Source organism: Mycobacterium sp. 852002-51163_SCH5372311 (genome assembly GCF_001667115.1).
Taxonomy (GTDB): Bacteria; Actinomycetota; Actinomycetes; order Mycobacteriales; family Mycobacteriaceae; genus Mycobacterium.
On sequence record NZ_LZIJ01000171.1, the window covers coordinates 115,344 to 228,634 of the forward strand.

General features: G+C 64.8%; 109 protein-coding genes, 1 other RNA gene and 2 pseudogenes (2 of these 112 cut by a window edge). 56 read left to right on the plus strand and 56 right to left on the minus strand.

Annotated elements, in window-relative coordinates:
* Nucleotides 1-408: the 5' portion of a CoA ester lyase gene (locus A5791_RS19315; RefSeq protein ID WP_067240244.1), read on the minus strand. The gene continues 510 nt to the left of window position 1, outside the view; only the first 408 of its 918 coding nucleotides appear in the window; its start codon is at nt 406-408; the stop codon falls past the left edge of the window.
* Nucleotides 409-683: 275 nt separating this feature from the next.
* On the opposite strand from A5791_RS19315, the gene A5791_RS19320 reads away from it, so the two are divergent.
* The 4 genes from A5791_RS19320 (at nt 684) to A5791_RS19330 (ending at nt 3,406) form a co-directional block, all read left to right on the plus strand.
* Nucleotides 684-959 carry a WGxxGxxG family protein gene (locus A5791_RS19320; protein WP_067240247.1) on the plus strand — a complete coding sequence of 92 codons (276 nt, stop codon included), beginning with the start codon at nt 684-686 and terminating at the stop codon, nt 957-959.
* A 199-nt stretch (nt 960-1,158) separates the two neighbouring features.
* The gene (locus A5791_RS19325; RefSeq protein WP_067240538.1) at nt 1,159-1,725 is read left to right on the plus strand and encodes a hemerythrin domain-containing protein; all 567 of its coding nucleotides are present in this window, start codon (nt 1,159-1,161) and stop codon (nt 1,723-1,725) included.
* Nucleotides 1,726-1,756: 31 nt separating this feature from the next.
* Entirely contained in the window at nt 1,757-1,912 is a 156-nt protein-coding gene (locus A5791_RS26575; protein WP_156661512.1) for a hypothetical protein, read from the plus strand.
* 30 nt (nt 1,913-1,942) lie between these two features.
* Entirely contained in the window at nt 1,943-3,406 is a 1,464-nt protein-coding gene (locus A5791_RS19330; RefSeq protein WP_067240249.1) for a YdiU family protein, read from the plus strand.
* Between the two features lie 12 nt (nt 3,407-3,418).
* Here the strand turns inward: A5791_RS19330 and A5791_RS19335 are convergent, their stop codons facing one another.
* Nucleotides 3,419-4,249: an LLM class F420-dependent oxidoreductase gene (locus A5791_RS19335; protein ID WP_067240250.1), complete on the minus strand. Its 831-nt coding sequence runs from the start codon at nt 4,247-4,249 to the stop codon at nt 3,419-3,421.
* Between the two features lie 128 nt (nt 4,250-4,377).
* Nucleotides 4,378-5,223, minus strand: coding sequence for an oxidoreductase (locus A5791_RS19340; protein WP_067240252.1), 846 nt, complete (start codon nt 5,221-5,223; stop codon nt 4,378-4,380).
* A gap of 91 nt (nt 5,224-5,314) precedes the next feature.
* Between A5791_RS19340 and A5791_RS19345 the strand changes: the two genes are divergently transcribed.
* Both A5791_RS19345 and A5791_RS19350 read left to right on the plus strand, forming a co-directional pair.
* On the plus strand, nt 5,315-5,890 hold the full coding sequence (locus A5791_RS19345) for a TetR/AcrR family transcriptional regulator (protein WP_067240255.1): 576 nt from the start codon (nt 5,315-5,317) through the stop codon (nt 5,888-5,890).
* Nucleotides 5,891-5,944: 54 nt separating this feature from the next.
* Complete coding sequence (locus A5791_RS19350) at nt 5,945-7,426, plus strand: NAD(P)/FAD-dependent oxidoreductase (protein WP_067240257.1); 1,482 nt, start codon at nt 5,945-5,947, stop codon at nt 7,424-7,426.
* On the opposite strand, the gene A5791_RS19355 is transcribed toward A5791_RS19350, so the two are convergent.
* Nucleotides 7,399-7,800: a DUF4267 domain-containing protein gene (locus A5791_RS19355; protein WP_067240258.1), complete on the minus strand. Its 402-nt coding sequence runs from the start codon at nt 7,798-7,800 to the stop codon at nt 7,399-7,401. The two genes, A5791_RS19350 and A5791_RS19355, sit on opposite strands and share 28 nt — an antisense overlap.
* Nucleotides 7,801-7,821: 21 nt before the next feature.
* Nucleotides 7,822-8,088: a hypothetical protein gene (locus A5791_RS19360; RefSeq protein WP_067240260.1), complete on the minus strand. Its 267-nt coding sequence runs from the start codon at nt 8,086-8,088 to the stop codon at nt 7,822-7,824.
* Between the two features lie 37 nt (nt 8,089-8,125).
* On the opposite strand from A5791_RS19360, the gene A5791_RS19365 reads away from it, so the two are divergent.
* From A5791_RS19365 to A5791_RS27325, 7 genes and pseudogenes are all read left to right on the plus strand, one after another.
* Nucleotides 8,126-9,820: a patatin-like phospholipase family protein gene (locus A5791_RS19365; protein ID WP_067240262.1), complete on the plus strand. Its 1,695-nt coding sequence runs from the start codon at nt 8,126-8,128 to the stop codon at nt 9,818-9,820.
* A 45-nt stretch (nt 9,821-9,865) separates the two neighbouring features.
* The gene (locus A5791_RS19370; RefSeq protein WP_197504731.1) at nt 9,866-10,522 is read left to right on the plus strand and encodes a DUF732 domain-containing protein; all 657 of its coding nucleotides are present in this window, start codon (nt 9,866-9,868) and stop codon (nt 10,520-10,522) included.
* A gap of 112 nt (nt 10,523-10,634) precedes the next feature.
* Complete coding sequence (locus A5791_RS19375) at nt 10,635-11,840, plus strand: hypothetical protein (protein WP_067240541.1); 1,206 nt, start codon at nt 10,635-10,637, stop codon at nt 11,838-11,840.
* Between the two features lie 13 nt (nt 11,841-11,853).
* Nucleotides 11,854-12,999 carry a sulfotransferase gene (locus A5791_RS19380; RefSeq protein ID WP_067240266.1) on the plus strand — a complete coding sequence of 382 codons (1,146 nt, stop codon included), beginning with the start codon at nt 11,854-11,856 and terminating at the stop codon, nt 12,997-12,999.
* On the plus strand, nt 12,996-13,646 hold the full coding sequence (locus A5791_RS19385) for a TetR/AcrR family transcriptional regulator (protein WP_067240268.1): 651 nt from the start codon (nt 12,996-12,998) through the stop codon (nt 13,644-13,646). The genes A5791_RS19380 and A5791_RS19385 overlap by 4 nt, the downstream gene beginning before the upstream one ends.
* 15 nt (nt 13,647-13,661) lie before the next feature.
* A complete protein-coding gene (locus A5791_RS19390; RefSeq protein WP_067240271.1) occupies nt 13,662-14,465 on the plus strand; it encodes an SDR family NAD(P)-dependent oxidoreductase in 804 nt (267 codons plus the stop codon).
* A gap of 28 nt (nt 14,466-14,493) precedes the next feature.
* A pseudogene (locus tag A5791_RS27325) lies at nt 14,494-14,577 on the plus strand (hypothetical protein); the annotation flags it as partial.
* 6 nt (nt 14,578-14,583) lie between these two features.
* On the opposite strand, the gene A5791_RS19395 reads toward A5791_RS27325, so the two are convergent.
* A complete protein-coding gene (locus A5791_RS19395) occupies nt 14,584-15,495 on the minus strand; it encodes a DUF808 domain-containing protein (RefSeq protein WP_067240273.1) in 912 nt (303 codons plus the stop codon).
* A 55-nt stretch (nt 15,496-15,550) separates the two neighbouring features.
* Nucleotides 15,551-16,474 carry a lytic transglycosylase domain-containing protein gene (locus A5791_RS19400; protein ID WP_067240276.1) on the minus strand — a complete coding sequence of 308 codons (924 nt, stop codon included), beginning with the start codon at nt 16,472-16,474 and terminating at the stop codon, nt 15,551-15,553.
* Between the two features lie 105 nt (nt 16,475-16,579).
* Between A5791_RS19400 and A5791_RS19405 the strand changes: the two genes are divergently transcribed.
* Nucleotides 16,580-17,026 carry a GAF domain-containing protein gene (locus A5791_RS19405; RefSeq protein WP_082967029.1) on the plus strand — a complete coding sequence of 149 codons (447 nt, stop codon included), beginning with the start codon at nt 16,580-16,582 and terminating at the stop codon, nt 17,024-17,026.
* A gap of 15 nt (nt 17,027-17,041) precedes the next feature.
* Here the strand turns inward: A5791_RS19405 and A5791_RS19410 are convergent, their stop codons facing one another.
* The 5 genes from A5791_RS19410 to A5791_RS19430 all read right to left on the minus strand — a co-directional run bounded on the left by A5791_RS19410 (nt 17,042) and on the right by A5791_RS19430 (nt 22,771).
* Nucleotides 17,042-18,031 carry a tocopherol cyclase family protein gene (locus A5791_RS19410; protein WP_067240279.1) on the minus strand — a complete coding sequence of 330 codons (990 nt, stop codon included), beginning with the start codon at nt 18,029-18,031 and terminating at the stop codon, nt 17,042-17,044.
* Nucleotides 18,032-18,103: 72 nt separating this feature from the next.
* Complete coding sequence (locus A5791_RS19415) at nt 18,104-18,793, minus strand: GAF and ANTAR domain-containing protein (protein WP_067240282.1); 690 nt, start codon at nt 18,791-18,793, stop codon at nt 18,104-18,106.
* Between the two features lie 873 nt (nt 18,794-19,666).
* Nucleotides 19,667-20,680 (minus strand): NADP-dependent oxidoreductase, encoded by a 1,014-nt coding sequence (locus A5791_RS19420; RefSeq protein ID WP_255397723.1) that lies wholly within the window; start codon nt 20,678-20,680, stop codon nt 19,667-19,669.
* Nucleotide 20,681: 1 nt separating this feature from the next.
* A complete protein-coding gene (locus tag A5791_RS19425) occupies nt 20,682-21,650 on the minus strand; it encodes an LLM class F420-dependent oxidoreductase (protein WP_067240287.1) in 969 nt (322 codons plus the stop codon).
* Nucleotides 21,647-22,771, minus strand: a complete 1,125-nt coding sequence (locus tag A5791_RS19430; protein WP_067240289.1) for an acyl-CoA dehydrogenase family protein — start codon at nt 22,769-22,771, stop codon at nt 21,647-21,649. The genes A5791_RS19425 and A5791_RS19430 overlap by 4 nt, the downstream gene beginning before the upstream one ends.
* Before the next feature lie 77 nt (nt 22,772-22,848).
* Between A5791_RS19430 and A5791_RS19435 the strand changes: the two genes are divergently transcribed.
* Entirely contained in the window at nt 22,849-23,301 is a 453-nt protein-coding gene (locus A5791_RS19435; RefSeq protein WP_067240292.1) for a helix-turn-helix domain-containing protein, read from the plus strand.
* Between the two features lie 34 nt (nt 23,302-23,335).
* Here the strand turns inward: A5791_RS19435 and A5791_RS19440 are convergent, their stop codons facing one another.
* The 3 genes from A5791_RS19440 to A5791_RS19445 form a co-directional block, all read right to left on the minus strand.
* Nucleotides 23,336-23,788: a universal stress protein gene (locus tag A5791_RS19440; RefSeq protein WP_067240294.1), complete on the minus strand. Its 453-nt coding sequence runs from the start codon at nt 23,786-23,788 to the stop codon at nt 23,336-23,338.
* 147 nt (nt 23,789-23,935) lie between these two features.
* Nucleotides 23,936-24,244: a hypothetical protein gene (locus A5791_RS26580; RefSeq protein WP_156661513.1), complete on the minus strand. Its 309-nt coding sequence runs from the start codon at nt 24,242-24,244 to the stop codon at nt 23,936-23,938.
* Entirely contained in the window at nt 24,241-25,461 is a 1,221-nt protein-coding gene (locus tag A5791_RS19445; protein ID WP_067240297.1) for an oxygenase MpaB family protein, read from the minus strand. The genes A5791_RS26580 and A5791_RS19445 overlap by 4 nt, the downstream gene beginning before the upstream one ends.
* Nucleotides 25,462-25,532: 71 nt before the next feature.
* On the opposite strand from A5791_RS19445, the gene A5791_RS19450 reads away from it, so the two are divergent.
* On the plus strand, nt 25,533-26,168 hold the full coding sequence (locus A5791_RS19450; RefSeq protein ID WP_067240299.1) for a TetR/AcrR family transcriptional regulator: 636 nt from the start codon (nt 25,533-25,535) through the stop codon (nt 26,166-26,168).
* A 25-nt stretch (nt 26,169-26,193) separates the two neighbouring features.
* On the opposite strand, the gene A5791_RS19455 is transcribed toward A5791_RS19450, so the two are convergent.
* From A5791_RS19455 to A5791_RS19475, 5 genes are all read right to left on the minus strand, one after another.
* Nucleotides 26,194-27,651: a phospholipase D-like domain-containing protein gene (locus A5791_RS19455; protein WP_067240301.1), complete on the minus strand. Its 1,458-nt coding sequence runs from the start codon at nt 27,649-27,651 to the stop codon at nt 26,194-26,196.
* A 102-nt stretch (nt 27,652-27,753) separates the two neighbouring features.
* Nucleotides 27,754-29,946, minus strand: a complete 2,193-nt coding sequence (locus A5791_RS19460) for a hypothetical protein (protein WP_067240303.1) — start codon at nt 29,944-29,946, stop codon at nt 27,754-27,756.
* A gap of 87 nt (nt 29,947-30,033) precedes the next feature.
* A complete protein-coding gene (locus A5791_RS19465; RefSeq protein WP_067240305.1) occupies nt 30,034-30,924 on the minus strand; it encodes a TIGR03854 family LLM class F420-dependent oxidoreductase in 891 nt (296 codons plus the stop codon).
* A gap of 73 nt (nt 30,925-30,997) precedes the next feature.
* Nucleotides 30,998-31,537, minus strand: a complete 540-nt coding sequence (locus tag A5791_RS19470; protein ID WP_067240307.1) for a helix-turn-helix domain-containing protein — start codon at nt 31,535-31,537, stop codon at nt 30,998-31,000.
* Complete coding sequence (locus A5791_RS19475) at nt 31,521-31,967, minus strand: SRPBCC family protein (RefSeq protein WP_067240310.1); 447 nt, start codon at nt 31,965-31,967, stop codon at nt 31,521-31,523. Before A5791_RS19475 ends, A5791_RS19470 begins: the two co-directional genes overlap by 17 nt.
* Before the next feature lie 85 nt (nt 31,968-32,052).
* On the opposite strand from A5791_RS19475, the gene A5791_RS19480 reads away from it, so the two are divergent.
* Genes A5791_RS19480 through A5791_RS19495 form a run of 4 tightly spaced genes read left to right on the plus strand, consistent with a single transcriptional unit; the run spans nt 32,053 to nt 35,532 of the window.
* Nucleotides 32,053-33,120: a DUF2855 family protein gene (locus A5791_RS19480; RefSeq protein ID WP_067240313.1), complete on the plus strand. Its 1,068-nt coding sequence runs from the start codon at nt 32,053-32,055 to the stop codon at nt 33,118-33,120.
* Nucleotides 33,117-33,881: an alpha/beta fold hydrolase gene (locus tag A5791_RS19485; RefSeq protein ID WP_067240314.1), complete on the plus strand. Its 765-nt coding sequence runs from the start codon at nt 33,117-33,119 to the stop codon at nt 33,879-33,881. The genes A5791_RS19480 and A5791_RS19485 overlap by 4 nt, the downstream gene beginning before the upstream one ends.
* Nucleotides 33,878-34,639 (plus strand): enoyl-CoA hydratase/isomerase family protein, encoded by a 762-nt coding sequence (locus A5791_RS19490; protein ID WP_067240315.1) that lies wholly within the window; start codon nt 33,878-33,880, stop codon nt 34,637-34,639. The genes A5791_RS19485 and A5791_RS19490 overlap by 4 nt, the downstream gene beginning before the upstream one ends.
* Nucleotides 34,640-34,653: 14 nt before the next feature.
* Nucleotides 34,654-35,532 carry a VOC family protein gene (locus tag A5791_RS19495; RefSeq protein ID WP_067240316.1) on the plus strand — a complete coding sequence of 293 codons (879 nt, stop codon included), beginning with the start codon at nt 34,654-34,656 and terminating at the stop codon, nt 35,530-35,532.
* 95 nt (nt 35,533-35,627) lie between these two features.
* Here A5791_RS19495 and A5791_RS19500 read toward each other — a convergent pair whose 3' ends face one another.
* Nucleotides 35,628-36,458 (minus strand): LLM class F420-dependent oxidoreductase, encoded by an 831-nt coding sequence (locus tag A5791_RS19500; RefSeq protein ID WP_067240317.1) that lies wholly within the window; start codon nt 36,456-36,458, stop codon nt 35,628-35,630.
* A 178-nt stretch (nt 36,459-36,636) separates the two neighbouring features.
* Between A5791_RS19500 and A5791_RS19505 the strand changes: the two genes are divergently transcribed.
* The 3 genes from A5791_RS19505 (at nt 36,637) to A5791_RS19515 (ending at nt 39,392) form a co-directional block, all read left to right on the plus strand.
* Nucleotides 36,637-38,076, plus strand: coding sequence for a wax ester/triacylglycerol synthase family O-acyltransferase (locus A5791_RS19505; RefSeq protein WP_067240318.1), 1,440 nt, complete (start codon nt 36,637-36,639; stop codon nt 38,074-38,076).
* Nucleotides 38,031-38,564 (plus strand): hypothetical protein, encoded by a 534-nt coding sequence (locus tag A5791_RS19510; protein WP_067240545.1) that lies wholly within the window; start codon nt 38,031-38,033, stop codon nt 38,562-38,564. Before A5791_RS19505 ends, A5791_RS19510 begins: the two co-directional genes overlap by 46 nt.
* 117 nt (nt 38,565-38,681) lie before the next feature.
* Entirely contained in the window at nt 38,682-39,392 is a 711-nt protein-coding gene (locus A5791_RS19515) for a M15 family metallopeptidase (protein ID WP_082967031.1), read from the plus strand.
* A 3-nt stretch (nt 39,393-39,395) separates the two neighbouring features.
* Here the strand turns inward: A5791_RS19515 and A5791_RS19520 are convergent, their stop codons facing one another.
* The gene (locus A5791_RS19520) at nt 39,396-40,922 is read right to left on the minus strand and encodes a serine hydrolase (RefSeq protein WP_067240321.1); all 1,527 of its coding nucleotides are present in this window, start codon (nt 40,920-40,922) and stop codon (nt 39,396-39,398) included.
* A 561-nt stretch (nt 40,923-41,483) separates the two neighbouring features.
* Between A5791_RS19520 and A5791_RS19525 the strand changes: the two genes are divergently transcribed.
* Nucleotides 41,484-42,344, plus strand: coding sequence for a phytanoyl-CoA dioxygenase family protein (locus tag A5791_RS19525; RefSeq protein WP_067240322.1), 861 nt, complete (start codon nt 41,484-41,486; stop codon nt 42,342-42,344).
* 2 nt (nt 42,345-42,346) lie between these two features.
* Here the strand turns inward: A5791_RS19525 and A5791_RS19530 are convergent, their stop codons facing one another.
* Nucleotides 42,347-44,398 (minus strand): M13 family metallopeptidase, encoded by a 2,052-nt coding sequence (locus A5791_RS19530; RefSeq protein WP_067240323.1) that lies wholly within the window; start codon nt 44,396-44,398, stop codon nt 42,347-42,349.
* A 502-nt stretch (nt 44,399-44,900) separates the two neighbouring features.
* On the opposite strand from A5791_RS19530, the gene A5791_RS19535 reads away from it, so the two are divergent.
* From A5791_RS19535 to A5791_RS19545, 3 genes are all read left to right on the plus strand, one after another.
* The gene (locus tag A5791_RS19535) at nt 44,901-46,151 is read left to right on the plus strand and encodes a YcaO-like family protein (RefSeq protein WP_156661514.1); all 1,251 of its coding nucleotides are present in this window, start codon (nt 44,901-44,903) and stop codon (nt 46,149-46,151) included.
* Nucleotides 46,148-47,590 carry a TfuA-like protein gene (locus tag A5791_RS19540; protein ID WP_067240325.1) on the plus strand — a complete coding sequence of 481 codons (1,443 nt, stop codon included), beginning with the start codon at nt 46,148-46,150 and terminating at the stop codon, nt 47,588-47,590. Before A5791_RS19535 ends, A5791_RS19540 begins: the two co-directional genes overlap by 4 nt.
* Nucleotides 47,591-47,727: 137 nt before the next feature.
* Nucleotides 47,728-49,656 carry a gamma-glutamyltransferase family protein gene (locus A5791_RS19545; protein ID WP_067240326.1) on the plus strand — a complete coding sequence of 643 codons (1,929 nt, stop codon included), beginning with the start codon at nt 47,728-47,730 and terminating at the stop codon, nt 49,654-49,656.
* A 58-nt stretch (nt 49,657-49,714) separates the two neighbouring features.
* Here A5791_RS19545 and A5791_RS19550 read toward each other — a convergent pair whose 3' ends face one another.
* The gene (locus A5791_RS19550; RefSeq protein ID WP_156661515.1) at nt 49,715-51,088 is read right to left on the minus strand and encodes a peptide ligase PGM1-related protein; all 1,374 of its coding nucleotides are present in this window, start codon (nt 51,086-51,088) and stop codon (nt 49,715-49,717) included.
* Between the two features lie 232 nt (nt 51,089-51,320).
* Between A5791_RS19550 and A5791_RS19555 the strand changes: the two genes are divergently transcribed.
* Both A5791_RS19555 and A5791_RS19560 read left to right on the plus strand, forming a co-directional pair.
* Nucleotides 51,321-53,000 carry a cyclic nucleotide-binding domain-containing protein gene (locus A5791_RS19555; RefSeq protein WP_369828104.1) on the plus strand — a complete coding sequence of 560 codons (1,680 nt, stop codon included), beginning with the start codon at nt 51,321-51,323 and terminating at the stop codon, nt 52,998-53,000.
* A gap of 114 nt (nt 53,001-53,114) precedes the next feature.
* A complete protein-coding gene (locus tag A5791_RS19560; protein ID WP_067240330.1) occupies nt 53,115-54,932 on the plus strand; it encodes a serine/threonine-protein kinase in 1,818 nt (605 codons plus the stop codon).
* A 20-nt stretch (nt 54,933-54,952) separates the two neighbouring features.
* On the opposite strand, the gene A5791_RS19565 is transcribed toward A5791_RS19560, so the two are convergent.
* On the minus strand, nt 54,953-55,723 hold the full coding sequence (locus A5791_RS19565) for a DUF2993 domain-containing protein (RefSeq protein ID WP_067240331.1): 771 nt from the start codon (nt 55,721-55,723) through the stop codon (nt 54,953-54,955).
* A 4-nt stretch (nt 55,724-55,727) separates the two neighbouring features.
* Nucleotides 55,728-56,198 (minus strand): DUF1254 domain-containing protein, encoded by a 471-nt coding sequence (locus A5791_RS19570; protein WP_067240333.1) that lies wholly within the window; start codon nt 56,196-56,198, stop codon nt 55,728-55,730.
* 156 nt (nt 56,199-56,354) lie between these two features.
* Here A5791_RS19570 and A5791_RS19575 point away from each other — a divergent pair, with 156 nt between their 5' ends.
* Nucleotides 56,355-57,500, plus strand: a complete 1,146-nt coding sequence (locus tag A5791_RS19575) for a DUF3047 domain-containing protein (protein WP_082967022.1) — start codon at nt 56,355-56,357, stop codon at nt 57,498-57,500.
* 50 nt (nt 57,501-57,550) lie between these two features.
* Here the strand turns inward: A5791_RS19575 and A5791_RS19580 are convergent, their stop codons facing one another.
* The gene (locus tag A5791_RS19580; RefSeq protein WP_067240334.1) at nt 57,551-58,030 is read right to left on the minus strand and encodes a DUF4383 domain-containing protein; all 480 of its coding nucleotides are present in this window, start codon (nt 58,028-58,030) and stop codon (nt 57,551-57,553) included.
* A 309-nt stretch (nt 58,031-58,339) separates the two neighbouring features.
* Between A5791_RS19580 and A5791_RS19585 the strand changes: the two genes are divergently transcribed.
* Both A5791_RS19585 and A5791_RS19590 read left to right on the plus strand, forming a co-directional pair.
* Entirely contained in the window at nt 58,340-58,570 is a 231-nt protein-coding gene (locus tag A5791_RS19585) for a ribbon-helix-helix protein, CopG family (RefSeq protein ID WP_067240335.1), read from the plus strand.
* 1 nt (nt 58,571) lies between these two features.
* Nucleotides 58,572-59,012: a TA system VapC family ribonuclease toxin gene (locus tag A5791_RS19590; RefSeq protein WP_067240337.1), complete on the plus strand. Its 441-nt coding sequence runs from the start codon at nt 58,572-58,574 to the stop codon at nt 59,010-59,012.
* On the opposite strand, the gene A5791_RS19595 is transcribed toward A5791_RS19590, so the two are convergent.
* From A5791_RS19595 to A5791_RS19605, 3 genes are all read right to left on the minus strand, one after another.
* On the minus strand, nt 58,991-60,043 hold the full coding sequence (locus tag A5791_RS19595) for an NADP-dependent oxidoreductase (protein WP_067240551.1): 1,053 nt from the start codon (nt 60,041-60,043) through the stop codon (nt 58,991-58,993). The genes A5791_RS19590 and A5791_RS19595 overlap by 22 nt on opposite strands.
* A 190-nt stretch (nt 60,044-60,233) precedes the next feature.
* The gene (locus A5791_RS19600) at nt 60,234-61,151 is read right to left on the minus strand and encodes an alpha/beta hydrolase (protein ID WP_067240338.1); all 918 of its coding nucleotides are present in this window, start codon (nt 61,149-61,151) and stop codon (nt 60,234-60,236) included.
* Nucleotides 61,148-62,113 carry an enoyl-CoA hydratase/isomerase family protein gene (locus A5791_RS19605; RefSeq protein WP_067240340.1) on the minus strand — a complete coding sequence of 322 codons (966 nt, stop codon included), beginning with the start codon at nt 62,111-62,113 and terminating at the stop codon, nt 61,148-61,150. The genes A5791_RS19600 and A5791_RS19605 overlap by 4 nt, the downstream gene beginning before the upstream one ends.
* 158 nt (nt 62,114-62,271) lie before the next feature.
* On the opposite strand from A5791_RS19605, the gene A5791_RS19610 reads away from it, so the two are divergent.
* Nucleotides 62,272-62,964 carry a TetR/AcrR family transcriptional regulator gene (locus tag A5791_RS19610; protein ID WP_369828105.1) on the plus strand — a complete coding sequence of 231 codons (693 nt, stop codon included), beginning with the start codon at nt 62,272-62,274 and terminating at the stop codon, nt 62,962-62,964.
* Here the strand turns inward: A5791_RS19610 and A5791_RS19615 are convergent.
* The 12 genes from A5791_RS19615 to prfB form a co-directional block, all read right to left on the minus strand.
* On the minus strand, nt 62,931-63,839 hold the full coding sequence (locus A5791_RS19615) for an SDR family oxidoreductase (protein ID WP_067240344.1): 909 nt from the start codon (nt 63,837-63,839) through the stop codon (nt 62,931-62,933). The genes A5791_RS19610 and A5791_RS19615 overlap by 34 nt on opposite strands.
* A 212-nt stretch (nt 63,840-64,051) precedes the next feature.
* The gene (locus A5791_RS19620) at nt 64,052-64,822 is read right to left on the minus strand and encodes an esterase (protein WP_082967023.1); all 771 of its coding nucleotides are present in this window, start codon (nt 64,820-64,822) and stop codon (nt 64,052-64,054) included.
* 418 nt (nt 64,823-65,240) lie between these two features.
* On the minus strand, nt 65,241-66,044 hold the full coding sequence (locus tag A5791_RS19625; RefSeq protein ID WP_067240345.1) for a crotonase/enoyl-CoA hydratase family protein: 804 nt from the start codon (nt 66,042-66,044) through the stop codon (nt 65,241-65,243).
* Nucleotides 66,045-66,614: 570 nt separating this feature from the next.
* Nucleotides 66,615-66,982, minus strand: a transfer-messenger RNA (tmRNA) gene (gene ssrA / locus A5791_RS19630).
* 162 nt (nt 66,983-67,144) lie between these two features.
* On the minus strand, nt 67,145-68,107 hold the full coding sequence (locus A5791_RS19635; protein WP_067240346.1) for a hypothetical protein: 963 nt from the start codon (nt 68,105-68,107) through the stop codon (nt 67,145-67,147).
* Nucleotides 68,108-68,261: 154 nt separating this feature from the next.
* The gene (locus tag A5791_RS19640) at nt 68,262-69,107 is read right to left on the minus strand and encodes a maleylpyruvate isomerase family mycothiol-dependent enzyme (protein WP_067240347.1); all 846 of its coding nucleotides are present in this window, start codon (nt 69,105-69,107) and stop codon (nt 68,262-68,264) included.
* A 63-nt stretch (nt 69,108-69,170) separates the two neighbouring features.
* On the minus strand, nt 69,171-69,662 hold the full coding sequence (gene smpB / locus A5791_RS19645) for an SsrA-binding protein SmpB (protein WP_067240349.1): 492 nt from the start codon (nt 69,660-69,662) through the stop codon (nt 69,171-69,173).
* A gap of 4 nt (nt 69,663-69,666) precedes the next feature.
* Nucleotides 69,667-70,560 carry a permease-like cell division protein FtsX gene (gene ftsX / locus A5791_RS19650; protein WP_067240351.1) on the minus strand — a complete coding sequence of 298 codons (894 nt, stop codon included), beginning with the start codon at nt 70,558-70,560 and terminating at the stop codon, nt 69,667-69,669.
* Nucleotides 70,561-71,250 (minus strand): cell division ATP-binding protein FtsE, encoded by a 690-nt coding sequence (gene ftsE / locus A5791_RS19655; RefSeq protein WP_067240353.1) that lies wholly within the window; start codon nt 71,248-71,250, stop codon nt 70,561-70,563. It lies immediately after the preceding gene.
* A gap of 44 nt (nt 71,251-71,294) precedes the next feature.
* Complete coding sequence (locus A5791_RS19660; protein ID WP_067240356.1) at nt 71,295-71,771, minus strand: hypothetical protein; 477 nt, start codon at nt 71,769-71,771, stop codon at nt 71,295-71,297.
* Between the two features lie 4 nt (nt 71,772-71,775).
* On the minus strand, nt 71,776-72,762 hold the full coding sequence (locus tag A5791_RS19665) for a mechanosensitive ion channel family protein (protein ID WP_067240358.1): 987 nt from the start codon (nt 72,760-72,762) through the stop codon (nt 71,776-71,778).
* A complete protein-coding gene (gene prfB / locus A5791_RS19670) occupies nt 72,752-73,858 on the minus strand; it encodes a peptide chain release factor 2 (protein WP_067240556.1) in 1,107 nt (368 codons plus the stop codon). The genes A5791_RS19665 and prfB overlap by 11 nt, the downstream gene beginning before the upstream one ends.
* A gap of 150 nt (nt 73,859-74,008) precedes the next feature.
* Here prfB and A5791_RS19675 point away from each other — a divergent pair, with 150 nt between their 5' ends.
* The gene (locus A5791_RS19675; RefSeq protein WP_067240361.1) at nt 74,009-75,367 is read left to right on the plus strand and encodes an FAD-dependent oxidoreductase; all 1,359 of its coding nucleotides are present in this window, start codon (nt 74,009-74,011) and stop codon (nt 75,365-75,367) included.
* Between the two features lie 161 nt (nt 75,368-75,528).
* Here A5791_RS19675 and A5791_RS19680 read toward each other — a convergent pair whose 3' ends face one another.
* Nucleotides 75,529-77,112, minus strand: coding sequence for an FAD-binding oxidoreductase (locus A5791_RS19680; RefSeq protein WP_067240363.1), 1,584 nt, complete (start codon nt 77,110-77,112; stop codon nt 75,529-75,531).
* Nucleotides 77,113-77,121: 9 nt separating this feature from the next.
* Nucleotides 77,122-77,322, minus strand: coding sequence for a hypothetical protein (locus A5791_RS19685; protein ID WP_067240365.1), 201 nt, complete (start codon nt 77,320-77,322; stop codon nt 77,122-77,124).
* Nucleotides 77,323-77,930: 608 nt separating this feature from the next.
* On the opposite strand from A5791_RS19685, the gene A5791_RS19690 reads away from it, so the two are divergent.
* Nucleotides 77,931-78,896 carry an NAD(P)H nitroreductase gene (locus A5791_RS19690; protein ID WP_156661520.1) on the plus strand — a complete coding sequence of 322 codons (966 nt, stop codon included), beginning with the start codon at nt 77,931-77,933 and terminating at the stop codon, nt 78,894-78,896.
* A gap of 20 nt (nt 78,897-78,916) precedes the next feature.
* The gene (locus tag A5791_RS19695) at nt 78,917-79,348 is read left to right on the plus strand and encodes a pyridoxamine 5'-phosphate oxidase family protein (RefSeq protein WP_067240367.1); all 432 of its coding nucleotides are present in this window, start codon (nt 78,917-78,919) and stop codon (nt 79,346-79,348) included.
* Nucleotide 79,349: 1 nt separating this feature from the next.
* Here the strand turns inward: A5791_RS19695 and A5791_RS19700 are convergent, their stop codons facing one another.
* Together A5791_RS19700 and A5791_RS19705 are read right to left on the minus strand one after the other, a co-directional pair.
* On the minus strand, nt 79,350-79,766 hold the full coding sequence (locus A5791_RS19700; protein WP_067240369.1) for a group III truncated hemoglobin: 417 nt from the start codon (nt 79,764-79,766) through the stop codon (nt 79,350-79,352).
* Nucleotides 79,767-79,782: 16 nt separating this feature from the next.
* A complete protein-coding gene (locus A5791_RS19705; RefSeq protein ID WP_067240371.1) occupies nt 79,783-81,174 on the minus strand; it encodes a wax ester/triacylglycerol synthase family O-acyltransferase in 1,392 nt (463 codons plus the stop codon).
* Between the two features lie 201 nt (nt 81,175-81,375).
* On the opposite strand from A5791_RS19705, the gene A5791_RS19710 reads away from it, so the two are divergent.
* Complete coding sequence (locus tag A5791_RS19710) at nt 81,376-82,374, plus strand: NAD(P)H nitroreductase (RefSeq protein ID WP_067240373.1); 999 nt, start codon at nt 81,376-81,378, stop codon at nt 82,372-82,374.
* Here A5791_RS19710 and A5791_RS19715 read toward each other — a convergent pair.
* The 3 genes from A5791_RS19715 to A5791_RS19725 are packed head-to-tail and all read right to left on the minus strand — an operon-like array spanning nt 82,354 to nt 85,556.
* Complete coding sequence (locus tag A5791_RS19715; RefSeq protein ID WP_067240560.1) at nt 82,354-84,060, minus strand: GAF domain-containing sensor histidine kinase; 1,707 nt, start codon at nt 84,058-84,060, stop codon at nt 82,354-82,356. The two genes, A5791_RS19710 and A5791_RS19715, sit on opposite strands and share 21 nt — an antisense overlap.
* Nucleotides 84,061-84,070: 10 nt before the next feature.
* Nucleotides 84,071-84,718, minus strand: a complete 648-nt coding sequence (gene devR, locus A5791_RS19720) for a two-component system response regulator DevR (protein ID WP_067240375.1) — start codon at nt 84,716-84,718, stop codon at nt 84,071-84,073.
* A 22-nt stretch (nt 84,719-84,740) separates the two neighbouring features.
* Nucleotides 84,741-85,556, minus strand: a complete 816-nt coding sequence (locus tag A5791_RS19725; protein ID WP_067240562.1) for a universal stress protein — start codon at nt 85,554-85,556, stop codon at nt 84,741-84,743.
* 224 nt (nt 85,557-85,780) lie between these two features.
* On the opposite strand from A5791_RS19725, the gene A5791_RS19730 reads away from it, so the two are divergent.
* Genes A5791_RS19730 through A5791_RS19740 form a run of 3 tightly spaced genes read left to right on the plus strand, consistent with a single transcriptional unit; the run spans nt 85,781 to nt 89,526 of the window.
* Nucleotides 85,781-88,105 carry a nitric-oxide reductase large subunit gene (locus A5791_RS19730; protein ID WP_067240378.1) on the plus strand — a complete coding sequence of 775 codons (2,325 nt, stop codon included), beginning with the start codon at nt 85,781-85,783 and terminating at the stop codon, nt 88,103-88,105.
* Nucleotides 88,106-88,108: 3 nt separating this feature from the next.
* On the plus strand, nt 88,109-88,747 hold the full coding sequence (locus A5791_RS19735; RefSeq protein ID WP_067240381.1) for a hypothetical protein: 639 nt from the start codon (nt 88,109-88,111) through the stop codon (nt 88,745-88,747).
* A complete protein-coding gene (locus A5791_RS19740) occupies nt 88,696-89,526 on the plus strand; it encodes a slipin family protein (protein WP_067240384.1) in 831 nt (276 codons plus the stop codon). The genes A5791_RS19735 and A5791_RS19740 overlap by 52 nt, the downstream gene beginning before the upstream one ends.
* A 1-nt stretch (nt 89,527) precedes the next feature.
* Here A5791_RS19740 and A5791_RS19745 read toward each other — a convergent pair whose 3' ends face one another.
* Nucleotides 89,528-89,884: a hypothetical protein gene (locus A5791_RS19745; protein WP_067240386.1), complete on the minus strand. Its 357-nt coding sequence runs from the start codon at nt 89,882-89,884 to the stop codon at nt 89,528-89,530.
* Nucleotides 89,885-89,907: 23 nt separating this feature from the next.
* On the opposite strand from A5791_RS19745, the gene hisN reads away from it, so the two are divergent.
* The 3 genes from hisN (at nt 89,908) to A5791_RS19760 (ending at nt 93,435) form a co-directional block, all read left to right on the plus strand.
* A complete protein-coding gene (hisN, locus tag A5791_RS19750) occupies nt 89,908-90,696 on the plus strand; it encodes a histidinol-phosphatase (RefSeq protein WP_067240388.1) in 789 nt (262 codons plus the stop codon).
* An 81-nt stretch (nt 90,697-90,777) separates the two neighbouring features.
* Nucleotides 90,778-92,208 carry an acyl-CoA dehydrogenase family protein gene (locus tag A5791_RS19755; RefSeq protein WP_067240390.1) on the plus strand — a complete coding sequence of 477 codons (1,431 nt, stop codon included), beginning with the start codon at nt 90,778-90,780 and terminating at the stop codon, nt 92,206-92,208.
* 24 nt (nt 92,209-92,232) lie between these two features.
* Complete coding sequence (locus A5791_RS19760; RefSeq protein WP_067240392.1) at nt 92,233-93,435, plus strand: acyl-CoA dehydrogenase family protein; 1,203 nt, start codon at nt 92,233-92,235, stop codon at nt 93,433-93,435.
* A gap of 356 nt (nt 93,436-93,791) precedes the next feature.
* Here the strand turns inward: A5791_RS19760 and dmpG are convergent, their stop codons facing one another.
* From dmpG to A5791_RS19780, 4 genes are read right to left on the minus strand one after another with little or no spacing between them, the layout of a single operon-like run.
* Nucleotides 93,792-94,835, minus strand: a complete 1,044-nt coding sequence (gene dmpG, locus A5791_RS19765; protein WP_067240394.1) for a 4-hydroxy-2-oxovalerate aldolase — start codon at nt 94,833-94,835, stop codon at nt 93,792-93,794.
* Nucleotides 94,832-95,785, minus strand: a complete 954-nt coding sequence (locus A5791_RS19770) for an acetaldehyde dehydrogenase (acetylating) (protein ID WP_197504733.1) — start codon at nt 95,783-95,785, stop codon at nt 94,832-94,834. The genes dmpG and A5791_RS19770 overlap by 4 nt, the downstream gene beginning before the upstream one ends.
* A gap of 8 nt (nt 95,786-95,793) precedes the next feature.
* The gene (locus A5791_RS19775; RefSeq protein WP_067240399.1) at nt 95,794-96,576 is read right to left on the minus strand and encodes a 2-keto-4-pentenoate hydratase; all 783 of its coding nucleotides are present in this window, start codon (nt 96,574-96,576) and stop codon (nt 95,794-95,796) included.
* Nucleotides 96,576-97,220, minus strand: coding sequence for a TetR/AcrR family transcriptional regulator (locus A5791_RS19780; protein WP_067240401.1), 645 nt, complete (start codon nt 97,218-97,220; stop codon nt 96,576-96,578). The genes A5791_RS19775 and A5791_RS19780 overlap by 1 nt, the downstream gene beginning before the upstream one ends.
* A 102-nt stretch (nt 97,221-97,322) precedes the next feature.
* Between A5791_RS19780 and A5791_RS19785 the strand changes: the two genes are divergently transcribed.
* Genes A5791_RS19785 through A5791_RS19800 form a run of 4 tightly spaced genes read left to right on the plus strand, consistent with a single transcriptional unit; the run spans nt 97,323 to nt 101,844 of the window.
* Complete coding sequence (locus A5791_RS19785) at nt 97,323-98,909, plus strand: bifunctional 3-(3-hydroxy-phenyl)propionate/3-hydroxycinnamic acid hydroxylase (protein WP_067240404.1); 1,587 nt, start codon at nt 97,323-97,325, stop codon at nt 98,907-98,909.
* Complete coding sequence (locus A5791_RS19790; RefSeq protein WP_067240407.1) at nt 98,906-99,778, plus strand: alpha/beta fold hydrolase; 873 nt, start codon at nt 98,906-98,908, stop codon at nt 99,776-99,778. The genes A5791_RS19785 and A5791_RS19790 overlap by 4 nt, the downstream gene beginning before the upstream one ends.
* Nucleotides 99,775-100,800, plus strand: a complete 1,026-nt coding sequence (locus A5791_RS19795; RefSeq protein ID WP_067240409.1) for a VOC family protein — start codon at nt 99,775-99,777, stop codon at nt 100,798-100,800. Before A5791_RS19790 ends, A5791_RS19795 begins: the two co-directional genes overlap by 4 nt.
* Before the next feature lie 12 nt (nt 100,801-100,812).
* On the plus strand, nt 100,813-101,844 hold the full coding sequence (locus tag A5791_RS19800; protein WP_067240411.1) for an amidohydrolase family protein: 1,032 nt from the start codon (nt 100,813-100,815) through the stop codon (nt 101,842-101,844).
* Between the two features lie 11 nt (nt 101,845-101,855).
* Here the strand turns inward: A5791_RS19800 and A5791_RS19805 are convergent, their stop codons facing one another.
* Nucleotides 101,856-102,713, minus strand: a complete 858-nt coding sequence (locus tag A5791_RS19805; protein WP_067240412.1) for an oxidoreductase — start codon at nt 102,711-102,713, stop codon at nt 101,856-101,858.
* A 22-nt stretch (nt 102,714-102,735) separates the two neighbouring features.
* On the opposite strand from A5791_RS19805, the gene A5791_RS19810 reads away from it, so the two are divergent.
* Together A5791_RS19810 and A5791_RS19815 are read left to right on the plus strand one after the other, a co-directional pair.
* A complete protein-coding gene (locus A5791_RS19810; RefSeq protein WP_067240413.1) occupies nt 102,736-103,734 on the plus strand; it encodes an acryloyl-CoA reductase in 999 nt (332 codons plus the stop codon).
* Between the two features lie 21 nt (nt 103,735-103,755).
* Nucleotides 103,756-104,727, plus strand: a complete 972-nt coding sequence (locus A5791_RS19815) for an NADPH:quinone oxidoreductase family protein (RefSeq protein WP_067240414.1) — start codon at nt 103,756-103,758, stop codon at nt 104,725-104,727.
* A gap of 107 nt (nt 104,728-104,834) precedes the next feature.
* Here the strand turns inward: A5791_RS19815 and A5791_RS19820 are convergent, their stop codons facing one another.
* Nucleotides 104,835-106,784: a serine/threonine-protein kinase gene (locus A5791_RS19820; protein ID WP_231995959.1), complete on the minus strand. Its 1,950-nt coding sequence runs from the start codon at nt 106,782-106,784 to the stop codon at nt 104,835-104,837.
* 170 nt (nt 106,785-106,954) lie between these two features.
* On the opposite strand from A5791_RS19820, the gene A5791_RS19825 reads away from it, so the two are divergent.
* The 7 genes and pseudogenes from A5791_RS19825 to A5791_RS19855 form a co-directional block, all read left to right on the plus strand.
* Nucleotides 106,955-108,058: a homogentisate 1,2-dioxygenase gene (locus tag A5791_RS19825; protein ID WP_067240415.1), complete on the plus strand. Its 1,104-nt coding sequence runs from the start codon at nt 106,955-106,957 to the stop codon at nt 108,056-108,058.
* Nucleotides 108,058-109,246 (plus strand): annotated as a pseudogene (locus tag A5791_RS19830) (alpha/beta hydrolase family protein). The gene A5791_RS19825 and the pseudogene A5791_RS19830 overlap by 1 nt, the downstream one beginning before the upstream one ends.
* Nucleotides 109,243-110,451, plus strand: a complete 1,209-nt coding sequence (locus A5791_RS19835) for a CaiB/BaiF CoA-transferase family protein (RefSeq protein ID WP_067240417.1) — start codon at nt 109,243-109,245, stop codon at nt 110,449-110,451. Before A5791_RS19830 ends, A5791_RS19835 begins: the two are co-directional and overlap by 4 nt.
* Nucleotides 110,448-111,356 (plus strand): hydroxymethylglutaryl-CoA lyase, encoded by a 909-nt coding sequence (locus A5791_RS19840; protein ID WP_067240418.1) that lies wholly within the window; start codon nt 110,448-110,450, stop codon nt 111,354-111,356. The genes A5791_RS19835 and A5791_RS19840 overlap by 4 nt, the downstream gene beginning before the upstream one ends.
* 3 nt (nt 111,357-111,359) lie before the next feature.
* Nucleotides 111,360-111,986: a TetR/AcrR family transcriptional regulator gene (locus A5791_RS19845; protein WP_067240419.1), complete on the plus strand. Its 627-nt coding sequence runs from the start codon at nt 111,360-111,362 to the stop codon at nt 111,984-111,986.
* A gap of 32 nt (nt 111,987-112,018) precedes the next feature.
* The gene (locus tag A5791_RS19850; RefSeq protein WP_067240420.1) at nt 112,019-113,263 is read left to right on the plus strand and encodes an acyl-CoA dehydrogenase family protein; all 1,245 of its coding nucleotides are present in this window, start codon (nt 112,019-112,021) and stop codon (nt 113,261-113,263) included.
* Nucleotides 113,260-113,291, plus strand: the 5' end (the start) of a protein-coding gene (locus A5791_RS19855; protein ID WP_067240421.1) for a phosphotransferase family protein. It continues 946 nt past the right edge of the window; 32 of the gene's 978 nt are visible here — the first part of the coding sequence; the start codon lies at nt 113,260-113,262; the stop codon falls past the right edge of the window. Before A5791_RS19850 ends, A5791_RS19855 begins: the two co-directional genes overlap by 4 nt.

A 113,291-nucleotide genomic window follows, 5' to 3' on the forward strand; every position in this document is an offset into this window, starting at 1 on the left:
AGCCGTTTCGACCAGCGCCACGATCGGCACGTTGGGCAACCGCAAGGCGGTCTCGGTGACATGGTCCACCGATTCGACCATCGCAAGCATCACCCCGCCGACCGAGCTACCGGCCAGTGCGGCGAGATCGTCCGCCCACCATGCGGTACCGAAGCCGTTGATCCGAACCCAGTCTGCATTTCCGGCGCCAAGCCACTGCACGACGTTCCTCCGTGCCGCAACCTTGTCTTTGGGTGCCACCGCATCCTCGATATCCAGGACGACGATGTCGGCGGGAGATTGCGTCGCCGGCTCGAACCGGTCCGCATGCGCGCCGTTGACCAGTAACCAACTCCGGGCCAGCACCGGATCGATTCGTGAACCAACGCTCGTGGGATCCACCGCTTGGCTGTTGACGTGTTCATACATTGACTGAGCCGCCGTCTTTCTTTTGTTCCGTCGATGTCGGGTTCGTGTTCGATAAACCGTAGCCGCATCGCTACTGCATGACGACATTGTTGCGGACACCACTACTCGGCCCGGTAAGGGCCGGACGGATCTGCGGCGTATCCGTTTCATTCTTCCCGTGGCGGGTAGCCCATCGCTTGTGACGCGGGAGCCTTTCGCGTCCGAAGGGACTCGAGGACCCTGGTCCCCAATCTGGATCAACGATTCATCCGATCAGACTTTTCTGAGGAGTAACCATGCGTAAGTTCATTGCGGCCATTTCTGCCACCGGGGCGCTGGTGTTCGGCGGGGCAGGCGTAGCCAACGCCACCGTTGAGAGTGCGCCCGCGCCGTCGTCAACCACAACGACGTTGGCGGACAACAACAACAACGAACAACACAGCGACAAAACTGGCCTGTGGGGCCTGCTCGGGCTTCTGGGCCTGGGCGGACTCGCGGGTCTGAAACGCCGCAAAGACACTGATGTCGGCACCGGCGTAACTCCCGCCACAAATCCCCGGCGCGGCGTCTAGCCGCACACGTCTGCTCCAGCGGGTCCCCGTCAGAGTGCTCAACGCTCTGACGGGGGCTTTCGGCACGCATCGCGTCGTGCAACTCGAACAGCAACGGGCAGCGTCGGTCTTAAATCGTTTAGCAGTCGGTTTGCCGGGTATGTATGGCGCAAGCGGCGCACAGCCCAGCCCGCATCCCCAAATCACCGGAGGTACCGCCGTGGCCGAGATGATCATCGAATCGCCCGACGAAGTCGTCGCGTTTCTCAAAGCGCAGCACAATCTCATCGAGGACATGTTCGACGAGGTGCTGCACGCCTCCGACCCCGAAGCACGAGAGAAGCCATTCATAGAGTTGCGCCAATTGCTGGCTGTGCACGAGACGGCCGAGGAAATGGTGGTGCATCCGCGGGTGCGCCGCGAGATCGATGGTGGCGACGCGATCGTCGACGCTCGGCTTGAAGAAGAGCACGGCGCCAAGGAGCAACTGTCGAAAATCGAGAAGATCGACATCACGTCACAGGAATTCATCGACGAGCTCTCCAAGCTGCGCGAGGCGGTGCTCGAGCACGCCGAGCATGAGGAAAACGACGAATTCCCTTACCTAGAGCGAACACTCGACAGCGACGAACTCAGGCGGATGGGAACGGCCGTGCGAGCGGCCGAGGCCATCTCGCCGACTCGCCCGCACCCCGGTGTGGAATCGGCGAAGTTGAATTTCGCTGTCGGACCTTTCGCGTCGATGCTCGACCGCGCCCGCGACCTGATCAAACAGGCCATCGGCTAGCCGGCAGGGCACTCACTTCCCGGGAGGACCCATGACCAATGTGGACCCGCCAAACGACATCGAAGCAGAGACCGGCCAGCCGGCAGCCGAGAACAGTGGTGACGACCACAGCGTGGTAGCGCCGCCCGCATACCCCGCCTACTCCACCCCGCCCCCTAAGGGGCTGCACACGGCCGAGGACGGCTAGTCCAGCGCCTCGACCCGTAGTCTGGTTCACGTGAGCGTCAGTTCGGATATCGCAGTCACCTTGGACGATCGCTTTGCCCGTGAACTGCCCGAATTGGCCATCCGCTGGCAGGCCGAGACAACTCCCCAATCGCGGCTGCTCGCGCTCAACGAGGCGTTGACCACACAACTCGGCCTGGATGCTACCTGGCTGCGGAGCTCCGATGGACTGCGCTTCCTGGTGGGCAACCTGGTCCCGAGCGGTGCCGTTCCGGTGGCGCAGGCCTATGCCGGGCACCAGTTCGGCGGCTGGGTCCCGCGGTTGGGTGATGGCCGCGCATTGCTGCTGGGTGAGCTCGTCGGCGCCGACGAACGGCTGGTGGACATCCATCTCAAGGGTTCCGGACCCACGCCCTTTGCTCGCGGCGGGGACGGCCTCGCCGCGGTGGGACCGATGCTGCGCGAATACATCGTCAGCGAGGCGATGCACGCCTTGGGGGTTCCGACTACTCGGTCCTTGGCCGTCGTCGCTACCGGACGCCCGGTACAACGAGAGACAGAGCTGCCCGGCGCCGTGCTTGTCCGCGTCGCCAGCAGTCATCTGCGGGTTGGCAGCTTCCAATACGCCGCGTCGACCGGCGACGTCGAGCTGGTGCGGCGCCTAGCCGACCATGCGATCGCCCGTCACTATCCCAGCGCGGCCCAGGCCGAGAACCCGTACCTTGCGCTATTCCAGGCCGTGGTTGCCGTCCAGGCGTCGCTGGTGGCTCGGTGGATGCTGATCGGGTTCGTCCATGGCGTCATGAACACCGACAACATGACGATCTCCGGTGAAACCATCGACTACGGGCCATGCGCATTCATGGAGGCCTACGATCCGGAAACGGTCTTCAGTTCGATCGATTCCTGGGGGCGTTACGCCTACGGCAATCAGCCGGTGATTGCCCAGTGGAATCTCGCGCGGTTCGCCGAGACGCTTCTTCCGTTGTTATCCGACAACAGCGAGCAGGCGATCGCCATGGCAGAGCAGGCCTTTGGGGTGTTCGCCGCCCAGTATGACGCTGTGTGGTGGTCTGGTATGCGCGCCAAACTCGGATTGTCCGCTGGCGTTTCGGTGAGCGTCGTGTCGCCGTTGGTGGACGAGTTGCTCGGCCTGCTAAGGGAGAGCCACATCGACTACACCTCGTTCTTCCGCCACCTCGGGCAGGCGGCGCGAGGCGATGCCGAAACCGCGCGGGGAATGTTCATCAATCTCGCCGGCTTCGACCATTGGATGTCACGCTGGCGAGTGCTGCATCCGGATGCCGAACTGATGGATCGCACCAACCCGATCTACATTCCGCGCAACCATCTCGTCGAGGAGGCTCTGACGGCGGCGACGGCCGGCGATGTCGATCCGCTCGAGCGGTTACTCGATGCAGTCACCGCTCCGTTCGTGGAGCGAAGAGGCCTCGAGCGCTACGCCAGTCCTGCGCCGGAGGATTTCGGCGCGTACCGGACCTTCTGCGGCACCTAAGGCTGGCGGGGACTATCCCAGTTGGGCTAGGTCGGCGGCAAATTCATCCAGACGCCGCAGCGTCTGGTCGCGAGGCTCGGTCGGCAAGTCCAACAGGACTCGCTCCACACCCAGATCTTGATATCCCGCAACGGTTTTCGCTGTCTGATCCTCACCCCACTGGCACACCGTGACGGGCACGTCGTCGCCGGCGACGGCGCGCAGCTCGTCGAGCGCGACGGCCAGAAGTTCCGGCAACGGAGTGATCGCGATCCACCCCGCACCCAGCCGGGCGATCCGCTTGAAGCTTGGCGGGCCGCCACCCACATAGATCGGCGGAAACGGCTTCGTCACCGGCTTCGGCCAGCAGTAGATCGGGTCGAAATCGACGAATTCGCCGTGGAATTCGGCCTCCTCCTGCGTCCAGATCGCGATCATCGCGTCCAGCCGCTCATCGGTCAGTCGCCCCCGTACCGCGGGATCGACACCGTGGTTGGCGATCTCTTCGCGCAGCCAGCCCACCCCGACGCCGAAACGAAATCGCCCCTGCGACACCAGGTCCAGCGACGCGACCTCCTTGGCGGTCACGATCGGGTCGCGCTGCGGAACCAGGGCGATACCGGTACCCACCACCAGGTTCTCGGCGGCCACCGCGGCCGCCGTCAGCGCCACGAAAGGGTCCAGCGGCCGGAAGTACTTCCGCGGGATCGGGCCACCGCTGGGATACGGCGTCTTCCGGTCGACCGGGATGTGCGTGTGCTCGGCGACGAACAGTGACTCGAATCCGCGCTCCTGCAGCGCCACGGCCAGCTCGACCGGACCAATGCCCTCGTCGGTGAGAAACGTCAGAACACCGAAACGCATGCTCGCACCTCCCTGCTAATGACCCGACGGCACAGAGTTGGTCGCTGGAAACCGCCGCAGGCGACATACGACGCTTCCGGCACAGACTGAGCGTACCGATGCCGGCGCGACGATTCCCGGCCGTTGGCTCAGCGGGCGGCGACGAGGGTCGGATTCGGCGTCGCCGCCAACTTGTTGGCCTTGCGAATCCCCTTGTCCAGCAACGAGGCCGGGGCGAACTTGCGCAGCAGCGTCAGCCGGCGGGCCATAGGTCCCGCTGGATACCGCAACTTCGGCGTGCGGCTTGTCGCCGCCTTCAGCACGACCTGTGCGACCACCGCGGGATCGTCACCGGCGCGCACCGCCTCGGTGAGGACCCGCCGAACCTGTTCGCGCGTCGTCGCGTAGCTGTCTATCGGCGAATCGGCCTCGGTCGCATTGGCCTCGAAAGACGTGTTGGTGTACGCGGGCTCGACGACTGAGACCCGTACGCCGAATTCGCGGGTTTCGTGGTCAAGGGATTCGGAGTACCCCTCGACCGCGTGCTTCGTGGCCGCGTACAGCGCGCCGTACGGCGCCGGCAAGATCCCCAGCACCGAACCGATGTTGATGATGCGCCCGCTGCGCTGGGTGCGCAGGTAAGGAAGCACCTCACGGGTCAGCCGCACCAGCCCGAAGAAGTTGGTATCGAAGAGCTGCTGCGCCTGCGCGACCGAACTTTCCTCCGCGGCGCCGATCACCCCGATACCGGCGTTGTTGACCAGAATGTCGATGCGGCCCGCGCGCTGGACCACCGTCGATACGGCCGCGGTGACCGACGCGGCGTCGGTGACATCGAGCCGGACCAATTCCACCCCGGGGACGGGTTCGGTGCTGCCCGGGTTGCGGCTGGTGCCGAAGACCTCAAAACCCTTCGCCGCGAACACCTTCGCCACGGCACGGCCGATTCCTGATGAGACGCCGGTAACCAATACCACGGGCGATCGGTGATTCATTTCCACTCCTAGTAAACCGAACGGTGTACCTCTGTGCCAGCGACGGTACACGACTTGACTCTCGTTGTAAACCGTTCGGTATACTTCGGCCATGGCGCAGCGCACGAAGAGCAGGAGCGGCCGTGGCGCGCGCCAGCGCATCCTGGCCGCCGCTGCCGAGTTGTTCTATCGGGAAGGCATCAACGCCACCGGCGTCGAACGACTGGCAACCGAATCGTCGGTGTCAAAAAGGACGCTCTACCAACACTTTCCGAGCAAGGCGGCCGTGGTCGAGGCGTACCTGCGCAACATCGAGCCGCGCGTCGCGAATCCCCTCGCGCCGCCGGCCGCCGACCTAACGCCACGCGAGCAACTCCTGGCCCTCTTCCAGGCTCCCGCCGGACGCGGAGCACCACTGCGCGGCTGCCCCTTCCACAACGCGGCCGTGGAGGCCGCGGGATCTATGCCGGCTGTTCAAGAGATCGTCCGTGCCAACAAGCACAAATTTATCGACGCGGTTACCGAGGTGGCCACGCAGGCGGGCGCCCCCGACCCGCGACTATTGGCCAACCAGCTCGCCGTGCTCTACGAGGGCGCAGCTTCGTTAGCCACGTCGTTGAACGATGCGTCGGCGTGGGACCAGGCTCGCACGGCGGCCGAGACGCTGATAGACGCAGCGCTTGCCTAGCGCTGAGCGGCGATAGGCAAGACCGGAGTCGGCTTCGCGTGGGACAGTTCCTGTGTGGCGGAAAGCGTCGCTGTCATCGGAGCCGGGCCAGGCGGGCTGGTCGCGGCGCGTTGGCTGGTGGCGCAGGGCTTTGAGCCGACGATCTTCGAGCAGGCCCCGATGCTGGGTGGGCAGTGGACCGGGCTGGGCGGCCACAGCGGGGTCTGGCCGGCCATGCACACCAACAGCAGCCGCATCTTGACGGCGTTCAGCGACCTCGAGCACCACAGCGACCTGGCTTACCCCTCCAACCGCCAGGTCCTCCGCTACTTGCATCGCTACGCCGCGACGTTCGGCCTCATACCGCGCATTCGGCTCGGCACCCGGGTGGAGCTCCTCCGGAGAAGCCAGCACGGATGGCTGCTCGAGCATTCCGGCACCGACGAGAGATTCGGACGAGTTGTGTTGGCTACCGGGAGGTTTCATGCCCCAGTCATCCCGAACGTTCCAGGACTCGATACCTTCGCCGGCTCACTGGGTGTTACCTCCACCTACCAGTACCGAGGGCCCGAGCCGTACCTCGGGAAGCGTGTTCTGGTGGCCGGCTGCGCGGTGAGCGCCCTCGAGATCGCCGGAGAAATCGCCCGGCTCGGCGCGGCACGCGTCGTGGTGACCCAACGGCGACAGCGATACGTCTTACCCAAGTTCGCGGGCAGCGTTCCCTCCGATCATCGGATCTTCACCCGATACGGTGTCCTGGCTGAGGAATCGCTGCCCAGGCAAGAGGTCGACCGTCAGCTGAAGGAGTTGGTGGTCGAAGCCGGAGGAAGCCCCGACGACTACGGCGCGCCGACGCCGCACCCGTCGTTCTTCACCGCCGGCGTCACCCTCAACCAGGGGTACCTTCCCCTGGTGGCAGAGCGCCGAATCACGGTGCGCTCGTGGATGACTCGCATTGCAAACTCAGAAGTGACTTTTGCCGACGGACAAACGGATGAGTTCGACGGAATCGTGCTCGGCACCGGGTTCGACCTGCATATGCCCTACCTGGACGACGAACTCCGGGTCATGCTCGATGTCGACGCGGTGCACCTGGACGCCGACCGCTACACCTTCCATCCCGGCCTGCCCGGTCTGGCCATCATGGGCATGTGGGACCAATCGGGCGGATATTTTGTGCCACTGGAACTTCAAGCCAGATGGATCGCATACACGTGGAGCGGCACCGTCCCGGCGTCCAACGAAACCGACCAGCGGTTGTCGATAGAGACGTATCGTTCGCAGCGGGGAACGCCGCAGAAAACCCGGATGAACCTGGTCGCCGTGATGTTCGCTCGGGCCGCTGGCGTCGAACCACAACTGGACAACTGGCCGCATTTGCACCGCGCTCTACTGTTCGGCCCCTTGGCGCCGAGTTGTTTTCGGCTGGAGGGCCCGGATGCGCTGCCCGATGCGCCGGAACGGTTCGCGCGCGACGCCGCCGCGTTCGGTGCGATCACATCGAACGAGCTGACCGAGCAGGAACGCCGCTATTGGTCGCGGCTGGCGACCACCTGATCGGCCCGCGTGGTTCGTCGCGCTGCTCCCCAGAGCCCGACGCCGATGCCGAGTACGGCGCCGCCAAGCCCGATGAGGTGTGAACGTTTCAGCTCGTCGCGCACACTCATACCGCCAAGCAGATCGGACGCGTCGGCGCCTGCGGACGCCAAGAACCAGCCGCGGGTGTTCTTGCCGCGCAGCCCCGACGCCAAGAGCAGCCCACCGATCAAGGCGTCGCGGTAGCCCATCGACCGCAGCAGCAGTCGCGCCGTCGGCGACGGCTGGTCCGGGTCGCCCCAGAGCCGGTTGGCGCGCAGGGGGTCGACGAGGAACTGGACGCCCGAGGCGAGACGGATGCTGCCCGCTATCACTGCGGCACGGTCTATCGACATGGCGGCAGCGTATCGCTCCCGTCACCTGTCCCGGCAGCCATCCGCGATCTGCAGCGAAGCCGGCCAGAGTGCCGTCGTCAACAGGAACGCCCCCAGATCGGCTCCTACCGGCGATATCTGTTCCAGCCGGCGTTGCATCTGCTGAGTCTGCACCGGATGCACAACCGTCCAGGCCGCGCCCAGACACAGGTACGGAATCGCGAGCCACACCGCCAGTTCGAGCAGGGCCCCGACGCTGATCTGGTAGTTCACCACACGCTGAAGCCGGGCCCTCGTGCCTTGGACCATGTGTTGACGCTACGTCACCATGAGAGGGTAGGTCCTCATGCAGATCCCGTTCGCCGACGCGTTGCGCAGCCGCTTGCGGCAGCGCGGCCCCGAACTCGAGCACATCGAGGAAGCCGAGGACGAGGCGTCCGACACCGACGCATCCCTGGAAACCGTCGACTTGCCGGATGCCGAGCCGGCTCTGTTGCTGCAACGGATGGAAAACCGGCTCGTCCGGCTGCACCTGTCCACGCCGGACGTGTTGAGCGGCGAGGAGCTGCGCAAGCTGCGCTACATCCTCAATTTCGTCAGACTCGACGACTTCGAGCCTGGGGCTGCGGGCCCGGGCGGCAGTCGTGGACGCGGGGACATCGCCGTCGGTGCTGAAGTGGCGCCCTGGCGGTCCCGGGTCAGCGACACGCTGTACGGACCGCTGCGCGAGGAGCGGGACCCCGTCACGGCGCTAAAAGCGGCACGAGACGCGCTCGCGTTCTTGGCTGCCGACCAGGACGACCAGCGGCAGGTGCTCATCGAGCGCCATGGAAACGACTTCTCGCCCGCGGAGCTGGACGCCGAGGTCGGTTACAAAAAGCTCGTCACGGTCCTCGGTGGCGGCGGCGGTGCGGGGTTTGTCTACATCGGCGGAATGCAGCGGCTGCTGGAGGCCTGCCGGGTGCCCGATTACATGATCGGCTCGTCGTTCGGGTCGATCATGGGCAGCCTGGTGGCGCGGACGCTGCCGGTGCCGATCGAGGAGTACGTCGACTGGGCGAAGTCGGTGTCCTACCGCGCGATCCTCGGGCCCGAGCGGATGCGCCGCCGCCACGGTCTGGCCGGCCTGTTCGCGCTGCGCTTCGACCAGTTCGCCCGCGCCCTGCTCAGCCGTGAGGACGGCGAGCTGATGCGAATGTCGGAGCTGGCGATCCCCTTCGACGTCGTCGTTGCCGGCGTGCGCAAGCAGCCCTATCGGGCGCTGCCGTCGAAGTTTCGGCATCCCGAGTTGGCGGCGCTGCAGGGACGTTCGCTTCCCTTCATCCCGATCGGCATCGGGCCGCGGGTGGGTGCCCGCATGTGGCAGGTCTCGGCCTTCATCGACGTGCGAGTGGTCAAGCCGATAGTCATCAGCGGCGACGACCCGGCCCGCGACCTGAATGTCATTGACGCGGCATCGTTTTCGTCGGCCATCCCCGGCGTGCTGCACCACGAGACCAGCGACCCCGACATGATCCCGATCCTCGACGAGCTGTGCGAAGAAAAAGAGGTCGCGGCTCTGGTCGACGGCGGCGCGGCGAGCAACGTGCCGATCGAGCTGGCGTGGAAACGAGTGCGCGACGGCAAGCTCGGCACCCGCAACGCGTGCTATCTGGCCTTCGACTGCTTCCAGCCGCAATGGGACTCACGGCACTTGTGGCTGGCGCCGATCCTGCAGGCGATCCAGTTGCAGATGCTGCGCAACGCGCCCTACGCCGACCATCTGGTGCGGTTTGCGCCGACGTTGTCTCCGATCAACCTGGCACCCTCGGTCGCGGCTATCGACCGCGCATGCACGTGGGGACGCAATAGCGTCGAAAAAGCGATTCCGGTGACGTCGGCGCTGCTGGAGCCGACGTGGTGGGAAGGCGACGCTGCACCCGTTCCCGGTGAGCCCTCGACACACGCGAAGTCGGTGGCATCGTCGATGAGCTCGGTGATGGCTGCGATCCACTTGCCGACCGGACGCTTCGCACGGTGGCGCAACCGTTACCTGACTTGACGCAGATACAGCGGGTTTGGGGTTCGGGTAGCTACCATGGCCCTCATGGCCAAGCGCCCCCGGCGGCCGTCCGACCCTACCGTCGCCGCCCCACTAGACGGCGGCCAGACCGTTGCCGCCCCCCTCGGCGGCGGTCAAACCACCGCGATGCCGAATACCCGGCCCACCGACAAGGTTGAGCTGGCGTGGTCGAGCGGCGACGACTTCGGCAAGGACGACTTGGGTGACGACTTCCAGGAAGAACCCCAGGAGGCGGCTACCGGCCAGTCATGGTCCGCGACTCTGCGTATCGCGGGTCTGCTGGTCGCCGCCGGGTTGGTGCTGGCCGGGGCAATTGTGTTGGGGCGTTGGCTGTTAGCCCCAGGGAGCTCTCCTACCAAAGCCGCGCCCTCGTCGGCTCCGACCACACTTACATCCGCCGAGCCGGCGAATTCTGCGACGGCCGGCCCGACGCCGACGTCAATCACCTCGAATCCGGATCAAGACAAGAGATACATCCAATCCCTCAACAACAAGGGCATCACTTTCAGCAATCCCGAGACCGCTATCGCCAACGGCAAGATGGTCTGCAACGACCTCAGCCGCGGCGTGACCAGACAGGCCGAGGCCGACGCGTTCCGGCAGAGTAATCCCGACCTCGCCAGCAAGGCCGACGACTACATCGACGTCTCGATCCAGGCGTACTGCCCGCAACGCCGCTGAACAAGCATTGACAAATTTGCCGATTGGCAGCAATAGTGATTCAGCGTTAAATGAAAATGTTGTTTTCAGATAGTACGCACCCTGAGGAGCCGTGACCGTGGCGGATAGGCCGATGGCGTGGTTACCCTTCTCGATCGCCGAGGCGTCGTTGGCCGCCGAACCGGAGGCCGGCCTGGCACTGCCGCGCGCGTGGTCGCATCTGACGCGCCGGCTCGGGGAGGCGGCACAGATCGTCGAATCCGATCCGGTGAATCGGAACCGGTTCGATTTCGCCTCGGGTATGCGGCATCTACTGGTGCTGCTTGCCGCCGGCATCGACGAGGCCTTGCGTTTCGATCCCGATCCGATCCTCGCCGTACGGCGCACCAGCACCGACGACATCATCAGCTGGGGTATGGAGTGCCCGGACTGCATCTACACCCGCGCCACCCTGCGCGGCGGTGAAAGCTATCGGCTCTTCGGCAACCGCGGGTCCGCCCGCTATGTCGGGCTGCAGACCATGAACGGAATTGTCTCCACCGCAAACGAATTGGTCGACGAACTTGAGGTAGACGCCGACGGCAACTTCGAGGTCGTATTGTCCGCCGACGAGCGGGACGGCAACTGGATGCGCATCGAGGGAGCTCATCCCACCCTGACGGTGCGACACTTCTTCTACGACTGGGACACCGAGGTGCCGTCCTCGCTGCACATCGAAAGCCTCGGCGGCCCGGTCGAAGCCGCGACGCCGTCGGTCGATCCGGACGTTGCGCTGTCCCGGCAACTGGTCGCGCTCGGCGACTTCGTTCACGACAACCTGCAGTTCTTTTTGCAGTTCGGTGCCGCGGCGCCGGCCAACGGGTTCTTGCCGCCGATCGACCGCACCGCGATGGGCGCGGCCGCGGAGAACAAGCCCGTGATCGGCCGCTGGGAGCTTGGGCCTGACGAGGCGTTGATCCTCGAGGTCGAACCACCCGAGGGCGTGTACTGGAGTTATTCGCTTGGCAACCCGTGGTGGGAAACGATCCACTACGGTCGCCACCAGTCCAGCCTGAACGGGCATCAGGCCGTGGTGGACTCCGACGGGCTGGTCCGGGTCGTGCTGTGCGGACGCGATCCGGGAGTCGCGAACTGGCTTGACACCGCCGGCTTCAGCAACGGCCCGGTGATCCTGCGGTGCGTGCGCACCGCAACGGCCCCGACACCGAGCACCCGGCTGGTCTCGTTCGATGACGTCGCCTCAGCTTTGCCCGCACAGACCAGGAAGATCACCCCCGACGAGCGGGCGTCCGTGCTGGCGCGGCGCCGCCGCGCGGTAGCCGAAAGGTTCGCACGATGAGGTTTTCAGCCAGATGACGTTCTCGGCCGACCAGCTGGAGGATGGGGCCCGCGCCGCGACCGGCCTCGACGACTTCGGCTCGCCCTATTACCGGGAAGGCTTGGAGCGCACCGTAGAAGCGTTGAACACCGAGGCCGGCCTGTCGGAGATGGGCAAGGTCATCCAGCACGCCACCATCAGCAACGCCCTGATCCAGCGCCTCAAGATCGAGGACACCTACGCGCGGCACCCCGAGATCGCCGACGAGGTCGTCGGCGGACCGGTCTTCGTGATCGGCTTACCCCGCACCGGCACAACGGCATTGAGTCAACTGGTGGCGGCCGACCCGCAGTTCCGGTCGCTGCGGATGTGGGAATCGCAGGCCCCCACCCCGCCACCCGAGGCTGCCACCCAGCACACCGATCCCCGCATCGCCCAGGCCGAAGCAGGCCTGAAGATGCTGCACGACATGTTCCCGTTGATGAAGACGCTGTACAACTCCGAGGCTACGGCCCCGACCGAATGTCAGGATTTGATGGGTATGAGCTTTCGTACCTTCCATTTCGACGGAGTCGTACGCGTTCCGGGATATGTTGCGTGGCTGATGAATTGCGATATGCGCGAGACCTACACGTTCCACCGCCGGGTGCTCAAACTCCTGCAGTGGCACTGTCCACCCGTTCTTTGGCATCTCAAGACGCCGGTGCACATGTTCGCCCTCGATGCGCTCGTCGAGGCGTACCCGAACGCGAAATTCATGTGGAGCCACCGTGATCCGGCCAAAGTCATGGGCTCGGTATGCAGTCTCATCCGGTATGTCCGTAGCTGGAGTAGCGAGCGGGACGACCCGGAAGAACTCGGCGCCGAGCAACTGGACAGCTGGGCCGAGGCCGTGCGACGAGCGATGGACTTCCGCGAGCGCGCCGGCGACGACCGGTTCGCCGACGTGGCCTTCGCCGACCTGCAGAGCGACCCGGTGAAAACCCTTGCGGCGGCGTACGAATCCCTGGGGCTGGACTTCACCGACGCGACCTTGCGTTCGGTCGAGCAGTGGGCTAGCGAGCACCAGCCCGGCTCCCGCGGGGCACACGACTACGACCTGGCAGACTACGGCCTGACACCGGACGGCGTCCGGGAACGGTTTGCACAGTACCTGCGCACCTACGACGCGAGCGCATGACACGGCCGGCAACGCGGCGGCGGAATAAGCTTCCCCCCGACCCCGATGTGCGTGTCGCCATTCTTAACGCCGCGGCGAAAGCCGCTCGGGAGCAGGGTGTTCGAGGACTGAGCATCTCGGCGGTCCTGGAACGCGCGCGGCTGAGCACCCGCGCCTTCTACCGCCATTTCGATTCGAAGGACGAGTTGGTCGCGGCGATCTTTCTGGAGATGGCACGCGTCGAGATGCTCAGGCTGAGAAGAAAGATGGCGGACGCATCGACTCCCGTGGAGGCGGTGGCGGCTTGGATCGACGGACGACTCGACCTGGCGTTCGACGAGAGCGTCAAATCCGATCTGCGCCGGCTGTCCCTGGAGGCGCAGTCGCAGATCTTCGCCGCGCCCGACCTGATTCAGCCTGCTTACGCCTCGATGCTCGAGCCACTGATCGAACAGTTGCACCGCGGAGTCGCGCTGCGCGTGTTTCACGACGTCGATCCCGTCAGTGCTGCGCAGTCCATTCAGGGCGTGGTGTGGGCGAGCACTGAACGTCAGTGGGCGACAGGCGATTGCGAGCGTGCCGATGTCCGCCGGCATCTGCTCACTTTCTGCCTGCGCGGACTGGGCACAGCGCCCGAGACAATCGCACAACTGTCGGCACCGCACTGATCGCAAGGAGGCGCGATGGATCTGGGATTTGCGGGATCAAGAGCCGTTGTCACCGGCGGCAGCAAGGGCATGGGACTGGCCATCGCGGAAACCTTGGCGGCCGAAGGCGCCAGCGTGGCGGTGATGGCCCGAAACCGCGAGGGACTCGACGCCGCGGTGGAAAAGCTTCGGGCGGCCGGCGCTCCGGACGCGGTGGGAATCAGCGTGGACATGGCCGATGCCGAATCGATCAGGGCCGGCTTCGCCGCTGTAGCCGAGCGTTGGGGTCAACTCAACAGCCTGGTACACACCATCGGACCGGGCGACGGGTATTTCGAGCAGCTGGACGACGCGGGGTGGGACGCCGCGTTCACCCTTGGCACCATGTCGGGGGTGCGCTCGATTCGCGCGGCGTTGCCCTTGCTGCGTGCGGCTGACTGGGCTCGCATCGTGACGCTGTCGGCGCACTCGATCCAGCGACAGAACCCGCGCATCGTCGCCTACACGGCATCGAAGGCGGCGCTCTCGAGCGTCACCAAGAACCTGTCGAAAAGCCTTGCCAGCGAGGGCATTCTGGTGAATTGCGTGTGCCCCGGCACCATCGTCACGGCCAGCTTCACCGAACAGCTCAAAGACGTCCTCGCCGCGGAGGGGCTCGATGCCACCAATCCGTCCGACGTCATGACCTGGATCGACAAGTACTTCCATCAGCCGTGCGACCTCGGCCGGGCCGGGCTCCCCGAAGAGATCGCGTCGATCACCGCCTACCTGGTTTCGCGACGCAACGGCTATGTCACCGGCGCGTCGGTGAACGTCGACGGCGGCTCGGACTTTATCTGAGGGAGGTTCGTCATAACGGGCACTCGCAATCTATGTGCACTACCTGAGGGGATGCTCGGACCTGTTCCGCGACCACTACACCGACGTCGGCCAGTTCACCCTGATCAACTAGCCGCTGCTACGGCGACGAGCTGGAGCGAACTCGCCGCACCACCAACGACAGCAGCCGTACGACCGCAAACGCCACGGCTCCGACGACCAATCCGACGACCGCGGATACTCCCGTCTCGACTAGCCAGGACAGCACGCCCCCGACCACCGCGACCGCGTGCCGAACCTGATCCTCGAGGTGGTGCAACAAGTCGTACGGGGTGTGCCAGCCCAGGCGGTTGGCCCCGGTCAGCAGTATGTGGCCGCCCACCCACAGCATCGCCAGCGTTCCGACTACCGAAAGCGTCGCGAGAACCCTGGGCATCGCGGCCACCAGCGCCCCACCGACCTTCTGCCCGATTCGCGATGTGGTCTGCGTCAGGCTCAGGCCGACGTCGTCCATCTTGACGACCACGGCGACGACGCCGTACACCACTGCGGTGAGGACCAGGGCAACCACGATGAGGATGACGAGCCGCGGCACGAACGGCTGGTCCGCCACCTCGTTGAGGGCGATCACCATGATCTCGGCGGACAGGATCAAGTCGGTCCGGATCGCCCCGGCCACCATGCCGTCTTCGTCGGCCGGCGCCGCCTCGCCTTCATGGCCGCGGATGCTGTCCCACACCTTTTCCGCGGCCTCATAACACAGATACGTGGCGCCGAGCATCAGGATCGGGCTCAGCAGCACCGGCGCCAACTGACTGAGCAGCATCGCGACGGGCAGGATCACCACGAGCTTGTTGCGCAGGGATCCCTTGGCGATGCGCTTGATGATGGGCAACTCGCGCTCGGCCGCGATGCCGTGGATGTATTGCGGCGTCACTGCGGTGTCGTCGATGACGACTCCCGCGGTCTTGGCTGTCGCGCGACCGCTGGCGGCGGCCAGTCGCGCGAGAAGCGCAACGTCGTCCAGCAGTCCGAACAGACCTGCACTCATCGCGTGCCCACCATCGCGTTGCAGGCTACCCGTTGCCGGTAACCGTGGTGAACGTCTACTGCGGATGACTCGCCAGGTAGTCGGCGACGGGTATGCGCTGGCTCTGCGCGTAACCGACGGGCAGGAGCACGTCACCCGATGTGGTGAAGTAGTAGATATCCCACCGGTAGTAGCCCGCGAACGCGGCCGGGTCGCCGGCCAGCACCGCGGCGTAGTCGTTGATTGCGCCGACATACTCGCCGGAGTGGTTGTAGGCGAAGATGGCGCGGTCGTGGTCGCTCGCGAAGCCGTTTGCGGCCAGGAAGCGACCGGCCGCCAGGATGCTGTCATGCGGCGATGCGATGTCCCCGCCGTTGCCGTAGCTGGCGAATGTCGAGGGCAGGAATTGCATGGGACCCTGCGCGCCTGCGGTGCTAGGCCCGATGATGCGGCCGAAGCCGGTTTCCACCAGGTTGATCGCCGCGAGGTAGTTCCAGCCGACGCCGCTGGCCGCCTCCGCGTCATGGTAGAGGCCGAGCAGTACATCGGCGGGCGCCGGGGACTCGATACGCCAGGCGGGCAGCGTGTCTTTGGCTTCTCCCCTGTTGAGCGCGGTGAGGTGGTGACGGGCAGAGACGTTGCGGTCGTAGGCGCCGACGAGCGAAGCCGGAATTTTCCCACGCGCGGTTGCCTCCCACTCGGGGTGCCGACCGATGGCACGGTAGGCGGCCTGCTGACGCAGCGCTGCCGACACCAGCGCACCCTCCGGCGACGACGGGTCGCGCAGGGTCTGCTCGTCGGCGGCCAGATCGGCGCCGAGCACCGCGGGGTCCGACGCCAACGCCGGCTGCGCCGGCAGCGTGGTCGCTATCGGAGACGGCGTGCCGGTCGACGTGGTGCGCGCCGGTGAGCACGCGCCCAGGCCAAACACGATCGTGACAGCGAACAGTACTGTGCTGCAACGCTTTACGCAGGATCGGCGGGCGAGAGCCGTATGCATCCTTGCTCCTTGCGAATGACGCCGGCTGATGCCGGACGCTGAATGGCTCGACTATACGGGCTGGCTGTGCGCGCGCATCGAAACGGTGGGCGAATGATGTCCAGCATGACCGCCGTTTACCGAGCGCCGATGCGATCCCGCAGCGACGCCGTCGACGCCCGCGCCACTATCGAACGTGCGCGCCGGCTCGGTCTGTGTGGATTCGGTCGCCTGGTGCGTGGGCCGGGCGAACAGGACCGGCTGGCCAGTCGGGTCGCGCGGTTCGCCGCGGCGGCGGACGGTTCGTTCGTGTGGACCCGCGATGCCGACGGGCTGTTCCGGCTCGGCCGGATCTGCGGCGAGTACCGCTATGACGACGATCCGGCCGCCGCGGCCGTCGACCTGGTACACGTGCGGCCGTGTGACTGGCTGCCCGAGCCGCTGCTGGAACCGCAAGTGCCCGACGCGGTGGTCGCCACCTTCGGCCGGGGTGGGCGGAACTTCCAGCAGAATCATCACCCGTCGGTAAGCCAAGAGACACAACGGATCTGGGACGCCTGGGAACGACAGTAGCTTGTCCGGAGGCCGTCAGCCGGGCCGGCTGCCGATCTCCAGGCCGGCGAGCTGCGACGTGCCGTCGAAAATGGTGCGGCCCCATTCGCGGACCCTGCACCGCAGGGTACCGGCCAGGTACTCGTAGTCGGTGTCGATGTTGCGGCGCTCGGCCGGCAGCGGCACCGGAAGCACGTGCGGTCCCGCGCCGACACCCTGTCCGTCCAGCTCGACCCGATAGCGCGCGGTGCGCGCGTCGATGTGCCACCGGTGTCCGTCGCAACTGGACGACACCAGCGCGGGCGGAGTGATCCGTAGCACCCGATCTCCCAGTCGCACAACGACTCCGGTGACATCTCGTTTCAGTGGGCCCAGCTCCAGCAGGCCGCCCGAGAATGCCACGCACACGTCGTCCCCGCCGAAGTCATGAGCCTGGCCCCACCACCAGCGCAGCGGGAAGCCCGCGCCCCAGTTGCGTTCGCAGTACAAGGTGGCGTCGGTGAACGTCCAAGTCTCGTCGCCGACGGTCGCCGTACCCGAAGCCTTGCCGCCCAGCCGGTAGGGATGCCAATACTGGTTCAGGAACGGTACCGACGAGAACGCCCCGCCACCACCAAATGCCTTGGGCCACTGGCATTCCTGGGTGAGCTTCACGTTGACCTCGCTGTCGCCGATGACCATCCTGAGCTGATCGCGATCGGCGTCGACGATGTCGGACCCCGCGCGGGCCTTCACCGAAAAGCGGGTTCGGTCAGCGCTGACGCCGTCGATCGCGGCAGAACGCACCACTCCGCCTGGGTGCAGAGCAATCGCGGCGGTCGACCAGTCGCCCTCCGGGTGACGGTTCGCGCTGCACAGCGCCACCACCACCCGCTCGTCGACCGGGTCCGAAAGCCGCCAGAACCACCCCTCCATCTCGGTGCCGTGCGACGGCAGCGGATCCCCGAACGGCAGATCGGCCCCGGTCCTCCGATAGATTGAAACAAGCCGCTGACCGGTGTGTGCAAGAGAACCGACGATGTCCACGGCACTGTTGATACCCCGCGACGGGTTGATCGAACCGGGACGACGTCGGCGCGCGGCAGAGGGTCGGTCCGCTCAGGAATCGCCGCGGGTGTCGATCACACGTTGCGCTATTTCGGTGAGTGGGGTGTTGTCCTCCTGGGAAAGTTGTCTCAGCATGTCGAAGGCACGGACGTCGTCGACGTTGAAGCGCTCCATGATGATGCCCTTGGCCTGCCCGATGCGGTCCCTGCTCGACAGGGCCGATTGGAGCTGCCGGCCGTGGCGGTGGGACATGATCGCGGCGGCGGCATGGGCGGCAAGCACCGTTCCGATCGTCTCCCGCTCGCTATCCCACTCCGTCGGCTGAAAGCCGAACAGGTTCAGCGCGCCGGCCGTCCGTTGGTGGGTGTAGAGCCGGAGGGACATCCCGCTGAGCACACCGAGCTTGACGACGGCAGCCGAATATGCGGGCCAGCGGGTTTCCTTGCGGAAGTCGTCGGTGCGGACGATGACGTCGTGGAGTGCGGCGTCCATGCAGGGTCCCTCCTGCAGGGTGTGCTGCAGTTCGTCGAGTTCGTGCGGCAGCCCGTCGGTACCGGCGTGCGACTCGAATTCCCCGCCCTTCTTGATCAGCAGGATTCCGGCCGTGTCGACACCCGGGATCAGCTCCACCGCGGCGGTGGTGACCTCCTGGAAAATGTCTTCAGCCCCGCGTGGGACGGCCACCGCACGGGCCAGCTCGGCCATGCGAACCGCCAACTCATGGCTGGATTGCTGAGACATGCGCTTCAGTTTGCCCCATTTGGCGGTAGCTAAACCCGTTGAGCCCGAGCGGCGGCAATAAGCCAGTGGGGCAAGGGATTACGAGCGCAGCGTGCGGCGCTGACCGCTGACATCGCCGTCCCGGCCGGCAGTGCCTCCTGCGCCGGAAAGTACCGATACATCTTCTGGCGGGCATCCCAGAGCAGTTGGGAGACCGCCAAGACGCTCAGGGCGCCTGGAGTTGAGAAGGGGCGCTCGGACAGGTGAGCCTGCTAAGCCACTGCCGTCACTCCAAGAAAAGCAGGTGTTTCTGGTCCACCAGTGAGCGACGAATTGGGATTTGAAAACTGGCTAAGTGCATCATCAGCCACACCGGTCACTCCCGTCGCCGGAAAGAGGCTTCGTGTCTTTTTGTCCAACTCATAGCGACAAATTGACCTGCCGCGCAGCGGTTGTCGCTCGGAGGCGGACAAAAGACATACACCCGAGATTCTGTGACGGATGAGACGCTTGAGAAACACCCGGCCAACCGGTTCTGTGCACCACCAAGCTGCCCCGGCCCGCACGCAATCTTCATTCAGCCCGAAACGGGTTGGGCAATTGCGAAATTGGAGCTTTGCGCCTTAAGGCTGACGCTGTGCATGCCGGCCAGCACGTCGCCGGCGACCTTGAGTGTGAAGCGACGGCTTTCGTTGTGAACTGACGGCTTTCAGTGTGAAAGGAGGGCGGGAATCGGCGCGACTTTCCGCCCAGGCTTCACCCGCAACGCCGACGATTCACCCGCAACGCCGACGATTCACACTCGAAGCCTGAGACCACGCGGGCACCTTCACGCGAACCCTTTTCGTCCGCCTCACGACACAAATCGCTTGGCGCGCAACAAGCGACCAGCGGCTAGGAATCACCGTCGAGCGCGAGGACGAGCTTCCCGGTGTTTTCACCGCGAAACAGCGCCAACAAGGCATCGGGAAAGTCGCCGACATCGCCGTGGATGACTTGCTCTCGCGAATGCAATTCACCACTGTCCAGCCACTCCGCAAGCTGCACAACGGCTTCGGCATGCCGATCGGCGTAGTCGAAAACCACAAAGCCCGTCATCGAGGCCCGCGCCACCAGCAGCTGCATATAGTTACCCAGTCCGCGCAGCTCACCGGTGGCGTTGTACTGCGAGACAGCTCCGCACAGCACGACTCGCGCACCCCGCGCCAGCCGCGACAGCGCAGCCTCCAGAGCCTCTCCCCCGACATTGTCGAAGAACACGTCAATACCGTTGGGGGCGTGCGTCTTCAGCTGTCTACGCAGATCACCCGCTTTGTAGTCGACGGCCGCGTCGAAACCCAGCTCGTCCACCAGCCAGCGGCACTTGGCCTCGCCGCCGGCGATACCGACCGCTCGGCACCCGCTGATCCGCGCAATCTGTCCGGCGATGCTGCCCACCGACCCGGCCGCACCGGAGACGACGACGGTCTGGCCCCGCTGCGGACGACCGACATCGAGTAAGCCGAAGTAGGCCGTCAGCCCGCTGATGCCGAGCGCGCCGAGATGCACCGGCGCGGGCGCCAGCGTGGTGTCCACCGGCGTCACACCGTCACCGCCGGATATCGCGTAACGCTGCACCCCGAAGAAGCCGTACACGTAATCCCCCACCGCGAAATCCTGGTGGCGCGAGTCGATTACGCGTCCGATGCCACCGGCGCGCATCACCTCGCCGATTTCCACGGACGGGACGTAGGACCGCCCCGCGTTCATCCACGTCCGCATCGCCGGGTCGACGGACAGGTACTCGACTCGCACCAGAAACTCGCCGTCGGCCGGGCTCCCGACGGGCTCGTCGGCGATGTCCCAATCCGACGGCTTGGGCATGCCGACCGGACGGGCAGCCAGACGGCACACAGTGTTGACGGGCAATTCACACCTCCATGGCAGAGCTGAGCGCGGTCAGGGTTGCCCGCGCCCCCGGGTCTTCAGCGGTGGCGGGCACCACCGCGACGCAGTCGGCTCCAGCTTGCCGATATGCGTTCAGCCGGGACGTAATTCGGTCGACGGAGCCCAGTGCGCTCACTTCGTCGAGCAGTTCGACCGGGATGGCTGCGGCCAGTTCGCGGCGAGTCGCGCCGGTGCGGGCCCTGCGGACGAGGTCGTCGAAACCCAGTGCGCTGAACATTTCGCCGTAACCGGGGGGAGCGAGATAGACGGCCAGCTGAGCCGCCAGTTGGGTGTGCGCGGCAGTACCGGGATTTAGCGCGATCGGCACCCACACGGTGAGGCGCGGTGCGGGACGGTTTGTCGCCGCAGTCTCGATTGCCGTGCGAACCTCGGCGACGCGGGCCGGCGAAGCGAGGTTGAGCACCACTTCGTCGGCGTGCTGCGCCGCCAGCCGAATCATCCCGGGTCCGAAGGCCCCCAATGCAATTCGCGTGTCTGGGCAGGCGTGACGCAGGCGGAAGCCGCGGCTGCTGACGTAGCGGCCGTTGTAGTCGACGCGTTCACCGGCCAATATCGAACGCAGACTTTCGATGGTTTCGCGCATGACCGGCACGTGGTGCGACCACTGGCGGTCATGCCACCCGGTCACGATCGCGGGACTCGAGGCGCCCAGGGCGACGTCCACCGGGCCGCCGGTGAGGGACGCGACGGAACTTACTCCGAGCGCCAGCGTCACCGGTCCGCGAACGCCGACGGCCAGCGGCCCGATCTTCAGCGGCATCCCGGGCGCGCGCAGCCCGATCGCGGTAGCCAGCGCGAAGGCGTCGTAGGTGGCCATCTCGCCGACCCACACCGCATCGAACCCGGTTTCGGACGCCGCCGCCGCGACGTCCATTGCCTCGTCGTCGGGTCGGTCGAGCCAAAACGGCAGGGCGACTTCTAAATTCGTCACAGCATCGACACGTCGGCGGACTGGCCGAGCAGGACGCGACCGGGCAGTTCACGAGAGGCCTCGTTGACCTGGAAGTGCGCGGTGGCGGTGAACGCGTCGCGGAACCGGCGCTGCAGAGGTGCCCCGTCGTAGATGGCGCTGCCACCCGCGAGGTCGTACATGTCGCGCACCACGTCAGCCGAGGTCCGTACCGCGTGAGTGGCGGCCAGACGCAGGCGGTTGCGGAGCGCCACCGGCACTGCGTCGTCAGCCTGGCTGGCCTGCCAGGCGGCCTCGATCGACTCGTAATACAGTGCGCGAGCGGCACTTAGCGATGCCTCGGCGGCGGCCACCGACGCTTGGGTGGCCGGGCGCTCGGCCAGCGTGCGACTTGATCCCAGGCCCTTCTTGCCGCCGGCCAACTCCACAAGGTCGTCGATCGCGGCGCGCGCGTTGCCCAACGCCGCCGCGCCGATGGACAACGCGAAGAACCCGAACACCGGAAACCGGTACAGCGGCCGGTCCAGGATCGGACCGTCGAACACCGAGAAGACGCGATCGGCGGGTACGAGGACTTCGTCGGCGGCGCTGTCGTGGCTGCCGGTACCGCGCAAACCCAGCGTGTGCCAGGTGTCGAGGATCCGCAGGTCGGCTTTGGGTATCGCGACGACGGACGGCACCCGCCGATCGTCGACGAAGCATCCCGCGAACAACATGTCGGCGTGGTTGATGCCACTGCAGAATGGCCAGCGCCCGGACACCACGACTCCGCCGTCGACCGATTTCGCCGTACCGCGTGGCGCCCACACACCTGCCGCGACACCCCGTCCGCCGCCGAACATCTCCTCACGGCTGGATGCAGGCAGGTATGCGACCAGCAGGGCGCTCGTGATTGCGATCGACACACACCAACCCGCCGATGCGTCGCCTCGAGCCAGCGCTTCGGCGCATCTCAGAGTCAGCCCGGGCGACAACTCGGGCGCCGCTACTTCGCGCGGCATGGTGGCGCGTAGCAGCCCGGCCTCGTTCAGGCGGGTAACCAATTCGTCTGGGAGTCGGCGTTCGCGGTCGATCTCCGCCGACATTTCACGGGCCGAAAGCGCGATCTTCTCGGCGACGATCTCGATATCCGTGTGATTCATCGCGGCTCCTGATCCGGACGGTTCAATTACGTTACCACCTATGGTTCAGCAATTGAACCGGGTACAGTTGTTGAACTATGACGGCCGATCTGTCTCACCGCTTCGAAGGCGAGTCGGTCGGCCGCGCCCTCGAGCTGGTCGGCGAGCGCTGGACCCTGCTCATCCTGCGCGAGGCGTTCTTCGGCGTGCAGCGCTTCGGCCAGCTCGCTCGTAACCTCAACATCCCGCGGCCCACGCTCTCGTCGCGGTTGCGCACGCTCGTGGAGGTCGGTTTGCTGGACCGGGTGCCCTATTCGCGAGACCCGGAGCGCCACGAGTACCGACTCACCGAGGCCGGTCACGACCTTTTCGCCGCGATCGTTGTCCTCATGCAATGGGGTGACGAGCACCTGCCGCACCCGAACGGGCCGCCGATCGTGCTGCGTCACAACGGCTGTGGTGAAATCGCGGATCCGCGCCTGATCTGCGCGCACTGCGGCGACGAGATCACCGCACGGAATGTGACACCGGAAGCCGGACCGGGCTACTGACGCCGTTCAGCCCGCGAGGAACGCAATTCGGTGCTCAATCTTCGGTTTCGACTACCAGCACCTCGGTTTTGGCGCGACGAGAAACAGCCCTCGAAACCGAACCCAGGACCCGTCCGGCGATCGAGTTGGCGCCGACATTTCCGACCACAAGCAAATCAGCTTTAGCGTCCTCGGCCAACTGCACCAGCGCGTCCACCGGAGCGCCTTCTACGGCACGCTCCTCGACGTCGGTGGCACCGGCGTCACGCGCCCTGCCTGCGGCTTGGCGAAGCATTTCGTAGACGGGCGCGTTGCCTTCGGTCCGATATTCCTCTTTGCCAGGCTGATCAGGATCGGGTCCGGCAGGGTCATGATCGGTATCGAGAAACGCTGAGGCGACAATGAGCTTTGCTCCCGAGTCCCCAGCGATCGCCGCAGCGCGGTCAACCGCGCGAAACGACGTCTCCGATCCGTCGGTACCAACCACCACAACCTTGTATTTGCTCATGAATCCTCCCGAAGATTTCGACAACTAACTAGCCGCAATCAGGCCAAACCAAACCAGTTTGGTCCCATCAGCTGACGGGCGGTCTAGCTGGCATTGCATTAAGGGTTGTGGCACAAGGCATTACGTGGTACACGCCGCGCCAGACGCTCAGTCCGGAATCACCCAGTCCGACCAGCGGTTAGCGGGGTTGACCCGGTATGAACCGGGAAAGACCCGGGCCATCAGGGCAGGCATTGCTTCGGTCCCCGGCAGCGTTCCCTGCCTTTTCCATACGTCCGGGTCTTGGCATGACAGCTCGAAAGTCAGTTGCACAGGTATCGATCCCGGAAGCGCCTCCGCGCACGCCTGGGTAGCTGTAACCGTGTGGTCAGCATGGGCAATTGGCGCGAGCACCACAGCCGCCGCCCAAAACCCAGTTCCGGCAAGTAGTTTGGCCATCGGCGAGAAAATCGTCACGCGACCCTGTCCATGTGCGCGGCCGAGTCGCCGATCGTCGCGCTGCCGTCGCCAATGATGGTGTGCAGCAGCGCTTTCTGCTCACGCTGTCCGCGGGCCGCCGCGCGGTCCATACCGCCGGGCAGGGCCAGGGCCGCGACGCTGCGGGTCATGTTGACCGGGATCCGCAACAGCGGATACCAGGGCGGCACGTAGGCCGGCAGGCCCAGCGCGCGCATCGCCCGCGGCCCGAGGAAGCCGCTGGTCACCGACAGGTGCTGCGCCCGTGCGACTCGGCGGCGCAGTCCCGGCATGCTGCGGTAGTGCCACACCAGCGGGTCGTCGGCCATCGGGACGGCCAGCTGCTTGGTGGACTCGTCGGGGCGGGCAAGTGCGGTAGACGTGTGATAGAGGACGCGCATCGCGTCGCGGAAGCTGTGCGGCAGCCATTCGTCCTGCACGCCGATCAGCCAGCCGACATAGCGGGTCAGGTGCGCGATGGCTTCCAGGTCGCGTGGCGTAGGAACGATTCCCATCCCGATCGCGCCGACCGGTGGCGCAATGAGCGCGCCCACCAACGTTGCCGCCATGTCGGTTTGATTGACCGGCAGGCCCCATTCGTCGGCGCGCCAGTCGGCCATCGCTGACACATAGCGACGCACCAGCGCGTGGATCAACCGCACTCGCAGGGTCGAGCGGTAACCGACGGCCAACGGCGCCAGGCCGCCGTCGGAGATGACGTCCATTGCCCACTGCATGGTCTCCGCGAACCGCTTGTTCGAGCCCTTCTCCAGCGCCCCGGTCCGCAACAGCGTCTTGTTGAATTCGGAGAATTGGTAGCCGCCCAGAAGTGACACGTCGCGGGCGACGTACATGCCGTCGGCGCCGCCTCTGCGCAGTGCCCGTTGTCCTCTGCGTAGCTTGCGCGCGTCAACCCAATCCGGAACCGCCTCCACCCCAACAAAGAAGTCGCGCAACGGGTCCGGCGCTTCGGGGACGTTCGCGATGCCCTCGTTAAGCGCCCGGTCGAACAGCGGGCGCATCTGCTCCATCCCGGCGGACGCCATCCACTCGACCAGGCGGTCCATCGGCTCGTCGCCGACGGTGAGCCGTTCGCCCAGCCTGCGCCACTGCTCCGGCGTGGGCTCACGCAAGCCCAACAGCCGCGCAGACAACGAGATGGCAGCCGGAACCGGCAACGGCTTGTCGGGATGGCGAGCCGGAACAGGCAGGTTCATCACCGCTCCTTGAGGCGCAGTTTGGATAACGCTCGTGTTCCAAAGGTAGGTTCCGGGTAGGGTTGCTGTCAATGAAACGCGCGGAAGTGGTGCGGGACTACGGCGGCATCAGCGCAGCCGACCGCCGCGCCGAACGCCGCCGCAAGCTGCTCGCTGCCGGACGGCAGATCTGGGGAGAATCGGGAGTCAGCGAGGTGACCGTCCGCGGGGTGTGCAACGCGGCCGGCCTGATCCCGCGCTACTTCTACGAGCAGTTTCCGAACCGGGACGCGCTGCTGTTCGCCGTCTCCGACGACGTTCGCGACGAACTGCTCGACGCAATGGTCGTCGCGGGAGTCGGCGACCCCGGCACGCTCAGGGACAAGCTCCGCTCGGCGCTGACCGCCTTCCTCGACATCATCGCCGCCGACCCCCACGTCCACCGCATTGCCACCGGCGACGTGAGCAGCGTTGCCGGCCTGGCGCAGCACCGCACACACATCCTGGACATGATCACCGACCTGGTCATCCAGTACAGCCCGGACGTCCTCGCCGGTTTCAGACCGAATCCAGCCGACTTGCGCCGCGGGGCGGTGTTCATGGTCGGCGGAGTGAACCAAATCATCGAAGCCTGGCTCCAGGATCCCCGCGAAACCACTCATGAGCTGGCCGCCATCTGCGCTGACCTGTGCGTTGCCGTGGTGCGTGGGGTCAGGCAGTCGGGCTAGCTCGCGCGCCGCTTCGACGCCCCGATCATCGCCGCAGTCCTGCGATGAGCCGCTGCATGCTTCGGGTGAGCGACGGCGGAACGTGGTCGGGATCCATCAGATCGTTCTCCGCGAGCGGACTCGCCTCGTCGGACACCGTGCGTTCGGTCACCGGCCGCAACGTCCTGCCCTGCCCGCGCAGCGACTCGACGGTCTTCAGGAATGACCCGGCTTCGGCCATCGTCCTCTCGAACTCGCCGACGGAAACCCCGAGGTGTTCGGACACCAATCGATTACGCGTCGACGTGACCTGCCGGCGGACGTCATCGTGTTGTGACACATCCGGATTCGCCTCGATGGCGAGATCGCACTCGCTGTCGAATCCCATCGACCGGTTGTTCAGATTCGACGATCCGATGCGCAACAGGCGATCGTCGACCACCAGCACCTTCGAGTGGATATAGATCGGCGTACCGCGGTCGGTCGCGGGCCAGTAGACGCCCAGTCGGTGGTGATCGTCTGCGGCCCATAGCACTTGAATGAGCCGGTGCCGGGCGCCGTCCATGGTTCCGCGCTCGAGGGGGTTGTTGCCTTTGCGAGGAAGGACGATGACGATCTCCGGACCTTCGTCTTCCCTGAGTCGAGCCGCCAGCGCGTCTGCGATGCGCCGGGCTGCCAAATACTGGTTCTCCAGGTAGATGGTGTGCCGGGCCGCCGCTATGGCCGCCAGGTTCAGCGCCTCGACCTCCCGAACCTCCTTGCGCCCGCGCAGTTTTGGCAAAGTTCGCGCGATTCCGACTTCGACATTGTGCAATGCCGGCTCCAGTCCGCTGGGCCACGCGACGTGTTTGGCTTCGACCGGCCGCAACGATCCGTCGGTCGCGGACCGCCATCGGGCTCGGGCTTGCTCGCCCAGTGCCCGCGCGGCGGCGCCGTCGACTGCCACCGCGACGTCGTGGCGAGGGCCGTAGCTGCGCCCAAGCGCCCGTCGATGACGGCTGCGCTGCTCATGCGCAGGAGTATCCCATCGGCCGATGGTGAGGTCGATACCACCGCAGAACGCCACCGCATCGTCGACCACCACAATTTTCTGGTGATGAACGGCGCCGGTCGGACGCTTGCCGTCGACAGCGAAATGCATTCGCCTGCTGGTAATTTGATTGACCAGCGAAACCGGTGTGAGCCCATACCAGATGCCGTCGAAGGCGGGCAGCAGGCGCAGGTTGGACTTGAGCAGGTAGACGTGGAGATCCGGCCGCTTCCACACCATCCAATAAAGGAAGGCACCCAGCTGGTTGGGACCGGGCAGTGTCTTGGCGCCTCGTTCGAATGACGTTCTGGCGTCCAAATCCCAACCGATCAACATGATTCGGTGCCGAGCGCGCAGCATCGCCGCCTTGACGTGCTTGAAGTAGTCGGCAGCATCGACGATGCAGGCGAACTGGTCGGCACGCTCTATGCGCCAGCATGTCTGGCCGGGAGTCAGCAATCGATCGTCGGGCACTCGGGATCTCTCAACTGCTGTTGGACGCGGACACCGCCCAGTTTCCAACACATTCCGGCTCAGCGCCAAATCGATCGAGACAAGCCGGTCGACGGACGGTCCTCACTGCTCCTCGTCTGCGGCTTCGATCGCGGCTCCTGGCGTGACCGAGCACTGCGGAAGCCGATGCAACTCGTCGGGGTCCCCGCCCTCCACCCGCAGCTGGCGTCGCCCGTCCTCGGCGGTGGCGACACCGATCGGCGACCCTTCCCCACCGCCACCGTCGGAATCCAGGAAGAGCTGCAATTCTCCGGAATCGACGAACAAGACGGCGTCATCGCTGGACAGCTTCCAGGGCTGGCCGTCGGTCGGCCACCGGCCACCGACGAGCCGAATGTCGTTGCGGTCCTTGTCTTCCTGATCGTCGTCGTCCTTCTGGACCGTGGCACAACTGACCCATAGTTTGCCGGGCAGCGCGCGGAAGTACACGGCGAGGCGCTGACGGTTGAGGTTCACGTCGACCGGTATGCCGATCGGGGGCAGCAAGGTGCCCTCGGGACGATCGTTCAGCGACTTCTTGACTTGACGGGACCCCATGCCGGTGCCAAACCAGTCGATCGTGAGCAGGGTCGTGAGGTACTGCGCGATCGCCAGCGTCAGCAATCCGCCCGCACCGGCCGCACCCACACCCGCCGCCCCCACTGCCCAGGTGACCGGCAGCGCGAGCAGACCGACGACAGCGGCGGCCCCGGCGGCGGTGGCGGCCTTGCCTGCCAACGAAAGGTTGAAGTCCGCATTCACATCCGGCTCTTCGGGATTCTGCGCCGGTCGCACCCCGACGGTCCTGGGCAGCTCGCCGAATCGCTCGCTGACCCGCTTGACGACTGCCTCGTAGTCCTGGTGGCTGAGCTCACCGGTGCGCTTCTTCTCGGAGGCCTCGCGCAGTTCCTGCTCCAGACTCTCCACGGTTCCGTGAACTCGCTGAGTTTCCTCCCCCTTCGGGTCACGCGGTATGTCGTCCAGGCCCATCTCGTAGGTCACCTTGAAGTTGGCTTTGAAGTCGTAGAGCTTGGTATCGGCGCTCACGGTGCCGTCGACGACCAACCGCCCGTCCTCGGTTCGGGGCACGATATCGGCGTCGAGAGAGTCCAGGCTTCGGTCCTGACCGCCGATGCTGATGGTCTTCGGGCCCATCAGCAGGCACGGCGCTTCGGCGTCGAAGTCGCTCTCGTCGAGACCGAAGCTGTTCATCACGGTGTCCCGAACTTGCCGCAGAATGCTCCACCCGGTGACGGCCAATCCGGCCTTCTCCCGTGGGTTTTCGGCCAGGATCGACGCCGGCAGATCCTCGCCGGCCGGAAGTTCGCGCAGCGTCTGCAGCTGGACCACCATGGATTCGTGGATGGCATTCTCGGGCAACGCCGCGTCGGACGACGCGCCGACATGAAAGCGCTGCACGACGGCGTCAAGGGCCTTGAACGTGCTGTCGTCCTGCGCATCGGGGTCGATTTCCAGCGGTGACGGCAGCAGATTGACAATGCCTTCCTCCCCCATCTCCGCGAGCTTCGGCCGCATCGCATCGGCGATCTGGGCAGCCAGCGAGTCGAGCACCCTGTCCCTCGCCTCCTCATCGGCCAGGCCGGGGTGCTGCAGCTTCTCCAGGTTCACCATCAGCTCCCCCGCGATGCTGTGCGTTATCCAATACGCCTCGGCGTAGTCGAGTTCCCAGGTGATTCGCGGGTCTTGTCCGGTGAATGCGGTTTCACCGGCGGCACGGCGCTCGATGTGCGGACCGAACAGGCGCGGGGCGTACTCCTCCCGCAGCGAGGTGGCCAGCAGGACAGGAGCGTCTTGCACGCCGAAGTTCAGGGCGATCGTCTGCTTACCCGGCTCTGTTTGATGCGGCTCGAGCTGATCGTGAATCGTCAACCGGCCGAAAAGCGGTATCTCGTTGTACGGGATTTCGCGTGCTTCCCCGGCGCGCGGACCGTCCGGGACGGTGATCGTCGCCGGCGGCAGCTCGACCAACGGGATGCAGGTGACCGAGTCGATGACGATTTTCGAATTGAAGATCACCAGGTCGATCGCGAAATGCCGCAACGGATCACGGGTTTCGCCGTCGGATTCCTCCTGCCACAACCGCTGATGCGAATCGAGGATGAACCAGACTCGGTCCACCGTGAGATCGAGCGTGGCCGTCGCCGAGTAGCCCGTGCCGTCGACGGACTCGGTGTAGCTGTCGCCGCTGAACATGTCGGCCGTCTGATCCTGGACGCGTTCACGATGAATTTCGATGATCGTGTCGGGTCGTTGCATGGCAAACTCCAATGGCTCAGCGGCGCGCGGTCGGCTTGCGAACTCTGTACCCGCCAGGCCGCGTTTTGAGTCACCAGGATCCGGTGCTCAGTTCTGGCGACCGACCAGTTCGGCGACAAAGCGATCGATGAAGCCGTCCGTTGGCGCCCCACCGACGGGCCTGATGACGAACTTCGACAATTTAGAGTCCAGGTAGGCGTCGAGTTGACGGTGCAGTTTGTCCCACCCGGCGGCGACCAACTCGCCGGGATCGAGATCGGGACGCCGCCGGCGCACCGCTGCCACCACTTCCGCCGGCAAGTCGCCGTCGGCGGAGCTGGCTACGGCCAGCGAAATGCCGAAGTGATCGGCCTCGATTCGCCGCCCCGCCTCCGCCGCAGCCAGTTCGATCGCCTCGCGTCCCTTGCGGGCCTCGTCAGGCGTGAGAAAACTACCCAACCAGCCGTCGGCCAGCGTGCCGATGCGACGGAACGCCGGGGGCGAGGAGCCGCCCAGCCAGATGTCCAGCGGAGGCGCCGGTCGCGGTGCGACCGCTGCGCCATTGACCGTGAAAAACCTGCCGCGGTAGGTGACCGAGTCGTCGAGCAGCGCCGAGCGCAGCACCCGCAGCGACTCGTCGAACACAGCTGCCCGCTCGCCGTGAGAGACTACGAACACCTCACGCTCGGCTGGAATTGCCGAACGCAGACCGAAGACGGGAAGAACCCGCTTGGGCGCGAGTGCGGCGAGCGAGGCCAGCTGTTTGGCAACCAACACCGGATGACGACCAGGCAATACCGCCACCGAAGTGCCCACCTTCAACCGGGCGGTCCGTGCCAATGCGTATGCCATCCCAACCATCGGATCCACCGCAGGGGAATAGACCAGCTCGGAGAACCACAGCGAGTCCACCCCGCCGGATTCCAGATGGTCGACGATGTCGCCGAGTTGATCGGGCGCGGTGTTCGCACCCAGTCCGACACCGAAGCGAATCTTCACCCGGGTCTCCCTTCGTGTAGCCGTAACGAGACCAACACAAGGGGCCCGCTATTTGTGTCCCGGGCCTACCAGCTCAGCGCCGAAGAAGCTCCGCGAACGCGTGCGCCGCCGACGTGACGCCCGCGTCGTCGTCGGTAGCCACCAGATCAAGCAGCAGTCCGCGGGTGACAGCCAGGCCAAGGCGCACCAACGCCGCGTCGGCGTCACCGCCGGCCGCCTTGTCCACTTCGGCCAGCCAGGCGTCGACAGCGCCGGGCACCATGCGGACAAAGGGCTCCTCGCCCTGCACCCCGCGTGAATAGCACTCGAAGAAGAGGCGCTCGAACGGCCGTAGCTCAGGCCGGCGCAGCATTTCCCACATTGCGGCGAAGCTGCCGGCGGGCTCGACTGGCAGTTCGGACAGGACGGCCATCTGCCGGTGTTCGACCTCCTCCACGATCGCCAGCAGCAATTCGTCCCGGGAGCCGAAGTGATGGAGCAACATGCGATGGCTGGTCCCGACCGCAGCGGCGACTTCGCGCAGCGAACGGTCCCCGATGCCGGCGGCGGCAAACTCTTCGACCAGCGCATCCAGAAGCTGCTGGCGTCGACTCAGGTCACGAGTGCGGGCCAAGGGATTGCCGCAATTGCTCGCTGCGACCCTTGAGGCCTTGGGCCTCCATCTCGAGGTAGCGACGCGTCGTGCGGAGCATCAGTCGGCCGACGATCGCCCCAATCGGACCCTGCTGGTCGAGCCTCTGGTCTACCCGCGTCCGGCCATCGGCGACCGACGTCACCGTGTGAGTGGCCACAGTCCTGCCGCCGGGGGAACGTTGCGCCCAGGTCCACGACACCCCCGGTGACACCTCGGTCACTTCCCACACGAGCGTGGGCAGCTTCGGCTGTTTGATCTGGAACCGCTTGCCGACAGCTAGTCCGGGTCCGTCGAGGGCGACCAGGCTGGTGACGGAGGCGGTCCATTCCGGCCACCGCTCAACATCGCTGAACACCTCCCATACCAGGGACGCTGGTGCATCGATATCCACGCCGCTGTCAGTAAACATGTACCAGATGGTACATGATTCGGCGAGGTGGCGGCTAGTCCGATTCGGTCTTTCCCACCGGAGCACACGCTCATAGGCTCGCCTGATGGACTTCGAGTTGCATCGCAAAGATTTGCACCAGACCCGGTTCCTCTTCGGCGATGCTCCGTCGCCGAAGGATGGGGGCGCGCTGCTTCGCGTCGAGTCGTTCGGGCTGACGTCGAACAACATCACCTACGCCGTATTCGGTGAGGCGATGAAGTACTGGGACTTCTTCCCGGCCTCGGATCCGGACTGGGGAAAGCTCAACGTCTGGGGCTACGCGCACGTGGAGGAATCGCGACATCCGGACCTGGCGCAGGGCACGCGCGTCTACGGCTACCTGCCCTGTGCGAGCCACCTGCTGGTCATCCCCGACCGCATCAACGAGAAGGGATTCATCGACGCCGCCCCGCACCGCGCGGCGCTGCCCTCGGCCTACCAGGGCTACCGCGACGTACAGACCGATCCGGTGTACTCGGCCGATCGCGAGGCAGAACACATCCTCTTCTTTCCCCTGTTCTTCACGTCGTTCCTCATCGACGACTTCGTCGCCGACGAGGGTTTTTTCGGTGCGGACACGATCGTGATCTCCAGCGCCTCGTCGAAAACGGCGATCATCGCGGCCTACCTTCTGGCCAAGCGTGAGGGCATCCAGATCGTGGGCCTGACCTCGGCAGGCAACAGCGAGTTCGTCACCGGGCTGGACGTCTACGACTCGGTTTGCGGATACGACGACATCTCTCAGTTGCCGGGCGACCGTGCCGTTTACATCGACATCTCCGGCGACGGCAATATCCGCACCGCCGTCCATTCCCATTACGGCGACCGCCTCGCCCACAGCGCTGCGGTCGGCATGACGCACTGGACCGAGATGGCGCAAGGTAGCGGACATCTCGCGGGCCCGAGCCCCGTCTTCTTCTTCGCACCGGACCGTATCAAGAAACGCGGCTCCGACTGGGGCACCGCGAAACTCGACCTCAACGTCGCCGAGGCATGGACGCCGTTTGCCGAGTGGGCGTCGAATTGGCTTCGGGTCGAACGGATCTCGAGCACCGACGACATCCAGCGCGCCTACCTCGAGCTGCTCGACGGCAAAGTCGACCCCAGGGCCGGCACGATTGTGGATCTGTGAACCGACTAAAGCGCGACGACGGCGTCGCCCTCGCATATCAGGTCCACAACCCGCAGGCGCCGGGTGTGCCGCTTCTGCTGACGCACGGTTTCGGTGCCACCGCGGGCATGTGGGGCCCCAATATCGATGCCCTCAGTGCCGACCGCCCGGTGATCGTCTGGGACCAGCGCGGGCATGGAAGCAGTGACGCGCCCGACGACTTGGACCGCTACAGCGCGCAGATCAGCGTCGCGGACATGGCGGCCATTCTCGACGCCGCAGGTGCCGATCGAGCAGTCATCGGAGGAATGTCGTTGGGCGGCTACCTATCTCTGGCCTTTCACCTCACCCATCCGCAGCGGGTAGCCGGACTAGTGCTGGTCGATACGGGACCGGGCTACCGCAACGACGAAGCCCGTGAGAAGTGGAACGCGTGGGTAGAGCGACGCGCCCAGAAACTCGAGCGCGGCGAGATGCCGGCCGACATGTCCGCAGAACTCGCCCAAGCGGTGCATGAGCATCCCGAGGGATTGCCGCGCGCCGCCCGCCGTGTCATGGCGCAGAAGGACGCTCGCGTCATCACATCGCTCGACAGCATCCGCGTTCCCACGTTGGTGGTCGTCGGGGCGGAGGATACCGACTTCCTGGCCGGGGCCGAATACATGCACCGCAAGATCTCGGATTCTCGCAAGGTCGTCATCGAGAACGCGGGGCATGCGGCGAACATGGACCAGCCCGAGGCGTTCAATACAGCCGTACGCGAACTGCTGGAACAGATTTGAGCACTCCGGACGTCAGCGTCGATTTCGCCGGCCACGTGGCCGTGGTGGAGATCCATCGGCCGCCGAACAACTACTTCGACACCGTTTTGATCAAGGGCATCGCCGACGCCTACGAGCAACTCGACGACGAAGCCGAATGCCGGGCGATCGTGTTGTGTGCGGAGGGAAGGCATTTCTGCGCCGGCGCCGACTTCTCTCAGCCCGCCGCGGATCGCCTGTCGCCCGGTGAGCTTTATGCTCAGGCCATCCGGTTGTTCCGCGCCACCAAGCCCGTCGTCGCCGCGGTGCACGGTGCCGCGATCGGCGGTGGACTCGGACTTGCTCTCAGTGCCGACTTCCGGGTGGCTGCACCCTCGTCGAAATTCGCGGCCAACTTCAGCCGGCTCGGGTTTCATCCCGGCTTCGGCATCACCGCCACGTTGCCACGTGTCGTCGGTCAGCAACGCGCACTCGAGTGGACGCTCACCGGTGAACGTTTCGGCGGTGAAATCGCTTATGCGGCAGGGTTGGTCGATGAACTGGCCGCCGATGGTGACGTGCGCGCGGCGGCGCTCCGGTTCGCCGAGCGCATCGCCGCGTCGGCTCCCTTGGCGCTCACCAGCATTCGCGCCACCATGCGCGCCGGACTCGCCGAGGAGGTCGCCGCCGCCACCGCCCGCGAGCTCGAAGAACAGACCCGGCTACAGGCGACCGCCGACTTCAGTGAGGGCGTGACCGCAGCAGCCCAGCGCCGCGCTCCGATGTTCACGGGTCGCTGAAGGTGACTTAGTTCGTGTTCGATGCGCTCGACCATGTGATTCTCGCGGTACGCGACCTCGACGACGCCACGCGACGCTACGCCACGCTGCTGTCCAGGAGCCCTTCGTGGCGCGGAGATCATCCGGGCTGGGGCACGGCGAATGCACTGTTCCGACTCGACAACACTTACCTCGAGCTGATAACGCCGCATGGCGATGGGCCTTTCGGGCGTACGGTCGCGGCACAGCTCGATCAACGAGGCGAGGGGCCGATCGGTCTTGCGTTCGCCACGTCCGATCTCGACACTGCGTACGCGCAACTCGCCGCGAACGGCCTTGAGCCGTCGCCTGTGTCACCCGGTCTCGGCCGCGACACCCGCACCCGGCTGATTCGCCGCTGGCGCAGCGTGCTGATGCCCGGAACACGAACCCGCGGTGTGCTGATCATCGCGATCGAGCACGAGTCGCCGGATCTCCTTCCCCAGGCCGCGCCAGTGGGATCCGGGGATGCGATCGTCACGGGGATCGATCACGTGGTGGTGAGTACATCCGATGCGGACGCGGCGATCAAGCTGTACCGCGATCGCCTCGGCCTGCGCCTCGCGCTCGACCGCAGCTTCCCGGACTGGGGCACGCGACTGGTGTTTCTGCGCGTGGGCGGAGTCACCGTGGAAATCGCGCAGCCACTGGGCGACGCGGGGCCCATCGCCGGAACCGATCGGGTCTGGGGGCTCTCCTGGCGCGTTCCGAACGCCGATGCCGCACGGGCGCGCCTCGCGGAGGCCGGGCTCGACGTGTCCGAGGTTCGCTTGGGGCGCAAGCCGGGCACGCGCGTACTCAGCGTGAAGGACGGCACGTGCGGCGTTCCGACCCTGTTGATCGAGCCGGCAGAGCCCGGGAAGCAAGGCGCCTGACGACAGCCGCCGCCATTCACGTGTGCGGGAAGGTCTACTCTTCGCGCGCTCTAGTCGTTGCCGATGTCGATCGACAGACACTCGATTTCGCGACCTCAACCGCGGTAACGGTCCACCTTTGCGGCGTATTCGTCGAGCAATCGGAGTGATTCGTCCCGCGGCCGGGTGGGCAACAGCAGTGCCAATTGATCGAAACCTAAACCCTCGGCGGCGTGCCAATAATCCGGCTTGGCCGGCGCGCCGAACATGGCCAGCGGAACATTCCGTCCGCTGCCCTCACGCAGTTGATCAATGCGTTGGGTCAGTCGTTCCACCGGGAGCGGGTTGGATATCCAGCCCGCGTCGTGGCGGATGATCCGCTTGACGGTGGCATCGGAGTCGCCGCCGATGAAGATGGGCGGGTGCGGTTGCTGAACCGGCTTGGGACGACTGTAGGACGGGTCGAAGTCGACGTACTTGCCGTGGTACTCAGCGGGTTCGGTCGTCCACAGCGCCTTGATCGCCTCGATCCGCTCATCGAGCAGTTTGCCTCGCGTCTTCGGGTCCGTGCCGTGATCGCGCAACTCCTCGATGTTCCAACCGGCACCGACACCAAACACGAAGCGGCCGCCGGAGATCAGGTCGATGCTGGCAGCCTCCTTTGCCGTGATGATCGGATCGCGCTGGATCAGTAAGGCGATCCCGGTAAACAACTCAATGGACGAAGTCACCGCTGCAGCCGCGGCTAACGTCACGAACGGATCCAGGGTCCGGTAGTAGATCGACGGCAGCTCGCCACCAAGCGGATAGGCGGACTCCCGACTTGCCGGAATATGCGTGTGTTCAGCGATAACCAGCGAGGCGAAACCCCGCTCTTCGATTGCCCGCGCTAGCGATACCGTGTCGATGCTGTCGTCGTTGACGAACGTCGCGATCCCGAATTTCATCCTCACCCTTATCTGCCGTGTTCCGCACAAGCAACGCCTGCAAGCAGGTTGCTAATCCCGACTCCTCAAGCTGGAAGACGAGGGCTCACGGCTGAGCCCGACCGCGAGGTCCGACAACTTCACACCGACAGGACTACCGGGCTTACCCTTGCGAGTAAACATGCGTGAGGGGTTGTCTGTGCAGCAGCTGAGTTGGACCGACGACATGCTGCTACGTGCAGAAAGACCGGAGACACCATTACAGATTCAGCTGCTTCTGATCTATGACCCGTCGACCGCCCCGGGCGGCAAAGTGACCTTCAAGGGGATTCTCGAGGAGCTCGCCGCCCGGCTGCATCTCGCGGATGTGTTCCGGCGGCGGTTAACCGAGCTGCCCGGCGGATTGCACAGGCCGTACTGGGTGGAAGACCCGAACTTCGATCTTGAGTATCACGTCCGTCATATCGCGCTACCCCAACCTGGTGACTGGCGGCAGCTTTGTATCCAGATCGCCCGGCTGCACGCCCGACAGATCGACCTGCGACGTCCGCCGTGGGAAATCACTGTCATCGAGGGACTCAATTCCGTGCCAGGAGTACCGAAGGGCTCGTTCGCAATGGCGTTGAAATTGCACCACTGTGCTGTCGACGGCATGGCCAGCGTGCAGATGATTGCGTCGCTCCACGACCTTGCCGCTGATAGCCCCCGCCCCGCCGGGCCGGAAAGCCCCTGGCATCCCGACCGCCTTCCTACCAATGCCGACTTACTGGCGCGCACGGCAATCAACGCAGCGCTCTACCCTCTACGGGCGGGCAGTGTGATCGCGTCGAACGCCCCCAAGGTAATCCGCGGCCTAGCCGGTCTGCCGGGCAAGCTGGTCGGCGGTGTGGCGTCAAAGGTCGCCGAGGGCAGCGGTCTTCCGTCGTTTCCACCGAAGACGCGCTTCAACCAAACGGTGTCACCGCACCGTGTCTTCGAGGCGCGGTTCCACGATCTCTCCGATTTCCGGCGGATCAAGGCGAGTGTGCCCGGCGCGACGATCAATGATGTGGCTCTCGCATACGTTGGCGGTGCCCTTCGCGAATATCTGGATGGCCATGGCGAGCTTCCTGATGAATCGCTTGTCGCGGCATGCCCAATGTCACTGCGCGAGGCGGGCGATAAGACCAGCAAGGGCAACGCGGTGTTCGGGCGGTTGCAATCGCTCGGCACGGACATCGCTGATCCGCTCGAACGTCTCGCTGCCATCGCTGAAGCGACCTCAGCAGGTCTCTCGGGAGCGGACAAGTCCACTGGGAACCGCCTGCTCGACCTGATTGAAACAGTGCCGACGTCACTGCTCGGGATCACTGCAAAGGCCGCGAGTGTGATTCCGTTCTCTGGCCCAACGGTCGCCAACACGACCGTGACCAACGTGCCCGGTCCACCCGACCCGATCTTCTTCAGTGGCGCCCGGCTCGTCCGCGCCGCCGGTCTCGGGCCGCTAATAGGCGGCTTGAATCTCATCCATGTCGTTGCGAGCTACAACGGAACTCTCTCGATCAGCGCCACTGCGGATCGCGACGCCCTGCCCGACCCGGCCAGGTATGCCGAATGCATGGAAAACGCGTTTCAGGAGTTGCTGTTAGGCGTCAGCTGAGCTGTTTCGGAGATTCGGACTGCGAGCGCATCGTAGGCACGGAGCTGGCTCAGCCCGTCCTGGCCGTCACCAGCCTGGGCTATGTCGCCGCGGGGGTGGCCGTGCTGTGCTGGGCGGTGCGGGTGAGGGCGCCGCTGGCCGGGGCTGCCGGCGTGGCGCTAGTGGCGGTTGGGGCGGGGAGCTTCGCCTACCACGGGCCTCAGCCATCGTGGGCAGAGCGCGCCCACGACTGGCCCATCGTCGCCCTGGCCCTGGTGTACTTCGCCGGCCTGGCCTGGAGCGCGCGCCGGCGGCGCTGGTCAACGTGGGCGACAGCGGCCGGCGTCTTCGCGCTGGCACTGGCTGCCTACGCCGCGGGACGCACCGGCTCGCCGCTGTGCCGGCCCGACAGTTTGTGGCAGTACCACGGCGCCTGGCACGTCCTCTCCGCCGCTGCCGCCGGTTGGGCCGCCCGGGCCATGGCGCCGAGTCCGCAACATTTGCAGTAGCGTTGGCGCCGGATTTGGCTAGCGAAACCGATTACGCAGCGGCTCGAGACGGAAGCAAGCGGTGAGGACTCATCCCAATTGAGGTCTTTCCAGCGGCGGGGGGCCGTGGTGGCGGAAATGCTCGCAGCGGTGGTCGTGCTGGTGCAGTGCAGCGCCGCGCCGCCACCGCAGGCGGCCACACCATCTGCTGCGCCGTCGACGTCGCCGTCGACCGCCGCGTCGCCGTCGGCCGCCGCACCGCCGTCGTCGACCAGCGCCCCGCCGGCACCTGGCGCTGCGTCAGTGCAACCCGTAACTGCGGCGGATCTGAGCACGACCTGGCACCCTGGTTGTCCCGTCGAGCCGGAACAGCTGCGACGGGTCGCCGTCGCCTACATCGGTTTCGACGGCCAGCCCCACCGCGGCGAGCTGGTCGTGCACCAAGACCTGGTCCCGGACGTCATCGCGATCTTCGAGCAGCTCCACCGAATGCGTTATCCCGTCGACAAGATCCGCACGGTCGACAACTACTCGGACGCTGACGATGAGCTATCCATGGAGGACAACAACACCTCGGCGTTCAACTGCCGACTCATCCCGGGTACCAACCAATGGTCTCCGCACGCTTACGGCCGTGCCATCGATCTCAATCCGCTGATCAACCCGTGTCTGTATACCGGCGGATATTTCGAACCACGGAACGCGGCGGTCTACCTGGACCGCAGCCGCACCGACCCCGGCCTCTTACACAACGACGACTCGACGGTGCGCGTCTTCACAGATCGTGGCTGGGCGTGGGGTGGTTACTGGGCGAATGACACCGACTACCAACACTTCGAGCGGCCCTGAGATTCAAAGACCCAGCGCCTGCGCAGCTGCCGTCGCCACCTCACCCCGGATGTCTGAGATCGGTGGACTGCCGCGTGTATGAATCGAATTCGTGAGCAGAACCACGTAGGTGTCTGAGCCTGGGTCCAGCCACATCGAGGTTCCAGTGAACCCGGTATGACCGAAGCTGCCGACAGGGAAGACCATGCCTCGCGGCATGGAGAGGGGCGTGTCGATGTCCCAGCCGAAGCCGCGCAGGTTCTGTCCTGCGATCGCCGGATAGTGCGGAGCGAGTAGCGAACCCGTTGCATTCGGTCTCTTTGCGATCGCTTGTCGGGCGGCATCGTTCGCTGCTTCGAGTTGTCGAGGCGTATGGTCCGGCTGCTGCGGAGTCGTCATCAACTCCAAAGTTGCTTGGCTCAGCGGGAATTCGCTTGGGCGTCCGGCAAGCCGATCGAGCAAGGCTTGCGCAAAGATGCCGACATCGTGGGCTGTGGAGAACACGCCGGCATGCCCGGCCACCCCACCCATGCGGCGCGCGGTCGTGTCGTGCACGGTGCCCCGGAGCAGTTGATCGAGATCGGGATTCCTGCCCGGATCCGCTCTGCCTTCTTCGTCCCGTGCTGTGGGTGCGATGCGCGACAACAGACCGGCGTTCCAGGTACCCGCCGGACAAACTGTGGATCCCGTTGGCGCGGAAGCCCACCCGACCGCAGCTCCTCTCACCGAGTGTGGGCCGCATGCTTTGGCCGCAGGGAGATAGCGGGTATCGGCCATGCCGAGGGGTGCGAATACGTGTTCTTGAACGTAGACGTCTTCTGCCTCGCCGGTAAGTTTCTCGAGCAGCGCGCCGAGCAGAATGAAGTTGATATCGGAGTAGTGGAACACCTCGCCGGGACCCGACTGCAGCGGCGTATTCAAAGCGCGATGTGTGCCCTCTGCTTTGTCGGGTCGGTCCAGTCCCCACGGATCTTTGAGTTCTACATCTCCCGGTTCGCCTGAAGTGTGCGTAAGCAACATGCGAACCGTCACCTGTGCGCGCACCGGATCGTTGGCCGTGTTGAAGTCGGGCAAATACTGCTGGACGGGATCGTCGAACTGAACCATGCCTTGTTCGTAGAGCTGCAGGACGGCGGTCGCCGTTGCGAGGATCTTCGTCAACGACGCCAAGTCGAAGATCGTGTCCTCGGTCATCGGCTCCGCGGGTGCAGGCATTCCGTTCAGCCCGGGTTCGCCCGCGAGCTTGCGTGAGCCATAAGCCTGGTGGAAGGCGATCTGGCCACCGTGCCCGATCACCACGACAGCACCTGGCAGCCTGTTGGCCGCAATCGCATCGGTGATCAGCTTGGAGACCTTGGCGAACTCGAGTGCGGTAGCCGGATCGGGCGGTTGGGACGGTGTTGTGAAATCCGTTGTCGGAGCCGGGAGCGGCGGCGCGGCGGGCGGCGACGTTGAATGCCCGGTGTCGTTCACTTCGGTGCGGGCGGCTTGACCAGGCGAGCAAGCCGTGAGTACGAGGCAGAGAATTCCGACGGCAATGGCTATTCTCATTGGCCCGCCTGACCGCGACAACCGTTGTGGCGCAATCTGATTTGTCGCTCCTGCGAAATTCGGCGCTGTCGTCCGTGAGCCGGAGTTGTGCGCGTTCGGCGTATGGCAAGCCTCAATCCCCGCGCTTTGCCCAAACCGTCGGCGTCTGAGGGCTTTCCACGTGAGCTGGCGTCGTTCGGCGTGAGCTGACGGCGTTGAGCGTGAACCGACGGCGTTGCGCGTGAAGTGAGGGCGGGAATCGGCGCGGATTTCCGCCCTGGATGCACACCCAACGCCCTGGCTTCACACCCAACGGCAAGGCAGAGAATGTCGCCGCGGGGACGGACCGGCCAATTTCGCAACAGCCCGATTTGTCGCTCGGAGGCGGACAAAAAGACACATACTTCTCTCCGGTGACTGAAGTGACTGGTGGGACCGCCGGCCCCACCGACGGCAAAGCCCCCAAGCGAGCAGTCGCCGTTCACTGAATCCCCACAGGTCCTCGTCCCGCCATGATGCTGTGTCCGAGTCGAACTCAGCTTAGTGTGAACAGAAGAAATCCGATCCCACGAACGGGTACCAATGGACATCGAGGAATCCGAGACAACGCTGGAGGATCTGCGGGGCGATCTGGCGCAACGGTATAGGTGGGCACCGACCGGCGGAAGCTGCGTCGACAGCGCGATCGTCGAAGCTGACTTAGCGGCCCTCGACCGCGACGGCTACGTCATCTGGCAGAACCTGCTGAGTGCAGACGAGTGCCGGCAAATCCGCGAGGTCGTGCGCCCCTGGCTCGGACACACCGGACGTAACTCTTTCGAGGGCCGGCGTACCCAGCGCATCTACAGCGTGCTGAGCCGGACGCGAGTGTGCGACCGGCTCGTCGACCATCCTCGGGTGCTCGCGGTGCTCGATCGGTTGCTGATGCCCAACTACCTGCTTTCCGCGTTGCAGGCCATCAACATTCAGCCGGGAGAAACCGCGCAGCTGCCCCACCATGACGACGGCTTCTATCCGATTCCGCGTCCACGTGAACCGTTGGCAGCGGCGACGATCTGGGCCATCGACGACTTCACCGCCGACAACGGCGCCACGGTCGTCATACCCGGTAGCCACCGCTGGGGCAAACGTCGCCCCACCCCAGACGATCACGCCGTACCTGTCGTCATGCCCGCCGGCTCGTGCGTCTTCTTCGTCGGCACCCTTTGGCATGGCGGAGGCGCTAACACCAGCACCGGCGACCGTCTTGCCGTCACCGCCCAGTACTGCCAACCGTGGCTGCGTCCCATGGAAGCCTTCACGTTGTCGATATCGCGCGAGACCGCCCGAGCGGTCTCCGACGACATTCGCCGCATGCTCGGCTACAGCATCCACCCGCCCTTCGTCGGAGCGGTCGACGGCCTGCATCCACTACGGCTGTTGGAGACCGATCAGGACGTCTAGGTTCACCAGACCCGGACGCGGTCCTCGGGCTTGAGAAACAACGAGTCCCCTGGCTGGACGTTGAACGCCGCATACCACTCGTCCATGTTGCGGACGATTCCGTTGACCCGGAACTTGGCGGGGCTGTGGACGTCCGACAGCAATCGGGTGCGCACAGTCTGGGGCCGGCAGATCTCTTTCCAGCTCGCCGCGAAGGCGATGAAGAACCGCTGGTCGCCGGTGAGGCCGTCGATTACCGGCGCCTCTTTTCCGTTGAGGGACAGCTTGTAGGCGTCGTAGGCGATGCGAAGTCCCGCAAGATCGGCGATATTCTCGCCGATCGTCAGCTTCCCGTTGATGCGGTTGCCCGGTAGCGGCTCATAGCCGTTGAACTGCTCGACAAGCTTGTCCGACTCGCGGACATAGCGCTCAGCGTCGGCCGGCGTCCACCAATCGCGCTGTACACCGGTGCCGTCGCTCTTGCGGCCCTGGTCGTCGAACGCATGGCTCATCTCGTGACCGATCGTGGCCCCGATCGCGCCGTAGTTGGCCGCGGGGTCGGCGGCGGGATCAAAGTTCGGTGGTTGCAGAATCGCCGCCGGAAACACGATGTCGTTGAGACGCGGAGAGTAGTAGGCATTGTTGGTCTGCGGCGTCATGTTCCATTCGGCGCGGTCGATGGGTTTTCCCAACTTGCTGACGTCGTCGTTCCACGACCAGATCGCCAGATTGTTCTCGTTGCCGACGAGGTCGGTGGCGCCGATCTTGACCGTCGCGTACGACTTCCATTTGTCGGGATAGCCGACTTTGGCAACCAGTGCCGCGAGCTTGGCCTGGGCTTCTTTCTTCGTCTCGGGTGCCATCCACGAGGCGCCGTCGATGCGCTTGCTGTACGCCTTGCGAAGATTCTCGACCAGCGCTCGCGCGCTGTCGCGCGTCGGCTGAGTGAAGTGTGCGCCGACATAGAGTTCTCCGACCGGGTCGCCGAGTTCACTGCTTACCCGAGAAACGCCGCGCTTGTCTCGCGGTGCCCGCTCCTGGGCGCCCGCCATGGTTCGGCCGTAGAAGTCGAACAGCTCATCGGCGAACGGCGTCGAAAGCTCGCTGCCGTATGAATGCAGGACGTGGTAGCGCTCGTAAGCCTTCCACGCGTCCAACGGCTCGGTGGCGAAAAGCTCTGCGGTCTGGCGTAATACGTCGGGCATGCCGACCTGAAAGTCGGTCGTCGCCGGCAGCTTCAGCGCGTCGAACATCTCCGGCAAGGGCGCGCCCTGCCCGAGCCGCTCGACTTCGGCACGCGCCATGATGTTGTCCGTCTTCTCGACGTTGCGCGCGAGCTCCCGTGGCAGTTGCACCTCGGCCAGCTTGGTTTCCAGCGCAAGCAGTTGTTCGGCCTGCTGCTGCGCGTCGGCGTAACCCGCGAGGCCGAGCAGCTTGGCCGCGTGTGCGACGAAAGCCTGTCGTAACTCGACGGATTCGGGATCGGTGTTCACGTAATGGCCGCGGTCACCGAGCGAGAGGCCGCCCTGCCAAATCCTGGGTATGTAGCGGGTCGGGTTGTTCGGATCGATGTCCACCGAGACCGGGAAGGGGTCGTCCACCCGGGTCTTGCCGTTGAAGGACACGAGAACCGCGTTGAGTCCCGGCCGGTCGTTGATCGTGTCGATCGACGCCAGAAGGGGCCGCACCGGCTCGGCCCCTTTCTTGTTCAGCAGCGCCTCGTCCATGTACGACGCGTAGAGGTCGCCGATCTGCTGCGAGATATCGCCCGCAGCCGCATGTTTGGCAGCGGCGCCCTGGACAATCGCTTTGAGGTCCGCGTCGAGCTGGTTCTGAATATCGAGGTTGACTCCCGCACACACCCGGTCTGGGGGGATCTTCGCGTTCTTGATCCAGGTGCCGACGACGTAATCGAAAAAGTCGTTGCCGGGCCGGACGGACCTGTCCATGTCTGCCAGGTCGACGCCCCAGGAACCGACTTTGGGTTTGGAAGGCCGCGCTACCGGGTGGTCACACCCGACGAGCACCAGGCCGGCGGCCAGCGATACTGCCGCCGTACGAATGAATACGCGCACCGCAGACCTCCAGTCGCCGGGCCAAACGGCAGCTTAGCCGTGCGCGCCGGCAGCACCGCGCCGGGCCGCTCACTCTCCTGGCTCGCCGGCCGTTAGGGCCCGTTTCGACTCCGGGACCCGGCGCCGCACGCGATAAGAAGCAAAAGTAACGATCTCGCCTTTTTCGGAGCGTGTGCCCATAGATCATCACGCTCAATCCGCTGTGCGCGGTCGCCAGGAGCCATTACATTTACTAGCACCAAACTCACTTTCTCGACCGGACGTAAAGGAGGTGAACACATGTCCCACGAAATTCTCTTTCACGAGGATGAAGTCCCCTACGGGGCGACTGCATTCACAGTTGACGACCTCGACGAGTAAGGACCGGCCGGCGTCTTAGCCGACATATCGTTAGCTGATCGGCGGGGAATCTCGCAGCCAATGCGTGATCCCCGCCGGTTAGTTGAGGGCCGACAAATCGCACCCCAAACGCGCCACAATCCGCTGTAACAAAGGAAGATTCGTGTCGAGATTGGCCACGTCTCATATTGCGGCGTCGGTTGGGCCAAACTGGTCCCACTGGCCGACGCGCGTATTGGGTTCGGCCAACACGACGACTATCGGCTACCGCGAAGGCACCCATCGCCTCATCAGTCCCGACCAAACGTGGCGGGCCGTGCAACCGCTGCTTGAATCGGCCGGTATCACTCGGGTCGCCGATGTGACCTGGCTGGATGACATCGGAATTCCCACCGTGCAGGCAGTCCGGCCGGCCTCGTTGACGCTTTCGGTCAGTCAGGGAAAGGGCACCACATACCGCGCTGCCCAAGTCTCGGCGGTGATGGAATCGATGGAAGGCTGGCACTGCGAGAACGCCACCCCGGATCTGGCGTCCACGGCCGCCAAGGATCTGACTTCAACCCTGACCTACGATCCCGCCCAACTTTGCCGTCCAGCCGGGAGCCTCTACCACGTCGGCGCGAAGCTGGACTGGATGACTGCGACCACGCTGCTCACCGGCAGCACAACCTGGGTCCCGTGGGCAGCCGTCGTGGTGAACGTCGCCGTGCGCGACCGATGGGTACCGCCCAGTTTCAAAATGAGCACTAACGGACTGGCCTCGGGCAACAGCTACGACGAGGCCGCCCTGCACGGCGTGTACGAAATAATGGAACGGCACTGCCTGAGCACGGCCACTCCGGGTTTGACGATGTTCAAGGTGCGAGCGGCAGACGTCGGGACCCCAACCTCGGCTCAACTGGTCGACATGGTCCACAAAGCCGGGAGCGAACTGCACATCGCCCGGATCGACGCGTGGGAGGGTTACTACTGCTTCGCCGTTGAGCTGTGGTCACCGATGTTGGAAGTGCCATTCAGCGGCAGTGGGCTTCACCACGACCCCGACGTTGCCCTGTCACGAGCCGTCACCGAGGCCGCTCAGTCGCGCGTCACTGCAATCAGTGGAGCTCGAGAGGATCTTCCGTCGGCGATTTACCACCGGTTCGCACGGGTGCACACCTACACCGCGGCCCACCGATCAATGCACGACTTGCCCAAGGCGACACCGACGCCCTGGCCTGTCACCCGTTCCGACTCGCTGCCCGACCTGCTAGCTGCGGCGGCATCGGCGGTAGCGGCTCGAGCCGGTACCGAGCCGCTAGCGGTCGTCTGTGACTTCGCCGGCGCCTGCATTCCGGTCGTGCGTGTTATCGCCCCCGGCCTGCCGTCCGAGGTCGTAACGCCGATGCGGGTCTCGCTTGAAGGGTTGACGTGAGGACCGCCAGCCGAGTGGTAGTCACCGCCGGACCCACCATCGATTGCGCCGCCATTCACGCTGTGGTGCCCCAAGCCGAAGTAGTCCCCCCGATCTCGTTTGGCCAAGCGCTCTCCTACGGATTGCGGTCGGGGGATGTGCTACTCATCGTCGACGGACTCTTCTTTCAGCACCAGTCAGTTCGGCACAAGGAACTGCTCACCCTGCTTTCCGATGGAATACGGGTCATGGGGTCGTCGAGCATGGGTGCGCTACGCGCCGCCGAGCTGTACCAGTTCGGAATGGAAGGCTGCGGCTGGGTTTTCGAGGCGTACCGCGATGGCATCTTGGACGCCGACGACGAGGTGGGCATGGTGCACGGCGCCGCTGAAGACCACTATCCGATCTTCGTGGATGCCCTCGTCAACATGCGCCACACCATAGCGAAAGCCGTGGAAGGCGGTGTCATGGCAGCGCCGCTGGCTGCCGACATAATCGAGGCAGCCCGCAATATGCCGTTCACCACGCGGACCTGGCCTCGGCTACTCGAAGTTGTCGGGGCGCCGGCTGGTCTGGCCGCACAATTGCGGTCCATGCGGGTCGATGTCAAGCACGACGATGCGCTCATCGCGCTGCGTCACATCACCCATTCTCGGCAACCCAGGCCGGTGCGGCCCTACCCGCCGCCAACCGTGTGGTCGCAGCGGTGGCAGCAGCGATGGGGGGGCGCACAGGTCCCAACCAGAGCCGAGAACGACGCGCGCCCGGTTTCGGACCTGGACGTCCTATCACTGCTGAGCGTGTGCTCGGTCGACCGGTGGGCATACCGCCCAGCTCTCGAACAGGTCGCTGCATGGCACCGGGCATTGACGCACCCTGACGAGGACGGCACCGTTCGAGATCGCGCTTTGCGTGCGGTCGGCGATGTGGTGGGCCAGACGTACGAACGTGCCCTTGAGACCGTGGCCCACCGCTACGCGCTGACCACCGGCATCATCGACGAGTCCGGCTTTCCCGAGTGCCTGAGGTCGTACTGGCTAACTGCAAAGGAGAACGTGAGCCTAGGCTACGACCCCGTTGCAATATCGGCGCGAGTCGTCACGCGCACGCTGTTTTCCGCTCCGTCGTTCCCGGCAATCCAGTACTTCCTCGAACTGTTGCGCAACGACCCCCGCCTCCCTGAATGGCGCGACATGGCGGAGCGCGCCCTAGCGATGCGTGAGGACCTCGCGCGGAACAAACCGCAGCTGAACCTGCGCCGGCCAGACCCCGCGCGACTCAAACTGCTCTACGCCACCCGGTGGGGTGCCGACGTAGACCATATCGAGTTAGCCAGGCGCGGTTTGATGACCGAGCAGTCCTTCTACAACGCCGCTACCCTGTTCGCGGTGGCAGCTGCCGACGACAAATTACCGCTCATTGAGGTCGGTAGCTTGGGGCCGGAATTGGTCAGTAAGTGACGGACCTGCCTGACAAAAACACCAGTTGACTAATTATCCGCTGGACTCTATTTGTGCAGCCAATCGTTTGACGGAGACACATTAACCCGCCATGCGTACCGCGAATGCGATAAACGCCGAGGAATTACGATCAACGGATGCGAGCCCGTGTGAGCACGTGGACGACCGCGTTGCTTGGTTGTTTGGTGTTGTCGGCAGCTGGGTGTACTGGCCCCACAGGACATACGCCAAGCACCGCCGGGCTGTGCGCGATCGTCACCAACGGCACGCTGGCGCCGAAGACTTCAGTGACAACCTCGAGCGGTCCCGAGGTCGCTACCGGATACCGCCGCGACATGACCGCGGTGCGGACCGCGCACTATGCAGTGGCGACCGCCAACCCGTTGGCCACCCAGGCGGCATGTCAGGTGCTTCGCGACGGCGGGTCGGCGGCTGACGCGCTGGTCACCGCGCAGGCGGTGCTGGGACTGGTGGAGCCTCAATCGTCCGGCATCGGTGGTGGTGGATTCGTGATTTATTACGACGCGGGCTCGGGTTCTGTGCAGACCTACGACGGGCGTGAGGTTGCGCCGGCCGCGGCGACGGAGAACTATCTCCGCTGGATCGACGCTGCCAATCACACTTCGCCGCAACCGGATGCGCGCGCATCAGGACGCTCCATCGGAGTGCCGGGCATCCTGCGAATGCTGGAGCTAGTGCACAGCGAACACGGGCGGACACCGTGGCGCGACTTGTTCAATCCCGCCGTCGCATTGGCCGACGGCGGTTTCGCGATAAGTCAAAGGATGGCCAGCGTAATCGCGGCTGCCGCACCACAGTTGCGTGCAGACGCCGCGGCCGCGGCATATTTTCTCAACCCGGATGGCAACCCGAAGAACGCCGGCACTTGGCTGACCAACCCGGCATACGGAAAGACGTTGAGCGCCATCGCATCTGAAGGTGCCCGGGCGTTCTATACCGGCGACATCGCCCAGGACATCGTGACCGCGACAGCTGATACCACCGCTGGTCGCACCCCGGGCCTGATGACCCTGGCTGACCTGGCCAACTACGCCGCCAAGAAGCGAGATCCGGTTTGCATCCGTTACCGTGACCATCAGCTCTGCACCACGCCGCCGCCGTCGGGCGGCATTGCGGTGCTCGAGACGATGGGCATCCTGGCGCACCTCCCGATGCGCGATTACCCGCCGACCGGCGTGGACCTCAATGGTGGTCGACCCGCCGTGATGGGGGTTCACCTCGTGACCGAGGCCGAGCGGTTGGCATACGCGGACCGAGACCGATATGTCGCAGACCCGGATTTCGTGCCACTGCCGGGTGGCTCGCCCGACACGCTGCTGAACTCTGATTATCTGGCCGGGCGAGCAGCGTTGATTTCCGAGCGGCACACCATGGGCATCGCATCCCCCGGAAACTTCGGTGTGCCGTCCACCCCTGCGGCTACCCCGCGCGAGCACGGCACCAGCCACATCAGCATCGTGGACGCGCGAGGCAACGCCGCTTCGCTAACCACCACGGTGGAGTCCATGTTCGGCTCGTCTCACATGGTCGACGGATTCGTCTTGAACAACCAGCTCACCGACTTCTCAGCCGAACCCGTCTACCCGGACGGCAGCCCCGTGCCCAACCGCGTTCAAGCCGGAAAGCGCCCGCGCAGTGCGATTTCCCCGGTACTGGTATTCGACAGCTCGCCTTCCGGCCGCGGAAGGCTTTACGCGGTGGCGGGTTCGCCCGGTGGTGCGGCGATCATCCAGTACGTGACGAAAACGCTTGTCGGAATCCTTGATTGGGGTCTGAACCCGCAGCAGGCGGTGTCCGCGGTGGATTTTGGGGCGGCCAATTCGCCGCAGACCAATGTGGGTGGTGAGCATCCCGCAATCAACAATTCCGATGGCGGTGACCGAGATGCGCTGGTGCAGGGCCTTCGAGCCCTGGGGCATCAGGTCAATGTCGCCGATCAGTCCAGTGGTTTGTCGGCGATCATGCGGAGCGACTCAGGCTGGGCCGGCGGCGCCGACCCACGCCGCGAGGGACTGGTGATGGGTGACATAGTGAACGGCGGCTGACCAGCAGCTCCTTAATCCATCGGGTCTACCGTCAATACCGGCCAGTCCGGTCACGGCATCACCTGAGGTTGGCGCCCAGCAGGACGTTCTCAACCTGTTGTCGCAACGCAATCGCATCGGCGGATGTGTATGCGACGCAAGTTAATTCGACAAAACCGCAGGTTTGCAAAGCCCCAAGAACGTGGAGAATAACACCTTGTTTCGTCTCGTGATTGAAGTGTAGGCCGGCTGATTTGAGCATTTCGACCGCGGCCCTTGGATCAACACCGGAAAGAAGATCAGGTTTATGGAGACGGCGATGCACATAATTGACTGGATTATGGTTGACGCGTAGCTGCCCATCCTCCTCGGCACGACTTGCAACGAGTGAACTGGTGTAGGCAAATACGTGTGTGGGGCCCACTTTGCGGATATTGATCTCCATTGCAATCAATTCGCCATTATGGAATCCAATGAAATCAACTCCGTAGTGCCCATGTACGCCGCGTATTGATAAGGTCTTACCCACCCGGACGACTGCGTCGCGCACCTTGGATGCGAAATCGTTCGACGCCGGGTACGAGCAACCAGAATACTTGTCATCGATCACGTATTGGTCATGCGTAGAAAGCACCAATACGTTGCGGTGTCGATCAATATAACCCTGGCCGCTGGGCGAGCAAACCGAACCTGTCAGGTAGTGCTCGACAATCGCGCCATACCGGGGAATTTCTTGGACGAACTGCTCCCAGGGCTGGGCGATCATTTCAATCGCCTGAGATATGTCATCGCGCAGTAGCTTGGCACAGTCGATGACCGCGTTTCCGATTGCGTTTCCCCAGCTCGGATCGTTGAGCTTGATGATCAAATATCGGGGCCGGGGTGTCGACTGCGCCATCCGCTTGACCACGGCCTCAACGTCTTGGCCAGTCCGAAAAATTGTGGAAGGCCCCGGCGATGTGAATACACCGGCAATGCGGAGGGCTTTTTTGCCGCCAGACTTACTCCCCCAGCGAACGGACGGCTCGTACGGCCCCTCCTCTGGTTCAACGCCCAGCCGCAGTGCTAAAGCGTCGCTTGCGGCCGAAGGAGCCCAGTTGATCAATTCAACCGCTGAGGCTTGCTTTCGCTCTTCGTCGAGCCGGTCAAGAATTTGTGGATCCATGAGAACGCGCTCAGCCAGCGATCCACGAGTTGCCGGCGAGGGTGTAACGAGAACTAAACGGTCGAGTGCCGCCTGTGCCGCCGTGCCGTCCAGCTGATACAGCTCACGCAAATGGTAGTCCAAAACATATTGATCGAGCTTGCCAGGAGTAATGATTACCATCCGCACGTCAGGCCGCCGAAGGTCTGCTAAATGATAAAGACTGCGCTCATTCAGGTAGCGGACATAAGGAGATCCGCGTACAACGGCTTCGGCATAATCGGTTGAATACAGGACAATCCTAAGCAATCTCCATCCTCAACAATCCGAAATGCTATGTTGGAAATTCTATTATGCAGTACCAACCCCGGCGGCACCCGAACAACGAGCGGTACGGGTGGGTGGGCCTCGCCGAGGATCCCCCGCGCGTGCCGTCGGCGCGGGAATGCCGCCCACCGACCCGAAAGTCGCGTTCGTTATCGCCTTGCAGCCGAACTCGTCGACGTGCCGTGAGCCTTTCGGAGCGCGATATGCTCAGTCGATGGCCGAGGGCCCGGCACGAGCGAGCCGGTGGACCGCATGTCGCAATGCCTTGTCGAATGCGAACATTGCGCGGGCACAAGCATCGTTCGCTGCCGGCGGAATCGGACACGTGGCGTGGAATTCGACGATATTGGTCGTCACCTTCAATCGACTCGGCCCAATCGGTCCGGGCTGGTTCATCATCGTCCGGCAATTCACCGGGGCGATCGGCGCTCCCGTTTATGCCGCCCTGGCGGGGCGGTTCAGGCGTGAGCGCGTCCTGGCTGGCGCCATCGTTGCACGGGGGGTCGCAGTAGCGCTGGTGATTCCGCTGCTGGAACTTCACGCAGGGAACCCCCTCCTATTTCTTTTAATCGCAGTCGAAGGGTTGACGCAGTCCGCCCCGAGGGCATTGCACGACGCGCTGCTTCCGTGGTTGGCCGATTCGCCGGCCCAACTGGTCGCGTCAAATGCACTGTCCTCTCTTCTCGAGGGCGCCGGGGTACTGGTCGGTGCAGGTGTGGCCGCGGTGGCTTTGTGGCTCTCGGGGCCCTCCGCCGCCTTGATGACGATCGTGATGCTGTGCGCGCTTGGAGCTTGGCCGCTTTACGCAATAAGTGGAATAGACACCCGTGTCACCCGTGACGGTTCACGAGTCCTCAACGAGCTCGTCGGCGGAGTCGGTGTACTTCGAGGGTTGGCGAGCGCTCGGGCAGTGGTCATCATCATCGCCGTCACCGCTTCGCTCACCGGCATTGCGCAAAGCGTCTTTGCCAGCATCGCGACTGACCTTCTGCACATGGGTGCGGCGGGAACCCCGGTGCTGATTGGAGCTGTCGGTGTTGGGGGACTGGTCGGAGGATTCGCAAGCCTCTCACCCGGTCGCCGTTCGATGTCTTTTCCGTTGATAATCGGTCTTCTCATTTGCGCGTTGGCATTTTTCGCGCTGGCGGTGACCTCGTCCAAAGTCCTGGCCATCCCGCTCCTGAGCGTGTGGAGCATCGGCGCAACCTATCAAATCGTGAGTGGCCGCACCCTGCTTCAAAGAAGTACGTCAGGGCGATCGCTAGACCTACTCGTCGGTATCAACGCCCTGATCGCTGTCGCGACCGTCGGCGTGGCTGCGCTTGGCGCTGCGGAACTCAACGCTGTTATCGGAGTGCGGGGGACACTCGGCGTGGCCGGCGGTTTGGCGATGCTGGGCGCGTTGTACGGCGTGGGACGCCTGATGCGGGTCGAAAGGCGATTTCCGACGCACCACGAAGAACTTGACGCCATCAGAAGCGTGGAAGCGTTTAGACCACTTTCTGTTGCGGCCGCGGACCAGCTCGCCGCTGCTCTCATCGCCGTGCCGGCCACCGAGGGTGATGTCATCGTCCGACAAGGTGAGGCCGGAGAGGACATGTTTCTCATTGGCTCCGGCGTCTTCGACGCCACCATAGACGGCCAGCGCATACGAACGATGCATCACGGTGACCACTTCGGCGAGATTGCCCTGCTGTTTGATGCGGCACGCACGGCCACGGTGGGGTGCCTGGAAGCAGGCACGCTCTGGCGCCTGCGCCGAGAGGATTTCTTGCGGACCATGACGGGAAACTCGACCAGCAAGGAAGTGATCACGGCGATCGCTGACCAGCGGCTCGCTCATGCCGGCGAGATCGGCTTCCCAACGGGCGACGGGAGTGTCGACGTCGACTGACTGCTGCTCAGAGCAACGTGTCCCATTCGTGTTGCCGACCAGATGGCTGCCTCACCGGAGCCCGGATCCGGCTGAATTCGCTCCCCGGCGGTGCCGGTTTGTAGGCTTTCGGACATGCCGTTCAACAACGGCGAGGTCTTCGCTGGCTACGTCATCCAGCGCTTACTCGGCACTGGTGGTACAGGTGAGGTTTACCTCGCCCAGCATCCTCGTCTGCCTCGTCACGACGCGCTGAAGATCTTGTCGCTGTCCGCAACAGCCGACGACGAGTTCCGCGCACGATTCAATCGCGAAGCCGAATTGGCGGCGACGCTGTGGCACCCGCACATCGTCGGCGTTCTCGATCGTGGTGAGTTCAACGGCCGGCTCTGGATCTCGATGGAATACGTGGACGGCACTGACGCCGGCCGATTGGTTCGGGAGCGCCACCCGCGCGGCATGTCAGAACCAGAGGTCACGGAAATTGTGACGGCGGTCGCCGATGCACTCGACTTCGGTCACGATCGCCGTCTGCTCCATCGTGACGTCAAGCCTGAGAACATCCTCGTGACCGCAGCCGATGGCAACCGACGCAGGGTGTTGCTGACCGACTTCGGCATCGCCCGCAGAATCGACGACGTCAGCAACCTCACTGAGGCCAACGTCGCTATCGGAACCATCAGTTACGTTGCCCCAGAGCAACTCCTGGGGAAGCCACTTGACGGGCGAGCGGATCAATATGCGCTGGCTGCCACGACCTTCTTCCTACTGACAGGCGCGCCGCCTTTCCAAGACCCCAATCGCGCCGTCGTACTGAGCCAGCATCTCAACGCGCCACCGCCGCGGATCTCGCGGCGGCGACCCGACCTCACGCACCTGGACGCCGTGCTGGCACGGGCGCTGGCCAAAGACCCGGCCGAGCGATACCCGAGTTGCGCCGCCTTCGCCCAGGCCCTCAGCCAGCAAGGTCCCGGCCACGAGGCAGCTGCACCGCGTGCGCGATCGGGCTTGCCCGCGCCGGGGGCGAGCGCCGCCGAGAACCCTGGTTCGGCCGAACGTCCGGCCACGCAGCGTCTCGAACGCCTCGTCGTCAACGGGATCGCACGCGGCGTACGGCAAAGCTCCGTCGGTGCGCACGATGACGTCGGGATCTTGTCCTTTCAGGTGATCCCATACGAACCACTGGACAACGGGTGTACTCATGTTCCCGTGGAAATCCAGACTGATCTCGTTGACGGTCAGCTCGCAGACGGAGACGAGGTAGAGGTCAGCGGCACTTGGGACGGCGACACCCTCGATGCCGACAAAATCATCAACTTTTCGATTGAACCTCGGCCGAAGAGCCGTCGGTCCAAAGTTCGCCCCGAATCACCGCGAGACAAGGCGCCGAAGACCAGAAAAGTCCGACTCGTTGCCGTCGCCGCCGCCCTTGGTGTGATCGTGCTGATTGCGGGTGCGGTTGTGTACTTCACCCAGGGATTCGGCACTTGGAGTCGCCCCGGGCCCATCGTCAAGCCGGTGAGCGCCACGGTGTTTTCGCCAGACGGTGCCCCCGACAATCCGCAGAACGCAAAACTGGCGATCGACGGCAACCCGAAGACGGCGTGGTCCACCGTCACTTATCAGGACGCCGTCCCTTTCCCGAGATTCATCGAAGGAATGGGCCTGTTGCTGCACCTCTCGGAACCGACGGCACTGAGCGTCGTGACAATCGACGTGTCCAGCACAGGAACCCAGGTACAGATCCGCTCGTCGCCCACCCAAGCCCCAGCCAAATTGGCCGATACCACCCCGCTGACTCCCACGACGTCACTACAGCCGGGGCACAATCGGATCGCGGTGAATAACCGAACCAAGACGTCCAACGTGTTGGTGTGGATCTCGACTTTGGGCACGACCGACGGTCAGAGCCGGACGGCGATCTCCGAGATCACCCTGCAAGCCGCCGCATAGCCTCCTAGCCGGGCGCGGATCTACAGATTCGCGAAGCAGGCGTCGTCCCGTGGGATGGATGCGTTATGCGTCGAATAGTGGCCCACCACTCCGCTATCCGTCACTTGCACGCTGTCGGCGTGGATGCCGAGTGGGTAGTTATCGGTCAGCTCGTTGGCAAAAGCGTCCAAGGCGGGCTGCACCGACTCGCTGGGCAGCGTGAAGCCGAGCCCGCTCAGGCTGACGACCTTCAGCCCAACACCGTTGGCCCCTACCTGCGGTTTGGCGGTGATGCTGCCCAGCACGCCATGCAGCTGGATCGTGCCGTCGGACGGATTGGTCTTGACGTCGCTGAGGAAGCTGCCGAACAACGGAATGGAGTTCTGCACGGTTTGCTTGATCCCGTCCGATGACCAGGTGACAGTGGCGTCCAACGCCCCGATCGTGCCTTTTGAGTTGGCGGTGCTCTGCAGCCGTACGTCGTCAATCCTCACCTGGGCCTTCATGAACTTGGCCTTCCGGATCTGATTCCCCGCAGTCGTGATCGAGATGTCGCCGTAGTGGCCGGTCATGTGTTGCAACAGAAACGGCCTTGCCCCGAACGACACGCTGGCCTTGTCCTGCACCGCGCACTCGGTGGCCGCCGCGACCGCACTGACGGCGCGGTGCCGTGCATACAGCTCCGCGCCGACGAGGCTCGCAGTGGCCAGGGACACAACGATGACGACGACCAGGACGATCGACAGCGGATCGCCGAGGCGAAAGCGTCGCACCTTCGGATTCCCGGGGGCCTCGGTCACCGGCGAGGACATCCTCCTACACCCTTTCGATTCGTAACAGACTGTAGGCGTTGTGTGTGGTGCACCGGACGGCGACGAAGCCTTCGGGCACGTCGCCGTCGTAATCGGTTGGCAGCACGAGGTATTTGGCTCCGGCACCCTGGTCGTAGCCGGTGTTTCCGACGTTGATTAGCGGCTCGTTCCAGCCATTGATGATGGCGCCGTACAACGCCTGTTCGCTGGCGGCGGGAATGTCGATGACGACGGGACCGTCGGCGATAGTGATGAAGTACATGACGTAGCTGGTCGAATGGTTCGGGGTCGTCGTCTGGTTCATCCAGGTGTTCGGATTGGACCAGAAGATGCAGTCGTTGTACCGGGCCCCGGCGCGGAAATACGCCTGCCGCATTGCGTCAACGTTCACCAAGGGCATGTCCCAGATCGCGGCCTCGACCGCGCGCCGATCGACCGCCCGCCGGTGCAAATCCTCAACGGTAGACGTCGGCATGCGGCAACCCCTTTTCACGCGAAGACCAGATCCCCGTACTAGGTCGACCGTAGCCGCCCGGCCGCCTTCGAGGTCCGAGGTGCAGGCGCAGCGGTCTGACCGTGGTGCGCCCCACGGGTGGTCTTGTCCCGCCTTGATCCGGCTTATGCTGCGCCCATGGACGTCTTCACCGACACGTCGACGCGGGCGCTGTTTCGGCGGTCGTTGACGTCCGCGCGGGCATTGGCTGGAAATCGACCGCCATCGGATTGTGCGGTGGTCGATGGTCCGAAGCTGTGCAGTCTGCTCGCCGGTGTGGCGAGTGATGCACGCCTGGTTGAGGTCCCAGTCAGCCGTCGTCCGTGGACGTCGAGTGGCGTACGCGTCAAGCAGGGAGATCGGGTGACGTGGCTGGCGTGGGGGCGAGCCTATGCGCTGATAGAGCGGGGAATTGGCGCCGGGCCGAGCTTCGGGTTGCTCGGCCGTGTCGAAGACGGGCCGGTTCAGATGAGCGCCCGTCCCACGTTCACGTTCACCGCCGACCGGGACGGTGAGTTGCGGTTCGGTGGGCGTTTACCTGGCGAGCTGCTGTCGAGTGGCGAAGTCCGGACCGACCGCGTCCCGTTTCGTGTGATCCGTGGAGGCTTCAGTGCCGTTGTCGCAGTCTGGCCGCAGGGCAGCGATGTCCACCATGAACTCGAACAAATCGTTTCCCTGGACTCGTCGGGACTGTGCACGATCGAGCTTCAGCGGCTGTCGGACCCACCTCGCCCACCGGACGGCTGGTTCTACCATCCGCTTCTGGGGCACGAGGAGGTGTACACCTCGACCGACGACGGTATCCAGGTGGACTGTTGCGACACTGTCGCGATCATTCGTCATCCCGTGAATGTCGAACTAGATGATCGGTTGCGGTTGCGCTGGTCGTGGCGTCTCGATCAGCTTCCGTCCTCGTTGCCGGAGAACACGATCCTGACGCACGACTACGTGAGCATCGCCGTCGAGTTCGACGACGGGCAGGATCTCACCTGGTACTGGAGTTCGACCCTCCCTCAGGGTTTGTCCTATCGGTGTCCGCTCGATCATTGGCGGCACCGCGAAACGCATATCGTGGTCCGCAGCGGGACCGCGGACCTGGGCCGCTGGGTCACCGACGAACGACCGATCCTTGCTGACCATCAAGCTGCCATCGGCGGCCGTCCCCCGCAGCGGGTGGTTGCGGTCTGGCTGATCGCCACCAGCCTCGCCCAGCACAACAGCGCAGTTGGGGCGTTCGGCAGTATCGAACTCGACGCTGGAACACGGCCAATCACAGTCCTTTGAGCACTGGATGGTTCACTCGTTGCAAGCCGGCGCAGCCGCCAGGCTGAGGCCTACTTCGAGGTCAACTGGGCGCGGCGGGTCACGAGCGTGGAGCCGGCCGCGGTGGCGAGCAGGATCGTTGCCTCGGTGGTGTGGACGATGTTGCCGAAGGTGTCGACGGCCATCACATGCAAGACGTTGTCGCCGCCAACGAAGCCGAGCGCGGCGATGAGCAGGTAGAACGGACCGCAAATCCAGGTGTAAGCCAACGCGCGACCGCGGATCGTTGCGGCCACCAGTGCGGCGACGCCGGTGACCAGGTGGAACAGGGCGTGCCAGCCGTTGACGGTGACCGGGATGAAGCCGAGGAACTGGATCGTGCAGGACCGCATGTGCCCGCCGCCGAAGGCCATGTCCGGGTAAATCCCGAAGGCGATGATTCCGTTGAGGGTGAACCAAATTCCGACGACGAAGACGAAGAACTGCAGCGGCGCCGCGAGGACCGCGTTGACGTAGCGCAGGGCGTGGCCGCGAAACGTATCAAAGCTCATCGTGCGGTCCCCCAAATACAGTGACGTCAGTCTCGGCGCAATGCGGCTTGTGTTTCCTGGTGGAGCCTCCAATCAGGCTCCGAGTCACGCACGTCCCGCTCCATCCGCCCTTTGAAGTCCGCCACCACGCGCCCCTCCTGTGCCCAACCGCTACGCACGCCTGCCAGCAATCGTGCTACGCCCGGCGCCTCGGCACAGCGGCATAGCTCAGATGCCCGATACCTGCGCCCGGCACTAGTGACAATCATGATGCTTAGTCTTATACATCATGATGCACTAGGAGTCGATTCGAGATGATAGAGTCGAAACATGCGTACGACAGTCGACTTGGACGACGACACCGCGAAAGCGATAGAGCAGCTACGCCGCGACCGCGGAATCGGCACCAGTGAGGCGGTCAACCAACTCATCCGACGAGGCCTGCTGCCACGGGACCCCGGCATGCCGTTCAAACAAAAAACAGCGCGACTCGGTATCCGCATTGACGTTTCGAACGTGGCGCAGGCGCTCGAGGACCTCGACGGGATCGAGGCGCGATAATTTGTTGGTCGACGCGAACATCCTGCTTTACGCCGTCGATGAGACCAGCACCTTCCATGAGGCGTCACGTTGCTGGCTTGAACGTGCACTCAACGGAAGCCGGCGCGTGGGTATTCCGTGGAGTTCGGCGACCGCGTTCGTTCGAATCGCCACCCACCCACGGGCGTTGCATTCACCCCTGACTCCGCCGGAAGCGTGGTCTTACGTCGAGGATTGGCTCGATGCACCCACAACATGGATTCCGGCTCCGGGGCCGGGTTACCGAAAGATTTTCGCCCGGCTAGTCCGCGAACTGGAGCTGCGCGCAAACCTGGTCAGCGACGCGGCGCTTGCTGCGTTGTGTATCGAACACGGCTTGACGATCATCAGCGCCGACTCGGATTTCGCGCGATTCAGTGAAGTCCAGTGGGTCAATCCCATTCAGACGGTTGGCGACAGGTGAGCCAACGTTCCTGCATCCTCCAGAACTTCTCCTCTGATTTTTACGACCACCTTGCCCTTTGCGCGCCCCTTTTCTACGTAGGCCAAAGCGTCCCTGGTCGATTGGAATGGAAAGACCCGATCCACAACAGGACGGATGACACCGAAATCAATGAGGTCCCCGAGCTCGCGCAACTGGTCACCACTCGCTTTCATGAACAAGAACGAGTAGGTCACTCCGCGCCGCTTGGCTTTCCGTCTGATCTTGAAACTGAGGAGGCGCATCGCTTGTATCAAAAGCCAGTTCACCCCGAACTCTTTGGCAAAGTTGGGTTCAGGCGGCCCTGCCACGGAGATGACTTTGCCGCCGGGTTTGAGCACCCGCAGCGACTTTTCGAGTGTCTCGCCGCCCTGGGTGTCGAGTACCACGTCGTAATCGCGCAGGATGGCTTCGAAATCGTTGTTCTTGTAGTCGATGACGACATCTGCTCCGAGACTTCTGACCCATGGAACGTTCGCAGTGCTGGTGGTTGTAGCGACAGTCGCCCCGAGATGCTTGGCCAGTTGAATGGCGATCGTCCCGACACCTCCGGAGCCGGCGTGGATGAGCACCTTCTGGCCGGGTTGTAGCTTTGCTTTTTCGATCAGGGCTTGCCAAGCGGTCAGACCGACCAGAGGTACCGAAGCTGCTTGTTCCATATCTAGCCGGTGCGGTTTTTTGGCGACGTCGTTCTCGGCGATTGCGATCAATTCCGCGAAAGTGCCAATCCGGTCTTGAGCGGGCCTCGCGTAGACTTCGTCACCTGGCTTGAATCGCTGAATCTCGGGGCCAGCCTTGACGACAGTGCCGGCGAGATCGTTGCCCAGGACCAGCGGCAATTGGTAGGGCAGAAGGAGTTTGAGCTCGCCATTCCTGATCTTCAGATCCAAGGGATTGATGCTGGCGGCGTGGATTCGGACCAAGACGTCACCGTCCCGCAATTCGGGCTCGGGCGCCTCGATAGCCTGAAGGCTTTCCTTCTTTCCATATCGGCTGATAGCAAAAGCTTTCATCGTGTTCATGTCGATCTCCTGATGGTCATTGCCCGGGCCTCGGCCGCGCCAAGGCGTTTCCGCAGCGAGGGTTTTGTCGATCCCGCGTTTCTCGGGATGGCATCGGCGACAAGAACGTGGTTGGGCGCTTGTAGCCGCTGAGATTGCGCGCGCAAAGTGCTTGCAGCGCTGCGGGTCGATGGTCAGGGGTTTACCCTGACGCAGGCGTCGGGCGGAGTTGCTCGGTGAGGAACTCGATTTGGTCGCGTACCAGTGCTTCAAAGACCTCCCCGAGGTAGAAGTCGAAATGGCCGGCATCGTAGCGCTTGATCTCACCCCGCCTTGCCGTGCGCGCGTATCGCAGGGTCTGGGCGGGTGGCGTGACCGAATCGGTGTTACTGACGCAGAACAGGATTGGGACGCCGATCTTCCTCGCAGCGCGTCCGGGCCGATAGGCCATGATTGTCGGCGCGACCCGCGCCGCTACCTCATTCCGAAACGTTCTGTCGGGCGGCACCAGCGCCGCGTAACCGGGAAGGGCGTCCGGGGCGTTCATCAGGGCCAACGAGCCCGGGGGGCCGGCGAGCGGGATCATCACGGGCGGCCTGCGAAAGATCATGGAAGCCAAATCCCGCGCGACCGAGGGCAACACCTTCAGGGATTCAGCAGTGCCCAGCGCGAGCGCTGAGGCGAGGCCGTCGGTGAACGGGCACTGAGCCACGGCCGCGCGCAGTTCGGGATGGCGTGAGGCGACGATGATGGAGTGGCCGCCACCAAAGGAGCTGCCCCACACCGCAATCCGGTTGCCGTCGATGTCGCGTCGAGTCTTCACCCATTCGATGGCGGCGTCCCAGTCTGCGAGTTGTCGCTTGATCGAAAGGAGCTGGCGGGGTTGTCCACTGCTGTCGCCGAAGTGCCGATAGGTGAAGGCGAAGGCCGCGATGCCGGCGTGTGCGAAACGCTCGGCGAAAGCGTCCAGGCGCATCTCGCGGGTGGCACCGAGGCCGTGTCCCAGGATGACCACGGGCGGCGCGGTGACGCTGGTTGGCACGTAAAGCCATGCGGCGCAGGTGTCTTCGCCGGAGGTGAACGAAACGTCGTGGCGTGTGAAAGGCTGCACGGTGGTCATTTCTTCAGTGCACCGTTGCTAGTGCCGACCCCGGGCACCCGACCCGATGCGAGCGCTTCTGCATAGGTGTCCGGGCGGTAGAGAGGTAGTTCGCCGGTGGCCTCCGTGGTCGCCAGGTAGGAGACCATCAGTTCCTGACCGACCTCGGACTGATCGGTGCCGAGGAACTCGGTGCGCTCCATGTGCAGGCCTTCCGGCAGCGACATCGAGCCACCGAAGTACACCGACCGCTTGATCGCCTCGACTGACCCCTTGGTCCGCTTGCCGAAGTATGCCGCCAGTTCGGCCGCTCGGGTGACGACGTCGTCAGGCGCCACCACGTCGTCAACGGCGCCGTTGGCCAGAGCCTCCGCCGGGGTGAACGGCTTGCCCTCGAGGATCGCGACCAGCGATTTGTGGGCACCGATCAGCCGGGTCAGTCGCTGGGAGCCACCGCCGCCGGGCATGATCCCGAGGAGGACTTCTGGCTGACCGATGAAAAAGTCACCGTCGGCCATGACGCGCAAATCGCATGCCCACGCGAATTCCGCACCCAGGCCCAGAGCCGAACCGTTCAGGGCAGCAACGAAGATTACGCCGCTGGCGTTCATCTTCAAGAACGTCGCGTGCAAGCGGTCGAGCTGAGCGACTCCCCGCAGCGGGGTTCGCTGCACAACCGGCTCGAGGATGCGGACTCGGTCTATGCCTCTCGCCAAGCGCAGTGCGGCCGAGGCGCCGCGTCGGCTCAATTCCGGAACAGCGGCACCCTCTGCCTGCAGCCAGCGCACATCGGCATGGCTGACGAACCGGCCGGGTCGCGCGCCTGTGAAGACAACGGCGTGCACGCGCGGATCGCGGTCGACGCGGTCCACGAACTCGTCGAGCTGGTTGGCGATGTCGAGGCCAAACAGGCTGTGGGGTCCCCCGTCGACCCGCACAGTCAGCACGGCGCCGCGGTCATCGATCTCGAAATGGTCAGTCATCGGTGTGTCCTCTCGTAAACACGAGTTTGTAACGAAGTTACAAGATACTATAACGAAGTTATACTGATCTGGCAAGGATCAGGCGGACTGTCCTTCGGGACTGTGTGAATTCAGGGGAAACCATGCCGAGCACCTCAGATGAGGCGATACCGGAGCGGGTGCCGGAACGGCTCATTCAGGCCACGATCCGTCTGCTGGCCGAGCAGGGGCCATCCGCCATCAAGGTGCGTACCGTATCGGCCGCAAGTGGGCTCTCGACGAGTTTGGTGTACCACTACTTCGGTGGGGTTCCTGAGCTCATGGGTGCCGTTGTAGAGCAAGGGTTCAAGGAGCTCGACAGAGCGTTTTCTCGTCTTCCGGTGACTGATGATCCAATCGCGGATCTGGCTGTCCAGGCGCTGACGTGCCGGCGGTTCGCCCGCGAGAACCCCCACCTGTATGACGTCATGTTTGGACTGTCCACTCGCTCGACGTATCGTCCGCTGACAGAAGCCGACGTTCGTTCTAGCGGAAGTTCGCCGACCTTCCGAGCCGCCTACGCCCATGTTGCAGAAGCGTGCCAACGGCTCGTCAGTTCAGGCAGGGTCACGCCACAAGAACCCGAAGGCGTCGCTGCCCAGTTGTGGAGCTTCGTGCATGGCTTCATCACACTCGAGTTGGCGCAGACCTTCGTCGATTTCGATGACCCAGTCAGGCAGGTACTACTGCCGATGGGTGTGAATCTTTCTGTCGGACTGGGCGATACGCGGAAAAGGGCGCAGGCCTCACACGAAGTGGCCGCGCGCATGTTCGAGTCGATTGCGCGGGCTGACGAACGTCAGGCTGACGTGGAGGATGGCGTGGTCTCGTAATTAAGTTTGTCGACCCCCGGTACGAGTTGGTCATGCCTGCCCAGTGCCTCGCACTCGCTCTCAAGGGTCGGCACCACATCGGCTGCGAATCGCCTCATCCAGGGCCATGCCGCCGGGGAGTTCAGCGCCGCCTTGGCCCAGTTGGCCACCACGACTGCGCGCGGGACGTACACCCGGCTGCGCCGGCGCGCGAGGCCGTCGACAATCGCGGCGGCTGCCCGGTCGACGCTCGTGGTGACGTTGCCTGGATAGGGCAGCCGTCGGCGCAGGTCCTGGAACGACGGAAAGTCTGCCTCCGCGCCTCGGACGAGGTCTGTGTCAATCCACGAGGGATGCACGAGCCCGACGCTGATACCGAGGTGCGACACCTCCTGGCGGTAAGCCAGGGCGAGCATCTCGACGCCGGCCTTGCTCGCGGCATATGAGCTCATTCCAGCCAGCGGCGTGAACGAAAGCGCGGATGCTACGACCATCACCTGGCCTCGGCTGCGCTGCAGATGGGGCGTCGCGTACTTGAGGGTGCGGAAAACGCCGTTCACGTTGATGTCCACAACTCGCTCGAACGACGCTTCGTCGACCTGCCGCACCGTCCCATAGGACACAACCCCTGCATTGGCGACCACGATGTCGATGCCACCCATCACCCCTGCACAGTTATCGATCGCCGACCGCAAAGCAGCGCCGTCGCGCACATCGGCTTCCCACCAGGACGCGCCAGGACCCAGGTCCTCAGCGAGGGCACACAACCGATCGGGCTCAAGGCCGATCAGCGCCAACCGAGCACCTCGGGCAGCCGCGACTCGTGCCACCTTCTCTCCGATGCCGCGAGCCGCTCCGGTGATAACGATTCTTCGACCCATAAGTTTGCGAACCATCGGGCGAATGTAACTTCGTTATAGCCGAAACGCAAACGCAGTCGTTTCTCGTAGGGGTTCGAGAACGCGGGCGAGTGTGCGGTAACGGATGCCCATGCCGCTGACACAGTGGCGGTCAGGACCCGCATCGCCCAGTCTGTTGCAGCGGTTCCAATAAGGACATTCAGTCGTAGAAATCGCGCCGACCTGCGGAACTAACGGTGGTGGGACTTTTACGCGAGCATCGGGTCGATTGCCGACCGGGGAACCAGGACCTGCAACGCCCCGAATGAGTCGGGCAGCAGCACGCCTTGGTCGAAGAAGAAGATCACCCCGTCGTTAACCACCGCGAAATTCTGGTAGTTGGCAGGGTTGTACAGCGCCGGTTGTGCGATCGGCAATGGCGGCGCGGGAGTCGGCGTGGCCGTAGCCGGTTGTCCCGGTTGTGCCGGCGGCGGCGTTGGGGCCAGTTGCTTCTGCAGCTCAGCCTGCACGATCGGCGCGACGGTCTTCAGGGGATCATCGACCCGCCACAACGGCGTATGTTCTTTGTCGTCCGACGCGGCTGTATAGGTGATCGCCTTGCGATAGGTCTGGTCCCAGTTGAACGCCTTGAACGTCGTTTGCGGATGCGCGCCGCCGACGTTCTGGTAAACCTTGAACACCACGGCCTGCGTGCCGCGCGGGGGAATCGCCGAGTTGTATTCCGTCGGTTTGATGGTCAGCTCATACGGAGTATCGCGAGGCGCACCCGACTTGGCGACGTTCAAGAACCCGTCGCGCGTTTGGGAGATGTAGTCGGCGACCGACTTCTGGTCGGGGTAGTCCAGCGGGATGCTGATGTCGACCCTGTACCCGGGGTCAGAGAGCTGGATCTCACACGTCTTACCGGTATTGCCACCCTTGAGGTCGGCGCAGTAATCCTTCGGTGCGGCCCCGGCGACACCATTCGAGCCGACGATGGCGGCTGCCGCAACGAGCACGGCCACTTTGACGATTCGCATGTCCAAATCCCTCCGAGCGAACTGCGGCACGGCGCCGCGCACGCGAGACTAGCGTGGATTGTTCCTGTGAAGCATGCCGGGCGGAGATACCGCGTGCGGACCGACGGCCGGTCGTGGCGAACACGCGTCAGCGGATTCGTCAGATCGCGCCTGTGGGGTTCCGCTGGTCAAGCAGTGAGCTGCCGGGAATCGACGACACCACAAAAATGGCTCCGAGGTGCGGAAACGTTGAATTTTGCACGCGATAGTAGGCGAATCGTCGCGACACGACCTCCGGTTACGCGGAAGGTGTTGATGGCATCAACACTATGGAGCTCGGCGCGTAGCCGCGAGCTTTCAGGAGTCGGCGTTGTGCCCCGCAATGTGATGTGCGCGACGGAAGATGTTCAGAGGTTCCGGGATCCGAAAGATCATCACGCTAAGCGGGGTCGGCGAAAACCGGACGCTCCCCAGACATTCCAGCGACCACGGCAGCGATCTGGTTGGGTGTGCCGATCAGTCCGGTTTGCAGATCTGATTCTCGCGCAAGAGCCGCCGCGGCGTCGTTGCTGATCCAGGTTTCGTTGTACAGGCACTTCGCGGCACGGATGGCATCCGGTGACTTCAGTGCGATCTCGCCCGCGAGCGCCAGCGCCGCTGCCAGCGGATCCGCGGCCGTCCGAGTGACCAAGCCGAGCTCGGAACCCTCGCTTCCGGAAACAATGCGGCCAGTGAACGTCAACTCTTTCGCGACGTCGATCGGTAGAAGTCTCGGCAGTGTCTGCGTGATGCCCATGTCGGGAACGAGTCCCCACTTGATCTCCATGATGCTCAGCTTCGCGTCAGGCGCGGCGATCCGGATATCAGCGCCGAGTGCGATCTGCAAACCGCCGCCGAAGCAGTTGCCGTGGATCGCGGCGATGACTGGCGCCGGTACCAGCGACCAGTCGTAGCTCACGCGCTGAGCGAGGTTCGCCGGCCGGTCCTCGTCTCGGGCCAACAGAACGCCCGTGCCACCTTCGCCGCCCATGAAACTTGCCACGTCCAAACCAGAGCAGAAGCTCTTGCCCTCACCGTGGAGAACGACCGCGCGGACCGATGTATCACCCGCCAGCTGCTCTGCGGCCTCCACCAAGCCTTCGAACATTGCTTGGTCGAGCGCATTGTGCTTATCGGCGCGCACCATGGTCACCGTTGCCACGCCGTTTTCGGCGATCCGCAGACGGACTCTGTCTTCGCTCACAAGTAGGAATCTATCGCGCCGTGACCTGATCAGATGGTCTGGCAGCGGCAACCAACTTGGTCTACTTCCGTCTGCCCACTCCGCTATCGAGAACCAGACGGGGCGATCCGCTCTACTGCGAAGCGGCGGAGGCGTCTTCGGTCGGTACCGCCCGGCCGACGCAAGAGTTCCGCAAGCTGTCAGGCGCACGCTGTGGTTACCAACAAACTGAGAGATCAGAAGATGAACCGACGAATCGCAGCACTGGCATCCACTGTGTTGGCTGGCTGTGGTTTGCTGCTGGCAGCTCCTGCCCAGGCCCGACCCCTACCACCGCATACGTGGTGCCCCGGCAATTCCATGGTGTACTCCCGCTACGACATGTCGTCAGGACCAGGCGTCGCCTACCAATGGGACATGAATGTCTGCCACACGTGGTACTGGGTACAGAATTCGGCCGGCAACGTTCCGTACAAGGGCCACCTACCGAGCGATGTGTGGGACGGAGACAATCCGCCCCCGGTTCGAGAGGATTCATGCGACTTCTGCTGGTAACGCGGCGGACGAGTTCCCGGAGTACCAGAACTTCCGTGGTGGAGCTGCCGGGAATCGAACCCGGGTCCTACGGCATTCCCTCAAGGCTTCTCCGTGCGCAGTTCGCTATGCCTCTGCTCGGATCTCCTGGTCCCGCGAACTAGCCAGGATGACGATCCCAGTCGCTGTGATTGTCCCGATGAGTCCCGCGACCGAACTCATCGGTGGATCCCTCTAGCTGATGCCGGGGTCCGGGTCGAGGGCGTTCCCGGTCCGACAGACTAGCTGTCGCTTAGGCAGCGAGAGCGTAGTCGCGCTGATGTGAATCGGCGCTTATATGGTTGCAACGACGCTTACGGTGGTCTCTTGCCTGCACCGGCACGCTTCCCTTGATTCGATGCGCGAAGTCGAAACCTTTCAGCCCCTTGTCTTTACTGCTTCGAGCATCCCCGCCGATTTTCGGCAGGACCATCAATGGTACGCCGAAATCAACACGCGGCAACGCAATTAACTTCGCGGGCCGGGCGGCCAAAGCCGAACGGCCCCCGGTCCCCGGGGGCCGCTCAACTGACTGGCTCGCCGGCTCGCTAGCTGATGCCGACCACATCTTGCGCGATGGCGGCAACGCGAGTCTGCGCCGCGGAGACGATGCGTTGCCGGTTCTTGTGCGCCTCTTCGTAGGCGATGATCGCGCGAACGTCGTTGGCGGCCGTCAGCTCCTTGATCGCGGCCACCGCGTCGTTGACGTTGAGGTCGTCGTAGTTCTTGATCGGCAACTCGCGGGCGTCGAGAACGCCTGCGGCGGTGCGCCCGGTGTGCAACGCGTCGGCGACCCGGTTGGCCCCCTCGGAGCGGGTGACCCGCTCGGCGGCTTTCAGAGCGGCGTTCTGCGAGGCAGAAAGCGCCTTCGCCGCGATCTCGCTGGCGTTGCCGCCGCGCTTGATCAGGTCGTTGACCGCGGGACCGGTGGAGCGCACCGCGTCGACCGCCCTGTCCACCCCACGCGCCGACCATGCCGCCGGCAGGTTGAACAACTTCACCGCCGTGCCCGCGGCTGCCTGCAGCGGGGTGCGACGAAGCGCGGCCGGACCCCCGAGGGCGTCTTCGGCCAGCACCGTGGTCAGCCAGTCCACCGTCGCGGCGTGCGCAGTGATCAAGCGGTCGGCGAGTTCCACGATGTCCTTGCGGTCGGCGGCCACCGCCAGCGCTTTGGCGTAGCGGGCACGGTCCAGCAATTGGTCCTCCAGCGCAAGGTCACCCAACAGCGCCTCGTCGAACGGCTGGGCCTGTTCGGTCAACGCCTTGACCGCCGCTGCGGCCCGGCCCAAGAACGGGCCGATCACGTCGGGGTAGCCGCCCAGGTCTCGTATCGCACGCTCGATCGCTTCCGCTCGCTCGCGGCCATGGGCGGCGTTCTGCGAGAGTTCACGGCGCACGGCCTCGGTGCGAGCCTGGGCGACGCGAGTTTCGGCGACCTGGATTTCGGTGCTGGTCAGATCGAGAAGAGTGCGCAGTTGGACTAGCAGTCTCGAGGTATCGGGTGCAGTCATCAGTAGACCTCCTGGGGTTCACGATTGGTTGTCGGCGCGAGTTGCGCCCGTATCTTTTCGGCTACCCGGGCTGGCCGCACCGACAACATTTAACGGCCGGTTGTGAGATATGTCGCATTGACCCAACGGCCATCACGTACCGCGAAAGATGCGTTCAGATTACGAAATTCAGGCGCTCGACGATCTGCGCAGCCACATCCTCATCACCACTGAGTTCGACGTCCTGACTACGCGCCGGACACATCGGCCGGCCGCCGGCAAGCCTGGTGAACTGCAGCCCGTCGAGCCGGATGGTCGCCGTCGGCTCCTGGCCACCGAAATCGTCGACCACCTGAGCGCGGCCGTCGACGCTGACCCGGATTTCGCGGGCCAGCGGGCCGTTCAGCTCGAACAGGACGCGCGAACCGTCGGGGGCTTTGCCCCGCTTGCCGACGACGAACCCCATCGTGCCGGCGATCTCGTCGAGCGACAATTGCGACGCGCGCCCGCCGAGTTCGTCGTCGGACGACGGCCGCTGCAGTGCCATTCGGATGTCCTGCTCATGCATCCAGCAGTCGAAGACCCGCACCCGCATGAACCGTCCGTAGCTTTCCGGACCCACCGGTGTCACGGTCAGCGCGTTCCATTCTTCGTCGGACATGCCGGGCAAAACCTCGCGGCGGCCCTGAGTCACCGAACGGAACCGCTCGAGGACACTGGCTCCCGGCTCCCCGCTGAGATGGCGCACCCAGCATTCGTTCAACGCACCGATGTCGTTGCGGACATGGTCAAGCTCCTTGACCTCGACGTCCGGCTCGGGTGGCGAAATGCCCGACAGGAAGGACTCCGTCCCGATGATGTGCGACACCACCGACTGCACGTTCCAGCCGGGCAGCGGCGTCGGCGCCTGCCAGCCCGACTCGGGCAGCCCGTCCAGCAGCGCGTCGATGGAATCCCAGACTTCGAACAGGCCGGACAAAACGTCGGCCTTGTCGAGCGTGGTGAGGGGTCGGTCGGCCATGGTCGGATCGTAAGCCGCGAAGCGCCGAAACGCGTCAACCCGCGGCGATCGGGTGCGTGCCGATCAGCTCATGCCCTTCGCTCGACGGCCGAGTTCGCGGACCACCTCGCGCTGGGCGTCGCGGCGGGCCATGTCCTGGCGTTTGTCGTACGCTCGCTTGCCACGCGCCAACGCGAGCTCGACCTTCACTTTCCCTTCGGAGAAGTACAGAGACAACGGCACCAGGGCGAGGTTACCGTCGCGAATTTTGCCGATCAGGGTGTCGATCTGGCGCCGATGCAACAGCAATTTCCGGTTGCGACGGGGCTCGTGGTTGGTCCAGCTGCCGTGCTGATACTCCGGAATGTGCAGGTTACGCAGCCACACTTCGCCGTCGTCAACCGTTGCGAACGCGTCGGCCAGCGACGCTTGGCCCTCGCGCAGACTCTTCACCTCGGTGCCTTGCAACGCCACCCCGGCCTCGAACAGCTCGACGATCGCGTAGTTGTGCCGGGCCTTGCGATTGGTGGCGATGATCTGTTTGCCACCGCGCTTGCCGGAAGGCTTGTCGGCCACCGCTTTACCGCCGCATGTATAGGCGCAACGTCACATACGCCGTCAACCCGGACATCGCCACGCCCAGCAGGAAGAGCCATGGCGTGATGTCGAGGATGTTGATGTAGTCGACCTTCGCGATCAGGTTGGCTTGGTAGAACTGGCTCAGCGCGCTGTCCAGGAACAACGCCCGCACCACGAGCAGGCCCAGGATGGCGATGCCCACACCGACCGTCGCGGCCAGCATGGCCTCCACCAGGAACGGCAGCTGGGTATACCAGCGGCTGGCACCCACCAGGCGCATGATCCCGATCTCGGTACGCCGGGTATAGGCCGCGACCTGAACCATGTTGGCGATCAGCAGAATGGCCCCGACGGCCTGGACCAGCGCAACGGCGAACGCGACGTTGCTCAGGCCGTTCAGAACCGCGAACAGCCGGTCGATCAGCTCCTTCTCGTTGAGCACGTGGTCCACCCCGGGCTGTCCCTGCATGGCGGCGTCGAAATCCTTGTGCTCCTCGGGGTTGTCGAGTTTGACGATGAACGACGCCGGAAACGAATCCTTCCCGGCCACGTCCTTGAACTGCGGGAATTTGCGGATGGCGTCGGCGTAGGCGTCGTCGCGATTGAGGAAGCGCACCGACTTGACGTCTTTGCGTGCCTCGATCTTGCCGCGCAATGCCTTACACGGGTCGGCATCGCACGCCGGGTCGTTGGCCGAGACGTCGGTGGTCAAGAACACCTGGGACTCGACCCGATCCAGGTAGATGGCCCGGGAGTGCTCAGCCAGCTGGACGACCAGCAGACCGCCGCCGAACAAGCCGACCGAGATCGCTGTGGTCAGGATCATCGCCACGGTCATGGTGATGTTGCGAAGAAGGCCGGTGACGACCTCGTTGAACAGGAAGCCGAAGCGCACTTAACGATCCATCCCGTATACGCCGCGCTGTTCGTCACGAACCAGCCGGCCCAGTGAGAGTTCGACCACGCGCTGCCGCATCGAGTCGACGATGTGGTGGTCGTGAGTTGCCATCACCACCGTCGTGCCGGTGCGATTGATGCGTTCGAGCAAATCCATGATGTCCTGACTGGTGTCGGGGTCGAGGTTGCCGGTGGGTTCGTCGGCCAGTAGTACCAGCGGCCGGTTGACGAACGCCCGGGCGATCGCGACCCGCTGCTGTTCACCGCCCGATAGCTCGTTCGGTAGCCGGTTGGCTTTGCCGGAGAGGCCGACCGTCTCCAGCACGTCCGGCACCACCCGGTTGATCGTGTCGGTGCGCTTGCCGATGACCTCGAGCGCGAAGGCGACGTTGTCGAACACGGTCTTTTGCTGGAGCAACCGGAAGTCCTGGAAGACGCAGCCGATCACCTGGCGCAGCTTCGGTATGTGGCGGCCACGCAGCTTGTTCACGTGGAACTTCGACACCCGGACATCACCGGTGGTAGGCACCTCCGCACCCAGCAGTAGCCGCATGAACGTCGACTTGCCCGAGCCCGACGGGCCGATCAGGAATACGAACTCACCCTTGTCAATCTTGACGTTGACGTCATCCAACGCCGGACGTGCCGATGATTTGTACTGCTTGCTGACGTGGTCCAGCGTGATCATCACGGGTCGCCAGTGTAGCGGTGATTTTCGCCGGGTCGCGACGGTCACCGAGCGGGCGGCGCCGGGGTGGGCACCGGACCGGGCCCGGGCTGCGGTAGCTGAGACGGCGATGTGGGCGTCGTCGGGCTGGGGGTGCAGAAGGGCGGTATGCAGGGCGGCTGGAACGGCGGAGGGGTCGTCGTCGTGATGGTCGTCGTGGTCGGCGGCGGCTCAGTAGTGGTCGAAGGCGGCTGCAATCTGGTGCGCGGCACCAGTGTGTAGTCCGAGTTGGGGTCGGGGACATAGGTCTTGGTGCCCTCGTGGTTGTCAGTGGTGTAGCCCGGCGGCGGCGGCGGCACGACCGTGGTCGTCTTCGACGGCGAGTTTTCGTTGAGTTCGTGGGCCTGTAGCCACAGCAGCGCGAAGAACGCGACGACAAGCACCAGCGTCGACGTGCGAAGCCGTCCGCCGAAGACATAGTTCGGCCAGCGCTTGTCCTCGTCCTCCTGGCGTTTCTCGAAGATATTGAGTGTGAGCTTCATCGCGCTACACCGAGCCTTGAATCTTCTTATCGGATTTCGGCGGCGCGTTTTCTTGTGCGGCCTCAGCGGCGGGCACGGCCGGACCGTCGACCAGGCCCACCGTGGGGTCGGCGGCGGTCAAGATGCCGGCGCGCTCAAGTGCCCGGACCACCAGATAACGCAGTCGCCGGCCTGCCTCGAACTGCTTGCCCGGCAGTGTGCGGGCCACCAGGCGCAGCGTGACCGTGTCGACCTGGATGCTTTCGACACCCATCACTGTGGGCTCGTCTGACAGCAACTCCCCCAGCACTCTGTCATCGCGGGCGTGCTCACATTCCTGGTGCAAGACGTCGTTGACACGGTTGAGATCGGCGGTGGTTGACACCGGAATATCGACCACGGCCTGCGCCCAATCCTTGGACAGGTTGGCCGACTTCATGATCTGACCATTCGGGACGGTGAACACTTCGCCGTCGGCAGAACGCAGCCTGGTCACTCGCAATGTCACATTCTCGACGGTGCCGTAAGCCTCGATGGCGGACCCAAGAGAAAGCTTGACCAGGTCACCGAAGCCGTACTGCCGCTCCGCGATGATGAAGAAGCCGGACAGCAGGTCCTTGACCAGTTGCTGGGCGCCGAAGCCAAGCGCGGCGCCCAGCACGGTTGCCGGCGCGATCAGGCCCCCAACCTTGAACTGCAGGACGTCGCTGACCTGCATGACGACGACGATGCCGATGAGCACGATCGACACCCAGCGGATCACCGACGCCACCGCTTGACGGTGTTTGGTGGCCTCGGAACGCACCAGCGCGTCGCTTTCTTCGAAGCCGACGTCGAGGCGCTGAGTCACCTGCTGTGCCACCCAGCTCACGAAGCGGGCCGCCAGGACCGCGCCGATCAGCAATATGACGATGCGCAGACTGCGCTCGCCGATCGTGCTGCGCCAGAAGTCATGCCAGTAATGGGTCCCGCTGGACCACCCTGTCGCAAGAATAAGTCTGTTAGTCGTCATCTTTTCGGTTGCGCCACCGGATTCCCGCTTCCAGGAACCCGTCGATGTCTCCGTCCAGAACGGCCGCCGGATTGCCGACTTCGTACTCGGTCCGCAGATCCTTGACCATCTGGTACGGGTGAAGTACGTAGGAGCGCATCTGGTTACCCCAGGAGCTGCCGCCCTCCCCTTTCAACGCGTCCAGCTCTGCACGTTCTTCTAAACGCTTGCGCTCCAACAACTTTGCTTGGAGCACTCGCATCGCAGAAACCTTGTTCTGCAGTTGCGACTTTTCGTTCTGACAAGTCACGACGATACCCGTTGGGATGTGGGTCAAGCGCACCGCCGAGTCGGTGGTGTTCACCGACTGGCCGCCCGGCCCGCTGGAGCGGTAGACGTCTACCCGCACGTCACCTTCCGGAATGTCGATGTGATCGGTGGTCTCCACCACCGGCAGCACCTCGACTTCCGCGAACGACGTCTGCCGCCGGCTCTGGTTGTCGAACGGGCTGATCCGGACCAGCCGGTGGGTGCCCTGTTCGACCGACAGCGTGCCGTAGGCGAACGGCGCATGCACAGCGAAGGTGGTGCTCTTGATTCCCGCTTCTTCGGCGTAGGAGGTGTCGAACACCTCGACCGGGTACTTGTGCTGCTCGGCCCAACGGATGTACATCCGCATCAGCATCTCGGCCCAGTCCGCGGCGTCCACGCCTCCCGCACCCGACCGGATGGTGATCAGCGCCTCACGCTCGTCGTACTCACCCGAGAGCAGGGTCCGCACTTCGGCGGCCTCGATCTCGTCGTGCAGCTCCTTGAGCTCGGCGTCAGCCTCGGCCAGCGCGTCCGCTTCACCCTCCTCGGTCGCCAATTCGTAGAGAACGGGCAGGTCGTCGAGGCGTTGCCGCAATTCTTCGACCCGGCGCAGCTCACCCTGGGTGTGGGATAACTCACTCGTCACTTTTTGCGCCCGCGCTTGGTCGTCCCACAGTTTGGGATCGGAAGCCTCCACTTCGAGCTTCTCGATGCGCCTGCGAAGACCGTCGACATCGAGCACCCTCTCCACCGTGGTCAGGGTGGCGTCGAGGGCGGCGATGTCGGCTTGACGGTCGGGTTCCACAGCCGCCCACGTTACCGGCGCCCCTGTTCGCGCCGCGACCAGCAGCGCACCGTTTAGCATCGAGTGGCAATCGTGTGCAGCCCGCGACTGCGACGCCCAGCTCTTCCTCAGCCCGTCGGCGTCGCAGCCGGACACAACAGAAGGTTGAGTATGCGTCCATATCATGTCGCGATCGTCGGTTCGGGGCCGTCGGGATTCTTTGCTGCGGCATCGTTGCTGAAGGCCGCCGACGCGTCCAATCAGATTGACGTCGCCGTCGACATGCTGGAGATGCTGCCGACGCCCTGGGGGCTGGTGCGTTCTGGCGTCGCGCCCGACCACCCCAAGATCAAGTCGATCAGCAAACAATTCGAGAAGACCGCCGCCGACCCCCGCTTCCGGTTCTTCGGCAACGTGATCGTGGGCGAGCACGTCGAGTCCGCCGAGCTGGCCGAGCAGTACGACGCCGTCATCTACGCGGTGGGCGCGCAGTCCGATCGCGCGCTGAACATCCCCGGCGAGGATCTGCCGGGCAGCATCGCCGCCGTCGACTTCGTGGGCTGGTACAACGCCCACCCGAACTTCTACGACATGATGCCCGACCTCTCGGGCCGTCGCGCGGTCGTCATAGGCAACGGCAATGTCGCGCTCGATGTGGCACGCATCCTGATCACCGACCCGAATGTGTTGGCAGAAACCGACATTGCCGACCACGCACTGGAATCGCTGCGGCCGCGTGGGGTGGAAGAAGTGGTGATCGTCGGGCGGCGCGGGCCGCTGCAAGCTGCGTTCACCACGCTGGAGTTGCGGGAGCTCGCGGATCTCGAAGGCGTGGACGTGGTGCTCGATCCGGCGGAACTGGAAGGCATCACCGACGAGGATGCGGCCGCCGTGGGCAAGGTCTGCAAGCAGAACATCGCCGTGCTGCGCGGGTATGCCGGTCGCGAGCCACGCCCTGGGCATCGACGGATGGTATTCCGGTTCTTGACATCGCCGATCGAGATCAAAGGCGAGGGCAAAGTGGAGCGGATTGTGCTGGGCCGCAACGAACTTGTCACCGACGAGAACGGGCGGATCACGGCCAGGGACACCGGCGAGCGCGAAGAGCTGCCAGTTCAGCTGGTGGTGCGCTCGGTGGGTTATCGCGGCGTGCCCACCCCGGGGCTGCCGTTCGACGAGAAGAACGCGACCATTCCCAACACCGCCGGCCGGGTCGAGGGCAGCCGCAACGAATACGTCGTCGGATGGATCAAGCGGGGGCCGACGGGTGTGATCGGCACCAACAAGAAGGACTCACAGGACACCGTCGACACGCTGATGTCCGATCTGGCCGGCGCCGATTTGGCGGATTTCCCCCCGGACCACGCCGACAAGCTGACGGAGTGGCTGGCCGAACGCCAGCCGAAGCTGATCACGTCGGCGCACTGGGATGTCATCGACCGCTTTGAGCGGGCCGCAGGAGAACCGCAGGGGCGCCCGCGGGTCAAACTGCCGAACCTGGCCGAGCTGCTGCGCGTCGGCCACGGCTGATCATCGAAGCGGTCGCAAGCGCGGCGGAGCCGGGCGAAGCGGGCCGCGACCATTTACGGGTCGCGGTCGCAAGCGCGGCGGAGCCGGGCGAAGCGGGACGCGACCATCTAAGTATCGCGGTCGCAAGCGCGGCGGAGCCGGGCGAAGCGGGCCGCGACCATTTACGGGTCGACGAGCACCCCGGGGTTCAGGATGCCGGCCGGGTCCAGCGCGGACTTGGCCGCGCGCAGTGCCGCCGCGAACGGGTCCGGGCGCTGCCGGTCATACCACGGTCGATGGTCGCGACCAACCGCATGATGGTGGGTGATGGTGCCGCCGTGTGTGCTGATCGCTTCGGACACAGCGGCTTTGATCTCGTCCCACTGCGCCTCGAGTGAGCCCCAGCGTCCCCCGGCATAGATGCCGTAATACGGTGCGGGTCCGTCGGGGTAGACGTGGGTGAACCGGCACGTCACTGCACCGGCCCCGCAGACCTTTTCGATCGCCGTGCGGGCCGCATCGGTCACCGCCGCATGCAGGGCGTCGAATCCCGACCAGGTACAAGCGGTTTCGAAGGTCTCGGCGATCACCCCGCGCCGGGCGAGGGCGTCACGCTGATAGGGCATCCGCAGGAACACCGAGCGCCAGGTGGCTGAAGCATCGTTTCCCGTTGTGTGACTTTGTGTTTCGCGACTGCGTCGGGCGATGACGGTGCCGCCGTGTCCGCCCGCGATCTCGACGGCTCGATCGAGCCAGGGGTCGATCGGATGATCGGCCGACTCGAAGGCGAGCACCAACAGCCCGCCGCTGACCGCAGTGCCCGCATTCAGAAAGGCCTCGGCCGGATCCAGCAGCCGGCAGTTCGCCGGGTACAGGCCGGCCTGCGCAATGGTCCGGGTCGCGGCCACCGCCGCGGTCCAATCGTCGAATGCCACTGACGCCGTGACCTGCCACCGCGGCCGGTCCTGCAGCCGCATCCATGCCTCGGTGATGATGCCGAGCGCGCCCTCGGAGCCGAGGAACAACCGGTCCGAGGACGGCCCCGCACCGGATCCGGGCAGTCGCCGTGACTCGCTGACCCCGGCCGGTGTGACCACCCGCAACGACTCGGTCAGGTCGTCGATATGGGTGTACAGCGTCGCGAAGTGCCCGCCGGCGCGGGTGGCCAGCCAGCCGCCGAGGCTAGAGAAAGCGAAGGACTGCGGAAAGTGTCGCAGCGTCAGATCGTGCGGGCGCAACTGTTGCTCGATCCACGGACCAAGCGCGCCCGCCTGAATGCGTGCGGCGCGGCTGACGCGGTCCACTTCCAGCACTGAGCTCATGACGGAGACGTCGACCGTGACCGCCGGACCGTCGAAACGCGGCTCGACCCCACCGACCACCGAGCTGCCACCACCGTAGGGAATCGCCGGAATCCCCTCACGCGAACACCAATCCAGCACGTCGATCACGTCCTGTTCGCGGCGCGGCCGGATGATCAGGTCGGGAACGTGGTCGAGGTGGCCGTTCAGATTGCGCGCGACGTCACGAAACGCCTTACCGCGCGCATGGCCGGCCCGATCCGCGGGATCGGCCGAACACAGGCTGGCCAGCGAGGGCGGCGGAGCGATCCGCGGGGCCGCCAACCCGAGCTCGTTGGGGTTCGGGGGCCGGTGGTCGGTCAGGTCATGGCCGGGCAGCAACTCGGCGACGCGCGACTCCAAGGTCCGCGTCTCCTGCACGGACAGCGCGTCCTCGACTGTGCCCCAACCCCACCACGAACGCATGCGGCGGCGTCAGCGTTTGACGACGACGAATGCCCCGCCGGCGACGAGCAGCACCAGGGCCAGGGCGATACCCCAGCCGGCACCGGCCAGAATCCAGGTGACGGCCACCAGCCCGATCAGTGGCGACAACGCGAAGAGCGTCAGTCCGGGGTGCTGCCTGATCACTTCGAGCGCACTCGTCGCCCGGACCCGATCGATTTCCTTGCCCATGGGATTCAGAATGCCAGACAATTCGGTTTTCACCGCTTTTTGTTGGCGGGTACCCAGACGGGCCCTGGCAGCTCGTCACACCTGCCACTCGGCTACCAGAAAAGGCGCGATGTCGCGATGCTTCAATTCGATAGCGCCGGTGATAGCAGATCGCGGAATCAGTGGACCATGCCTCAAGGTGTCACCGCGGCGGCCATTCGCTGTGTCGAGCTTTGCGCGTGAATCCTGGGCTTTGCGCGTGAATCCTGGGCGGAAATTGCCGCCGACTTCCGCCGTAGGTTCACAATGAAAGCCGTAGGTTCACAACAAAAGCCGGAGGTTCACAGTGAAAGCCCTGAGCTCACACTGAAAACACAGATACGTGATGCCATTAGGGGGCCAATCCTCACCGGGGCGGCTCCGGGCGCTGCCCACCGATCCGGCCTGATCACCGATGAAATTCCTTACTGCGCAACCCAGTCCGCAAGCCATGGGTGCCACCGTCGAGTAATTTGAGTCGAATCGGGTCAAACGCCGCGATGATTCGCAATAGCTGATGAGACAAGTGATTTAGCTGAGATGACCAATGGCCCTATCGACGTACACCGAGACTTCGTAACGTGAAGCACGTGGACATCGCGGTCGTCAGGAAGGCAGTCCTGCTGGCCTGCCGCGCGCCGTCCGTGCACAATAGCCAACCCTGGCATTGGATTGCCGACGGCAGCGCGCTCCGCCTGTTCGTCGACTACCACCAAATCGTCCCCGCCGCAGATCATTCCGGTCGGGAGGCTCTGCTGAGTTGTGGCGCTGCACTAGATCACCTGCGCGTCGCGATGACGGCCGCGCATTGGCGAACACACATCACCCGGTTCCCCAACCCGAACAACGCGGCGCATTTGGCCACAATCGATTTCAGCCCAATCGAGCACGTCACGGAAGCGCAGCGAAACCGCGCCAGCGCAATCCTGCAGCGACGGACGGATCGGCTTCCCTTTGACTCCCCCACCTGTTGGCACCTCTTCGAACCGGTGCTGCGAAGCGGCATCGACGAGGGCGAGGTAATGCTCGACGTCCTCGACGATGACCAGCGGCCACGACTGGCACAGGCATCACAGCTCACCGAGGCCCTTCGGCGCGACGATGCGTCGTATCACGCCGAACTGCAATGGTGGACATCGCCGTTCGCACTGGCACAGGGCGTGCCGCCGAATGCGCTGGCATCGGACACCGAACGGCTCCGGGTTGACGTCGGCCGCGATTTCCCCGTCCGGGGCCATCAGAATCGCCGCCCCGAGATCACTGCGGACGACTCGAAGATCCTTGTGCTGTCCACCCCTGAGGACACCCGCCTCGACGTGTTGCGCTGCGGCGAGGTGCTCTCGACGGTGTTACTGGAATGCACCATGGCCGGCATGGCGACTTGCCCGTTGACCCATCTGATCGAAACGACCGAGAGTCGCGACATCGTGCGTGGCCTGATCGGCAATCGCGGCGAACCACAGGTCGTGATCCGCGCAGGCATTACACCGCCAATGGAAGATCTTCCGGCCCCGACTCCGCGGCGGCCATTGGACAATGTGCTAGAGATTCGTTAACCGAAAGAAAGGTTGAGTCCATGGCCGAGGAGCCCGTTACCGTTCTGTCCGAAGACGAAAGCTGGCGCCGGTTGGGCGGCGTCGCGCTGGGCCGACTGGTCACCACATTCGCCGGCGAGCCAGAGATCTTCCCGGTCAACTATGCCGTCCAGGGCCGGACCGTGCTGTTCCGGACAGCGGAGGGCACCAAATTGTTCTCCGCCGTGGCCAGCAACACCGTGCTCTTCGAGGCCGACGACCACGATGTCGCCGAAGGCTGGAGCGTGATCGTCAGGGGCCGTGCAAAGCTGTTGCGCACCGACGCCGAGATCACGGAAGCCGAACGCGCGCAATTGATCCCGTGGACCGCCACCCCCAAGGTGCACTACGTCCGGGTGACGCCGTCCGAAATCACCGGCCGCCAGTTCAGGTTCGGTCCGGAACCGGATCCGCACGCGAGCTTTGCGTCCTGAATCACCGCGCGAGCAGCGCGTCCAGTTCGCGCGCATCGACTCCCGTGAGCCGGCGGTGCATCGCCCAGGCGATCCTGGTCGCCTGAATTTTCGCGCGCTCGGCCGCCGGCCCCTGATACATCTCGTCGACCGTGTCGCACCAGATCCCTAGCCAGCGCACGAAATGGCTCCCGGACAGTGGAGTCCGGTGGTGCACGCTCCGATGGGCGACCAGAGCGCTGCCCCGGTAGCGCCCGGCGCGAAACAGCACGGTCTCCCAGAAGTCGCACATCGTCGGCATGTGCGCGTCCAGTCCTCTCGCCCGTAAGTCGGCGAACGGCTCGGCCAACACGTCGTCGACAAAGACGCGTCCGTAGAAGCGGTGCAGCAGTGCCTCCACGTCCGAGCGGTCGACGAGATCCCCAGCTGATGCGCTCATCGTCAAATTGGAAACGTCACACCACGAGGGACAGTGGTCCGCGAGTACGAGAAGCACTGCGCCGCTTGCTGATCGCCACCAGACGGGCCACCGCGGCTTCGATCCCCCGGGCCAACTGGTCGGCATCGGCAACTACGTCGTAATCGGCGAGGATCCCGAAGAACAGATCGTCGGCGTAACTGAGCATCGCGACACCCGTCCGCAGGTGCATCGCGAGCGGCGGGACCGGCAACACCGCCAGTACCGACCTGCCCATCATCCGCAGCGGACGTTGCGGCCCCGGTACGTTCGTCGCCACCGTCACCACTCCACGCTGGGGCAGTCGCATCAACAACCCGGTCGCCCACGCGGTCAGCGCGAACGGTATGCGATTCGCGAGGGATACGAACACGTTTCCGGCCTGGCGCTGGCCGCCGGCCTTGGTCCGGTCCATTCGCGCGTGCACCGTCCGCAGCCGCTGCACCGGATTGTCCTCGTCGACAGGCAGGTTCGGCAACATCACCGACACCCGGTTGTCCGTCTTGTCGAACGCGTCGGCGGCCCGCATCGAGACAGGCACCAACGTGCGCAGCGAGTCGGACGCCGGTTGCTCGCCGCGTTCGACCAGAACATTGCGGTAGCTTTCGGTAATCGCCGCCAGCGCAACATCATTGATCGTCACGCCGAACGTCTGGCGCACTTGTTCGATGTCGGCCAGCGCGACACGTGCCGCGCTGTAGCGGCGCATGTTGCTCAGCGGCCCGTTCAGCGGTGACGGCGCGGGGCTCAATAGTCCGGCGGCGATCTCGCCGGCGCCCTGCGCGGCGCGCAGCACACCTGCCGTGAGTGCGCCCGGCGCCTTCCACAGGCGACCCAGCACACCGAGCGGATCCGGCGGAGCGTTCCGCGGCGCGCCGGCGTCCACGGAAGCGCGCAGACGATGCGCATAACTGTCGCTGATCCCGTTATCGCACATCCCGGCGAGCATGTGGGTGGCGGCGATTCCGTCGGCCATGCAGTGGTGCACCTTGGTCAGCATCGCCCACCGATCGTCGGTGAGTCCCTCGATGACCCATAGCTCCCACAGGGGTCGGTCCCGGTCCAGACGCCGCGCCATCACGTCGGCGATCACTCGGTGCAGCTCGCGGTCGTCCCCGGGCCGCGGCAGCGCAATACGTCGCACGTGCCGCTGGATGTCGAAGTCGGGATCGTCGACCCATTCCGGAGCCCCTAGATCGAAGGGGCGCAGTCGCAACCGCTGACCGAACCGTGGGCAGGCCCGCATCCGTTCACCGACGACCGAAACCAGCGCCTCCTGCTCGGGCGCCGGACCTTCGATGACCGCGAGTCCACCGATCGCCAGGCTCACCCGCCGATCGGCGTCTTCGGCCTTGAGAAACCCCGCGTCGAGTGTGGTCAGCTGGTTCATGATTGGCGACCTTCCTGCGCTTTAGCGACTGTTTACTGAAACCCGCAGTACCACTATCCCGCGGTGTGGACGGGCCGGGCAGGGCCGAAAGTCCTTCGCTGCCGGGGCTTCATGCTCTGCCGTGGCCGGCGCGACCGGAGCATCCTTGAAGGCATGGCCACCGTTGTCGACAGTGCGGCTTGCCGGAGCAGAGAGGCAGCCATGAACGCCGAATTCCCCGACGCCCAGACTCTTCGGACGGTCCTCACGCTGGCCACCCGCGCCCCCTCGATCTACAACACGCAACCGTGGCGGTGGCGCGTGCGCAGCGCGAGCCTGGACCTGTGCTCCGAACCGGAAATGCAACTGCACAGCACCGACCCGGACGGGCGCGACCTGATTGTCAGCTGCGGAATCGCATTGCACCACTGCGTCGTCGCCTTGGCCTCGATGGGCTGGCACGCCAAGGTGCATCGCCTACCCGATCCCGACGACCCGCGACTGCTGGCCAGCATCGAGGTCCGGCCGCACACCCCGGATCAAGCCGACATCGCGCTGGCGGCGGCCATACCGCGGCGACGCACCGACCGGCGGACCTACAGCTCCTGGCCGGTGGCCGGCGGGGACATCGCCCTGATGGCCGCCCGCGCGGCTCGCAGCGGGGTTATGCTCCGCCAGGTCGACGCCCTGGACCGGATGAAGACCATTGTGGCGCAAGCTGTCTGGAACCACATGTCCAGTGGCGACTACCTGCGCGAGCTCACCATGTGGAGCGGCCGATACGGCTCGGTCGCCGGGGTCCCGGCCCGCAACATCCCGCCCGCGGACCCGGGCGCACCGATCCCCGGACGGGTTTTCGCCGGAGCCGGACTGGCTCAACCGTCCGGCGCCTCCCCCACCGACGACAACGCCGCGCTGCTGGCGCTGGGCACCGAGTCAGACGACCGGTTGGCCCGGTTGCGCGCCGGCGAAGCCACCAGCGTCGTCTTGCTGACGGCGACGGCGACGGGGCTGGCGAGCTGCCCGATCACCGAACCGCTGGAGATCCACGAAACGCGCGACGCGATCCGCGCCGACGTCTTCGGCGGCAAGGGCTACCCACAGATGCTGCTGCGCGTGGGCTGGGCCCCGATCAATGCCGATCCGTTACCGGCGACGCCGCGGCGCAAGCTTTCCCGCGTCGTCGAATGGCCCGAAGGGTCATTGGACGAGGGGAGCTGACCAGCGCAACAGTGTGCCGCCGCCCGCGGGCACACTCTCGATGGCGAATTCACCGCCCACCTGCTGCGCCCGCCCCCGCAGATTCGTCAGACCGCTGCCGGTGACCTCATCGGGCATCCCTCGTCCGTCGTCGCTCACCTCGATACGCAAGTCGTCTTCCACGCTGACCCGAACCGTCAACGTGCTGGCCTGCGCATGCCGCGCGGCGTTGCTCACCGCCTCACGGACAACCGCCTCGGCATGGTCGGCCAACGCGCTGCCGACGACCGACAACGGCCCGATGTATTGGATGGTGGTGCGCAACCCCGACCCGGCGAATTGCGCCACCGCCTCGTCGATTCGTTGCCGCAACCGGGTAATGCCCTGCGACGCCCCATGCAGGTCGAAGATGGTGGTCCGGATCTCTTGGATGACGGCCTGCAGATCGTCGATGGCCGCCGAGAGCCGTTGCTGTACAACGGGTTCCCGTGTCCGGGGAACAGTGCCCTGCAACGAGAGACCGACGGCGAAGAGGCGCTGGATGACGTGGTCGTGAAGATCACGCGCGATGCGGTCGCGGTCGGTGAGTACGTCGAGTTCGCGCATCCGGCGTTGTGACGTGGCCAGCTGCCAGGCCATCGCGGCCTGATCGGCGAAGGCGGCCATCATCTCGAGCTGTTCGTCGCTGAACGAGCCTTGGCCGCCCTGCCGCAGCACGACGACCACACCGGCGACGGTGTCGGTGGCACGCAGCGGTAGCAGCAGCGCCGGGCCCGGGTCAGCCAGACCGTCCAGATCGATGCGGTCTACCCGTTGCGGAGTGCCATTGACGTAAACATCCCCAACTGAGGTGCCGGTCACCGGAATGGTCTGGCCGACAGCGGAATCGGTTGCCAGGCCGGCAGTTTCGATCACCAACAGCTCCCCCACGCCGACCGCCGGCGCCGCCTCATCCGGAACGGCCACCAAAGCCGCATCCGCCCGGGTCAGCTTCATCGCCTCCTCGGCGACCAGACGGAACACGGTCGCGGGTTCAGTGCCGGACAACAACTCCGTCGCGATATCACGGGTGGCCTCGATCCACGACTGGCGCGCCTTGGCCTTCTCGTAAAGGCGGGCGTTGGCGATGGCAATACCCGCGGCCGATGCCAGCGCCTGTACCAGTACCTCGTCGTCGTCGCTGAACGGCTGGCCGGTGGTCTTGTCGGTCAGGTACAGAGTGCCCAGCGATTCATCACGCACCCGAACCGGCACCCCGAGGAAGGTCCGCATCGGCGGATGGTTCGGTGGAAACCCGACCGAGGCGGGATGCAGCGAGATATCGTCCAGCCGTAGCGGTTTGGGCTCATCGATGAGCAGGCCGATGATGCCGAGACCTTCGGGCAGGTGGCCGATCCGCCGGACGGTTTCCTCGTCGACCCCCTCGTAGACGAAGTGCAGCACCTTGTTGTCCCGGCCGTGCACCTCCAGCGCGCCGTAGCGGGCGTCGACGAGATTGGTCGCCGAATGCACGATCGAGCGCAGTGTCGCGTTGAGCTCCAGGCCCGACGTGACCACGAGCATGGCTTCCACCAGGCCATCCAGCCGGTCACGGCCTTCGACGATTTGCCCTACGCGGTCTTGCACTTCCGCTAAAAGCTCGCGCAGACGTAGCTGGGACAGCGTGTCGCGCAAGCGCCGCACACTCGCATCGTTGGTGTCAGTCATGCCCGGCAACTCATCCGTCGCCCGGCCGCGAGCGCTTCAATTCCGTTGCGAATACCGCAGCTTGCGTTCGGCGTTCCATGCCCAGCTTGGCCAGCAGACGGGACACGTAGTTCTTCACGGTCTTCTCGGCCAGGAACATCCGGTCGGCGATCTGCTTGTTGGTCAGGCCTTCGCTGAGCAAGCTCAGCAGCGTGCGCTCCTGATCGGTCAGGCCCGACAACGGGTCATGCTGTTCGGTCTGCCCCCGCAGTTTCGCCATCAGCGCGGCAGCGGCGCGGTTGTCCAGCAGGGACCGCCCGGCGCCGACGTCCTTGACGGCGCGTGCCAATTCCATGCCCTTGATGTCCTTGACGACATATCCGCTGGCGCCGGCCAATATCGCGTCCAGCATCGCCTCGTCGGACGTATACGACGTGAGGATCAGGCAGCGCAGATCCGGCATGCGGGACAAGAGATCTCGGCACAGCTCGATGCCGTTGCCGTCGGGCAGTCGCACGTCGAGCACCGCGACATCCGGGCACGCCGCGGGAATCCTGGCCATCGCCTCGGCGACCGATCCTGCTTCACCGACGACGTCGAGTTCGGGGTCGGCGCCGAGCAAGTCGATCAACCCACGCCGCACCACCTCGTGATCGTCGACCAAGAAGACCTTTACCAAGGCGCCTGCTCCTCACAGTCCCTTACAAATTGCCGCAACGTACGGTCAGCATCGAGCAGCCCGCGGTGTAGGCGCCGCACAGATCCCTGGCGGCGTGTGCGTCGGTGACGAACGCCTGGCCCGAGTTCGCGTGGCGCTCCAGGTAACAGGCGACGCTTTCGTGGATGACGGCCGGCTCGACGCGCACGTCCGGGTACAACCGCGTCCAGCGGGCCAGCCGGCGATCCAATTGTGTTTGCGCCGATCGGCTTTCGTCATCCGAGTCATGACCCGAGTGATGGGCGTCGGTATGGTGTGCGGAGATCACGCGCAGGGGAACCTCCCGCATCCTCGCCTCCTCGAACGCGTGTCGCAACACGACACCATTGTCCACTCCTGCCACAACGGCACTGATCTGGGGGCTGGCCGAAGTACCGGGCGGCCGGTGGATCACGGCAACCGGGCACAGGGCCGATCCGGCCAGGGCGGCCGCGACGGTACCTTCGCCACGGCAAGCGTGGTTCAGCCCGATCGAACCGACACAGATCATCGCCGCCGACCGGGACTCCTGCAGCAGCTTGGTGAGCGGCCTGCCCCACAGCACGTCGGTCTCGATCTTCACCGGCTTGCCGCTGGCGTCGACGGCCCGGTAGGCCTCGTACAGCGCCGCCCGGGCGATGATCTGCCGGCCGTCGTGACTGCCGTCGCCGGAGGCTCGCAGCGGATCGATGACATAGACCAGCCGCAGCGGAATGTCGCGGCTCACCGCCTCGTCGACGGCCCACAACGCCGCGTGGATTGCCGCCCGGGATCCGTCGACACCCACGACCACTGCGGGGGCTGATTGAATGGTGCTCATCGCGGTCTCCTCATGCCGAGCGTTTGGTTTGAAATTCACGCTATTAACCGATGGACGCATTCCCCAGTGGGCGTTAGTCCTCAATCAAGTGCCATTAGTCCCTTTGATTCGGACAGATCGAAAACTAGGGTTGTCGCCACGGCAGTACCTAGATTCAAGGTTCGTTGGCGTTGCCGCGTGATCGACGCCCGGCAGCCGCCCCCCGCAACAGGGAGGTCGTCGCAATGTCCGTTCAGCAAACCGCGCAGCAGCCGTCATCGCAGCCCCTGATCGGAAAGGGCTGGATCCAGGCCGTCGCGCTGGTGATGATCTTCGGCTTCCTGGTAATGGGAATCCTGGCTTATCGCACCTACACGGCGTCGATGCCCATGCCCGACAAGGTAGTCAGCGAATCGGGCCAGCTGCTGTTCACCGGCGACGACATCACCAAAGGCCAAGAGCTGTACCAGGCCCGCGGACTGATGCAGTACGGGTCGGTGCTGGGCCACGGGGCCTACCTGGGCCCCGACTACACGGCCGAATACCTGCGCATGGCGACCGACGACGTCACCGGTCAATTCCGCGCGCAGGGCGTGACCGATCCGCACGACCGGGTGGTCAACGAATTCCGCACCAATCGCTATAACTCCGGCACGAAGACGCTGGTGTTCACCGACCGGCAGGCCGCGGCGTTCGACCGAATCCAAAGTCATTACGCCGCTTATTTCGGGGAAAACTCCACCAAATACGGGCTGCTGCCACAGCTGATCACCGACAAAGCACAGATCCGTCAGCTGACCGCATTCTTCGCCTGGACGGCGTGGGCCGCAGCGGCCGATCGCCCCGGCCACAAGTACACCTACACCAACAACTGGCCGGCCGAGCCTCGCGTCGACAACGGCCCGACCGCGTCGGTGATCGTGTGGTCGGCGCTGTCACTGATCGCGTTGCTGGGCGGCATCGGGATCATGTTCGCCGTCTACGGACGCTGGAGCCAAAAGGTGGGCTGGCACAGCGCCGAGACATCCACGCTGTCGTTCCGCCAGCCGGGCGAGGTGGGCCTGACACCGGCGCAGCGGGCCTGCATCTGGTTCTTCGCGATCGTGTCGCTGCTGTTCCTGGCTCAGACGCTGCTGGGCGCGGCCGCCGAGCACTATCGGGCCGATCTGTCGACGTTCTTCGGCATAGACCTGGCGCGGATACTGCCGTACAACCTGGCACGCACCTGGCATCTGCAGCTCGCGCTGTTCTGGACTGCGGCAGCGTTTTTGGCCGGCGGCATCTTCCTGGTGCCGTTCATCGCCCGTCGGGAGCCGAAACGTCAAGGGGTGCTGGCTTACGTGCTGTTGGGCGCGGTCGCACTGGTGGTGTTCGGTTCGCTGATCTGCGAGGCGCTCTCCATCTACGGCGTAATTCCGCCGGGCGGCTTGCTTTCTCAGCAGTGGGAATATCTCGACCTGCCGCGGCTGTGGCAAATCCTGCTGATCGTCGGGATGTTCGTGTGGATCGCGATCATCTGGCGCGGCATGCGCGCCCGGCTCAAAGGCGAGTCGAAGATGAACATGCCGTGGCTGTTCTTCTTCTCCGGCCTGGCGATTCCGGTGTTCTACACGGTGGGGATGCTGGCGCCGAGCGACAGCCACTACACCGTCGCTGACTTCTGGCGCTTCTGGGTGGTGCACCTGTGGGTCGAGGACTTCCTCGAACTGTTCACCACCGTGATGGTGGCCTACATGTTCGTATTGCTAGGCGTGGTGCGCGAGCGAATTGCCCTGGGCGTCATCTTCCTTGACATCATCCTGTATTCCGCCGGCGGTGTCATCGGCACCATGCACCACCTCTACTTCTCCGGCACGCCGGTCGAGCACATGGCGCTGGGCGCGTTCTTCTCGGCGGCCGAGGTGATCCCGCTGACATTCCTGACGGTCGAGGCGTGGGCTTTCCTGCAGCTGGGTGCGCGCCAGCAATCCGGTGACGCCAACCCGTTCCCGCATCGCTGGGCGGTCATGTTCCTGGTCGCCGTGGGCTTCTGGAACTTCTTGGGCGCAGGCATCTTCGGGTTCCTGATCAACTTGCCGGTGGTGTCCTACTACCAGATCGGGACCGCGCTGACGGCCAACCACGGGCACGCCGCGATGATGGGTGTGTACGGCATGCTCGCCGTCGGCTTGGCCATGTTCGCCTTCCGCTATGTGATCCCCGCCGAAAAGTGGCCCGACAGGTTAGCCCGAATTTCGTTCTGGTGCATGAACATCGGGCTGGCGTGGATGGTTTTCGCCACCCTGCTGCCCCTGGGTGTGCTGCAGCTGTTCCACTCGGTCAACGACGGCTACTTCGAGGCGCGGTCGCTGGGCTACATCACCAAACCAGGCAATTCGGTCATCGAATGGCTGCGGATGCCCGGAGACGTGATCCTCATCGTGGGAGGTGTACTGCCGTTCGTCTGGATCGCGTGGACCGCGTTGCGTAACTTCCGTTCAGGTACCACATTGGAGGAAATGCCCGAACATCCGCTCTACACCGAACCCGCCGCCGAGGCCGACCAGGCCCCGGCTACCTCGAAGGACTGACGGATGTCTTCGCCGGCCACATCGGTTTTGCTGGTCGCCGGCTACTCGATGGTCCTGCTGATCTTCGGGTGGAGTTTCGACGCCATGGCACGGCGCGCCTCGGTGCACGCAGCACGTTGGCGCACAGGGCAGTTCGTGTACCGGCCCGACCACGACGCCTGGGTGTGTCCGGAGGACCACTGGCTGTGGCCGAGTTCGTTCGATCCCAAGCACCGGGTGATGCGATATCGGGCGCTCCCGGTGGTCTGCAACAGCTGCCCGGTCAAATCGCGTTGCACCACTTCTGATCACGGCCGCGAGATCAGTCGCGAGATCGACCCGTGGCCGCATTCGGATGCCGGGCGGTTCCACCGCGGAATTGCCTGCTGCGTGGCGGCACTGGGTATCGTGCTGCCCCTGGCGACACTGGTCGCCAGCCATTCGGCCAGCGACGTTCTGGTGCTGACCGGCACGGTGGTGATCGTCGGACTGCTTTCACTGCCGCTGGCGCGCCATCTGTGGAACACTCCGTCCAACGCGCCTGACCACCTTCCGCATCGGACCGCGCTGGAGGACCGGGTGGCCGCCGCGATCGACCAATACTCCACCCGATGGGGCGGCTGGGAAGGCAAGGAGGACAAGACATCGCTACCGGAGCAGTGATCGGCGTACTAGCCGTAGGAATCGCAGTGCTGACCGTCGTCGCACTGTTCTCAGTGACCGTACTTCGCGAGTACGAACGCGGAGTGGTGTTCCGGATGGGCCATGTCCGCCACCTGTACCAGCCCGGACTCCGTTTTCTCATTCCACTGGTGGACAAGCTGATTCGGGTCGACCAGCGGCTGGTGACGTTGACCATCCCGCCTCAAGAGCTGATCACCCGCGACAACGTGCCGGCCCGTGTCAACGCGGTCGTGATGTTCGCAGTGGTTGATCCGCTAAAAGCAATTCTGGCGGTGGAGAACTATGCGGTGGCGACCTCGCAGATCGCGCAGACGACGCTGCGTTCACTGTTGGGGCGCGCCGACCTGGACACGCTGCTGGCGCATCGCGAGGACCTCAACAGCGATCTGCGCACCATCATCGAGAAGATGACCGAACCGTGGGGCGTGCAGGTTCGGGTGGTGGAGATCAAGGACGTGGAGATCCCCGAGTCGATGCAACGGGCAATGGCCCGCGAGGCCGAGGCCGAACGCGAACGGCGTGCGAAAGTCATCAACGCCCGCGGTGAACTGCAGGCGTCAGAAGAGCTGCGGCAAGCCGCCGAGACGCTGTCCAAGAGTCCGGCGTCGCTGCAACTGCGTTATCTGCAAACGTTATTGGAGCTGGGGGCAGACCAGAATTCGACCGTGGTCTTCCCGCTGCCGGTCGACATCATCACGCCGTTTCTCCGGCACCCGGAGCTGTTGCAGAGCGTCACCGACAGCTTCCAGAGTCGCTGATTCAGAACCCTTCGGATCCGGGCGGCTCGGGCCGCCGAGGCGGCTGCGGCGGTGCGAACCACCACTTGTCCGGATTCTTAGGCGAATACACCACCGGCATCAACTGGCCAATGGTCGGCCACTGTTCCACGTCGACGACCATGCGCTGATATGTCGCGTGCTCGTTGACGGTTGGTCCGTTGATGACGCCCGCGATGGTGGCGTACTGCGCACCGCTGGCGTCCGGCCGCGGGCTCACCCCGGTAATCAGCAGCGTGCCGTCCGCCGTCGCGCCTCGAGGGCTACCCGAGATGAACCGCGGAGCAAGCATCGCGACCAAAATTGCGACCAACAGGAGCACGACGGCGAATTCCCACATCCAACAATGGTAGGACTGCAGGGATGAGCTCACCTGATCTGACGCTGGCGCTGACGTTGGCCGACCGTGCAGACACGCTGACCAGCGCCCGGTTTGGCGCACTCGACCTGCGCGTCGACACCAAGCCGGACCTGACGCCGGTGACCGACGCCGATAGGGCGGTCGAATCCGCTCTGCGCGATGAGCTCGGGCGTGAGCGGCCCGACGACAGCGTGCTCGGCGAAGAGTTCGGTGGTACAAGCAGTTTCAGCGGACGGCAATGGGTCATCGACCCGATCGACGGCACCAAGAATTTCGTGCGGGGCGTGCCGGTGTGGGCGACTTTGATCGCGTTGCTGGACGACGGCGTCCCGTCGGTGGGCGTCGTCAGCGCACCGGCCCTGCGGCGCCGCTGGTGGGCGGCGCGCGGGCAGGGGGCATTCGCATCGGTCGAGGGCGCATCGCCCAGGCGCCTGTCGGTGTCGTCGGTGGCGGAGCTGGGTGCGGCGAGCCTATCGTTCTCCAGCTTGTCGGGGTGGGCGCAGCTGGGTTTGCGCGAACGCTTCGTCGAGTTGACCGACGCCGTATGGCGGGTACGCGGCTACGGCGACTTCCTGTCCTACTGCCTGGTGGCCGAGGGCGCCGTCGACATCGCCGCCGAGCCGGAGGTGTCGCTGTGGGACCTGGCGGCTCTGGACGTCCTGGTTTCTGAGGCCGGCGGCCGATTTTCCGCCCTGGACGGCACCGCCGGCCCGCACGGCGGAAGTGCCGTGGCCACCAACGGGCTATTACACGAACAGGTGCTGAGCAGGCTCAACGCCTCCGACGTGTGAATTTGTTAACACGGCACTAGCTATCTTACTCGGGAGTAAGATACGGTGGTTGGCATCGCCCCCACAACCGAGGCTGCTCACATGACGAACACACTTCCTGCTTCATCGGCGTCGAATGCCCCATCGGGCAAATCCCGCTCGCGCCTCACCCGGCGCGGCCGCAAGACCGGTGTCGGCCTGCATCCGCACAAGCGGACCGGCATCGACATCTCGCTGGCACTGCTTACGCCGATCGTCGGCCAGGAGTTCCTGGACAAGTACCACTTGCGCGATCCACTCAACCGGTCACTGCGTTACGGCGTGAACAAGATGTTCTCCACCATGGGCGCGACCAGCCGTCAGTTCAAGCGCGTGCAGAACCTGCGCGGCGCGCCGACCCGGCTGAAGTCGAGCGACAAGAACTACTTCGACCTGACGCCCGATGACGACCAGAAGCTGATCGTCGAGACCGTCAACGAATTCGCCGCAGAGATACTGCGGCCGGCGGCGCACGACGCCGACAACGCCGCGACCTACCCGCCCGATCTGATCGCCAAAGCCGCCGAGCTGGGCATCACCGCGATCAACATCCCCGAGGACTTCGAAGGCATCGCCGCGCATCGCTCCAGCGTGACCAACGTGCTTGTGGCCGAGGCTCTCGCCTACGGCGACATGGGTCTGGCGCTGCCGATCCTGGCACCCGGCGGGGTGGCATCCGCGCTGACCCATTGGGGCAGCGCCGACCAGCAGGCCACCTACCTGAAAGAGTTTGCGGGAGAGAATGTTCCGCAAGCCTGTGTGGCCATCGCCGAACCGCATGCGTTGTTCGACCCGACCCGGCTGAAGACAACCGCGACGCGTACGCCGAGCGGATACCGACTCGACGGGGTGAAGTCGCTGGTTCCGGCGGCGGCCGACGCCGAACTGTTCATCGTCGCCGCGCAGCTGAACGGCAAGCCGGCGCTGTTCATCGTCGAATCGTCCAGCGAGGGCCTGACGGTCAGGGCGGATCCGAGTATGGGTGTGCGCGCCGCGGCCCTGGGTCGGGTTGAGCTGTCCGGGGTTTCGGTGCCGCTGAACGCCAGGCTCGGTCCAGAAGACGCGGGCGAGGCCGAGTACGACAATGCCTATTCCGAGGCGATCGCGCTGTCCCGGTTGGGCTGGGCCGCACTTGCGGTCGGCACGTCGCACGCGGTGCTCGACTACGTCGTCCCGTATGTCAAGGAACGCCAGGCGTTCGGAGAGCCGATCGCCCATCGTCAGGCCGTTGCGTTCATGTGCGCCAACATCGCTATCGAGCTCGACGGGCTGCGGCTGATCACCTGGCGCGGTGCGTCGCGCGCAGAGCAGGGCCTGCCGTTCGCCCGGGAAGCGGCGCTGGCCAAGCGGCTCGGCTCCGACAAGGGCATGCAGATCGGTCTGGACGGCGTGCAGCTGCTCGGCGGCCACGGCTACACCAAGGAGCACCCGGTCGAACGCTGGTACCGCGACCTGCGGGCCATCGGCGTTGCCGAGGGCGTCGTTCTCATCTAACTCCAGCGAATCGAAAGACTAATCATGGCAATCAATCTGGAGCTACCGCGCAAGCTGCAAGCGGTGATCACCAAGACGCATCAGGGCGTCGCCGAGATGGTGCGGCCCATCGCGCGCAAGTACGACCTGAAGGAACACGCCTACCCGGTCGAACTGGACACGCTGATCAGTCTGTTCGAGGGAGCGTCGGAGTCGTTCAGCTTCGCCGGAGCCGATTCGCTGCGCGACAGCGAGGACAAAGGCGACAACCACAACGGCGCCAACATGGCCGCGCTGGTCCAGACGATGGAGGCCAGTTGGGGCGATGTGGCGATGATGCTGTCCATCCCGTATCAGGGTCTGGGCAATGCTGCCATCTCCGCCGTGGCCACCGACGAGCAACTGGAACGGCTGGGCAAGGTATGGGCCGCGATGGCTATCACCGAGCCGGGGTTCGGGTCGGACTCGGCGGCCGTCACGACGACGGCGACGCTGGACGGCGACGAGTACGTCATCAACGGCGAGAAGATCTTCGTCACCGCCGGTTCTCGTGCCACCCACATCGTGGTGTGGGCCACGCTGGACAAGTCGAAGGGCCGTGCGGCGATCAAGTCGTTCATCGTGCCGCGTGAGCACCCCGGTGTCACGGTGGAGCGCCTCGAGCACAAGCTCGGCATCAAGGGTTCCGACACTGCGGTGATCCGCTTCGACAATGCCCGCATTCCCAAGGACAACCTGCTGGGCAACCCGGAAATCGAAGTCGGCAAAGGCTTTTCCGGGGTGATGGAGACCTTCGACAACACCCGGCCCATCGTCGCCGCGATGGCCGTCGGAATCGGTCGAGCCGCGCTGGAGGAAATCCGCAAGATCCTGACCAATGCCGGGGTGGAGATCGACTACGACCAGCCGTCGCACGTCCAGAGCGCAGCGGCGGCCGAGTTCCTACGGATGGAGGCCGACTGGGAGGCCAGCTACCTGCTGTCGCTGCGGGCAGCATGGCAAGCCGACAACAACATTCCCAACTCCAAAGAAGCCTCGATGAGCAAGGCCAAGGCCGGCCGGATGGCCAGCGACGTCACCTGCAAGACTGTCGAATTGGCCGGCACCACAGGCTATTCCGAGCAGTCACTGCTGGAGAAGTGGGCGCGCGACTCGAAGATCCTGGACATTTTCGAGGGCACCCAGCAGATTCAGCAGCTGGTGGTCGCGCGCCGGTTGCTGGGTCTGTCGTCTTCCGAACTCAAGTAAGGGCCCTCGCGAGCAGACGCTCCACCAGAGGGTGACTATGGTGTACCTTTCCGATTCAGAGCGACAACGATTGTGCGTCAGGCGATTTGTCGCTGTCAGCATCGCGAAGAGACACATTTCAAGGTATCTCCGGCGGCATTCGTTGATCTCGGGCTTTGAGCGTGAAACCTTGGCTTCGGGTGTGAATTCTGGGCTTTGCCGGTGAATCCTGGGCGGAAATTCGCAGTGATTCTCGCCGTAGCTTCACAGCGAAAACCCTGAGTTCACAGCGAAAACCCTGAGTTCACAGCGAAAGCCCCCAGTACACACCGAAGGCCCGCTACCGGTGCCCCAATGTCGACATGATCGCCGAACAGCTAGGCAGGTGGAGCTACCGGGGAAGCTGCGCCGCTGAATTCCTTCCTCGCCGCCAGATCAAGCGCGATATCGACGAGCATGTCTTCCTGACCGCCGACCATGCCGCGGCGGCCGGCCTCCTCGAGCAGGGCGCGTGCGTCGATGCCGTAGCGTTCGGCCGCGATCTCGGCATGCCGCAGGAAGCTGGAGTAGACGCCGGCGTAACCCAGCGTCAACGTTTCACGGTCGACGCGAACCGGTCGGTGCTGCAACGGCCGGACGATGTCGTCGGCGGCGTCCTCGAGTGCGTGCAAGTCACAGCCGTGAGTCCAGCCCAGTTTCGTGGCGGCGGCGACGAACACCTCTAACGGCGCATTACCGGCCCCTGCGCCCATTCCTGCCAACGATGCGTCGACGCGGTTGGCACCGTGTTCCACCGCGACGATGGAGTTGGCAACGCCGAGCGACAGGTTGTGGTGCGCGTGGATACCGATTTCCGTTGTGGGCAAGAGTGTTTGGCGCAGCGCGTCGACACGCTCGCCAACGTCCCGCATAGTCATGGCGCCGCCGGAGTCAACGACGTAGACGCATGTTGCCCCGTAGCCTTCCATCAGTCTCGCTTGGCCGGCCAGCGTGGAGGGGGCGGTCAGGTGGCTCATCATCAAGAAGCCCACGGCGTCCATGCCTAGGTCGCGCCCGGCGGACAGGTATGGGGCCGAGATATCCGCTTCGGTGCAGTGCGTGCCGACGCGCACGACGTCGGCCCCCGCGCGGCGCGAATCCACGAGATTGCGCACGCTGCCGATGCCGGGCAGTAGCAGGGTGGCTATCTTGGCGCGGGTGACAGCATCGGCAACGGCTTCGATCCATTCCAGGTCGGTATGCGCGCCGAAGCCGTAGATGCAGCTGGACCCACCGAGTCCGTCGCCATGGGCGACCTCGATGGAGGTCACGCCGGCGCCGTCCAATGCCTTGGCGATTGCGATTGCTTGCTCGATGCTGTACTGGTGCCGCACGGCGTGCATTCCGTCGCGCAGAGTGACATCGCTGATGTACAGATTCATGTTGTGGCTCCGGCGATTTCGGTTGCGTGCGTGGCGATGCGCTCGGCGGTCGCTTTGGCCGCCGAGGCCATGATGTCGAGATTCCCCGCGTACGCCGGTAAGTAATGCGCGGCGCCGGCGACTTCGAGCATGACAGTCACCCGGGTGCCGGTGAACTTGCCCGTCTCGGGAATGTACAGCGGGCTTTGCGTAGTGAAGGTTTCGAATTGAACACGTTGCTTGAGCCGGTAGCCGGGCACGTATGCCCTGACCTCGTCGACCATGTCCAACACGTCCGTCTCGATACGCTGATGGTCGGCGTCGCCGTCGACCAGGCAATACACGGTGTTGCGCGTCAGCACCGGCGGCTCGGCGGGATTGAGGATCATCACCGCCTTGCCGCGCCGCGCTCCGCCGACGACATGCAGTGCGGTCGCGGTGGTCTCGATGAACTCGTCGATGTTGGCACGGGTTCCCGGTCCGGCGGACTTCGACGAGATCGACGAGACGATCTCGGCATAGGAAACGATTCCGCTCTGAGCCACTGCTGCGACGATCGGCACCGTGGCCTGCCCACCGCAGGTGACCATGTTCAGGTTCGGCGCGTCGAGGAGGTCGTCGAGGTTGACCGCCGGCACACAGAACGGCCCTATCGATGCGGGCGTGAGGTCCAGCACCCGGACCCCCGTGTCGGCCAGCTTGGCCCAGTTCGTTCGATGCGCATCGGCGGAGCTGGCATCGAAAACCAGCCCAAGATCGGCGAATTGAGGCATGTCCATCAATCCGTCGACACCGTGAGCGGTGGTCGGCACCCCCATGCGCGCGGCGCGGACAAGTCCGTCGGACCCCGGGTCGCCAACCATCGCGGCCACCCTCAGTGGACCACCACTGCTCAGAATCTTGATCATGAGGTCGGTGCCGATGTTGCCAGATCCGATGATCGCCACCGGCCAATCACATTGTGTCGTCATGATCTTCCCTAGGTGAAGCTCAGCGACACGGTGCCGAGGCCGCTGATTGTGGCGACGACGTGGTCGCCGGCCTCGACGAATGCCGCCGTGGTGAACGAGCCGGATATGACGAACTGGCCGGGCAGTAGCGCGATCCCAAACGGAGACAGCGCGTTCGCCAACCATGCCACCGCCGCAGCCGGGTCACCGAGCACCGCCGACCCCAGACCGGAATCGACTTCGGTTCCATTGAGCGACAACGACGCCCACGCCCCGCTCAAGTCCATCCGGTCGCAGTAGGGCACCCAGTCGCCGAGCACTACCGCGCCTGAACTGGCGTTGTCGGCGACAGTGTCGGGCAGGGTCAGTCGCCAGCCGGCGATGCGACTGTCGACGATCTCCAGGGCAACCGCGACCGCTTCGGTTGCGGCGCGTACGTCGTCGGTCGTCACCCCCGGCCCACGCAGTGGCCGACTTAGCAGGAAGGCGACCTCGGGTTCGGCCCGCGGCGCGCAAAACCGAGCCGCCGGCACCGCTAGGCGGTCCACCACCATGTCGTCGAGGATGTAACCGAAGTCGGGTTCGTCGACTCCGAGCAGTTGCTGCATAGGTTGAGAGGTAAGCCCGATCTTGTGGCCGACCAGGGTGCGTCCGTCGCCTAACCGGCGCGACAGGTTGGCTTGCTGGATCGCGTAGGCGTCGGCGATGTCGAGGCTCGGATAACGCGCAGTTAGTGGATCGATTGGCGCCCGTCCGATCTGGGCGGCGTACAAGAAGTCGGCCGCCTCGGCGATCTGCACCGCGCTCAGCATCACGGCGCCGGCCTTTCATCGACGAACCGGCGAGCCATGTCGTAGATGGCGCGGCCGTGCAGCTCGAACAACGCGATCAGATCCACCGCATCGCCGCCGACTTCCTTGGCGATGAACAAACCGTCGGCGCCGGCCATCGCATACGTCGACAGCTGGTGGGCGTCCGGGTCACTCAAGCCGGGAACGAACTCGCGGAAGTTTGCCATCAGTTGCTCGAAGGCCTGAGCACGCACCTGGAGAAACATCGTGCGAGCGCGCGGTTCGGTGGGCCGACGCTCCAGCGCCAGCATCAATCCCAACCGGATGAAGTCCGGGGCATCCAGCAAGGCCTTGGCGATCTGAGTCGCCAGGCCCAGGAAGCGCTCCTCGGCGGTGCCGCTCTGCGGAACACCCCACGCCGACTCCCAGGCGCCGAAACTGCGCTCGATGACCGCCGCAATCAGGTCGTCCTTGTCTTTGAAGTGCCAGTAGATGGAGCTGGCCGGCAACCCGCACTTGGCGCTCACCAACGCGATGCTGGCACCCTCGTACCCGCGTTCGGCAGCGATTTCGGTTGCTGCGTCCAGGATCCGAGCGCGAGACAATTCGCCGTCGGCCCGGCTCCGCCGGCGAGAACGGGGCTTCGGTTCCTTGTCCTTCGCCATCAAACTGCCTCCAAAATTGGGTGTTGACTCTGTAGCGATCACTACATTACCGTAATGATCACTACAGAACAACCCTCGGCCCGGATTGGAAGATGAGCAACAATGACCGAGTCCGCAACTTACGACGTAGCTGTGATCGGTTACGGCCCGACCGGCGCCACGGCGGCCAACCTGTTGGGCCGGTTTGGCCTGAAAGTCGTTGTCATCGAGCGTGATCCGGACATCTACGGACGAGCCCGGGCGATTTCGACCGATGAAGAAGTCATGCGGATCTGGCAGTCGGTCGGTCTGGCGGAGCGGTTGCAGCAGGACATGTTGCCGGACCGGCCGATCGCGTTCGTCGACGCCGACGGGGTGCCGTTCATCGACCTGAAGATCAACTCCCACGGGATGGGCCATCCGCCGCAGCAGTTCCTGTATCAGCCCGCGGTGGATCAGGTGCTGCGCGACGGAGTGAGCCGGTTGCCGAATGTCGAGGTGCTCGTGGAACACGAGTGCCTGCGGACAGTCACGAAAGACGACGCCGTCGAGCTGATGCTGGCCGACCTGCGTACCGACACATTGAAACGCCTGCGTGCCTCATACGTCATCGCCGCTGACGGCGGCTCGTCCCCGACCCGTGGGCAGTTGGGCGTCGGCTATTCCGGACGCACGTACGCCGAGCGCTGGGTCGTCATCGACACCAAAGTGATACGGCCGTGGGACGCACACGACCGATTGCGGTTCCACTGCGATCCGGCACGTCCCACCGTCGACTGCCCGACCCCGCTTGGCCATCACCGTTGGGAGTATCCAGCCCGCGAAGGTGAGGACGCCTCGAAGCTGGTTTCCGACGCGGAGGTCTGGAAGGTCCTCAACGCCCAGGGCATCACCGAGGACGAGGTCGAGATATTGCGCGCCGTGGTCTACTGCCATCACGTCCGCGTCGCCGACCGTTGGCGGGTCGGACGGGTCTTCTTGGCCGGCGACGCGGCCCACGCCATGCCGCCATGGATCGGTCAAGGCATGTCGGCGGGTGTGCGCGATGCGGCCAACCTGTGCTGGAAGCTCGCCGCCGTGCTGCGCGGACAGGCGCCCGACTCGCTGCTGGACTCCTATCAGGCCGAACGCAAGCCGCACGTCACAGAGGTGACGAGGCGCGCGGTGTTCGTCGGCCGGATCATCACGGAACGCAACAAAGCCATTGCCGCCCTTCGCAATCACGCCGGCCGGGCCATCATGCCGTTAGCAGCCGTGACGAATCGGTTGCAGAAATCGATGTGGGTTCCCGAGGCGCGCTATAGGGACGGTTTCCTGGTAGCAGGTCACCGCGCGGCCGGCTGGCAGATCCCCCAACCGTGGGTCGTCGACGCCGATGGCGCCACTGTCCGCCTCGACGACGCCCTCGCCGGGCAGTGGACACTGCTCTACACCGGGGTAGCACCCGCAGGTCGGCGAGCCTGGATTGAATCAGGCGTGCCGGCGATTCAACTGATCGGCCCGCAGGATGGTCCCAGCCCGAACGCAATCCGCGATAGAGACGGAACTCTGCTGCACTGGCTTAGCCGGAAGAAGGCGGCGGCCGTGGTGGTACGTCCCGACGGATTCATCTACGCCGCAACTGAACCCGGGAAACCGCTACCGCCGCCACCGGCCGGCTACGCCGCTGGCGTCTCACATCCCACGACCGTGACAGGGGCAATCGCATGACGACCACCGCACTCGACGAACGCACCGTCATGGTCGCGGGCAAGCCGATCTTCTACGTCGAAACAGGTAGCGGTCCAACAGTGGTGATGCTGCACGGCGGCGGACCCGGCGCCTCCGGAGTGTCCAACTATTCGCGCAACATCGACGCGCTCGCCCAACGGTTCCGGGTGATCGTTCCCGATATGCCGGGATATGGCCGCTCCGACAAGGCAATTGATCAGTCAGACCCGTTCGGCTACCTGGCCGACATGATCCGCGGACTGCTCGACGAACTGCGCATCGAATCCTCGCACTTGATCGGCAACTCGTACGGCGGCGCGGCGGCGCTGCGGCTGGCGCTGGACACACAGCACCGAGTGGACAAGCTGGTGCTGATGGGTCCCGGCGGGATCGGGACCACCAGAAGCGCACCGACCGCGGGGCTGAAAAGCCTGCTGTCCTATTACGGCGGCGATGGACCCAACCGCACGAAGCTGGAGACCTTCATCCGCACGTATCTGGTTTACGACGGTGCTTCGGTCCCCGACGAATTGATCGACCTGCGATACCAGGCGTCGATCGAGCCCGACGTGGTGGCCGACCCGCCCCTGCGCCGCCCGTCGGGGCCGCTGGCCCTGCGCACGCTATGGCGCATGGACCTCACCCGCGACAAGCGTCTCAAGCGACTGCCCACTCCGACCCTGATCCTGTGGGGCCGCGACGATAAGGTCAACCGGCCCACCGGCGGACCCATGCTGCTCAACTCGCTGCCCAACGCGCAATTGGTCATGACCTCACACACCGGTCACTGGATGCAGTGGGAACGCGCCGAGCTGTTCAACCAGCTCGTATGCGAATTCCTCGCCGGCAGTGGCGGTTTCGCATCATGACCGCGCCGGCGAAGTCGGTGTTCGGCTCGGTTTTTGGTAAAGTCGAGCTCGGCTACATCGTCATCGAGACCGACAAGTTCGCCGATTGGCGCCGGTTCGGCCGTGACGCCATCGGAATGCATCTGGACGACGTTCTTCCCGACGTCATGCGATTTCGCCTGGACGACAACGAATGCCGCTTTCTGCTACGTCGGGGGCCGGCCGAAGACGTGGTCGCCCTGGGCTGGCAACTCAATGAGCACGAGACGTTCGACGAAATCGTCGACCGCGTCAGGCGCCACGGCGTGCCGATCACCGAGGGCACAACAGAAGAAGCCGCGCTGCGAGGTGTGGAACGCATGGCCCGCTTCCCCGGGCCCAACGGGCTTGCGCAGGAGATCTTCACCGCCCCCCGCTCCAGCGCCACACCGCTGGACATGGCGGTGCGCGGCGGCTTCGTCACCGCGACCGGCGGAATCGGCCATGTCGCCGTCACGTCGAAGAAGCCGCAACAGGTGCGCGGCTACTACGGCACGGTGTTCGACGCCCGCCTATCCGACTACATCGACGAGACCATTAGCGGCTTGAAATTCAAGATCCGCTTCCTGCGGGTCAACCAGCGCCACCACTCGGTAGCGATCGCGGCGGTGAACCGGCTGCCGATCAACCCGATACGTACCCGGGTGCAGCACCTCAATATTCAGGTCGCAGATCTCGACGACATGGTCGCTTCCTACCAGCGCGTCAAAGAACTCGGGTTTCATATGGCGCTCGCGGTCGGCCAACACACCAACGACCGCGAACTGTCCTTCTACGCGATGACGCCTTCAGGGTTCGAATGGGAAGTCGGCTGGAATCCCATCGTGGTCGACGAAAGCACTTGGGAGCCGACGACTCATCAGGGAATCAGTATCTGGGGTCATACTCGGGAGGGCGAGCGGATCATCGACAAGCTGGCGCAATTCAAGACCGCGGGACAATCATTGCTGCATCGCGAGAACGCTGTCCGAGCGCTGGCCGGCGCCGGTATCCCCGACGACTGACGGGAGGCGATCATGCTACGCATCGACACTCACCATCACATGATTCCGCCCGACTACCGGAAAGCGTTGCAAAAAGCAGGAATCGACGAATCCGGCGGACGCGCGGTGCCCGATTGGACCCCCGAGGCGTCATTGCAAACCATGGCCGAGCTAGACGTCGGCGCCGCCATCCTCTCGGTCTCCACACCCGGTACCGCATTCCTGCCCAACCCGGCCGATGCCGCCGCGCTGGCGCGAGACCTCAACGATTACAGCGCCGATCTGGTTGCCGCGCAGCCAGATCGGTTCGGATTCTTTGCCACCGTCCCGATGCCTGGTAGCGGCCATTCCGTTGCAGAAATTGGACGCGCGCTCGACGAACTCAAGGCCGACGGTGTCGTGCTGCTGGCGAACAACGCGGGTGTCTATTTGGGACAGGACGGCCAAGACCCGCTGTTCGAGGTTCTCAACGACCGCCGCGCGGTGGTGTTCATCCATCCTGCCGAATTGCCAGGGCCAACCGTACCCGGCGTCGCGCCCTTCGCCGCCGACTTCCTGCTCGACACCACCCGCGCAGCATACCTGTTGGTGCGCAACGGGATAAGGCGACGTTATCCGGATATCAAGTTCATCCTCAGCCACGCCGGTGGTTTCGTTCCGTACGCCAGCCATCGGATGGCGTTGGCGATCACCGCAGACACGGGACGCAGCCCTGCCGATTCGCTCGACGATTTCTCCAGCTTCTACTTCGACACCGCCCTGTCCTCCAGTGCCGCAGCTCTACCGACGCTGCTGGCCTTCGCCAAGCCGGGTCATATCACGTTCGGCTCGGACTGGCCGTTCGCGCCCGTCGCCGCCGGCAAGCTGTTCGCGGCTGGGCTGGAAACCTACCCTGGGATCGACGCCGGCACGCGTTCGGCGATCGACCGCACCAACGCGCTCTGGTTGTTCCCGCGGTTCGGCACTGCGCCACAACCGATTACGCAGCCGACTGTCCAGCGGCTACGACACACGGTCAGCCGTGGCGCGATGCGGGTCGTCGCGCGCCTGATGAGCACCGGCTGACCGCGGCTCATTCAGCCAGCTACGGCGTTCAACTGCTCGCGCGTGTCATGGTCGAGTTGGATGTCGGCGGCGGCCATGTTCTCCTCCAGATGCCGCACCGACGAAGTTCCCGGGATCAACAGGATGTTAGGGGCCACGCTCAGGGTCCACGCCAGCGCGATCTGGGCCGGAGTACGGCCGAGTTGCGCAGCCGCCCTTCGAATCACATCGTTACCCAACACCGGATTCGACGGCACGAACGCCGATCCCAAGGGAAAGAACGGGACGAACGCAATACCGCGCTTCCGGCACTCGTCCAGCACGTCCTGCGAAGACCGGTGGACCAGGTTGAAAGCGTTTTGCACACAGTCGATTTCGGTGCGACCCAGCGCGTACCGAAGATGTTCGAGTTTCACCTCGCTCAGGCCGATTCCGCCGATCAGCCCCTCGTCGCGAGCGGCGATCATGACCGAAAGCTGTTCGTCGAAGCGCTGATCCGGCCCTTCGCTGTCCATCAGCCGCAGGTTGACCACGGCCAACTGGTCGATATCGAGGGCGCGCAAGTTGGTATCGATGTCCCGGCGCAGATCGGCAGGTTCGGAGGCCGCCAGCCAACCGCCGGCATCGTCGCGGCGTGCGCCGACCTTGCTCACCAGTGCCAAGTTCTCCGGATACGGATGCAGTGCCTCCCGGATGAGTTCGTTGGCGACGTCGGGACCGTAGAACTGGGCGGTGTCGATGTGGTCGACGCCGAGTTCGACGGCGCGCCGCAACACGGCCAGCGCCTCGTCCCGGTCCCGCGGCGGGCCGAACGCGTTCGGGCCCGGCAGTTGCATGGCGCCGAAGCCGATACGGCCGACCGAAAACCCACCAAGTGGGAAGGAATCCATCAGATGAGGTTAGCGTCGCATCATGGACACGTTTCAAGCGCTGGTCGCACGCCAAGACGGAGATCGGATAACCGCGTCGGTCGAGACGCTGAATGCCACCGACCTGCCGCCCGGTGACGTGACCATCCGGGTGCTGTATTCGAGCGTCAACTACAAAGACGCGCTGGCATTGACTCCCGGTGGCGGTGTGGTGCGCAACTACCCCGTCGTCCCGGGCATCGACCTGACCGGCGAGGTAGTCGAGTCGCACTCGCCCGACTTCAAAGTCGGCGACACGGTACTCGCCCACGGCTACCAGATCGGCACCGGCCACCATGGGGGCTATGCGGAGTACGCCCGACTGCCATCCGATCAGGTGGTGGCGCTCGGCTCATTGAGCCCGTACGACGGAGCCACGATCGGCACTGCCGGCTTCACCGCCGCGATGAGCGTCCAGGCGCTCATCGACTGGGGCGTCGCTCCCGACGCGGGTCCCGTCGTCGTCACCGGCGCGTCTGGCGGCGTCGGGTCGGTCAGTGTGGACCTGTTGTCGTCTGCCGGCTACCAGGTCGTGGCGTCGAGCGGCAAGGCTGACGCCGCCGAACGACTGAAAAGTCTTGGCGCTGCTGATGTTATCGGTCGGCTGCCCGCCGATCCGGACGCCAAGCCGCGGCCACTGGCCAAGGCGCGCTGGGCGGCCGGAGTGGACTGCGTGGGCGGCGCCACGCTGGCCGATGTGCTCAGCACCGTCGACTACGGCGGCGCCGTGGCCGCCAGCGGCCTCACCGGCGGCGCCGCCCTGCACACCACGGTGATGCCGTTCATCCTGCGCGGCGTGGCACTGCTGGGGATGGATTCCGTCCAGATGCCCATCGGCCGGCGCCGGGAGCTCTGGGCCCGGCTCGGCGACTCGTTGCGGCCACGCCGGCTGGACTCGATCACCTGCGACGTCGATGTCAAGGATGTCCTCGACGTGGTTGACCAGCTTCGGGCGGGGACATTCTCCGGCCGGGGGGTGGTGCGGGTCGCGGGTGGGTTCTGAACTGGAAGTACATTGTTCGGCATGCGCGCGGCACGGGTGACTCGGCTTGACGGTCCGGATGCGATCGAGGTGGTGGAGGTCGATGAACCCGCCCATGACGGCGTGGTCGTTGATGTGCACGCCGCCGGCGTAGCGTTCCCCGACGCGCTCCTGACCCGCGGTCTCTACCAGTACAAGCCGAATCCGCCGTTCGTGCTCGGAGCCGAGATCGCCGGAGTGGTTCGATCGGCACCGGACGGCAGCCAATGGCAGCCCGGTGACCGCGTCGTCGGATTGACGATGCTCACCGGCGGCATGGCCGAGGTCGCCGTGTTGGCGCCGGACCGGACGTTCCGGCTACCGGACAACGTCAGCTTCGAGGCCGGCGCCGGCGTGCTGTTCAACGACCTGACCGTGTACTTCGCGCTGACCGTGCGGGGCCGGCTGCAGCAGGACGAAACGGTACTGGTGCACGGAGCCGCGGGCGGGATCGGAACATCGGCGCTGCGACTGGCGCCCGCGCTCGAGGCCTCCCGCACCATCGCCGTGGTGAGCACCGAGGAGAAGGGCCAGATCGCGACGGCGGCCGGTGCCACCGACGTGGTGTTGGCCGACGGGTTCAAGGACGCCGTCAAGGAGTTGACGAACGGGCGGGGAGTCGACATCGTCGTCGACCCGGTCGGTGGCGACCGGATGACTGACTCGCTGCGCTCGCTGGCTCCGGGAGGCCGGCTGCTGGTGATTGGCTTCACCGGCGGCGATATTCCGACGGTGAAGGTAAACCGCCTGCTGCTCAACAACATTGACGTGGTCGGCGTCGGCTGGGGCGCTTGGACGGCGACGCATCCCGGCGCGCTAGCCGAGCAGTGGGCCGGACTGGAGCAGTTGCTCACCTCCGGCCGACTCGCGCCTCCCGAGCCGGCGGTCTACCCGCTGGACGAAGCCGCCGCGGCGGTCGCGTCACTGGAGAATCGCACCGCCAAAGGAAAAGTCGTAGTACGCGTGCGCGGCTGACGGTCCCCCGGGCCGTTGTCCGCTGCCGCGGGCGATCACTCAAAACGTACGCTGGACCGGCATTTGGGGCACTCGCGCACCCAGGCGAGCTTGTAGCCGGACCCGCCCTAATCGCCGGTGCGGGTGTACGTCACGTCGAAGGCCTGGCTCGGACATTTGGAACTCGTCAAGACTTCTTGGTAACCGTGCCCGGTGAGCAGGGTGATGGGATTTTGGGGCGGCTGCGGGAGAGGCAGTGACGTGGTGGCCTTGATGCGTATGGTCCCGCCCGAGGAGCAATCGCTGTCGTAATCCTGGTTTCGATTCCACGCCCCGGTTTGGAAAACGAAGGGCGAGCCTGCCGCCGTCTTGGAGTCGAGAAAATTGCTCATGCATCGGTCGCCGGTACGCAGGCAGTCAGTCCGGACTCCTTTGTGATAGGTCCGTTTGGCGCTGTTAGCAAAGTTCACCACTAGGTCGTAGCCGCCGTGGAGCGCCTCGGCCGGTGACACTACGCGAGGCGGCAGGGCGGCCGGATCGGGCAGTTGCGAGATGTCGGTGTCGGCGGTCCGGGTGAAGACTACGGCCCGCTTGTTGGAACATCCGTTGGTCGTGATTTGGGTCGCTTCGCCCGACACACTCCCGTCGGCCTGGGGTTGCAGGGAGATGACGTTCCACGCTTCGTCGTCCTCGCGTGCGCCGCACTTTCGCTGTGAGGTAGTCACGGTGAGCCAGCGACCGCCGACGTTGTCGAACACCAAATTCTTTACGGGGTATTGGCCACCGGTGGTTGCGGTGGCAACACATCCATTGGCGCCGCAGGCCGACCGCAGCCGCCACGCCTCCGAGAACGCGTCCGTCTCAGGACGGCCCCCGTTAAGTTCGGTCCCGGGTCCCATTGCCACGGTGAAGGTTCCGGTGAATGGACCGGTGTTGGGGTGCATGGCACTGGCCGGCGCGGCGGTCGGCCGATCGCCGGACCCGGAGTGGCTGTTTGGCATCAACGCAACCCCCGCGATGACGGCGATGACCGCGACGAAGACAGCCGCAGCGCCGACGAAGGTTATCCGGCGCCCCTTGCCCGACTTGGCCGCGTCGGCCGCCGGTGTCGGGGCCGGCGCTGGAGCAGGGGCTGCGAGCGGCATCGGGGCGTGTGCGGTGGGGGCAGCCGTGTCGTGCGCAGTTGGGATCGAGGGCGACAGAGGTGTCTGCGCGTCCTGGGGTACCAGTGCTGACTCGGCTGCGGAGGTGGGGTAGGTCGTCGCGGCGGCGCGGGCGGCGTTGGCCAGGTCTTTGACGGTCTGGTACCGCTCGTCGGGGTTCTTGGCCATGCCTTTGGCGATGACGGCATCCATCGAGGTAGGCACCGTTGGCTGCAGCGCCGAGGGTCGTGGCGGCGGGTCAGCCACGTGCGCGGCGATCTGCCGGTCCAGGCTGGCGGCGGGAAACGGTTGGCTGCCGGTCATGCACTCATGCAACACGCAGGCCAGAGCGTAGACGTCGGACCGAGCGTCGGTCTGGTCTGTGGAGAGCCGTTCGGGTGCCATGTAGGCCCAGGTGCCGATCACGCTGCCGGTATTGGTCAATTTGGTGTGTCCGGCGCCGCGCGCGATGCCGAAATCGATCAGGTAGGCGAAGTCCTCGTCATCCACCAGCACGTTGGAGGGTTTGACGTCGCGGTGGACCAGCCCGATTCGGTGTGCGGCCTGCAGCGCCGAGGCGACCTGCTCGATGATCGATACGGCCCGGGGCAGCGGCAGCGGGCCCTCGGAAATGATCTGGTGCAGGTCGCGGCCCTCAATCAGGCGCATGTCGACATACAGTCGGCCGTCGATTTCCCCGAACTGATGAATGGGCACCACGTGGGGATTAGCCAACCCGGCCGCAGCGAACGCTTCGCGGCGGAACCGCTGCGCGAAGGTCGGGTCGTCGGCGAGCTGCGCCGGCAGGACTTTCACCGCGACGACACGCTGGGTTTCGACGTCGAAGGCGCGCCACACCTCGCCCATGCCGCCGCGGCCTAACAATTCGATCAGGCGGTATCGTCCGAACGGCGTGTCGCCGACGCCAGCTTCCACTGCCCAGCCCCCCGATTGACATAGACATTTCTTCGCGGTCAGACGATAGAGGGTGATCCTTCATCGCGTGACGCAATGTCGCGACAAAGGCCTTGTGCCGAGCGGAAACAAAAAGTAATGTCACTTTCAGTTTTGCATCGCCCCAGGTAAACTCACCCAGGGAGTAATCCATGGAGTCCTTTGTCCACCTGCGAAGAGGGAAGACGCCGCGGCGCCTGCATGCCGACCTCGACGGCCTCAAAGACGACGAGCTGGGCCGAGGTGGTTTCACCGGGCGTACCGCGAACATCTACCGTCGCCATGACCCCACCGCCTTCCGCGCGGTGGGCCCACTGCGCCCCGTCGACGTGCTCGCCGGCGAGCTCAAACCCAGTGATGCGACCGACCCCAACGGCGGGCCGCTGCTGATGTTCAGCAATACCGACTGCCGGATTCTGTTGAGCCGCCGCCACGAGACAATGCCGTTCTACACCCGCCACGTCGACGGTGATCTGCTGAGCTTCGTCCACACCGGCGCCGGTCTGCTGGAAACCGAGTTCGGCCCGCTGCGCTACCGGCAGGGCGATTGGGTCTACGTCCCGAAGGCCTGCACGTGGCGCCAGGTGCCGGACAGCGAGACCACGCTGCTGATGGTCGAAGCCACCGACGAGTTTCGGGTACCACCGCCCGGACAGCTCGGACGGCACTTCCCGTTCGACCCGTCGCAAGCCACCATCCCCGAGCCGGCCCCCATTGACGACCCCGACCGAGACGAATACGAGGTCCGGCTGGTTCACCGGGATGTTCAAGGCGGGCCCGCCACCACGCTTTACTACCAACACAATCCGATCGATGTCGAGGGTTGGCGCGGCGACAACTTCGCGTTCACCTTCAACATTGCCGACTACAACGTGATCACCTCCGACAGCGTCCACCTGCCACCGACGGTGCATCTGTTCATGCAGGCTACCGGTGTCTACGTGATGAACTTTCTGCCGAAACCCGCCGAAGGCGTCGCGGGCACCGAACGCACCCCCTGGTATCACCGCAACGTCGACTACGACGAGATCGCGTTCTTCCATGGCGGCTCGCTGTACGGCATTCCGATGCCGCCGGGGTTGATCTCCCATGCGCCGCAAGGGGTTCACCACGGTGCGCCGGAAAAGGCACGCGAACGCACCCGTCGCAAGTTCGACGAATACTCGACGGTCGACTGGCAAGTGATCGCCGTCGACACCCGCAAGCGCCTGACACCGTCGCCCGAGGTGCTGGCACACGACCTGGGACAACACTGATGCAGCACGCCGTCAAGCACGAATACGACAGAATCCCCTATATCGTTGCTTTCCAGAACAATTCGGGGGTCCGCGACGTGTATGGCGGTCTGGCCGAGATCACCGTGCTGGAGAGTTACCTGCTCAAGCCGAAGGACCGGCCGTCCGACACCGTGCTGGTGTTCATGCACCCGATCGGCGGCGGCGCCTACCTGCCGATGATCAACGCGCTGGCCCGGGCGGGCCACCATGTCATCTACTGCAACAGCCGGTTCCGCGGCACGGATTCGGCGCTGCTGATGGAGAAGGTCGTCGAGGATCTGGGCGAATGCATCAAGGACGCCAAGAAGCGGTTCGGCTACCAGAAGGTGGTGCTGGCCGGCTGGAGCGGCGGCGGCTCGTTGTCGGTGTTCTACCAGCAGCAGGCCCAGCACCCGACGATCACGTCCAGCCCCTCCGGCGACGGCCCCGACCTCACGCAGCTGGAGTTACCGCCCGCCGACGGAATCATGTTGCTGGCTGCGCACATCAGCAGGCACGGCACGCTGACCGAATGGCTGGACGCGTCGATCCTCGACGAATCCGACCCGACCACACGCGATCCCGAGCTGGACCTGTACAACCCGGACAACCCCAACCAGTCGCCTTACACCGAAGAATTTTTGGATCGCTACCGCCAAGCGCAGATCGACCGCAACCGCCGGATCACGGCATGGGTCCGAGAAAAACTCGCCGAGCTGGCTGCCGCCGGGCGCCCCGATGACGAGTTCTGCTTTTGTCGTGCACGGCACCATGGCCGACCCGCGCTGGCTGGATCCCACAGTCGATCCCAACGAACGCACCCCGGGCACCTGCTATCTGGGCGATCCTCAAGTGGTGAACATGAGCCCGGTCGGCCTGGCCCGGTTCTCGACGCTGCGCGGCTGGCTGTCCCAATGGAGCTACGACGAGGCTCGCGGCGACGGCGTCGCCTGCGGGCGCGACATCGCGATCCCCGCGCTGGTGATCGGCAACCTGGCCGACGATGCCTGCACACCCAGCCACACCCGGCGGCTTTTCGACGCGATCGGTCATCCCGACAAGGAGATGTACGAAATTCCGGGCGCCACACACTATTACGCGGGCCCCGACCAGCGCGACAAATTGCGCCGCGCTGTTGACATCGCCACCGACTGGCTGGTCCGCCACGACTTCGCGAGCGCCGAATGACCGTACCCGCGGGCCCGCTGGACGGCATCCGGGTACTGGAGCTGGGCACCTTGATTGCCGGGCCGTTCGCCGGACGGCTACTCGGCGACATGGGCGCCGACGTCATCAAGGTGGAACCACCCGGCGCCCCGGACCCGTTGCGCACCTGGGGGCAAGCCGAAGTCGACGGGCACCACGTGTTCTGGACGGTGCACGCGCGCAACAAGCGAGCCATCACGCTGGACCTGCGCCGGCCACGCGGCCGGGAGCTGTTTCTCGAACTCGTCGAGAAGTCCGACATCGTGGTGGAGAACTTCCGTCCGGGCACGCTGGAGAGGTGGGACCTGGGTTACGACGCGCTGCGCGAACGCAACTCGGGCATCATCCTGGTGCGCGTATCCGGCTACGGCCAGACCGGACCCGAGGCGCACAAGGCAGGCTATGCGTCGGTGGCCGAGGCGGCCAGCGGCCTGCGGCACCTCAACGGGTTCCCAGGCGGACCGCCGCCCCGCCTGGCACTGTCCCTGGGCGACAGCCTGGCCGGCATGTTCGGCGCCCAGGGGGCGCTGGCCGCACTGTACCGCCGCAGCGTCACCGGCCACGGGCAGGTGGTCGACGTCGCGCTCACCGAATCATGTTTGGCAGTGCAGGAATCCACGATTCCCGACTACGACGTGGGCGGCGTGGTACGCGGGCCGTCGGGCACCCGGCTGGAGGGCATCGCGCCGTCCAATATCTACCGCAGCGCCGACGACTCCTGGGTGGTGATCGCGGCCAATCAGGACACCGTGTTCGCCCGGTTGTGCAAGGCGATGGGGCGTCCCGAGTTGGCCACCGACGACCGGTTCGCCACACACCGCGCCCGTGGCCGCAATCAGGACGAGCTCGACGACATCATCGGGGCCTGGGCGGCCGGGCGGCAACCCGGCGAGATCATCGAAACACTCGGCGCCGCAGGCGTTATCGCGGGCCCGATCAACACCGTCGCCGAAGTGGTCAATGACCCGCAGCTGCGCACCCGCGGCATGCTGGTCGAGCACTTCGACGAACGGATCGAGCGCAGCGTGCTGGGACCCGGGATCGTGCCGGTGCTGTCCGAATCACCTGGCGCGGTTCGCAATGCCGGCCCCGCCCATCCGGGTCAGCACAACGACGACGTCTACCTCGGGCTGCTCGGCAAAACGGCGGAGGAGCTCGCGGAGCTGAGGGCGGAGGAAGTGTTATGAACCAACATGTCGACATCCGCGAGGTGTCGCTGCGCGACGGGCTGCAGATCGAGAAGCCAATCCCGTTGTCGGCCAAGCTGGAACTGCTGGCCGCGGTGGCCGCCACCGGCGTGCGCGAGGTGGAGGCCACGGCGTTCGTCTCTCCGTCGAAGGTGCCGTCGATGGCCGACGCTGCCGAGGTGGCAGCCGAACTACGGCACTATCCGGACATCGAATTCTCCGCCCTGGTCGCCAGCCCCAACGGCGCCAAACGGGCCATCGCCGCGGGGCTGCGATCGATCGAATATGTGGTGGCCGCCGACGACGCATTCAGCATGGCCAACGTCGGGCGCACCAGCGCGGAGGCCACCGACCAGATCGGCGAGATCGTCGCCATCGCGCACGGCAGCCCCACCGGCCCTCCCGCCACCGTCGAGGTCATCGTCGCCACTGCGTGGGACTCACCGTTCGAGGGGCCTACCCCGCCGCAGCGGGTACTCGACATCGCCGCGGCCGCTCGCGACCATGGCGTCGACCGGTTCTCCATTGCCGACACCATCGGCACGACCACCCCCAAGCGGGTGAGTTCGCTTATCTCCCAACTGCGTCCGGTGATCGGGGACATGCCGCTGGGCGGCCATTTCCACAACACCCGGGGGGCCGGGCTGGCCAGCGCGTATGCGGCGGTCGCCGCCGGCGTCACCCGGTTGGACGCATCCGTCGGCGGGCTCGGCGGTTGCCCGTTTGCCCCCGGCGCCACCGGCAACATCGCCACCGAAGACCTGGTATACCTGTTGCGGGACAGCGATATCGAAGTCGACGTCGACCTGCAAGCGGCGATCAAGGCGGCAGAAGTCGCGCGCGCCGTCGTCGGCCACGATCTGCCGAGCGCCCTGCTGCGCGCCGGTGACCGGATCCGGGGCTGATACATGTCCCCGCAAGCGTCGCCCGCGCTGACGGCAAAGGGCCAGCGAACCCGCGAGGCGATCGAGCAAGCGGCTCGAAAATTGTTTGCCGAGCGTGGCTTTCACGGCACCACGCTGGCCGACATCACCTCGGCTGCGGGCAAGTCCTCGGCGGTGTTCTACCGCTATTTCGCCGACAAGGAAGATCTGCTCGCCGCCCTGGCGAAGTCCTTTCTGCACGAGGTGCTCTCGTCCGCCCGTCTGTTTGTTCAGTTGCCACACTCACCCGAGGACAGCGAGTTCTTCGACTCGGTGGTGACCGGCTACTGGAACATCTTCAAGCAGAACATCGGCATCATGGTGGCGATCGCCCAGCTGGGCACCACCCAACCACGGTTTGCGGCGCTGCAGAACGAATTCCGGCGCTTCGGGATGGATATCGTCACCGCATCGGTGCTGCACGCCCAGCAACAGGGCTACGGTCACGACCTGAACCCGCAACACACCGCCGCCGCCATAGCGCTGCTGTTCGAACAGTTCACCAGTGTGGTGCTGCGGCCTGATCCGGCCGGGCTGGGCCTTCAGATCAGCGATCGCGAAGCCATCGCTACGCTGGCGACGGTATGGAAAAAGACGCTGTACGGGCGTTAGCGGCAGGCAGCGGAGGTCAGAAAGGGTAAGCCATGGATTTCACACTGCCAGAACACCTTCCACCGCTGCTTGCCGAGATGGATGCCTTCATCGAGCGGGAGATCGCGCCGCTGCAGGCCGAGAACATGCAATACTTCGACCATCGCCGCGAGTTCGCCCGCACCGACGTGGACAACGACGGCATACCGACGCGAGAGTGGGAGGACCTGCTCACCGAGATGCGCAGGCGGGCCGATGCAGCTGGCTGGCTGCGCTACGGGTTGCCGGCCTCGCTGGGCGGCCGTGACGGCACCAACGTGGACATGGCGGTGATCCGGGAACACCTGGCGCACAAGGGTCTTGGCCTGCACAACGACTTGCAGAACGAATCATCGATCGTCGGGAACTTTCCCCAGGTGATCATGATGGAACGGTTCGGCACAGATGCCCAGCGCGCCGATTGGTCGGAGGCGCTGATCACCGGGGAGCGCTCGATGGCGTTCGGCCTGACCGAGCCGCTGCACGGTTCCGACGCGACATGGCTGGAAACGCACGCCGAACAAGACGACGACCACTGGGTGATCAACGGTTCGAAAAGGTTCAACACCGGCGTGCACCGCGCGACACACGACTTGATCTTCGCCCGCACCTCCGGTGAGCCCGGGCAAGCCCGGGGCATCACCGCGTTTCTGGTGCCTACCGACACGCCTGGATTCACCGTCCCCTATTACTGGTGGACGTTCAACATGCCCACCGATCACGGCGAGGTCGAGCTGACCGACGTGCGGGTGCCCGCGGACGCGGTACTCGGGGAAGTGGACCGCGGTCTGGAGGTCGCCCAAACCTTCCTGCACGAGAACCGGATTCGGCAGGCGGCAAGCAGTCTGGGCGCGGCGCAATACTGCATCGACCGCGCCGCCGAATACGCCGGGAAACGCCGGGTTTTCGGCAAGCCGCTGGCGGTGAACCAGGCGGTGCAATGGCCGCTCGCCGAACTGCAAACCGAAGCCCAAATGGTGCGACTGTTGGTGTATTACGCGGCCTGGCACCTGGACCGTGACCACCACATGGAGGTCTCCGACAAAGTGTCGATGGCCAATTACCGCGCCAACCGACTGGTCTGCGACGCCGCCGACCGGGCGATGCAGATCTGTGGCGGTCTGGGCTACAGCCGCCATGAGCCGTTCGAACACATCTACCGCCACCACCGCCGCTACCGCATCACCGAGGGAGCGGAGGAAATTCAGATCCGCCGCGTGGCGCAGCGGCTGTTCAAATTCGGCCGGGAATCCAAGTGACGTCAGCCGACGAGCTGGCGGCGGCACT

What these genes read in the sequence shown, in the direction of transcription:
- A5791_RS19320 (WP_067240247.1), top strand. Translation starts at nt 684, where the DNA reads ATGCGTAAGTTCATTGCGGCCATTTCTGCCACCGGGGCGCTGGTGTTC.
- A5791_RS26575 (WP_156661512.1), top strand. Translation starts at nt 1,757, where the DNA reads ATGACCAATGTGGACCCGCCAAACGACATCGAAGCAGAGACCGGCCAG.
- A5791_RS19335 (WP_067240250.1), bottom strand. Translation starts at nt 4,249, where the DNA reads ATGCGTTTCGGTGTTCTGACGTTTCTCACCGACGAGGGCATTGGTCCG.
- A5791_RS19340 (WP_067240252.1), bottom strand. Translation starts at nt 5,223, where the DNA reads ATGAATCACCGATCGCCCGTGGTATTGGTTACCGGCGTCTCATCAGGA.
- A5791_RS19345 (WP_067240255.1), top strand. Translation starts at nt 5,315, where the DNA reads ATGGCGCAGCGCACGAAGAGCAGGAGCGGCCGTGGCGCGCGCCAGCGC.
- A5791_RS19355 (WP_067240258.1), bottom strand. Translation starts at nt 7,800, where the DNA reads ATGTCGATAGACCGTGCCGCAGTGATAGCGGGCAGCATCCGTCTCGCC.
- A5791_RS19360 (WP_067240260.1), bottom strand. Translation starts at nt 8,088, where the DNA reads ATGGTCCAAGGCACGAGGGCCCGGCTTCAGCGTGTGGTGAACTACCAG.
- A5791_RS19365 (WP_067240262.1), top strand. Translation starts at nt 8,126, where the DNA reads ATGCAGATCCCGTTCGCCGACGCGTTGCGCAGCCGCTTGCGGCAGCGC.
- A5791_RS19370 (WP_197504731.1), top strand. Translation starts at nt 9,866, where the DNA reads ATGGCCAAGCGCCCCCGGCGGCCGTCCGACCCTACCGTCGCCGCCCCA.
- A5791_RS19375 (WP_067240541.1), top strand. Translation starts at nt 10,635, where the DNA reads ATGGCGTGGTTACCCTTCTCGATCGCCGAGGCGTCGTTGGCCGCCGAA.
- A5791_RS19380 (WP_067240266.1), top strand. Translation starts at nt 11,854, where the DNA reads ATGACGTTCTCGGCCGACCAGCTGGAGGATGGGGCCCGCGCCGCGACC.
- A5791_RS19385 (WP_067240268.1), top strand. Translation starts at nt 12,996, where the DNA reads ATGACACGGCCGGCAACGCGGCGGCGGAATAAGCTTCCCCCCGACCCC.
- A5791_RS19390 (WP_067240271.1), top strand. Translation starts at nt 13,662, where the DNA reads ATGGATCTGGGATTTGCGGGATCAAGAGCCGTTGTCACCGGCGGCAGC.
- A5791_RS19395 (WP_067240273.1), bottom strand. Translation starts at nt 15,495, where the DNA reads ATGAGTGCAGGTCTGTTCGGACTGCTGGACGACGTTGCGCTTCTCGCG.
- A5791_RS19400 (WP_067240276.1), bottom strand. Translation starts at nt 16,474, where the DNA reads ATGCATACGGCTCTCGCCCGCCGATCCTGCGTAAAGCGTTGCAGCACA.
- A5791_RS19405 (WP_082967029.1), top strand. Translation starts at nt 16,580, where the DNA reads ATGACCGCCGTTTACCGAGCGCCGATGCGATCCCGCAGCGACGCCGTC.
- A5791_RS19415 (WP_067240282.1), bottom strand. Translation starts at nt 18,793, where the DNA reads ATGTCTCAGCAATCCAGCCATGAGTTGGCGGTTCGCATGGCCGAGCTG.
- A5791_RS19430 (WP_067240289.1), bottom strand. Translation starts at nt 22,771, where the DNA reads ATGAATCACACGGATATCGAGATCGTCGCCGAGAAGATCGCGCTTTCG.
- A5791_RS19435 (WP_067240292.1), top strand. Translation starts at nt 22,849, where the DNA reads ATGACGGCCGATCTGTCTCACCGCTTCGAAGGCGAGTCGGTCGGCCGC.
- A5791_RS19440 (WP_067240294.1), bottom strand. Translation starts at nt 23,788, where the DNA reads ATGAGCAAATACAAGGTTGTGGTGGTTGGTACCGACGGATCGGAGACG.
- A5791_RS19445 (WP_067240297.1), bottom strand. Translation starts at nt 25,461, where the DNA reads ATGAACCTGCCTGTTCCGGCTCGCCATCCCGACAAGCCGTTGCCGGTT.
- A5791_RS19450 (WP_067240299.1), top strand. Translation starts at nt 25,533, where the DNA reads ATGAAACGCGCGGAAGTGGTGCGGGACTACGGCGGCATCAGCGCAGCC.
- A5791_RS19460 (WP_067240303.1), bottom strand. Translation starts at nt 29,946, where the DNA reads ATGCAACGACCCGACACGATCATCGAAATTCATCGTGAACGCGTCCAG.
- A5791_RS19475 (WP_067240310.1), bottom strand. Translation starts at nt 31,967, where the DNA reads ATGTTTACTGACAGCGGCGTGGATATCGATGCACCAGCGTCCCTGGTA.
- A5791_RS19480 (WP_067240313.1), top strand. Translation starts at nt 32,053, where the DNA reads ATGGACTTCGAGTTGCATCGCAAAGATTTGCACCAGACCCGGTTCCTC.
- A5791_RS19500 (WP_067240317.1), bottom strand. Translation starts at nt 36,458, where the DNA reads ATGAAATTCGGGATCGCGACGTTCGTCAACGACGACAGCATCGACACG.
- A5791_RS19510 (WP_067240545.1), top strand. Translation starts at nt 38,031, where the DNA reads ATGCATGGAAAACGCGTTTCAGGAGTTGCTGTTAGGCGTCAGCTGAGC.
- A5791_RS19515 (WP_082967031.1), top strand. Translation starts at nt 38,682, where the DNA reads ATGCTCGCAGCGGTGGTCGTGCTGGTGCAGTGCAGCGCCGCGCCGCCA.
- A5791_RS19520 (WP_067240321.1), bottom strand. Translation starts at nt 40,922, where the DNA reads ATGAGAATAGCCATTGCCGTCGGAATTCTCTGCCTCGTACTCACGGCT.
- A5791_RS19525 (WP_067240322.1), top strand. Translation starts at nt 41,484, where the DNA reads ATGGACATCGAGGAATCCGAGACAACGCTGGAGGATCTGCGGGGCGAT.
- A5791_RS19545 (WP_067240326.1), top strand. Translation starts at nt 47,728, where the DNA reads ATGCGAGCCCGTGTGAGCACGTGGACGACCGCGTTGCTTGGTTGTTTG.
- A5791_RS19555 (WP_369828104.1), top strand. Translation starts at nt 51,321, where the DNA reads ATGGCCGAGGGCCCGGCACGAGCGAGCCGGTGGACCGCATGTCGCAAT.
- A5791_RS19560 (WP_067240330.1), top strand. Translation starts at nt 53,115, where the DNA reads ATGCCGTTCAACAACGGCGAGGTCTTCGCTGGCTACGTCATCCAGCGC.
- A5791_RS19565 (WP_067240331.1), bottom strand. Translation starts at nt 55,723, where the DNA reads ATGTCCTCGCCGGTGACCGAGGCCCCCGGGAATCCGAAGGTGCGACGC.
- A5791_RS19570 (WP_067240333.1), bottom strand. Translation starts at nt 56,198, where the DNA reads ATGCCGACGTCTACCGTTGAGGATTTGCACCGGCGGGCGGTCGATCGG.
- A5791_RS19575 (WP_082967022.1), top strand. Translation starts at nt 56,355, where the DNA reads ATGGACGTCTTCACCGACACGTCGACGCGGGCGCTGTTTCGGCGGTCG.
- A5791_RS19580 (WP_067240334.1), bottom strand. Translation starts at nt 58,030, where the DNA reads ATGAGCTTTGATACGTTTCGCGGCCACGCCCTGCGCTACGTCAACGCG.
- A5791_RS19585 (WP_067240335.1), top strand. Translation starts at nt 58,340, where the DNA reads ATGCGTACGACAGTCGACTTGGACGACGACACCGCGAAAGCGATAGAG.
- A5791_RS19595 (WP_067240551.1), bottom strand. Translation starts at nt 60,043, where the DNA reads ATGAAAGCTTTTGCTATCAGCCGATATGGAAAGAAGGAAAGCCTTCAG.
- A5791_RS19600 (WP_067240338.1), bottom strand. Translation starts at nt 61,151, where the DNA reads ATGACCACCGTGCAGCCTTTCACACGCCACGACGTTTCGTTCACCTCC.
- A5791_RS19605 (WP_067240340.1), bottom strand. Translation starts at nt 62,113, where the DNA reads ATGACTGACCATTTCGAGATCGATGACCGCGGCGCCGTGCTGACTGTG.
- A5791_RS19615 (WP_067240344.1), bottom strand. Translation starts at nt 63,839, where the DNA reads ATGGTTCGCAAACTTATGGGTCGAAGAATCGTTATCACCGGAGCGGCT.
- A5791_RS19620 (WP_082967023.1), bottom strand. Translation starts at nt 64,822, where the DNA reads ATGCGAATCGTCAAAGTGGCCGTGCTCGTTGCGGCAGCCGCCATCGTC.
- A5791_RS19635 (WP_067240346.1), bottom strand. Translation starts at nt 68,107, where the DNA reads ATGACTGCACCCGATACCTCGAGACTGCTAGTCCAACTGCGCACTCTT.
- A5791_RS19640 (WP_067240347.1), bottom strand. Translation starts at nt 69,107, where the DNA reads ATGGCCGACCGACCCCTCACCACGCTCGACAAGGCCGACGTTTTGTCC.
- ftsE (WP_067240353.1), bottom strand. Translation starts at nt 71,250, where the DNA reads ATGATCACGCTGGACCACGTCAGCAAGCAGTACAAATCATCGGCACGT.
- A5791_RS19660 (WP_067240356.1), bottom strand. Translation starts at nt 71,771, where the DNA reads ATGAAGCTCACACTCAATATCTTCGAGAAACGCCAGGAGGACGAGGAC.
- A5791_RS19665 (WP_067240358.1), bottom strand. Translation starts at nt 72,762, where the DNA reads ATGACGACTAACAGACTTATTCTTGCGACAGGGTGGTCCAGCGGGACC.
- A5791_RS19675 (WP_067240361.1), top strand. Translation starts at nt 74,009, where the DNA reads ATGCGTCCATATCATGTCGCGATCGTCGGTTCGGGGCCGTCGGGATTC.
- A5791_RS19680 (WP_067240363.1), bottom strand. Translation starts at nt 77,112, where the DNA reads ATGCGTTCGTGGTGGGGTTGGGGCACAGTCGAGGACGCGCTGTCCGTG.
- A5791_RS19685 (WP_067240365.1), bottom strand. Translation starts at nt 77,322, where the DNA reads ATGGGCAAGGAAATCGATCGGGTCCGGGCGACGAGTGCGCTCGAAGTG.
- A5791_RS19695 (WP_067240367.1), top strand. Translation starts at nt 78,917, where the DNA reads ATGGCCGAGGAGCCCGTTACCGTTCTGTCCGAAGACGAAAGCTGGCGC.
- A5791_RS19700 (WP_067240369.1), bottom strand. Translation starts at nt 79,766, where the DNA reads ATGAGCGCATCAGCTGGGGATCTCGTCGACCGCTCGGACGTGGAGGCA.
- A5791_RS19705 (WP_067240371.1), bottom strand. Translation starts at nt 81,174, where the DNA reads ATGAACCAGCTGACCACACTCGACGCGGGGTTTCTCAAGGCCGAAGAC.
- A5791_RS19710 (WP_067240373.1), top strand. Translation starts at nt 81,376, where the DNA reads ATGAACGCCGAATTCCCCGACGCCCAGACTCTTCGGACGGTCCTCACG.
- A5791_RS19715 (WP_067240560.1), bottom strand. Translation starts at nt 84,060, where the DNA reads ATGACTGACACCAACGATGCGAGTGTGCGGCGCTTGCGCGACACGCTG.
- A5791_RS19725 (WP_067240562.1), bottom strand. Translation starts at nt 85,556, where the DNA reads ATGAGCACCATTCAATCAGCCCCCGCAGTGGTCGTGGGTGTCGACGGA.
- A5791_RS19730 (WP_067240378.1), top strand. Translation starts at nt 85,781, where the DNA reads ATGTCCGTTCAGCAAACCGCGCAGCAGCCGTCATCGCAGCCCCTGATC.
- A5791_RS19735 (WP_067240381.1), top strand. Translation starts at nt 88,109, where the DNA reads ATGTCTTCGCCGGCCACATCGGTTTTGCTGGTCGCCGGCTACTCGATG.
- A5791_RS19740 (WP_067240384.1), top strand. Translation starts at nt 88,696, where the DNA reads ATGGGGCGGCTGGGAAGGCAAGGAGGACAAGACATCGCTACCGGAGCA.
- A5791_RS19745 (WP_067240386.1), bottom strand. Translation starts at nt 89,884, where the DNA reads ATGTGGGAATTCGCCGTCGTGCTCCTGTTGGTCGCAATTTTGGTCGCG.
- hisN (WP_067240388.1), top strand. Translation starts at nt 89,908, where the DNA reads ATGAGCTCACCTGATCTGACGCTGGCGCTGACGTTGGCCGACCGTGCA.
- A5791_RS19755 (WP_067240390.1), top strand. Translation starts at nt 90,778, where the DNA reads ATGACGAACACACTTCCTGCTTCATCGGCGTCGAATGCCCCATCGGGC.
- A5791_RS19760 (WP_067240392.1), top strand. Translation starts at nt 92,233, where the DNA reads ATGGCAATCAATCTGGAGCTACCGCGCAAGCTGCAAGCGGTGATCACC.
- dmpG (WP_067240394.1), bottom strand. Translation starts at nt 94,835, where the DNA reads ATGAATCTGTACATCAGCGATGTCACTCTGCGCGACGGAATGCACGCC.
- A5791_RS19770 (WP_197504733.1), bottom strand. Translation starts at nt 95,785, where the DNA reads ATGACGACACAATGTGATTGGCCGGTGGCGATCATCGGATCTGGCAAC.
- A5791_RS19775 (WP_067240399.1), bottom strand. Translation starts at nt 96,576, where the DNA reads ATGCTGAGCGCGGTGCAGATCGCCGAGGCGGCCGACTTCTTGTACGCC.
- A5791_RS19780 (WP_067240401.1), bottom strand. Translation starts at nt 97,220, where the DNA reads ATGGCGAAGGACAAGGAACCGAAGCCCCGTTCTCGCCGGCGGAGCCGG.
- A5791_RS19785 (WP_067240404.1), top strand. Translation starts at nt 97,323, where the DNA reads ATGACCGAGTCCGCAACTTACGACGTAGCTGTGATCGGTTACGGCCCG.
- A5791_RS19790 (WP_067240407.1), top strand. Translation starts at nt 98,906, where the DNA reads ATGACGACCACCGCACTCGACGAACGCACCGTCATGGTCGCGGGCAAG.
- A5791_RS19795 (WP_067240409.1), top strand. Translation starts at nt 99,775, where the DNA reads ATGACCGCGCCGGCGAAGTCGGTGTTCGGCTCGGTTTTTGGTAAAGTC.
- A5791_RS19800 (WP_067240411.1), top strand. Translation starts at nt 100,813, where the DNA reads ATGCTACGCATCGACACTCACCATCACATGATTCCGCCCGACTACCGG.
- A5791_RS19805 (WP_067240412.1), bottom strand. Translation starts at nt 102,713, where the DNA reads ATGGATTCCTTCCCACTTGGTGGGTTTTCGGTCGGCCGTATCGGCTTC.
- A5791_RS19810 (WP_067240413.1), top strand. Translation starts at nt 102,736, where the DNA reads ATGGACACGTTTCAAGCGCTGGTCGCACGCCAAGACGGAGATCGGATA.
- A5791_RS19815 (WP_067240414.1), top strand. Translation starts at nt 103,756, where the DNA reads ATGCGCGCGGCACGGGTGACTCGGCTTGACGGTCCGGATGCGATCGAG.
- A5791_RS19825 (WP_067240415.1), top strand. Translation starts at nt 106,955, where the DNA reads ATGGAGTCCTTTGTCCACCTGCGAAGAGGGAAGACGCCGCGGCGCCTG.
- A5791_RS19835 (WP_067240417.1), top strand. Translation starts at nt 109,243, where the DNA reads ATGACCGTACCCGCGGGCCCGCTGGACGGCATCCGGGTACTGGAGCTG.
- A5791_RS19840 (WP_067240418.1), top strand. Translation starts at nt 110,448, where the DNA reads ATGAACCAACATGTCGACATCCGCGAGGTGTCGCTGCGCGACGGGCTG.
- A5791_RS19845 (WP_067240419.1), top strand. Translation starts at nt 111,360, where the DNA reads ATGTCCCCGCAAGCGTCGCCCGCGCTGACGGCAAAGGGCCAGCGAACC.
- A5791_RS19850 (WP_067240420.1), top strand. Translation starts at nt 112,019, where the DNA reads ATGGATTTCACACTGCCAGAACACCTTCCACCGCTGCTTGCCGAGATG.